Raw genomic sequence first — 105,862 nt, 5'->3', positions numbered from 1 at the left:
GCCGTCTTCTGCATCGGCATCGGAAACCTGGAGGCTCAGCCGGTCGACCATGTCGGTGACCTTCGAATCGACACCGCTCACCAAGACCTGCAAGTCGGATAGAACCCGATTCCGATACTGGGTTGACCGCTTCGATTGACGCGCCTGACGCCGGAAAATCAGGTACGCGAGCACGACACCGGCCAATGAGATGAGCGCGCCGACCCAGGACACGACATTCAGGAATGGTTGATCAAACCATCGTCCTGAGCCCCACAGCCAGAGGAGGGTAGCTAGTCCGACGCCCGCGGCGAAGATGATCACTGCGACGAGGACATCGATCAGGATGTCTCTTCGCCTGCTAGCGGCTTCCCCCGCTGTATCCGTAGACATAGGCAGGAGACTATCCGAACAACACGCCGAGCTGATCAGCTGGAAGTGTGCGCGCTGATTCTGTTAAGCTGTGCTTGCACCTGAACTGTGACCGAAGCCTCGCCCATCCGGCGGGGCTTTCGTCGTACTCGGGTGTGGCCCCGCCACCACACGCTCACATCCCTCTGCAGAGCGACCGCCGCTAGCCATGACCTCCCGCTGCTCGATAGATCGGGACCGGAGAGCGAGCAGCACCGGGCTGGTCGCATGATGCGAACCCTCGAGCGGTGATGGGCGGCGGGGCTTAGTCTTCCGGCCTGCCTTCGCCGAGGCGCACCTACCTCGCGGGCGGGCTGAGCGGGTCGGATATGACCTCATCCACAGCAGGGCGGCCGGCATGTCCCACCGGCCGCCCGCACGAGTCACCCGCGAAGTCGACGTGTGATCGTCCTCGGCGCATCGGCGTACTCGCCGCCGATGATCTTCTCCGCCATCTCCTCGCAGTACTCCAGCTTCTGGTAGCCCTGACCACCGTCGGTCGCGATGATGTCTGAGTTGTTATCGCCGTACAGCCGCCACCCCCAGGTGCCGTCGGGTCGTTCGTACACGTTCAGCTTCGCCATCTTGAGCTCCTTCGCTCGTTCGTAGGTGCGCTGAGCATATCGACAACGAGTTTCCCCATCAGCCCGCCCGCTGCTCAGCCGAGGGTGAGGGCGAGGATCGCGACGGCCAGAGAGCCCGCCGCGACGAGCACCGAAGCGAGCGAGATCCACCACGCTGCCCGCTGCGACGCACTGGCTGCCTCGGCTTGCTCCTTCATCACTGCGGCCTGTCCCGACATCGTCTCGACGAGGGCGGCAAGAAGCTGATTCTGCTCATCATTCTGAGCCTGCGTACGCATTTGGTGAACGATCGAGAACGGGTCACTCATCCGGCCACCATATCGACTCGCTGAATGTCTCGGACGGAGGGTTGAGGGCTCGCGTCACGTTCCCCCGCCGTGGACGCCGCCCCTCCGTCCGAGCGCCAGCCCCCACGGAGGTGTGATCGTGGCCGCGAAGAGAGTTCGAGATGGCAAGGGGCATCGTGCCTATCGTCGCCAGCAGGGAGCGCTGAAGCGTCGCACGAAGGCCCAAGACCTGCCGTGCGGGTACGGCTCACCGTCGGGGTGGGGATGCGGTGAGCACATCGACACCGACCTGCCTGCCGGTCACCGCATGTCGTTCACTGCTGACCATGACGATGCGCTCGGGAACGGTGGACGCCTAGCCGGCGGCCTGCTCGTGCCCATGCACCTCACCTGCAACTCACGGAAGAGCGACAACGCCACCACCGAGATATGGAGCGCATCGTGAACACGAGCAACCGCGTAGACGTCGTCATCGCCGAGATCGACCCGGAGGCGGTCGAGATCACCTACGGCGACCAGGGCGAGAGTGTCGAGGCTGTCGACGTCGCGCCTTACCCGACGCGTCGGATCATCGTGCTCGCCCCGACGAAGCAGGCGGGCCAGGAGCACGCCGAGTCGCTGGGCATCGAGCCGGTCGCGATCGTCACACCTCGCAGCCCGCATGCCTCCTACGGCATGGTCGCTGACGAGATCGCCGAGGCGCCCGGTTTGTCCGTCGACGTGGTGGGGGAGCTCATGCAGCATGCTGGCCCATCACTCGCCACGACAGGCGGCGAGTGATGGCCGTGCTCGCAGGGAGCATCACCACTCGGGTGCTGATCGTCGTGGGTGATGGTGAGCCTGTGGAGGTGGCGACCCTGCCGACCAAGCTGACCGCCGCCCGCCCCGGTCCCGGAGTAGTGCTCAACAGCCGTCGGTGGTGCCTCAGCCTCGCTCTCGGCTTCCTGCGCATCGCGTGGGCCACCGCGACCATGCGAGCCCGCTGAGCGCCCGCACGCAGGTCGCCAGAAAATCCAGGGTCGCCCCGGTGCTGCCCACCTCCCGCGCGGTCCTGGCAGCTCTCTCCGCAGGTAAAAACGCCGCATGGGGGAATTCGCTGGGAGGGGGAGTTCGATGGCACGTCCCAAGGCGCCTTGTGGCACCGATGCCGCGTACCGTCGCCACCTCCGCGAGGGCGTCGAGGTCGACGCGGCGTGCCGACGTGCTCACACCGAGGCCGGTCGCGAGTCGTCGGGGCGGAAGTCGCCGCGAGCCGACAAGAAGCCCGTGTTCACGCCGACTCCCGATGCTCCGCCGACCGACGATGCCGAGAAGCCGGACGACATGAAGCTGATCGTCGACACGCTCCGCACGGTGTTCAAGACCGTTGCCGAGCAGGATCCGACCCGTATCGCTCCAATCGCTCGCGTATTCCAGACCGCCGTCGAAGCGACTCGCGGCCCGGTGGAGACGCCGAAGGAGCTGACTCTTGCCGACCAACTCGCCCAAGCCCGAGCAGCTCGGGCTGCAAGAGCCGAGAGTAAGGGCGCTACCACTTAGCCGCACCGACACCCTCGTCGACGACATCCTCGACATCTGCGACCTCGCATCGATCGAATGCGACCCGTGGCAGGAAGGCGGACTCGAGGCGATCGCGTCGATCGACGCCGAGGGCCAGTGGGCGGCGACCGAGTTCGGGATCCTCGTCTCTCGCCAGCAGGGCAAGGGCAACATCCTGCTCCCGTACGAACTCGCCCACCTGTACCTCTGGCCCCGCGAGGACGGCGCCCCGAAGCTCATCGGGCACACCGCCCACGAAGGCGCGACCGCCCGCGAAGCATTCCGCCGCGCTCGCCGCATCATCCTCGCCTCGCCGATCCTCCGCGCCGAGCTCGTCGGCGGTGGCAAGCAGACCGCGCAGGGCGTCACCGGCATCTCGACCGGAAACGGCAACTGGGCGATCGAGCTGAAGAACGGCAACCGCCTCGTCTTCTTCACCCGCACCGGCGCGGCCGGCGTCGGTGTCTCCTTCGACGTGCTGATCGTTGACGAGGCGCAGCACTCACCGCTGACGATCCTCGAGGCGCTGCTGCCGGCGACGGACGCGAGCCCGAACAAGCAGGTGCTGTTCACTGGCACGGTCCCGAAAGAGGATCAGGACGGCGAGTATTTCGAGGGTCTGCGCGACCGTGGCCGCAAGGGCGGCTTCGAGCGCACCGGCTGGATCGAACACACGCCCGTCGGATCGGACGACCCGGACCTCGCGGCCAAGATCGATCTCGGCGACCCGCAGACATGGCGGGAGGGGAACCCGGGCCTCGGCATCCGCCTCGCGTGGAAGACCGTCGAGGACGACTGGAACCGCATGGGCCAGACGAACCCCGAAGCGTTCGCCCGTCAGCGCTGCTCGATCTGGCCGAGCCGTCGACCTGAGGTCGCGGCGAAGCTGTCCGAGCTCGATCTCGACGTGTGGAAGCGGCACGCTCGCGACGACGCCGCAGTAAGTGGCGACGGCGTCGTGCTGTCTCTCGCGCTCGGCCGGGGTGGCGGGTACGGCACCATCGGCGCCGCCGTGCGCGTCGACTCCGAGCACATCGCCGTCGAGCACATCTGGACCGAATCGGGCACGCGATGGATCTCGCCGATGCTGAAGCAGCTCAAGGCGAAATACGGGAACGCGCTCGTCGTGCTCGACTCGAAGAACGCGGCCGCCGTGATCGGCGCACTCGACGCGGCCGGCATCAAGTACCTCGCCATGAACCTCGACGAGATCGCCGCTTCGCACACCCTGTTCATCGAGCACGTGAACGCCGGGCTCGTCCCGCACCGCGACCAGCCCGAGGTGACGAAGTCGCTCGAGCTGGCGACAACCCGGAACATCGGCCGCGCGGGTGTCACCTGGGAGCAGTCCGACCCGACGAAGCCCGTGACGATGGCGCAGGCCATCACCTGGGCGCTGTGGGGCGTTCTCAAGTCCGAGGCATCCCCGAAGAAGCGCACACCGCCACCGCCGAAGGCCGCGGTACTCACCCGCGACGCTGTCGGCGGGAACGACCTGGACCTCGCCACGGCGCGGTTCTGACGGAGGAGGTCCACCTTGGCTGAGACCGGATACCAGGTCGAGTCGACTCTTCCCGGCTGGATGAACTGGGTCGCGGAGACGAACGAAGAGAACCCGGACCTGCAGTGGCCGAAGTCGATCAACGTCTTCGACCGGATGCGCCGCGAAGATCCGCAGGTAAAGTCGGTGCTCCGCGCCGTCACCCTGCCGATCATGCGCACCGAGTGGGCGATCGACGGGACTGGATGCCGCCCCGAGGTGGTCGCCCATATCGCGGCCGATCTCGGGCTGCCGATCAAGGGTCAGCCGCCGACAGCGCCACTGCGCACGAAGGGCCGGTTCTCGTTCAAGGAGTTCCTGCGTCTCGCGCTGCTCTCACTCGTCTACGGGCACTCGTACTTCGAGCAGGTCTACGACCAGTCGACCGGTGCCACCCACCTCGCGAAACTCGCCTGGCGACCCCCGCGCACGATCACGAACATCGAGGTCGCCCGCGACGGCGGCCTCGTTGCGATCGAGCAGGGCGGGCTGATGGGAAGCGGCAAGGTCCGCATCGAAGTCGAGAACCTGGTCGCATTCGTGCACGAGCGCGAGGGCGCCAACTGGCTCGGCGAATCGCTGCTCCGCTCCGCCTACAAGATGTGGATCCTGAAGGACCGCGTCCTGCGCATCCAGGCGCTGACCGCCGAGCGCAACGGCCTCGGCATGCCGGTCTTCACCGCAGGCGAGCCGCCCGAGGGCGACTTCGACCAGATGGTCGAGTGGCTGGACGCGGAGATCAAGCGCGGTCTCGAGATCGTGAAGCAAGCACGCGCGGGAGAGGCCGCCGGCGTCTCGCTCTCGAAAGAATCGACGTTCCAGTTCGTCGGCGTCAGCGGCAAGCTGCCCGACACCGACAAGCCGATCCGCTACTACGACGAGCAGATCGCCCGCGCCGTCCTCGCTCACTTCCTGAACCTCGGAACCGAGACCGGGTCGTGGGCGCTGGGGTCAACGTTCGCGAACTTCTTCACCGACTCGCTGAATGCCGTCGCCCAGAACATGGCCGACGTCATCCAACAGCACGTCATCGAGGATCTCGTCGACAAGAACTGGGGGAGCGAAGAGCCCGCCCCCCGCATCGTCCCCGCTGCGATCGGCGAGCAGCAGCAGATCACCGCCGAGGCGATCAAGGCGCTCATCGAGAGCGGGGCCATCAAGGTCGACGACAGTCTGCGCGCGTATGTGCGCGACAAGTTCGGCCTGCCCGTCGAAGACCTCATCCCCGCCACCGAGGACGACGAGGCGTCGCGCGAGCTCGCCCGATTCGTCGCCGAGGTCGTGCAGAAGATCTACCTCGGCACGGACAAGCCGGTACTGCGGCAGGACGAGGCGCGAGACATCATCCGCCGCGCCGGCGCCGACATCACCGGCGACGGGCCCGACGTGACCCGCATGCCATCGACACAGGCTGAGGAGGCCGCATGACGAATCAGAGCACCGGTGCAAACCGGTTCTGGGGGAGCCACACCCCGCCGAAGTCGAAGGCCGAGTTCTTCGACGCGATCACCATGCCCTCGCCCGCTGGCGAAGGCGCGATCGCGACGATCCGGCTCTACGGTCCGATCGACAGTTGGGGCGGCTGGTGGGGCATCAGCGCGAGCGACGTCAGCGACGTACTCGACGCTCTGCCCGACTCCGTCACTCGGATCATCCTCCGGATCAACTCGCCCGGCGGTGAGGTGTTCGAAGCGATGTCGATCCTCAACATGCTGCGAGCGCACAAGGCGACCGTCCTCGGGGTGGTCGACGGGCTCGCGGCATCCGCCGGATCCGTGATCGCCGTCGGATGTGACGAGACCGTCATGTCGCCCGGCACGCAGATGATGATCCATTCGCCCTCCACCATCGTCTGGGGCAACGCCGCAGACATGCGCAAGGAAGCCGAGGTGCTCGACAGCGTCGAAGAGTCGATCATCTCGATCTACCGAGACAAGGCGGGAGAGTCTGCCTGGGGCGAACTGCTCTCCGCAGAGACCTGGTACACCGCGCAGCAGGCGGTCGAGACCGGGCTCGCCGATCGAGTCGCCGTCGTCAAGGACGCCGGGGAGACCTCCACCGCGGGCGCAGAGGACGATGACCTCCTCGATCCGCTGGAAGGCGACACCGTCGAGGACAAGTACCAGTCCGCGCGTGCCCGCCTGATGAAGAACCGCACCGGCGCGATCGCGTCGGTCCAGACCCCGAGCTCGACCGAGCCGGGTAACCCCACCCAGAAGGAGGCACTCGCGATGAGCGACGCCCTGAAGGCTGGCCTGTCCGCACGGCTCGGCGTGACCGATGCCGAGATCTCTGACGACGACCTTCTGGCCGCCGTCGACGAGGTTCTCAGCGAACAGACCGACACCCCGGCAGCACCCGCTGCCACCGTCCCCGGCACGCAGCTGATCGAGGACAACGTCCTCGCCCAGATGCGCGCAGACGCCGCCGCTGGCCGCGAGGCCCGCGAACAGCAGATCCGCGACCGCCGTGACGGCGTCATCAAGAACGCTCTGAAGCAGGGCCGCATCAGTGCGGCATCCGCGCCGGAGTTCCGCGCGATGCTCGACGCCAACGAGGAGGCCGCCGCCAAGGTGATCGACTCGCTCGCGCCGAACACCGTCCACGTCGAGGAGGTCGGACACTCCGACACCCTCACCAGCGCTGACGACTCGCTGTACGGGTCGATCTTCCCCACCGCGAAGGAGGCCTGAGATGGCCGTCAAGAGCTACCTGCCCCTGTTCCGTCCCGGTGACACGGTCACCTTTGGCGTCACGGCCGCGGTCACCGCAGGCCAGGCCGTCGAGGTCAGCGCTACCGCCGACATGTCGGTCACGCCCGCGGCCGCCGGATCCGCGAAGTACGTCGGCGTCGCCGGCCACGACGCGGCCGTGGGCGACAAGCTGACCGTCGAGGTCGGCAAGCCCATCCACGAGCTGAAGGCATCGGGTGCCATCACCCGCGGCCAGCGGCTCGAGACCGGTGCCGCCGGCACCGTTCGCACCGTCGCGGCGGGCACTGCCGTGTTCGTCGCCCTGTCGTCCGCCGCCGATGGTGCGCTCGTGCGCGCCGTCCAGCTCTAAGAAAGGAGAGCACGATGCAGACCTACCCGCTCACCCCGAGCCAGCTCGCCAACGTCTCGGCAGCTGACCTCGTCGCGTTCCTCAAGAACCCGACGCTCGTCGCTCGCCGCTTCGCGGAGATCCTGCAGGCACAGCAGTTCCTCGGACTGTTCCTCCTGCAGAAGCGCTTCACCATCACGGGCGGCGCCATCGGCGTCCCCATCAACGAGGTCATCCGCGCCGTTCGCGGTGCCGAGATCATCGCCCCCGGCAGTGAGTACAAGCTCACTCCCATGTCAGCCGAGGAGTACGAGTTCTACTCCGCGATGAAGGAGGGCCTCGCCACCGAGGTCACCGACGAGCAGGTCGGTCGTCTCCTCCGGTCGCCGATCGACGACGCGTTCACCTTCCTGCAGACCGAGCTCGTGTTCTCGGCGAACGATGCCGCCCTCGGCGCCATCGCCTCGTCGGTCACGAACACGGTCGCTGCCGGTGCCGCGTGGACCACCGCGAAGCAGGTCTACAAGGACGCGCTGCGCGTGAAGGCCCTCGTGCGAAAGCAGAAGCTCGGCTACGCGATCGACACGGTCGTGCTCCCCGGAGAGCTGTACGCCGAGGTGATCCCCGAGCTGCTCGACATCCTGCCCAAGGACAGCGGGCAGGCGCTGACGGACGAGTTCCCGACGATCGCCGGCCTTACCTGGCTGCCGGACGACGGGGACGACATCCCCGACCCGCTGTTCCTCGACCGTCGCCGCCTCGGCGGCATCGCTCGGGAGCAGATCCCCACGCCCGAGATGGTGCACATCGGTGGAGACACCGGCGTGGAGATCGCCGCGATCCGTGAAGGCAAGGCGGAGAAGACGCGCCTGCAGGCACGCAACGTGCACGTGCCGATCGTCACCGACCCGCTCGCCGCATACTACGTGACCGGAACGGAGGCCCCGTGATGAGCACCCAGCACATCGCATCGGCCGCCTTCGTGAAGGTCTCGATCGGGTCGCCATCCGGGAACCGCGTCGCCCAGCTGATCCAGCGTGGCGGCGTGATCCCCGGCGGCATCGACGAGGCGCAGCTCGAGCGCCTCGTCGACCGCGGCCTCATCGAAGCCGTCGACGTCGAAGACGCCGACGAGACCGAAGAGGAAGAGACCTTCGACGAGGGCGTCTACAAGGGCGTCAGCGTCAAGGATCTGAAGGCCGACCTCGTTACCCGCAACGAAGGCCGTGAGGGCGACGCCGTCATCACTCCGGCCGAGCCGGGCAACCGCCCGCAGATCATCGCCGCGCTGCTCGCGGACGACACCAAGTGAGAGACAGGGGGCGATGATCATGACGATCACACACGATGAGATCGGATCTGACGAAGACCTCGCACGCGAGGTGCTCGTCGTCGCCCGTGACATCGCCCCCTGCATCTTCAGCTTCGACGCAGACTCCGAGGATCGCGCGAACGCGATCTCGATCCTCAAGCGCGTCTTCAAGAGCGCCGCCGCTCGCGGCTCGCACCTCGTCAAAGGGCAGCGGATCGGATCCGCAGCTGTGGACTACTCCGACATCCAGTCGGCGTTCGAAGGACAGCCCACGCGAGCACTGCGCGCGCTCTGCAATGCCTCCCGCACGACGGCCGGGCACTCGGCAGCGAGCTTTCCCGCAGGCGGCATCGTCGCCCAGCTCTGGCCTGAGCGGTACGGGTCGTGAGCGGAATGGACTTCCCCCACGGGCGCACCGTTTACAGACTCCGAGCCGGGCTGATTCCTGACCCCTACCGTCCCTCGGAGCAGATCCCCGGCGACTGGAACAACCCCGACGTGCTCCCCATCCCCGGTGCGTTCATCGCCCAGACATCGACCTCACTGCTGTCGAACGCGTCGCGCGAGCAGGCGATCGAAGCCAAGTCGCTGTTCTGCGAAGGCGAGGTCGACGTCGCCAAAGGCGACCGCATTCGTGATGGGGGAGAGGGTGCGCCGGTCTACACGATCGACGGCATCCCGCCTGCCGCGGATACGAACCCTTTCACGGGGTGGACTCCGCCGCGTGAGATCCCGCTGACCCGATCGGTCGGCTGACCGAGGAGGCACGCATGGCCCGCAGCGGTGACACCGAGATGGAGTTCAACGAGGGATTCTTCGAATCGATCCTTCGCACCGCGCCCGTCGAGGCGCTCGTCGACGGCATCGGAAACCGCGCGCTCGACATCGCGCAGGCGACCGCGCCCGTCGACACTGAGGAGTACCGCGACGGTCTGCACATCGAGCACCACGAGTCCCGCTACCGACGCACCACGCGCGTCGTCGGCAGTGACCCGAAGACGCTGCTCATCGAGAGCAAGACCGGCACCCTCGCCCGCGCTCTCAAGGGGGCGAAAGGATGAGAGTCACCCCGCCGAACCTCCCGCACTGGCTGACCGGCTACGTCCGCAACCTCGCCGCGGCAGACGGCCACACGGTCGACGTCGGCAACAAGGAGCCGCCGACTCTGGCGCTCCCACTCAAGCGGCCCCTGATCGTCATCCGTAACGACCCGGGGTCGCGGCTCGACTGGACCACCTTCGACCGCTCGATCGGTGCGTCGGTGCTCGCCGGATCGAAGCTCAACGAGAAGCCGGCCGCAGACCTCGCGAACTGGCTCGCCGGCGTGCTGTTCGACGACGAGCTGCCGCTCGCGGAGGGCAGCCCCATCGTGCGCGTCGACTTCGACGGGTGCAACGGCCCCTACGAGGTGCCCGAAGAACTCGACGTGTCGCGTCAGTACCTGACGGCGCAATACGTCGTCGCCGGCTCCTGGTGAGCCACCCACCCGTCACCCCGCGGACGCGTCGGCAGTCGACGTGACCGTTCCCACCCACCGGGCCTCGCACACACGCGGGGCCTTCTTCATGTGAAGGAGAACACCCATGACTGCCGATTCCCAGGGCAACGACCTCGAAGCTGTTGGCGTACCGATCACCGGTGTCGCCGCGTTCGCACCGGTCCTGCTCGCCAACGTCATCGCGAAGGCCGAGCTCGGCGCGAGCCCGCTCGTGCTTCCCACCGCCGCGAAGCGCCTCGGCCTGTACAAGGTCGACGGCGGCCCGGCCCCGTCGCGCGAGAACGGCGACGCGATCGAGTTCTTCCAGAAGGGCTACACGCTCGCTGGTGAGGGCACGCGTTCCGTGGTCATCAACCTCGCCGAGCAGAACGTGAATGTGCAGGCGCTCATCGAGGGCGTCGAGCCGGATGCGAACGGCGTGATCGAGGTCTCCTCGTCGCTGCCCGACAACCGGTTCATCCTGTACGTCGTCACCCGCTACCGCGGCGGACTCGAGAAGCGGCAGGAGGGCGTCGCCGCCGTCACTGCTGTCGAGCCTGACCAGCAGACGCGAGGTGAAGTCGAGGGCCAGGCTGTGACCTTCACCTGGCAGGAGGACGAGCTGTTCAACGGCGCGCCCTTCTGGTCCTGGGGCCCCGCCGTCCCCGGCGCCGCGCCCGACGCGGGCTGACACCAACCGCTGGCCGGGATGTCGTCGGGTCATCCCGGCCAGCCTCACCCACCCGACACCACCCGATGACCCGACAAGGAGACCATCATGGCAACACCCAGAAAGACCACCGCGCCCGTGCTTGAGTACGACTTCGACAGTTGGTCGGAGGAAGCCGAGGAGAAGGCGATCGCCGCCGCCGTCCCCGACGTGAAGTACATCATCGTCGAGAAGCGCTTCATCGGCCGTCTCGCCGACGGCACGATCGTCGAAGCGCCTCTCAGCCTCAGCCTCGACGAGGTCGACGAGATGCAGGCGGAACACGCCACGCCGGTCGATCAGTTCAAGAGCATCCTCAAGAAGGTCGGTGGCGAGAAGATCGCCTCCGAGTTCTCCAGCCGCGACATGGTCGAGGGCGCGATCCTCGCCGAGAAGTACTTTCGCGTGCTGCAGCGCGTCCAGCAGGCGGCCTTCCCGGAATGATCGCCGTCGCCCGGGTCATCCGAGAGCACCGTGGGATCGTCGCGCGCACACTGCGCGAGACGTTCGGTGTAGGCATCTCTGACCTGGGCGACGGCCTCACCTGGGGAGAAGCGAAGCTCCTCCTCGAAGAAGCGTCGGACGACACCGGCACGGCCCTCGGCGCGAAGCTCGCCGGGTGGGCGTACCGCGCGTCCACCCGTGAGCTGCTGTCACTGATCGCTGGGATCGGTGACGCGAAGGCGGCGAAGAAGCTCATGCCGTGGGTGCTCCCAGACCCGCGGCGCACGACGAGCACGGCGGACGCCGCCGAGCTCGCTGAGGCGCAAGCCGCTCTCGACGAAGGCCTCGTGTTCTCGTCCTGACCCGAGGGGGTGCTGATGTCCTCTGAGGTTGGTTCCGGTCACGTCTCGATCTTCCCGGTGTTGACCGGGTTCAAGACGCGCGTGACGAAGGAGACCCAGGCGGCGGGAGCAGCCGGGGCGAAGACCTTCGAGGGCGGGTTCAAGCGTGCAGGTGCTGCGACCGGGCGTGCGCTCGGCCGCGATCTGAAGTCCGCTCTGAACTCGTCGGCGGCGGACCTCGGCGCGGACGCGATGCGCAAGCTGAACGGCGAGGTCGCGTCCGCGTCGGCCGCGCTGTCGAAGACACGGCTGAAGCAGCAGGACGAGGCCGGTCGTGTCCGGGTCGCGGAGACGCGACTGCAGGAAGCGATCGAGAAGTCTGGCGCGAGCTCGTCTCAGGCGGTCGCCGCCGAGGAGCGTCTCGCTGCTGCGCGCCGTAACCAGCTGCTGTCCACCGAAGCGGTGTCGGCGGCCACGAACCGCCTGAAGGCTGCGCAGGACGCTGTCTCTGCGGCTACGCAGGGCGCACGCGCCGCAGCCGCCGCTCTGGCTATGGAAGCCGCTGCCGGCGGCCGGGGTCTCGGCGCTCTCGCCGCAAACCTCCGCGCCGGATGGCAGGACGCCGAAGCGGCGAAGTCTGCCTTCACCGGCCTCGCCGGATCGATCGGCGGCGTCCTCCGCGCCGTGTCCGACCTCTCGGGGCTGACACGACTCGGCACGATCGCGAAGACCACCGCCGCGCGGGTGTCGACGGCATTCACGACCCTCGCGACGCAGGTCGGCGGCAAGCTCGCCTCGGGCCTTTCGAAGTCGATGAGCGCCGTCGGGTCGACCGTGCGCGGCGCGTTCGGTCCGCTCGCCGGATACCTGTCGGCGCAGGCGACCATCCTCGCCTCTCCATTCGTCAAGCTCGGCTCTCGAGTCTCGACGTGGATGAGCCCGTTCACCTCACAGGTGCGTGCCGGGTTCGCGAAGCTCTCCGGCATCGGCGGCCCCGCCGCATCGCGGCTCGTCACCGCGTTCGGCACCGGGCTGTCCCGGCTGGGATCGACCGCAGCCTCCGCGTTCTCGAGCGTCGTCGGCGCTGCGGGTCGCGCGGCATCGGCAGCAGGACAGGCGCTCGGCAGCGGTATCCAGTCCGCCGCCACAGGTGCTGTCACCGTCGCCGCAGCTGGCATCGGTATCGCGTTCACGAAGGGCTTCAGCCGCCTCGCGGCGATCGACACCGCGCAGGCCAAGCTCCGCGGCCTCGGGAACGACGCCAACTCCGTGAAGACGATCATGGGCGACGCTCTGACGTCGGTCCGCGGAACCGCCTTCGGTCTCGGCGAAGCGGCGACCGTCGCGGTATCCGCTGTCGCCGCCGGCATCAAGCCCGGCGAGGCGCTGCAAGGCCACCTCAAGAGCATCGCGAACAACGCCTCCGCGGCCGGCATCTCCATGGAGGAGATGGGGTCGATCTTCAACAAGGCGGCCACGCAGGCGAACGGCGTCCAGAACGACGTCATCAGCCAGCTCGCCGACCGCGGCATCCCGATCTATCAGGCACTCGCCGACCAGATGGGTGTCACCGCGGGCGAGGTCTTCAAGATGGCCTCCGAGGGCAAGGTCGACTTCGAGACGTTCTCGAAGGCGGCTACGGCCGCCGCGGGCACGGTCGCCGCCGAGATGGGCACGACCGTTCCGGGCGCGGCGAAGAACTTCCTGGCCTCGATGGGGCGCATCGGCGCGAACGCGCTGCAGGGTGTGTACGGCAAGATCGGTCCGCTGATCGCAGCCGCGACGTCGGCGCTCGGTCCCATCGAGGAGCGAGCGAAGGCGTTCGGCGACGTGCTCTTGCGCGTCCTCGGACCCGCACTCGACTGGATGACGAACCTCTTCACCCGGATCGGCGAGGGCGCGTCCCTCGTCGACGTCGGGCTCGGGGGACTGACCGGCCTCATCGCCCCCCTGGGCGCCGCCTTCGCGGCTCTCGGCGCGGGTGGTCTGGCCGGGGTGCTGTCGCGTCTCCCGCTCGTCGGGTCGATGCTCGGCGGCCTCACCGGTCCGCTCGCTGCTCTCGGCGGTCCTCTCGGGATCGTCGCGGCAGGGCTCGCGGGTCTCGCGCTCTCAGGCGGGGACTTCTCGAGCCTGGCGTCCGGGATCACCGGCGTCGTCGATCAGATCGTCGCAGCCCTGCCGGGGCTGGTCGACCAGGTCGTCGCGCTCGTGCCCGGGATCATCACGGGCATCGTGTCGGCGATCCCTCAACTGCTCACCGCGGCCGGGACGATCGTCGAGTCGCTGATCTCCGGGATCGTCCAGGCGGCCCCGCTGCTCGTCGAGGGTGCTCTCGCACTCGTGACGGGGCTCATCGACGCCGTGGTGGCGAATCTGCCGCTGATCGTTGACGGGGCGATCAGTCTCGTGACCACCCTCATCGAGGGCATCATCACCGCGGTGCCGATGCTCATCGACGCGGCCCTGGCGCTCGTCACCGGGCTGCTCACGGCGATCGTCGGAGCGCTGCCGCAGATCATCCAGGGCGGCATCGAGCTTCTCATGGCGCTGATCCAGGGGATCATCGAAGCGCTGCCTCTGCTGCTGCAGGCGGCGCTGGATCTCGTGACCGGTCTGTTGACCGCGATCATCGAGAACCTGCCGATGATCATCGAGGCCGGCATCCAATTGCTGCTGTCGCTCATCACTGGGCTGATCGAGGCGCTGCCTCAACTGATCACCGCGGCGATCGAGCTCGTGCTGCAGCTGGTCGCAGGGCTGCTGACGATGCTCCCGCAGCTGATCGAGGCGGGCATCCAGCTCGTCGTGTCGCTGATCACGGGTCTGATCGAAGCGATCCCGAAGATCATCGAGATGCTGCCGCAGATCGTGAAGGCGATCTGGGACGGTCTCGCGAATGTCGACTGGCTCGACCTCGGCGCGCAGATCATCCAGGGCCTCATCGACGGCTTCTTCAGCATGGTCGACTCCCTCGGGGGTGCGGTCGGCGACATCGTCGAGACGATCACCGACTTCTTCCCGCACTCGCCAGCCAAGCGCGGCCCGCTCTCCGGGTCCGGATGGCGGCGGCTGAAGGAGTCGGGCGCGGCGACGCTCGAGCAGTTCAACGCAGGCGCGAAGGACGAAGCCCCCGGCTTCGGCGACGCGCTCGTGGAGGCTGCCTCATCGGCGTCGAAACGGGCACAGATCGCGATGACCTCCGCCTCCGCGACGGTCGAAGCATCTGAGGCTGCTCGGCGTCCCGGTGCGCCAGGTGACGAACCGGGCACGGCAGGCACGCACATCGAGCAACACAACCACATCGCGCACATGCCTCCTGAAGAGGCGGTCGAAGCGACAGGGCAGCGGCTGTCGTCGCTGGCCAAGCGTGCCCGCACATAGGAGGTCGCACCATGCAGCAGGCGCTCGAGCTCGTGACGGGCGGCCGGGAGATCCTCGGCCGCCCGTGGGACATGTCTCGGCCCTGGGGGCTGTTCGTCCAGAAGGACGGATTCCAGGGCTGGGGCGGCCTCTCTGCCGGTCGACGCGAAGCGCTCGCTCGCGCGGTCCAGCACGGCGAGCACGACGTGCCCGTCTATCTCCCGTCGCGCGTGGTGACGATCGACGGGTGGGCGATCGCCGACACCCCGCACAACCTGCAACGGCGCCTCGAGGACGTGACCGGGATCGGAGCCACCGGTGCGGCGGAGGACTTCTCAGCCAAGCAGTGGGGTCTCGCCCGTCACGCGAGCGGCCGCCGCATCCTCGCGGTCGCTGACGACGAGGGCCGATGGAAAGGCCGCCACATCTACACGCCATTCCAGCTGCAGTTCGTCTTCGCCGACCCGAGGAAGTACGGCGAGACGACGCTGCTCCCGGGCGACAAGCTCACCCCGCCGTCACCATCCGCGACGGCGACCAGCATCGATGTGTATCACCGGGGAAACTTCCCGGCGTATCCGCTGATCGAGATTCCGAACGCTTCCGCCTCCTACAGCGTCACATCTCCGGGCGGCACCTTCACGGTTACCGGTGCCACCGCCGGGGGAACGCATGTCGTCGACCTTCGCCGTGGGCGCGTCTATCGCAACGGTGTCGAGATGCCAGGTGCTGGCCGCGGCGACCTGTGGGCCGTGCCGGCGCACACGTCGTGGACGCACGCCCTGTCGATCGCTGGGCGGATCCACATCACCGACACGTTCGTCTAGGAGGTCTCGTGTTCGAGCTGTGGACCCACGACGCGATCACCGGCGACGAGCGCAAGCAGGTGTTCCCCGCCGCGGAGGGCGCGCAGTGGTCAGTGAACCTCACCGGCACCGGGACGTGCACGTTCGTGTTCGTCGTGAACGACGCCGAGACAGGCATGGACGGCGCCGAGATTGATGCCACGTTCGCCCCCAACTCGACGCTCCTCTCCCTGCAATGGGGCACGACCGTCATGGGCGCATGGAAGATCGAGGACTGGGACTACGACGAAGATAAGGGCACCGTCACGGTGACCGGCGTCGAGCTGCGCAACGAAGCCGCCTGGCGGATGACGTACGGCGTGAGCAACTACGAGGCGGGCACCCTGGCAGTGGTCAACCGCAACCGGCAGGGTGCCGTGCGTGCGATCCTGGCGCGCTTCATGCAGTGGTCCCCGGAATGGGCCTACCCGATCGACCTCCCCGCCGACGGTGCCGGCACCTTCACCCAGACGTGGCAGTTCTGGAAGAAGCTCACGATCCAGGATCTCCTGACGCAGGTCGAGGACGACGGCGTCGAGGTGTTCCTCCGCCCCTATCTCACCGCGGCGCGGCAGCTGCGATTTCAGACGATCGTCGCGGTCAAGGTCAGCGTCGGCACGTCGTACTTCCACCTGCAGGCGGAGGACCGGCCGCTGTCGGGCGTGCACTACAAGAAGTCGGGCGCCGAGCAGCTGACCGGACTGCAGGGCATCGGCACGGGCTCCGGGCAGGATCAGCCGGTGGCATGGTCCGGTGGCGGTCCCTACCTGATCCCCATCCGGGATGCGAAGCGCGAGTTCCCCGACCTCGAAGGGACGCGGCTGCAGTCGGCAACCAATGCGACGCTCGCCGATCTGCGCAACCCAATCGTCCAGTGGACGGTGTCGACGTTCACCGCATCCGACGAGCACCCGCCATCAGAGGCGGTCGTCGGCCGAGGATGGCAGCTCCAGTCCGAGGGCCACCCACAGTTCCCTGACGGGACGCATACCGTGCGGGTCATCGCCGCGTCGGGGTCGTTCTCGAACGTGATATCCGTGGAGGTGCAGAGTGGCATTGCGTGATCTGAACGAAGCGTGGGGCTGGATCCAAAGGCTCGTCCGTCGCGTCTCCCGGCTCGAGTCTGGGGCGCTGCTCGAGAACTCGTCGATCACGAACGGCCGGATGCGGTTCATCGGCGGTCTGCTCAGGCTCGACTCCGGCGCGCGCCTCGAAGGCGTGGGAACGTTCGAGTGGAGCGGCGCGGGATCGATCGCTGGGAACTGGGAAGTGCTTCAGGGCGGCGTCATCAAGGTCGGTGGCGTGCTGATCAGCCCCGTAGGAGGCGGACGCATCATGGTCGGCGAAGGGCCCGTCGGCATCATCCTCGACGGCGGCACCGGCACTCTGACGATGGGCAACATCCGCCTCGAAGGTGGAAAAATCTACGTCGGTGCAGGCGCATCCCAGATCGTCATCGACGGTGCGACCGGGAAGATCACGGCCGGAAACGTCACCATCGAGACGAACAAGATCACGGTGGCAGGCGGCTCGTCACCGGCCACTCTCCAGGAAGGCAAGATGGCATTCGGCACCGGGGGATCGGTGGAGGCCGACACTGCAATCGGCGGCGTCCGCATGGTGGCCGGTGACGCAGTGGTGAATGCAGGCACGACGGCGTCAGTCCGCAAGGGAAACGCCTCGGTGATCGCCGGCCCCTTGGGGATCGACATCAACGCAGCGGCGCTGCGTCTTCTCCTCAATGCTCCGATCAACCTGACGCCAGGGCTCATCCCGACGCAGACAGGAACAGGCTTGCCCGTGGGAACGCTACTGATCACGTCGACAGGAGCGCTGCGACGCGCTGCCTAGTCAAGAGGGCAGTAGACCTCTGACGCTATCGCGCCGATCTTCGCGCTCGACTCGAAGTAGCCGAGGCCGTTCGCCTGCTCGCCTTCGATCACTTGCACCGCGAGCACGTCCGTGCCGTCTGCGATCTGAGCACACGCATCCTGCGCCGCGGTGAGTAGCTGCTCGTCTGTTGCGTTCGGAATGACGGTGTCCTCGGGGAGTTCAGAGCGAATCTGCGTGAGGTAGTCCTCGTCGGGCGACGACGACTGGGCGGACTCCTCGGGCATCTCCGCGACGAGCGGCGCTGCGGACTCGCTTACGGCAGGCGCTGTGCGCTCGTCTTCGGCGTCCTCAGTACCGCCGGCGCACCCGGTGAGGGCGATGAGAAGAGCGGCCGCGAGGACGGCGAGGGTCGTGCGCTTCATGACTGGTTCTCCTTGATGTAGGCGATGAGTGCTCGGCGGATGACAACGGAGACGTTCTCGCCGTTCGCTTTCGCTGCTTTGGTGGCCGGTTCCCAGACGTCGTCTTCGATGCGGACTGTTCGGTTCGGTGTATTCCCCATGACCGCAAGTGTATGTGCACTGTATTTGCAGTGTCAAGAGATTGGAGGGGCCCATGGCCGTCGTAACAGGAGACATCAGCAGGTGGGGTCTCGGGCCGTTCCCGGCAGACGCACGACTCCTCGTGCGCTTCGTTCCTTCGTCGAGCGCCGTCGGGGCAGGGCTCGTGCTCCCGCTCCGCGAAGAGACCATCGAACCAGCTGCGGACGGAACGTTCTCGAAAAGCCTCGTCTCCACCACTGAGTTGCTGCCGGAGTGCTGGTACTCGGTGCGGTTCGAGTGGTTCCAGAAGCACCCGATCAAGGGCGACTGGAACCTCGATGGGTGGTCGGATCTCCCGGGAAAGCTGCGAGTGCCGCCGGAGGGTGGCGACATCACGCTGCTGTTCGAGACCGATGATCGCGGGTTCGCTGTGCCCCTGTACTTCGGGTACGGCGAACCGCCTGAATGGCTGCCGTCGGGCGGCGTCTACTACGACCTCGATGACCCCGAGGGCGTCGGTGTGTATTCGGAAGGGAAGGTCGTCTGATGGCTTCGAAGTATGTGAAGCGCGGCGTCATCCGCGTCGCGTCTGACTTGTCGATGGCGGTCGTCCTCAGCAACCCGGCGTCGCAATTCCGCGGAGCCCTGGTCGATCTGCTCGAGGACGTCGCGGCCGGCGTCATCGCCGACAACCCGACGGTCATCGCGGCAGCATCGGCAGCGGCCGGTCCGGCTGTTGACGCCGCGATCGCTGAAGAAGGCCTCGTCCGGTTCAGCGATCCCGCCATCCCTCGGGTCGCCCCCACCGCACAGTCTTCGTTGGCCTACCGCTTCCGCAACACCGCGCGGCAGATCCTCGGCAGCATCACGAAGAACGGGCGGCTGCGCTTCCAGGGCTTCGAGTACCCTGACGGGTCGGTCGTGCGCAGTGTCAGCTCGCCGGAGTTCTCGCGGAAGTCGGTGGGCCGCAATCGTCGCATCGGTGAAGACATGATTCTCGCGGACGGCACCGTGCCCGCATGGATCATCAACCGGTGGCTCGCCCGTGTGGGTTTTGGCGGCCGCCTCCCGAGCGTGACGCTCGTCGTCCGCCCCAACCCCGGGCCTGGTGAGTACGCGTCCCCGCAGCTTGCGCACAACGCGATCAACGATTCGTCAGCTTCGAAGTGGTACGAGATCATCGTCTTCCCGGGCGTGTACACGGAGACTGAATGGACGTTCAAGCCATACACGATCACCCGTGCAGCGGGAGTACTCGGCTCGGTGATCCTCCGCGGAGAGCTGCCCGATTCGGCCACGGACGCACAGATCTCGAACACGTCGACCGTCTGGTTCAAGGACACCGCGCGCATCGAGAACCTCGTCATCACGGCGCGGAACATGCGCTACCCCGTCCACTCGGAATCATCCGGCGTGACTCGCGACTACCTCCACGAGGTCGTCAACTGCCGCATCGAGCACTTCGGCAACGACGGAGCTCGGGAGTGGCGCACGGCAAACCCCGGCTCGGGAATGTCGCCGTCCACGGTGTGGGGATCAGATCGTGCCTGGGGGTACGGGGCATCGTCCGGCGGCGTGGAGCGGTTCGAGAACACGACGTTCGTATCCCGCCTGGACGCCTGGTACGTCCACGACAACGCGGACTGGACCAAGCCCGCGAACCACGAGCTCATCAACTGCCGGCTGGTCGCAACGGACCCGGTCGGGCGTCTCCGGGTGGAGTCACTCGGGTCCGGGCAGACGAGCCGCGTCACCGTCCGGGGCTCGGTGAACGACTTCCTGTTCGTTCAGGAGAACGATTCGCCCTGGATCTCGACGGCGCTGGATCACCAGGTCGCGAATCACTCGCAGATCTTGGTGACTGTGGAAGGTCTCGCCCCGATCGGTTTCCAGACCATCGCCCGGGGAAAGGCGCTGCGGATCGAGTCCAACACGTCTGGAGCGACGTCGTCGGTCAAGGTGTCCGGCACGGCCGCATCGGCGATCTTCGGCCAGGTCTTCACCCGTGAGGGTGGGGGAGGGCTGAAGGGTGAGGCGTGGGGAGAGTTCGACATCTCCGGCATCCTCGTCGGCCTCGCGGGTGCCACCCAGGTCGCGAACACTCTCGGGCGGCGTCTGGGCGACTGCACCACGGTGAGTAAGACGCTCACCGTGACGGTGGATGGTGGCGCTCCCGTGAACGTCGTGTTCACGGGCAACCACACCGCGGACTCGAACGCGACGATCCTCGGCCTCATCAACGCGGCGCTGGGAAGCGCGGCGACGGCAGCGGAGTATGCGGTCTCTCAGGGCGAGACGTACCCGACGTTCCCGGATCGGGAGGTCACAGTCCGCAACGACGGCACGGTCGGCATCCCGCGGTTCGCGGCCGTACGGACCTCGCCGGCAACGGGCCGCGCAATCCGCATCCACGGCACGGCAGACCCGGTCACGGTGTTCGCGGGCGTCGCGCTCGAGCCGATCGCACCGGGCAAGACCGGTCGCGTTCTGAAGTCGGGACTCCTGAATACGCCCACGCAGCTGCACGGCTTCAGTTCAGGGCTCGCGGTCGGCGTACCACTGTTCCTGTCCGACACCACCGCCGGCGCTTTCTCGGCGACCGGCTCCCGTCAAGTCCTCGTCGGTCATCACACCGACTGGGCGCGTTTCTGAAAGGAACGACCATGGGCATCATCTCCGACATCCCCAGCGATTTCGACCTGACGCTGCCGTACGACACCCTCGAGCCGGTGCTCGGCACGAACGATCTGATCCTCCGGTTCGTGTCCGAGTCGCTACCCGCGAGCTCGCTGGGGCCCATCAGCGAATGGCGGTCTGGTCCTAGCGGGCCGAACCGGCGGCTGTTCATGACGACCTCGGCGAACTATCCGTCGCTCGTGCAGCACGTCACTCGACGGGTGGTCAGGTTCGATGGTATCAACGACCTGTTGACCCTCGAGTCCCCGCCGACGATGACGACGTGCACGCTGTATATGTGCGGCAGGTTCTCGACCGTCGATGCGAACCGGCACATCATCGCGAACCTCGGCGGGGCGAACATCGGCATCGACGGCAACAAGCTCAGGGTCGCCGGTTCGGGCAGCAGCGGCGTGCTCAGCACGACCAATGTGAACGCCGATGAGTGGATCGTCTTCGCAGTGACGTTCAACGGCACGAGCGTCACCCTCTCTTACAAGAGCGATTCGATCACCAACGCCGCCGTCACTCTCGGCGGCGACCTGAACCTGTTCACCCTTGGGGGGACCGGTGGGTTGTTCTTCGGCGGCGACATTCACGAAGCGCTCATGTTCGACAGTGTCCACGGCGATAGCGCGCGAGCGCAGCAGATGCAGCAGCTGCGCGAGTGGTACATCGCGGCCTGATTTAGCGGAGGGCCCCGAAACTGGGCCCTCCGCTCTAGACCGCGGCGACCCTGTTCAGGAACCTCTCGACCGTCTGGCCCACCACCACGTCGGGTTTCAGCTGATCCACGAGATTCCAGTCAAGGTTTGGCCCCCAGAGGAAATGGAACTCGCTGAAGAGGTGCTTCCCCCACCACGAGAGCTGTCCGGCGAAGTCACCGGACTGAAAGAACGAGTTACCGAAGACGAGTACCTTGAGCGGGCTCGGAGCGGTGCTGTTCGTCCACCCGAAACGCCGGCCCCTCACGCCCACGGCAGGGAGGTACTTCTCGATCATCGTGATGCCGCCCGCATAGGCGGCGAGCTCATCGTCGCTCGGCTCGACGATTCGCGAGTAGACCGGCAGCCCGAAGCGTCCGGTGAGGTCGCCAACCGCATACCTGAACTGATACATCCGAACGGCATCCACGAGCGGAACGAGCTGGGGGTCGATCTGTGCGGCCAGCGCCGAGAACATCCTCTGAGCGCCGACCGCTGAGAAGTGCGTGTCCGTCGTCAGGAATGGATCATCGACGTTGTTCCACTGCTCGAAGGGTGCGAGGCCGCTGACGTAGAAGTCGGCGTCGCGCAGCCTGTTCTCGATCTCTTGGAGCACGGGGGTCGGACCAGCGATATCGAAGGGAGCATCGTCGCGCAGGACGGTCAGCTTCTCGGGGACGATGGTCTGCACGAAGCGCGCTCCCCGCGCTTCGCATCCCTCTACTCGCAGGGCGAGAACATCCATCCACCGGTCAACTCGCGACAGGAGCGCATCGTCGACGGGCTCGTCGTACAGCGACACTAGGGAGTTGGTCCCACCGGTGAGGAACAGGTGCCCGCGCAGTCCGGTGACCGCTGATCCATCCATCGATGGCAGCCCGGCAGGCATGAGCATGGGCGACAGGTTGCCCGCTTCGATCTGTAGTTTCACCGCGTCACGCTCGGCTCGAGACCAAAGGGCGGGTGTCGCAACGCCATCCAGTTGTTCGACAGCGGCTTTCTTCATGGCGGCGAAACCGTCTGCCCCGAGGCTCAGCGCCGTCTCTCTGTCATCGCAATGCGCCTTCACCGAGAGCCGGCCGGACACGACGTCGAGAGCGGTGAATCCTCGCGAACACCGGAGGGAGAACGTGGCGTCTTGGCTCGTGATCTTCAGCAGATCGCCACGGCTGCCGGTCGGACCGGATTCCCCGACGATTTCGCCGTCAACGGTTGCGACCACGCGAACGTCCCGGTTGTCGTTGGCCTCCGCGTCGAATACCCAACCACTGATCGTCTGCTTGTCGAAGTCGAATCGTTCCGCGTACCCATGCACCCGGGCAACTGTAGCCGACACGCCACCTAATCGCGCTTCTCGACATCCCACCCCAGCCCTGCCGTCGTGCGGGGCTTTCTCATGGAAAGGAGCGCTCATGACGCTCGGATTTAGTGACGGCGCGTACAACCTCGCGGCCGGCACCCGCAAGGCTTTCGGCGCGCTCTCTGACGACCTGGTTCGCGAGGGGCTGCCGCCGATGGTTTCCCGGTCCGGCGACCGCGAACCGGCGGATCAGCTGCGGATCTGGTACGAGCGGATGACGCTCACGCCAGGTCGCCGGAAGGTCTACGGCCGGAAGTGGTGGCAGGGCCGTCTCTGGTATCAGATCCACCCTGACGCGGTCGGCATCCCGGACACCAGCAACCACGAGAAGCGCCGCTCGAACGATCTCCGCGCGCCGTATAACGCGGACACCGCGGCCGCACGCCGCGCGAAGGAGCTCGCGAAACGCCACAACATCACCCGCGAGGGCGAGGGCTTCCGCGAGCTCTGGCACTGGACCTTCTGGGGTCCGCTCGGCACCATCGGCGCCCCGGCATCCACCGGCGGGGCCAACACAGCAACTGTCCACGAGGAGGACGACATGATCGCCGCACGAATCACAGACGGCAACGGTGTGAAGCACCACGCCATCATCGGCAACGGGCACCTTCGGCACCTGATCGACGCCGACGACCCCGAGTGGATGAAGAACGTCTGCACCGCCGATGACCGCTGGACCGACATCCCGATCCAGCGACTGCCCTCCGTGCTCCGCAGCTTCTCGTGCGACCTGCACATCTGGGACATCCGCAACGGCTCATTCGTCGTGCTCGACCCGCTCACCGGGATCGTGTCCGCAGGTGCGCTGTGGTCGGCGACCAACGCCGGCCGATCAGGCATCGCTCGCGTCGAGGTGACCTCGGCTGAGACGGCCGCGTACATCGCAGAGCTCGCGAGCTGATGCGTGAGCGGCTGCGTCGGTGGGCTGACGATCCGATCGTGATTCCCCGGGGTTCGATGGTGACGAAGTACGTCTTCACCACGCTCCTCGGGGTCGCGGTCGCGATCGCCACCGCGCCCACGCTGGATCAGGTCACCTCGGCGTCGTACTCGTCGTTCTGGGCGCTCGGCATGGTGCTCGCCGGCGCCGTCGCCACGGCGGGCTCGACGAGGAAAAAGTGGTGGCGCTTCGAGTTCGCGGGCGCGATGTTCGTCGTCGCCCTCCTCGCCGTTTACGCCTTCGCGCCGGTCGTGCTGATCTTCGGCGGCGACATCGAGCGTCTGGCCTACTCGGTGATCTGTCTCGGCTTCATGGTGTTTCCGACGACAAGGCTCGTGACCCTCATTCGTCGAGGGGGTTCGGATGCTTGAGCTGATCTTCCAGTACGTCCTCCCCAGCACGATCGTCGCGTTCGTCAGCGGGTGGTTCATCCTCGCAGGGAAGCGCCGCGACCGGGTCGCGGCCGACGCAGCGGCCGAGGCTGCTCGTCACGAGAAGCAGTTCCCGGGCTGGCAAGACCTCGTCGACGAGAACCGCGATCTGCGCGTCGAGATGACCAGCGTCCGGGACGAGGTGCTCGGTCTGCGCGACGAACTCAAGGACGTGCGCCGCGCCGACACCCGAAAGATGCAGGCCGTTGCCCGCATCCTCCGAGCCCTGTTCGACCAGTGGCCGGGTGGCGACACCCCCAACCTCGACCCCGCGGACATCGCGGAGATCGAAGACACCGTTCCGCCCGCGTGGGTTCGCCGCCGGGCAGTCCCTATCAAGGAGAACTGATGGACATCGCAATTCCCGTCGCGCCTCTCGGCGTGCTCACCCTGCTCGGCTTCTTCGCCCCTTACGCGATCGCCGCACTGAATGGCGCCCTGCCATTCGTGAAGAAGGCATGGCAGAAGAAGATCGTCTCGGTCACCGTCGCGCTCGTGCTCGGCGCGATCGTCATGGTGTTCTACTACGCGATCACCAAGGAGCCGATCACCGACTGGTGGGTGTTCGCGCTCCTCGCAATCGTCATCGTGAACGCGTCCTACGCGCTGGTCACCCGTGAGTCGGCTTCCGCTGTCGAGCGTGCCGCTGACCCCAACATCCTCACCGTTCACGAGAACCGCTGAGCAGCCACACACGCACGAGAAGACCCCCACCTAGCCTTCGGGCCGGGTGGGGGTCTTTCGTCGTTCCTCGCAGGCGTCAGTCAGATCCGTCTCTGCTGCGTTCTGCCGCGAGCACCGCTTCATCGCGGGTTGCGTAGGCGTCCGGCAACCATCTGCCGTCGACCGTGGCGATGAACTCTGCGTCTGCCTGGAATACCTGGATGTCGAACGCGTCGTCGTAGACGAGCCAGCGCTCGCGTTCGAATGGGTCGCCGTTGACTTCGCCGCCGATGCCCGTTTCGGCAGTCGAGCCGGAGGGCGTGCTGGTGCTCACGGGTGTTGGGACGTCGTCGATCTCGACGATCTCGTCGATCTCGTAGCTCTCAGCTTCGGACATGGACTCAGATTAGCCTCGCGCGGGCCATGACGCACCCGCGTGCGCGGTCGGTGTGCGGTGGTCGGGCTGCGCGCGGCGGCTCGCGCCGATCGCGATCCACGGCTCGAGTCCGGGAAGCTCGCGCAGTGCGGTGCATAGCGTGGTGATGTGGGCCTCTTCGAAGAACCCGACCCAGATGCCGACCGACTCGGTGAGGATGTCTGGCCGGTCGCCGGCAGTCGCATAGAGGTCGGCGATCACAGGCGCCGGGTCGGTGGTGTACCTGTTGCGTGAGCAGATGGCGTCGAGGGTGATGCTGAGCATCACGTCGGGGGAGAGGCGTCGTGGCACGGTGAGTCATCCTGTTCTCCGGCCGAGGGCCTGATGATACTCCGGGGTGCCGACGCTGACGGCTCGGGCCTAATACTCCCGGGTGTCCCTGCAGCGGTCGAAGTGGTCGAGTTCCAGTCCGGTCGCCCACATTCGCGCTCTGGGAATCTGGAGGCGACTCTTCGAGCGCCAGCCAGCCACCTCGACGATGGACCGATCGATGTCTCGAGCGGTTTCGAGGGCCGGAAGAAGGTCCGTGTCGCGAGAGGCCAGGATCAGGACGTCCGCCCACTTCTCGATCGAAGCGCGCACCAGCGTCACTGCGAGCATGACGTCGACACCCTTCTCGCGAGACGGCGAATCTGGCCAGTCGTGCGGGTATCGGAGCGTCCTCGAGTGCACCGTGACGCGGCGATCCCTCTCCCATTCGGCAGCCTGGGCCTTGTTTCGACCCGCAGGAATCACCTCGCGCTCACTGCTCGGCTGGCCGCGGTAGACATGGATCTTCTCGATCGTCACCGGGGTGTGGACCAGATCGTTGCGGACTCGCTGCACCTCATCGGCGAACCGGCCAGGGTGGATGAGCGAGTGATGGATCGGCATCTCACTCTCGAAGCACTCGTGTGCCGAGATATGCAGGTTCTGATAGTCGATGAAGAGGTGCGCCGTTGCCACTCTGATTCCCCCAGGGTAGAAAAAGCCCCACCAGGCCCGGAGGACGGTGGGGAGCTATGAGGTATTTGTATCACATGCTGCTGTAAAGATGCATCCAGCGATCGGCATGCATCACTAGGCAGACGGCTTCCGACCGGCGCCGGCACCCTTTCCAGGGCGTGCCGCGTTCCACGCGTCGATCGTCTCGGGTAGCCAGCCCCGAGCCGAGCCGACCATCGCATCCGGCTCGGGCAGCTTGTAGCGCCCGAGGGTCGCTGGCTTCACGCCGATGCGTTCGGCGAAGTCGGAGCGCGACAGATAGTGGATCATGCCTCGTCCTTCCGGATGCCGGAGAGCACGACGATCCCGGCCGCGAGCACGGCGAGCAACCCGGGCCAGAAGTTGCCGGTTGCGAATGACCAGGTGGCGGATGCCGCGGCGAGGGCCGCGGCGGTGTAGGTGAGTGTGGTGTTCATGATGAGCATGGATACTGGAAAGCGGGGATCGGAGCTACTTGATCTAGTTCCGATCCCCTTCCCTCATCTGCGTCTTCGTTTCTTCGTCTGCTTGGGCTTCAGGGCCGCGATGACGGCGGCGAGTCCGAGGCCGAAGGTTCCGAGTCCTGCGAAGAACGTTCCGAGGGCTTCCAGTGGGTGATCCATGTCACCTCCTCTCTGTTGTTGTATCTCAATCATACATCGTCACGATGTATAGGGCAAGCGAGAGTGTCTGCGGTCTCCGGAAGAATCTCGAACCGTGACGCCTGCTGACATCCTCGCTTTCGAAGCCGCCAACCCGCACCACACCCCAACTCGCGCCGAGCACATCCGGCGCGAGCTCGGGATCACACCGACCCGATACTTCGTGCTGCTCAGGCGCGCGGCAGAGTCAGCTGCGGGCATCGCCGCGCACCCGGTTACGGCGCGTCAAGTCCGAGAGCGAGTGGAGCGTCGAGCTGCTGCACGCGAGCGTCGGACGCGCATTGCGGCGTAGCCCCAGTCCACACGTAGTCCACATGGCTTTGATAGCCATTGAAATCGGATGATCTGTGATGTGCAGTAAGGGCGGGGCTAACCTCCTGGTCAGAGGGGCATTTGATAGCGGATGATCGCCGATGCAGTTCGTTGCGAAAGCGCCCATTCTCAACAAGGGGTCGCAGGTTCAAATCCTGTCAGCCCGACCACAAAGCCCCGGAGAACCGCAGAACTACGCGGAACTCCGGGGCTTTTCTCATGCCCGGCCCAGCAGCCAGGAACGCACTACCGTGCGATGTCGACTCGTCAACCCCCTCTCCAGCATCGGATGAACGGCATACCGTCGGCTCATCGACAGAGGAGATGCAATGAGCGATCTGCAGAACACGCACGGAACCACCGACGCCCACGAGGAGCCCGACACCGCCTCGGGTGGTGCGCCCGATGACTCGACGTCCCAGAGCACGTCCAAGAGCACGGACGAGATCCTCGAAGACGAGACCACCGACGAAGACGGCGCGCCTCTCGAGAACCCGTCGGGCGGCTGAATCGGCCACGCCCTGAAGAGCGAAGACCCCCACCCGGCGCTGAGCCGGTGGGGGTCTTCTTCGCTGTCCGCTGGTCTCTCGACCTAGGCGTTGCGCACGGTCAGCATCCGCCATCCTTCTGGCACCTTCGCCTCGAGCGATGCCATGTCGTCAGCCTCGATCTCCTGCACGCCGTCGACGCGGGTGAACGTGCCGGTCGCCTCCATCTTGGCCACGCCCTTCAGCATCCGCACCGGCGCCGAGGCCAGCTCGAAACCCGGCCTGCGGTGCTGTTCGAGCTCGACGAGCACCTCGGCGAGTGTCGTTCCGATGACGTCAGCGGTGCTGGACTCGACGGGACGGATCAGAGCGATGAGCATGAGGCCAGCCTACGGCGCGGCGGTCGCCTGGCCGGGGTACCGCTCCGCAAGGGGTGTCAACTGGGCGTGGCCGCAAGCGGAGGAAGGTGCGGGATCGTGATCGGCGCCGTGGACCGGCTCGGTGGGTTGTGGAACCGCTGCAGATCGCTGAGCACCTCGTCGGCCGACATATACGAGCTCGCCAGGGGAAGGTTGCGCAACCAGAGCACGTCGACCTCGACGGCATCCACCTGGTAGATGCAGGCGACGGTCTGGCGTGCGTCGTGCGGCTCGTACTTGTGGTCGACGATCAGCCACTCGGTCTCAGTCACCCTGCGGAGCTCGAACCTCGGATCGGGCATCGCGGACATCTCAACACTCCAATCAGTCGTATTCGCCATCGGCTGACAGGGGGAGCGCTCCGCGAACGGGCGATGACATCACCGCCTGATCGACGGGCGCCCTCTGCCCGCCAGAGTTCACCAGAATTATACGAATAGACCGGTATATCGCTCAAGGGGACAGTGAGCGGAAGCCGTGCTGGGGCGCCTCAGGCCTCGTATGCGGTGCGTCCACCGATCACCGTGCGCAGGACGCGGGCCGTGAGCAGCGAACGGCTGCCCTCCGAGAACGGATCGACGTCGAGCACGACGAAGTCCGCCGCCTGGCCCACCGCGATGCGGCCACGCCAGGCCCCGTCGCCGATCGACTCCGCCGCGTCTCGCGTCGCATGAGCGATCGCGCGCCCGAGGGGAAGGGCGAACTGCGGGTGCACCGCGGGCGTATCGGGGTCCAGCGCCGATGCCCGTGTCGTGGCCACGTACATGTTCGCGAGTGCCGCGTGCGGCGCGGTGGGAGCGTCCGTCGAGAAGGCGAGCAGCGCACCGGCATCCTCATACTCCGGCCAAGCGAAGGCCCGCTCGGCTCGCTCGTCGCCGAGCTGAGCCGCCCAGTTCGCGAAGATCTCCGGATCAGCGTGCACCGGCTGCATGGACGCCGTCACACCCAGGCGCGCCATCCGCTCGGCCGTGCCGGGTGCTGCGTACTCGAGATGCTCGATGCGATGCCGACGAGGACGATCGCCGTTGATCGTGATCGCGTGCTCGATCGCGTCCAGCGCGAGCGTGCTCGCCTCATCGCCGATCGCATGCAGTGCGACCTGGAGTCCCGCGGCATCCGCAGCCGCGACGACGGGGAACAGGCGTTCGGTCGGCCAGATCGGCGCCGCGTTGGAGCCATCCGCATACGGTGCGCGCATCGCGGCGGTGCACGCGTCGATCGTGCCGTCGAGCACGAGCTTGATGCCGATCACCCGGACAGCGCTCGAGGCGGTCTCGGCACGCTCGGCCGCCTCGGCGACCTGAGCCAGGTTCAGGGCGTCATCGCCGGTGTTCGCGACGAACCAGTGCGCGGCTATCCGCAACGGCAGCGCGTCGCGCCCCTCCGCCCGTTCGAGCGCCTCGAGGGCGAGCCCGTCGAACGCCATGTCGACAGCGCCGGTCACACCCGCCGCGAGATACGCCTCCACGACGCGCTGCACCGCTGCATCCCGCTGCTCGTCGGTGGTCGTGGCATCCCGGTGCGCCCACGCGTGCTGCTGCGCGGCCGTCTCGTAGAGCATCCCGGTCGGTTCGCCGTCGGCATCCCTCTCGATACGGCCGCCGATCGGGTCGGGCGTCTCGCGGGTGATCCCGAGCTCCTCGAGCGCCGCCGAGTTGACCCAGCAGGAGTGGTAATCATTGGCATCGAGATAGACGGGGATGTCGGCGACGACGGCGTCGATCATCGCTGCCGTCGGCGATCCGCCCGGGATCGCGTCGAAGAGCCATCCGCGCCCACGCACCGCACCGGTGGAGGTCTCACGCGCCTCTTGCACTCTGCGCTGGATCTCGTCGAGAGACCCGGCATCGGTGAGCCCGATCTGGCCCAGCGCCTCGCCCATCATCAGCAGATGAGTGTGGGCGTCGGTGAATCCGGGAAGAACGACCCCTCCGCCGAGATCGACCACATCATCGGTCGGCGGTGCGTCGGCCTCGGCTCCGACGAAGGCGAAGTCCGCGCCGTCTACGACGACGGCTTCGGCCCAGGCGGCGTCGTCGGCGGTGAAGAAACGCGCATTGCGATAGAGCGTGGCGGGCATCAGAGTGTCTCCTCGGTGGTGGCTGCGCGCTCGAGGCGTGTCGAGAGCAGGGCGATGGCGCTTGCGGGCACGGCGAGCACGAAGCTCGCGATGCCCAGCGCCCCGGCGAAACCTTGGAACCCGAGCATGCCGACGAGCGCAGCGCCGATCACGGGGGTCAGTGCCGATCCGACGAGGTAGACCGCGAGCAGGGGTCCAGACCAGCGGCCGTCGGCATCGAGAGCCGCCGAGGTCGACACGAAGTACATGAAGGCGATCGCGTAGACGGTGTTCCAGGCGATGAACACCACGATGAACGCGGTCGGATCAGAGGTGAACCCCTCGACGATCTTCAGCACTCCTCCGGCCAGCAGCAGCACGGCGAGGGGCACTGCTCGGCCCAGCCGGGATCCGACGATCATCAGCAGCACAGACCCGATGAGACCGCCCGCCGTCGCGCCGCTGAGCGCGAGGCCCAGCCCCTCGGGTGTCAGACCCGTCTGCTCCGCGCCCATGATGCCGGCCATGGCCCAGAGCGAGTCCTCGCTCACCGCCCACAGCGCGAACACGACGAGAAGGCTGAATCCGGCGATCGTGACGGTTCGCGAGCGTGCGGGAGAGAGGCGCACCGCGCCTGTGGGCGGCACGTCGATCGGCATCGCCTCGGCGACAGCGGCCCCGGCCTGAGGATCGATCACGGGGGCCGCAGGCAACCACGCCGAGACGAGCAGCCCCAGGATGCTGAACAGCGCGAGAGCGCCGAAGACATCGATCGGCGCGAGCCCGATGAGAGGGATCACCGCCAGCACGATCGTGATGACGCCACGGTTCGCGAGACCGTTGAAGCCCGCGACCCTGTCGGGATTCCGGAAGGCGGCGAGCGCGGCTCCGGATGCGGCGACGGCACCGCCGGCTCCCGCCCCGCCGACCAGCAGAGCGGGAAGGATGAGCGCAGGCACCAGCGCTGCGGTGGTGAAACCCAGGGCCGCGATGGCGAGTCCGGTGCGGGCCACCATGCGCCTGTGACCGCCGGCGCAGAGCGGGGCGATCGCGAGTCCCGTGACCGCGGTGAGCAGCAGGGTCGCGGTGACGAGCCAGCTCGCGGCGAGCACGTCGATGTCGAGGCCCGTCTGTGCCGCGGTGATCATGTAGGGCGACAGGTTGACGCCCAGATAGCCCGCGATTCCGATCGCGAAGGTGGCTGTGGCGGTCGGCAGCCGGAGCGGAACCCGGGTGCTGAGGTCGATGGCGGTCATGGTTCTCCCACTGAGAGGGCACGGCGATGTGCGCGAAAGTCCTGCCGATGCGCGTCGGGTGGGGCGCGGATTCCAAAACGAATGGTGTTCGTCAACGAATGGTGTTCACTATTATGCACAGGAGGGATGCCGGAGGGAAGAGATTTCTCGACGGGCCCGCCGACAGAGAGTGAGCGTGCGATGCCCCGACCCTCGAGCCCATTGCTCTCACCCGAGATCATCGGGGCGGCAGGCCTCGAGCTGTCGAGAGCCGGAGAGCCGTTCGGGGTGAACGCGATCGCCCGCAGGCTCGGAGTCAGGCCGTCTTCGCTCTACAACCACGTGGACGGCATGGACGGCATCATCGAGCTGATGCGCGGCCGGTTGGTCGAGGACTACCGGGTCAGGCCGGGGGAGAGCGCGTGGGACGACTTCCTCGTCGAGCTTCTGCGACAGCAACGCCAGATGTATGCCGATCACCCGCAGCTCGTGCCGCTCCTCATCGGAAAGACCATCACTCATCCGGCGGTCATCACCGCGTATGACGACCTGGCGACCGTTCTCGTCGACGGCGGCTTTCCCGAAGACGAGGTGCTCACGGTGATCGCGATCATCGATGCCTTCGCGATCGGCTTCGGCCTCGACCTGGCATCGCCGGACGAGGTCTGGGAGCCGGGGGAGGCAACTCGCACACTCGGTCGCGTGCTCGAGGGTGCGGAGCGCGGCACCGCGCGAGCGGATCGGACGTTCGAGCTCGGTGTCGGACTGTTGGTCGACTCGCTTCGGGCTCGCCTCGACAGGTGAGTCTCGCCTGGACAGGTGAGTTCGGAGTGGTTGCCCCCTCGAGTCATCCAACCCCATTTGGATCACTCGAGAGGGCTCACCGTCCGTCCCGGACGGTAGGGGAGGCGGCGAAGATTTTCGCTGCTCTCTCGACTGATATATCCCCAGATGTTCAGCCGGTAGCCCCCGCTACTTGCAGCAGAATATCGCTTAATCGTCGTGTCCGCCATTTGGGGGACAAAGAAATCTACGAATGTTTCTTCCAGGACTGGGGCTTGCCGTGAGAACGTCCACTCATAGAGTGGTTTCATGGACAGAAAGCTCGTGCTGAACGCGCACCTCGCCGTCGCCCACGGGCACCGAGTCGAGGTGACGGAGCGCATCGACGAGCTGACCGGTGAGTCCGTGGTCCTGTCTGTCAGCGACCTCGACACCGGCATCCGATATCGCCGCGTCGAAGAGCCCCGGGGCGAGCTCCTCCGGTGGCTGGGTCGTGTCATCGACTGCACGGTGACGATCGGCGGCCACTCGTCGCTGACGACTCTCACCGTCGATGCCGAGGGGAGCGGATCGGGAGCGACGAGCGCTACGGCCGCCCTGCACGGCGCGGATGCGGCGGTCGACGCCGCGAAGGCCGAAGCGGACCGCTGGGGCGGTGGCGACCGCGTGCCTGAGCCGGAGCCCGAACGCTTCTGGTGAACCGTTCAGCGGAAGTCCCTCGATCGATGCGTCACTCCGGTGCGGAGGTCTTCGAATGCGTCGGCGAGAACGTTCACGACGCCCTCTGCTGAGCGCTCGAGAATGCCGCGGATGATCAGAGCAGGAGAATCCCGCGCCACCCGGTGGTACCGACCCCACACCCCGGTCGAGCAGATGACGTTGACGAGGCCGGTCTCGTCTTCGAGATTGAGGAACGTGACACCCGCTGCGGTCGCCGGGCGCTGACGGTGGGTCACGAGGCCGGCGACCTCGATGCGTCTGCCCGTCTCATGGCTCTGGAGGTCGGCAGAGGTGAGCACGCCTCGCTCGCGCAGAAGTCCGCGGAAGTGCGCCATCGGATGGTCGTCGGTCGAGACACCTGTCGCCCAGAGATCTGCGGAGAGCCGTTCATAGCTGGACTGATCGCTGAACAGCGGGGGCTGCACGGCGATCGTCGTGCCGGGAAGGAATCGCGAACGATCCTCAGCGGCTGCCCCCGACAGCCAGATCGCCTCTCTGCGCTGCAGCCCGAGGCACTCGAACGCGCCGGCGGTCGCCAGGGACTCGAGCTGCGCGGCGGTGGCATCGGTGCGCCTCACCAGATCGTTCAGATCGCGGAACGGACCGGCGGCCTCGCGCTCGGCGACGATCCTCTCTGCCAGCGGTGTGCCGATGCCGCGCACACCGCTGAGCCCCATGCGCACCGCATAGGCGCCATCCCGGCGGTGCGCCGCCGACTCGTCGGGCTTCGACCGGTCGAAGCGTGGCACTCGAGGCTGCAGAGGATCGCCGCAGGCGTCCAGCCCCGTCGGCATCCGCAGCGGTGCGCCCTCGAGGGGCTCGAGAGTCTCGGTGACGCCTGAGGCGTGCAGATCGGGTCGACGCACCTCCACGCCATGCCGACGCGCGTCTGCGGTGAGCGTCGAGGCGGAGTAGAAGCCCATCGGCTGCGACCGGAGCAGTCCGGCGAGGAACGCCGCAGGATAGTGCAGCTTGAGCCAGGAGCTCGCATAGACGAGGAGTGCGAAGGACAACGAATGCGACTCTGCGAATCCGAAGTTCGAGAACGCCTGGATCTGCGCGTAGATGCGATCCGACTGCTCGGCGGAGAGTCCGCGCCGGGTCATTCCCGCGTAGAGCTTGTCGCGCACCTTCTCGATCTTCTCGAGCCCGCGCTTGGATCCCATCGCGCGTCTGAGCAGATCGGCCTCGTCGGCGGTGCAGTCGCCGATGGCCGTCGCCATCTGGATCAGCTGCTCCTGGAAGATCGGGATGCCCAGCGTCCGCTCGAGGATCGGCTTGAGGTCATCATGCGGATACGGGATGTCGAGCACCACAGGCTCTTCTCCGCGAGCGGCTCTGGCGCGGTTCTCTTCGTCGAGCGCATCCTTGGCCATCTTGCGGCGGACGAACGGATGCACGGCGCCGCCCTGGATGGGCCCGGGGCGGATGAGCGCGATCTGGATGGCGAGGTCGTAGAAGGCGCGCGGCTGCAGGCGGGGGAGCAGGCCGATCTGTGCGCGGGATTCGACCTGGAACACCCCGATCGAATCAGCGCGGCAGAGCATGTCGTAGACGGCCGGCTCTTCTTTCGGAAGCGTCTCGAGCGTCCACCGCTCACCCGTGGCGTCGTCGATGAGATCGAAGCAGTGCTGGAGCGCTGCCAGCATCCCCAGTCCGAGGAGGTCGAACTTCACCAACCCCATCCAGGCGGCATCGTCTTTGTCCCACTGGATCACGGTGCGGTTCTCCATGCGAGCATGCTCGACGGGGACGACCTCGCCGACGGGGCGTGCAGTGAGCACCATGCCACCGGAGTGGATGCCGAGGTGTCGGGGAGCCTTCAGGAGCTCACCCGCGTAGTCGAGCACATTCGCGGGAATGTCGTGCTCGTCTGCGACCTCGAGCCCGGCGCTCCACCCGTCGACCTGCCTGGACCAGGCGTCCTGCTGCCCCGGGGAGAATCCCAGAGCCCTCGCCATGTCGCGCACGGCGTTCTTCGGACGGTACTGGATGACGTTCGCCACCTGTGCCGCACGCTCTCTTCCGTACTCGCGGTACACCCACTGGATGATCTCCTCCCGGCGATCGGAGTCGAAATCCACATCGATGTCCGGTTCTTCCTGACGGGTCGTCGCAAGGAACCGCTCGAAGGGCAGTCGGTAGAGGATCGGGTCGACGGCGGTGATGCCGAGGAGATAGCAGACGGCGCTCGCCGCGGCAGAACCACGTCCCTGACACAGGATGCCGCGACGGCGTGCCTCTGCGACGATGCCGTGCACGATGAGGAAGTAGCCGGGGAAGTCCTTCTCCTCGATCACGTCGAGCTCGCGCCCGATCCTGCGGCGACCGTCGTCATCGAGGTGCGGGTACTTCGTCGGCACGGCCTCCCATACCAGGTGACGCAGCCAGCTCATGGGGGTATGACCGTCTGGCACTTCCTGCTTCGGCAGGGCCGGTCGTGCTCGGCGGAGGGAGAAGGCCGACGCGGCGGCGAGCTCGAGCCCGTAGGAGATCGCGCCGGGGTGGCGCCGGAAGCGCGCGGACATCTCCGCACCGCTGCGCAGATGTGCTCCTCCGTGGGTCGGAAGCCAGCCGTCGAGCTCGTCCATGCTGCGCACGGCACGCACAGCGGCGACCGCCTCGGCGAGTGATGCGCGTTCGGGGGCGGCGTAGTGCACGTTGTTCGTCGCCACCACAGGCAACCGCATCCGCCGGGCGAGATCGGCGAGAGCGTCGTTGCGACGTGTGTCCTGCGGGTCGCCGTGGTCGAAGAGCTCGACGGCGACGTGATCCTGGCCGAACAGATCGACCAGACGGCGCAGCGGCGTCTGCGCGTCTCCGGCTTCGAGCCCACGGCGGACGCCGCCCTTGCGGCATCCGGTGAGGATCGTCCAGTGCCCGTCGGCGGTGGCCGCCAGCTCATCGAGGTCGTACACGGGGCGGCCCTTCTCTCCGCCGCGCAAGTGAGCAGCCGTCATGGCGCCGGAGAGACGGTGATAGCCCTCCAGGCCGTCGGCGAGCACCAGAAGATGGTCGCCGACCGGATCGGGGGTACCCCGCTGCGGGGCGTCGAGACCGAGCGAGAGCTCGGCACCGTAGACCGTCTGGACGCTCACATCCATCAGCTCTGCGACCTCGGCGAAGCGGGCCGCTCCGTAGAAACCGTCGTGGTCGGTGAGTGCCAGCGCGGTGAGCCCCAGACGCTCGGCCTCGGCGAGCAGGTCTTCCGGTGAGGAGGCGCCGTCGAGGAACGAGTACGACGAATGCGCGTGCAGCTCGGCATAGGGGACCGCATCCTCAGGTCGGTGCACGGAGGTCGGGGGATTTCGCTTGCGCTTGGTGCTGACGGGGCCCGGGTCGGGGCGACGGCCGGGTGGCATGCCTCCGGTCGGATAGGGCGATTCCTCGCCGCTGAGAGTGCGCTCCAGTTCGTTCCAGGACAGGGGAGGGTTGTGCCAGCCCATCAGCGGTACCTCCCCTCGGCCCACCAGCGATCTCCCGTGCAGAAGACGAGCCAGGCCCGATCATGGTCATCGATGATCTGCAGGCGATGCCCCTTCTTGCCGCCGGAGGCCTCCCATCGGCGTTCATGGATCGGCCACGGGCCAGCCCAGGCCTGCACATCGTCGCCGTCGATGCGAGCGGGTGCCGCCGAGAGCGAACCCCGGTCGTCGACGAGGACGGTCTCACCGTCGGGTGCGAGCACTCCGATGGGACGAGGGGGACGGAACACCTCGGCGGGAAGAGGATCGGGAAGGCTTCCCGGCCAGGGGTGCCCGGGGTCTCTGGGGGCGACGGGGCGTTCTCCCCACGGAGTGAGCACCTGTCGATCGGCGAGCCAGCGTCCGCCGGAGAGAGCGGCGGTGACGACGCCCTCGTGGCCGAGCATCGTCTGCACGCGGGAGATGGCGTGGTGCAGGCGCTCATCCGTGCCGGACCCGAAGAGTCCGGGCTGGTGATGGGCGGCATCATCGACCGCCACGGGGGCGATCCGCACCAGGGCGATCCCGCCGAACGCGCGAGCCTCATCGATCGGCTCTTTCGCTGACTCCGCCCCCAGCGCCTCGAGCTGCCAGCGCACCCGGTCGACGAGGTCAGCGGCATCGAAGCAGGTCGGATGCAGCCAGGGACGGGAGAACACCTTGCCGTCGTCGTCGATCAGGTCGATGCGGATCTCTGTGCACACCACCGAGGCTTCTCCGAGAGCGAGCATGACCGCATCGGCCGTCTGCCGCACCGCGAAGGCCACCTGATCGGCTCCGGCGAGCGGCGGTTCGAACTCGACGGAGCGCACGAGTTCGGGGTCGGGCGGTCGTGCCACCACGGCGCGGGAATCGGCACCGGCGGCGAGGGAGTGCAGGCGGGCGCCGCGCTCGCCGAAGCGATCGCGCACCTCGATCTCATCGAGGGCGGCGAAGTCGCCGAGCGTGCGCACGCCGAGCCGGATGAGCAGACCGGTGAGCTGTTCGTCTCGCAGCACACCCACGGGGAGCGGGGCGAGGAAGTCCTTCGCGAGACCTGCAGGAACGACGGTGCACGGGGCGCTTCCTCTGGCGGCGAGCTCTGCCGTGAACGGGCCGTCGGCGATGCCGACGCGCACCTCGGGGAAGCCCGCCTCGGTGAGGACATCGATGAGGGCCCGCCCTGCTTCGGCCTCGCCGTCGTGGTAGCGGGAGATGCCCCGTGCCCGCACCGCCGCGAGTCCTGGACGCAGCAGCGCGGCGCCGGGGGCGTGCTTCTCGATGAGCTGCAGCACCGGAAGGAAGGCCCTCTCGTCGCGGTCGGTGTCGTGCGGCAGCACGCGCAGCGAAGAGATGTGCCCCTGCGCGACGCGGCGGCGCTGGCCGGCGCGCACACCGTGCTCCCTCGCCGAAGCGGTGCATGCGACGACGGTGTTCGCATGCACCAGCGCCGTCGGCGGATGAGGCGGTGGCCCGCCCAGGGCGGCGCGCAACGGCCAATCGGGAAGCCACAGGACGAGGACCCGCAGCGGAGCAGCGGTCATCCGGCCACCGCCAGACGCGGGTATTCGAGCGGAGTGGCCTCGTGACCGCGCAAGCCGGGCAGCGTCGTCATCTCGGCCATGGTCTCGACGGCGGTGTGCTCGGCGGGCAGCTCTTCGACCGCGCCGTGGGCGCCGGGAAGGCGTACGCGCACGCTCGACGACAGCGGACTGTGCCGCGTCCGGGCTGACACCGTCGCCGTGGAACCTTCGATCAGCCCCCACCCCTCACCGACACCGAGCCAGTGCTGGTCGTGCAGTCGGATGGAGCCCTCGCTCTGCGGCCAGGCGCCGGACGCTGTCGACTCGGTGATGAGCAGGGTGCTCCCGCGGTCTCGCAGGCGTGCGCTCAGTCGTGACACATCGGCATCGCGTGCTCTGCCTCCCGGCTGCACGGCGATCAGCGGAACCACCTCGGCGAGCGCAGAGGTCACGGCGAGCCAGCGGTCTCCGGGCTCGGGGACGAGGATCAGTCGAGGCAGCTCGATTCCGAACGCCGCTGCGGCTTCCACGCCCAGCGTGGGCATGCCCACCACCGCACACCAGTGGCCCTTGCGCGACGCCGCCGCGAGCAGCGCGAGGACGAGACTGGGCGAGGGGGAGACGGTGTATGTCGTCCCCGTCTGCAGTCCTTCTTCAGGGAGCAGGGAGGAGAAGGCGGGTTCGAGGGGGAGCAGCGGATGCTCGCTGCGTCTGCGCTGCATGCGGCTGATCTCCCGGCGCAGCCGAAGAACCTCTCCGGCGCGGGAGTCGCCAGCCGGAGAGAGCGCGGTCACCGCATCGAGCCCGATCCCCATGAATCCATCCTCGAAGATATGTACTAATAAAGCAACTGGAGTAGATGACGATAGTTCGAACCTCCGACATCGACGGGGAGGTTATCCACACGCCGACCTCGCCGGCATCCGCCTTCTCCTAGCCTTCCGGCATGGATCTCCGCACCGTGGCCGTCGTGACGGTCCATCTGATGCTGTTCGTGGTCGCCTGCATACTCGTCACCATCGACATCCGCACACATCGACTGCCGAACCGGATCGTGCTCCCCACCCTCGCGGCGCTCATCCTCCTCGGGGTCGCCGACGCCATCACCTCCGGTGAGAGCGCGGCGATGGTCAGAGCGGCATTCGGCATGCTGATCCTCGGCGGCTTCTATGCGGCGCTCCGTCTGCTCAGCCGTGAGGGAATGGGCGGAGGAGACGTCAAGCTCGCCGCCGTCATCGGCCTGATCCTCGGTTGGCACAGCTGGCAGGCGCTCGCCGTGGGAGCAGCATCCGCCTTCGTCCTCGGTGCTCTGTTCTCCGTGTCGCTGATGATGCTCCGCAGGGCGGACGGCTCGACGCGCATCGCCTTCGGGCCGTGGATGATCCTCGGCGCGATCCTCGGCATCCTCGTGCAGTGAGGCGTCTTGCAGCGTGTCGGCGCTAGGGTGAGCACATGGCACTTGCACGACTTCACGGCGGCCCGCTCGACGGGCAGATCATTCCTCTCGGCGATGCGGACGACAAGCTGATCGTCCCCTACAGCGAGACCCAGGTGGTGTACAACCGGCGCGGTGACGCGCAGAACACCGGCGACACCGACGGTCCCACCGAGATCGACTACTGGTACGACGAATCCCTCGAGGACATCAGCCCGTCGGATGACTGAGCACCACACCGCTCCGCAGTCCGGCCTCGAACCCTCCAGGGTCGTCGAGGTCGAGCGCAAGTACGACGTCGACGACGCCACCCCTCTTCCGGAGTGGGTGGGGGTTCCGGGAGTGGATGCCGTGTCGTCGGGCGAGGTGCGCGAACTCGACGCACGCTACTTCGACACTGCGGATGCCGGACTCTCCCGCTCAGGGGTGGCTCTTCGTCGTCGCACCGGCGGACCCGATGCCGGTTGGCATATCAAGGGACCGCGTGAGGGCGACGGCCGTCTGGAGATCGGCTGGCCGCTGGGTGACGACGACAGGATCCCCGAGGCGGTGACCGAGACCATCTCTCGATGGGCGACGGGCCCGCTGACGCCCCTCGCCCGGATCGAGAACACCCGAACGGCCTATCTGCTCACCGGAACCGCCGGAGTGGTCGCCGAGTTCGTCGACGATCACGTTCGCGCGACCGACCTCCGACACGACGTGCAGCGTGAATGGCGCGAGTGGGAATTCGAGCTCGGCCCCGCTGCGCCCGCCGACCCGGCGGGGAGAGCGGCCCTGTTCGAGGCCGTCGAGAGGGTGATCTTCGCCGTCGGGGGTCGCGATGCGTCATCCGGCTCCAAGCTCGCCCGTGCTCTGGGTTTCTGACTCACGGCGCAAGCCCCTTCCGCGTGTGAGCGGGGCCATGCTTGAGTGGCAGACATGACCCGCTCCGCCGTACTCCGCTCGCTGCGGACGATCGTTCCAGACACCGTCATCGAGCAGCACGAGGTGCGCGACATCTTCGCCTCGCAGCCCGACGTCGGGCGCCTCGCGCAGAGGATCATCGGAGCATCCTTCAACGGATCGGGCATCGACACCCGTCACACGGTCATCGAAGAGCTCTCCTCCACGGCGAGCACCGACGCGACGCTCTTCTTCGATCGGGAGTCCGGCCTTCTGCAGTCTCCGGGAACGGCCGCACGCAACGACGTCTACATACGCGAGGCGTCTCGTCTCTTCGTCGAGGTGGCTCGCAGCGCGCTGGACGCAGACCCCGACATCGTCGCCGCCGACGTCACGCACGTCATCACCGCATCGTGCACGGGCTTCCATGCGCCGGGCCCGGAGTACGAGATCGTGCGGGGGCTGGGTCTCTCAGACAGCGTGCAGCGCTATCACCTCGGATTCATGGGCTGCTACGCCTCGCTGCCTGCGCTCCGAGCGGCGAGCCAGTTCTGCGCGGCCGATCCCGATGCCGTGGTGCTCGTGGTCAGCGTCGAGCTGTGCACCGTGCACCTTCGCTCGTCGGAGGACCCGGATCTCATCGTGGCCAACTCCCTCTTCGCGGACGGCGCGGCCGCCGGCATCGTCACAGCGCGCGATCTCCCGACACCGGTTCCTGCCGTCCGCCTCGACGGCTTCCACACGGCCATCGCCGCCGAGGGCGAGAAGGACATGGCCTGGACGATCGGCGACCACGGCTTCGAGATGATCCTGTCGACCAAGGTGCCGCAGATCATCGGCGAGACCATCATCGGCGCCATCCGTCCGCTCTACGCCCGCGAGGGCGAGCTCGCGGCCGCGTTCGACGAGGGGAGGGTGGGGGAGCGCGTGGAGCACTGGGCGATCCACCCCGGCGGACGCAGCATCCTCGACCGCGTGCAGGAGCGACTGCAGCTGAGCGACGCGCAGCTGCACCCGGCTCGGGAGACGCTGCGCGAGAACGGCAACATGTCGAGTGCGACGGTGCTCTTCGTGATCAAGCGGATCCTCGATGACGGCGCCGCCGACGGGTCGCGGGTCGCGGCGATGGCCTTCGGACCGGGGCTGACGGCCGAGAGCGCATTGATGACGGTCACCACCGGCGTCTCGTGAGACACGACCTCTCGATGCGCGCCACCGAGGTGCGCGAGCTCATGGACGATCCGGATGCGGACATCGGGATGCTGGAACAGACCTACAGACGCTTCCGGCTCGTGAACGCGCTCGTCTCACGGCCGGGGCTGCTCTATCGTCGCGAGATCCGGCCGCGCGCCCGCCGCGGTCCCATCCGCATCCTGGACATCGGCGCGGGCGGCGGAGACGTGTGCCGGATGATCGCGGCGCGGTTGCGGCGAGCAGGTCTCGAAGCCGAGATCACGGCACTCGACGCCGACGAGCGGGCGATTCGCTGGGCTGCCGATAACGACCACGGAGCCGGCATCCGATATCGCTGCGCCTTCGCCGCAGACCTCGTGGCGGAGGGAGAGCAGTACGACGTGGTCTTCTCGAATCACGTGCTGCACCACCTCACCGCGACAGAGCTCGACGGCCTGCTGCGCGACTCCGAGGCGCTCGTCGGCGGCGGCGGTGGCGTCGTGGTGCACCGGGACATCGCCCGCACCCGATTCGCCTATGCCCTGTACGACGCCGCGACCTGGGTCCTCTCGGGAACGCTCTTCCGCGGCTCGTTCATCCGGGAGGACGGCCTTATCAGCATCCGCCGCTCGTACGCGCGGAGAGAGCTCGCCTCTCTCGTGCCCTCAGGGTGGGCTGTGCGCTTCGGCCTCCCCTCACGGCTGGAGTTGAGCTGGAAGGCCGAAGCGGCGTCATAGACGCACGAAGGCCCGACACGCGTGAGCGTGCCGGGCCTTCGACGATCTGATCTTCGGATCAGAAGTTGATCATGTGACCCGCGAGGCCGTGGAAGCCCTCCTGCAGCGCCTCCGACAGCGTCGGGTGGGTGTGCACATTGCGGGCCAGCTCGAGAGCCGTGAGGTCCCACTTCTGGGCCAGCGTCAGCTCGGGCAGGAGCTCGGAGACGTCGGGGCCGATCATGTGGGCGCCGATGAGCTCGAGGTGCTCGGCGTCGGCGATGAGCTTCACGAAGCCGACGGGCTCGCCGAGTCCGTGCGCCTTGCCGTTCGCCATGAACGGGAACGTCGCGACCTTGATCTCGCGCCCTTCGTCCTTGGCCTGCTGCTCGGTGAGGCCGAACGAGGCGACCTGCGGCGAGCAGAACGTCGCGCGGGGCATCATGCGGTAGTCGCCGAGCGTCTGGGTCTCCGCGCCGCCGATGGTCTCGGCCGCGACGACACCCTGTGCCTCGGCCACGTGGGCGAGCTGCAGCTTGGCGGTGACGTCGCCGATCGCGTAGATGCCCTCGACATTCGTGCGCATGTGGTCGTCGATGTCGATCGCGCCGCGCTCGGTGAGCTTGACGCCGGTGGCCTCGAGACCGAAGCCCTCGATGTTGGGGGCGAAGCCGACCGACATGAGCACCTTGTCGGCTTCGATCGAGCTCTGCTGGCCGTCCTTGCCGGTGTACGACACGGTGACGGACGAGCCGTTGTCGACGACGGACTCGACCTTGGTGGAGGTGAGGATGTCGACGCCGTAGTTCTTGTACTGCTTCGCGATCTCTTTCGACACATCGGCGTCCTCGTTGGGAAGCGCGCGGTCGAGGAACTCGATGATCGTGACCTTGACGCCGTAGTTGGTCATCACGTACGCGAATTCCATGCCGATGGCGCCGGCTCCGACGATGACGATCGACTTCGGGAGCTCGCGGCTGAGGATCTGCTCCTCGTAGGTCACGACGTTGTCGCTGAGCTGGACGCCCGGGAGCAGACGAACCTTCGAGCCGGTCGCGATGATCGCGTTGTCGAAGGTGACCTCTTCGGTCGAGCCGTCGGCCTTGGCGACCGAGATCGCCTTCGGGCCGGTGAAGGTGCCGCGACCGTCGTACTCGGTCACCTTGTTCTTCTTCATCAGGAAGTGGATGCCCTTGACGCGGCCGTCGGCGACGACACGGCTGCGGTCGAACGCCTTGCCGTAGTCGATCGTGAACTCACCCGAGATGCCGAAGAAGTCGGCCTTGTGGTTGAGCGTGTGCGCGAGCTCCGCGTTCTTCAGGAGAGCCTTGGAGGGGATGCAGCCCACGTTGAGGCAGACACCACCCCAGTACTTCTCTTCGATGATGGCGGTGGACAGACCGAGCTGAGCGCTGCGAACCGCAGCGACGTATCCGCCAGGACCTGCACCGAGGATGACGACATCGTAATGTGGCATGCCTTAAGCCTATCGCTCCGAGGGAAGGTCGGAATCGGTCGAAGCCGGGTCGCGGCGCCCGCGGACCACGAGCCAGACGACGATGCCGAGGATCACGAGCACTCCGACGATCGCGAGCACCCAGATCAGCGTCGTGGGGGCGGATGAGTCGTCGCTCTCGGGGGCGGGAGTGAGGTCGGTGCCGGTGCCGGGGCCCGCGGTCGCGACCGGAGCGGGAGCGGCCGTAGCCGTCTCCGTGGGCTCGGCGCTCGGCTGGGCGGTCGGGGCGGTCTCGGTGCTGTTCGCGACCGCGAAGTCGAACTTATTGGAGGTCGGGTGGCCGTCGCTCGAGACGACCTTCCAGGTCACGCTATAGACCCCCGCAGGGGCCTCCGTGGCGAGCTGCTGCGTCACGATCGCACCCTCGACGGTGGCATCGCCCTCGGTGACCGAGTTGCCGGAGGGGTCCGTCACGACCACCTCGGTCGCGCCGGTCTCGTCGATGAGCTTCGCGCTGAAGGTGAGCGTCAACTCGGCGGGGAGCGTGTCGACCGTGCTGTCGGCCTCGGGGGATGACGCGAGCAGACTGTCGTGGGCCGAGGCGGAGAGAGGCGCGAACAGCACGAGGAACGCGGTCAGAAGGGCGGCGGCGAGTGCGACCGGAGCTGCAGGGAGGCGGCGGGCTGTGGTTTTCACATCCTCAGCCTATGAAGTGTCCGTATGCGATGCCTGAGTGTGAAGCGAGCTCCCGCGAGCGGCATCGGATCAGTTAGTCTGGAGGACTAGGAGGGCATAGTGACAGACAGCCAGAATCGATCGGGCGGAGACGCTGCGATCCACCGTCCCGGCGAGCAGAGGCACGACGTGACGCAGACGTTCGGGCACGACTCGGACCTCTCCTTCGTGCCTTTCGGCGTGGAGCTCACCGACGTGGAGCAGGGCGCCATCGCAGCGCTTCCCTCCGGTTCCGCACTGCTTCTGGTGCGCTCCGGAGCTCTCGCGGGGGCCCGCTACCTGCTCGACACCGATGTGACGACCATCGGTCGCCACCCCGAAGCCGACATCTTCTTCGATGACGTGACCGTCTCGCGCCGCCATGCAGAGGTGACTCGCAACGGCTCGACGTTCGAGATCATCGACCAGCGCTCGCTCAACGGAACCTACGTCAACGGCGAGCGTGTCGATCGCAGCGCTCTGGTCGACGGCACCGAGCTTCGTGTCGGCAAGTTCCGATTGAACTTCTTCGCCTCTCCCGTCGATCGCGTCGCGGCGATCGACTGATGGCGGCTTCTCCCGCCCGCGAACGCTCTGCGTCCGCGGGCCTTCTGAGCATCGGTCAGGTGCTTGCTCGGCTCACACCAGAGTTTCCGGAGCTCACCTCCAGCAAGCTCCGCTTCCTGGAGGTGCAGGGGATCGTCAGCCCGTCGCGCACGGAGTCGGGCTACCGCAAGTTCTCGCAGGCCGATATAGAGCGACTGCGCCTCGGCCTCACGCTGCAGCGTGACCACTACCTCCCTCTCAGCATCATCCGAGAGCAGCTCGACGACGCTGAGGCGAACGGCGATTCAGCCGCCCTCGCTCCGCCGCCGTCGATCACGCCGACGCCTCGTCGCTACCGCCGCAGCGAGCTCCTGTCGGCAGCCGGTGCCGGCCCGCAGCTCCTCAACGATGCGATCAGCACCGGTGTCATCGTGGCGCAGGAGAGCTACCCCGAGTCGACCGTCACGCTGCTGCGCGGTCTGGTCGCGCTCGACCGCCATGGCATCGAGCCGCGCCACCTGCGGTCGCTGCGTCAGGGCGCCGAGCGCGAGGTCGCGCTGATCGAGTCCGCCATGTCGTCTCTGCTCCGTCGCACGGACGCCGCATCGCGGGCGAAGGCGAGCGACATGGCGCCCAACCTCGCCGCGAAGATCGACGAAGTGCGCTCGCTCTTCGTCAAGGACGCGCTCACCAGGTTGCTTTCGTAACGAACTGATTGCGACACACCTTCGGTGTCCCACGGATGTCATTGCCGGTGCCGGAGGGCTGCTCTAGCGTGGAGGTAACAGCTCCAGGGAGGATTTCAAATGAATGCGGATGAGCGTGCAGGCGACCCGCGGTTCGTGCCGGAACTCCTCTTCACCGACGGCCTGCCGGCCATGGACGACGAGGTCGGCTACCGCGGTGCGGTGGCGGCGCGTGCAGCAGGTATCACCTACCGTCAGCTGGACTATTGGGCACGCACCGAGCTCGTAGAGCCCACGGTGCGAGGCGCCAGCGGGTCAGGCTCGCAGCGCCTCTACGGCTTCCGCGACATCCTCGTGCTCAAGCTGGTGAAGAGCCTGCTCGACACCGGTATCTCCCTGCAGCAGATCCGTACCGCGGTCGACGAGCTCCGCCGCGCGGGCATCCGCGATCTCGCGGGCACGACCCTCATGAGCGACGGCGCGTCCGTCTACCTCTGCACGTCGAACGACGAGGTCATCGACCTGGTCAGCCGCGGTCAGGGCGTGTTCGGCATCGCCGTGGGCAAGGTGCTTCGCGAGGTCGAGTCGACCCTCGTCGAATTCGACGCGACATCACCCGACCCGGTCGACGAGCTGTCGGCGCGTCGCACCAAGCGCTCCGCCTGAGCATCCGCGGCTCCGAGCCGCGCCCCACACGAAGAAACGGCCACCCTCGCGAGAGGATGGCCGTTCTGCTGTCTGCGGTGGATCAGGCCTGCGGGCCGGAATCCGCGACCTGGATGCGCCCGGTGCGGATGATCCGATCGAGCAGCTGGTCGAAGTCGGCAGCGAGTTCCTGAGCCGAGTCGCCGGGCCAGATGTGCAGCGGCTTGGCCGCGCCCTGGGCCTGCTGCAGCGACGTGCGCTCCGGAAGCTGCGGGGAGAGCACGAGGGGGCCGAACATGTCGCGCAGTTCCTTGATGCGGAACTGGTGCTCGATCGACTGGGGCCGCACGCGGTTGACGACGATGCCCAGCGGCTGGAGACGAGGGGAGAGGCCCCGACGGATCTCCTCGATCGCGCGCAGCGCGCGATCGGCCGCGGCGACGGAGAAGAGGCCGGGCTCGGTGACGACCATCACGCGGTCGCTCGCCGCCCAGGCCGTGCGGGTGAGGGCGTTCAGCGACGGGGCGCAGTCGACGAGGACCAGGTCGTAGTCGGCTTCGACGGAGGCCAGCGCCTCTTCGAGCTTCCACACGTCACGCACGCTCGGGTGCGGTCCGTCGAAGTTGATCGCTGACGGGCTGCCGATCAGCACGTCGATGGTTCCGGGGTGCACCTTCGCCCAGCCGCTGGAGGTGATCGCCTGACGGACGACCTTCTCCTTCGGGTTGGCCAGGACATCGGCGATGTTGAGCCGACCGGCCACCTGGATGTCCATTCCGGTGGACACATCGGACTGAGGGTCGAGGTCGACGACGAGCGTTCGGACACCACGGGCGAAGGCCGCTGAGGCCAGGCCGAGGGTCACTGTCGTCTTGCCGACGCCTCCCTTGAGAGAGCTGACGCTGAGTACGTGCACGAACACCACGTTACCTTCCCCTAGGCTGGGTGCACACTCAGCCCCGCCCCATGCGCGCCGATTAGAAGTGCGCATCGAGCTTCCAGAGGTGTGCATGTTCCAGAAGATCCTTGTGGCGAACCGCGGCGAGATCGCGATCCGTGCCTTCCGTGCGGCATTCGAGGTCGGGGCGAGAACAGTCGCCGTCTTCCCGCATGAGGACCGCGGCTCCGTCCACCGGCTCAAGGCGGACGAGGCCTACGAGATCGGCGAGCGCGGTCATCCCGTCCGCGCATACCTGAACGTCGACGAGATCATCCGCGTCGCGAAGGATGCGGGAGCGGACGCGATCTACCCCGGCTACGGCTTCCTGTCCGAGAATCCCGAACTGGCCGAGAAGGCTGCCGCGAACGGCATCGTCTTCATCGGTCCGCCCTCGAAGGTGCTCGAGATGGCAGGCAACAAGGTCGAGGCCAAGCGCCACGCGATCGAGGCCGGGGTTCCCGTGCTCCGCTCGACCGAGGCCTCCGATGACGTCGACGCGCTCGTGGCCCAGGCATCGGACATCGGCTTCCCGCTGTTCGCCAAGGCCGTCGCCGGTGGTGGCGGTCGTGGCATGCGCCGGGTCGAGTCTGCGGCGGAGCTCGCGCCGGCACTGGCAGAGGCGATGCGCGAAGCGGAGAGCGCCTTCGGCGACCCGCGGATGTTCCTGGAGCAGGCCGTCATCCGTCCCCGGCACATCGAGGTGCAGATCCTCGCGGACAAGACCGGCGAGACCGTCCACCTCTTCGAACGCGACTGCTCGGTGCAGCGACGTCATCAGAAGGTCGTCGAGATCGCCCCGGCCCCGAATCTCGACGATGGCATCCGCACCGCGCTGCACGGGTACGCGGTCGCGTTCGCGCGATCCATCGGATACGAGAACGCGGGAACGGTCGAGTTCCTGCTCGAGACCGCGGGGGAGCGCACCGGCGAGGTCGTCTTCATCGAGATGAACCCGCGCATCCAGGTCGAGCACACCGTCACCGAGGAGGTGACCGACGTCGATCTCGTGCAGAGCCAGATGCGCATCGCCGCAGGCCAGACCCTCGCCGAACTCGGACTCGAACAGCACAATCTGCAGGTGCGCGGAGCGGCGCTGCAGTGCCGCATCACCACGGAGGACCCGACTCAGGGGTTCCGGCCCGACACGGGCAAGATCACCACCTACCGCTCCCCGGGAGGTGCGGGCATCCGTCTCGACGGCGGCACCGTGCATCAGGGTGCGCAGATCAGCCCGCACTTCGATTCGATGCTCGCCAAGCTGACCTGCCGCGGGCGGGACTACCCGGCGGCGGTGGCACGCGCTCGGCGGGCGCTGGCGGAGTTCCGCATTCGCGGCGTCTCGACCAACATCCCGTTCCTGCAGGCCCTGCTCGAGGATGAGGCGTTCATCGCCGGCGACGTGAGCACGTCGTTCATCGACGAGCGCCCGGATCTCCTCCGCGGCCGCGAGTCGAAGGACCGCGGCACTCGGATTCTGAACTGGCTGGTCGACGTCACGGTCAACAAGCCCCACGGGGTCCACCCGGGTTCGCTGGACCCGGCTGCCAAGCTCCCGGCCGTCGACCTCGACTCGACCCCGGTCGCCGGTTCGCGACAGCGTCTGCTCGAGCTGGGCCCGGAAGGCTTCGCCCAGAGCCTGCGCGCGCAGAGCGCTCTCGCGATCACCGACACGACCTTCCGCGATGCGCACCAGTCGCTGCTCGCGACGCGCGTGCGCACGAAGGATCTCGTCGCAGCCGCACCGCACATCGCCCGGTTGACGCCTGAGCTGCTCTCGGTCGAGGCCTGGGGAGGGGCGACGTACGACGTCGCACTGCGCTTCCTCGGGGAAGACCCCTGGGAGCGTCTCGACAAGCTGCGGGCGGCGCTTCCGAACGTCGCGATCCAGATGCTCCTGCGTGGACGCAACACCGTGGGCTACACGCCCTACCCGACGGCCGTCACAGAGGCGTTCGTGCGGGAGGCGGCGGCAAGCGGCGTCGACATCTTCAGGATCTTCGATGCGCTCAACGACGTCGAGCAGATGCGACCGGCGATCGAGGCTGTTCGCAACACGGGCACCGCGGTCGCCGAGGTGGCGCTCTGCTACACCGGTGACCTTCTGAACCCGGCCGAGGATCTCTACACGCTCGACTACTACCTGAACCTCGCGGCCCAGATCGTCGATGCGGGGGCGCACATCATCGCGATCAAGGACATGGCGGGACTGCTGCGACCCGCGGCGGCCGCGAAGCTCGTCGCGGCGCTGCGCGAGCGCTTCGACCTGCCCGTGCACCTGCACACGCACGACACCCCCGGTGGCCAGCTCGCCACACTGCTCGCTGCGAGCGATGCAGGGGTGGATGCGGTCGACGCGGCATCCGCTCCGCTCTCCGGCACGACCAGCCAGCCTTCTCTCTCATCGCTCGTCGCTGCGCTCGCGCATACGGATCGTGACAGCGGCATCTCCCTCGACAGCGTCTCGGATCTCGAGCCGTATTGGGAGGCGGTCCGCCGGATGTACGCTCCGTTCGAGTCCGGACTTCCCGGCCCCACCGGGCGGGTCTACCACCACGAGATCCCGGGCGGTCAGCTGTCGAACCTCCGTCAGCAGGCGAAGGCGCTCGGGCTCGCAGACGACTTCGAGCTGATCGAGGACATGTACGCTGCGGCCGATCGAATCCTCGGTCGTGTTCCGAAGGTGACGCCGTCGTCGAAGGTGGTCGGCGATCTTGCTCTGCACCTGGCCGCGGTCAAGGCCGATCCTGCTGACTTCGAGGCGAACCCCGAGAAGTACGACGTGCCCGACTCCGTCGTCGGTTTCATGGCGGGCGAGCTCGGCGATCTGCCGGGCGGATGGCCGGAGCCCTTCCGCACGAAGGTGCTGGCAGGGCGTGCCGTGCGCATCGGCATGACGGAGATCTCCGCCGACGACGAGGCAGCGTTGGCGGGCGACAGCGCGACCCGTCGTGCGCGGCTGAACACGCTGCTGTTTCCTGCACCCATGCGCGAGTTCACCGAGAGACGGGAACTGTTCGGTGATCTCTCGGTGCTCGACACCGCGGACTACCTCTACGGTCTCGTGCAAGGCCAGGAGCACGTCGTCGAGATCGATCGCGGCGTCCAGCTGTACGTGGGTCTCGAAGCCATCGGAGATGCAGACGACAAGGGCATGCGCACCGTCATGACGACCCTCAACGGTCAGCTGCGGCCCGTGTTCGTGCGCGACAGATCGGTGGCGGTCGACGTCCACGAGATCGAGAAGGCTGACACATCGGTGCCCGGTCAGGTGGCCGCGCCGTTCTCGGGAGTCGTGACCCTGAAAGCGGACGTCGGTGACTCGGTGCGCGCCGGTGAACCGGTCGCATCCATCGAAGCCATGAAGATGGAAGCGGCCATCGCCGCCCCCGTCGACGGCGTGGTGGAGAGACTCGCGATCGGCGCGACGCAGCAGGTCGAAGCCGGAGATCTTTTGGTCGTCATCCGCCCGGCGCACTAATCTTGTGCGGGCGAGGCCGCGTTCGACGCAACGCACCCGAGGCCCGCACAAGCTTGGAGTGACACAGTGACCCCGAAGAACGTTGCAGACAACCCGGACGACGAGTCCAGAGGGGTGCTGGACGACGCTACGTCTCTGGATACCTCGGCCATCGGCATACTCGGCAACACGGCGCAGGTGAGCGTCGTGCTCCCGAAGGACGACGATGACGACCTGGAGGACGATGGCGTCGTCGAGGGCGAGGTCGTCGCCGACCTGATCATCGACGAGCCGGTCGCCGCGGCGAAGGCCGCTGCAGAGATCTCACCGGCACCGCTCGGCGCTGCTCCGATGATCATCGAGCTGCCGCCGGAGCCTGTTGCGGACGAGGATCGGACCGGGGCGACCGAACCCGAGTCCGACGCGGTTCAGGAGCCCGAACCCGAGCCCGAGCCCGAAATCGAGCCGGAGTCTGAGCCGGAGCCTGACTTCGAGGCGGAGCCTGAGGCCGACCTCGACTTCGAGATCGAGCCGGGTCTGGAAGCCGAACCGGGTCTGGAAGCCGAGCCCGAACCGGAAGCATCCTCCGAGCCTGACTTCGCGATGGAGCCGGAGCCGGCCCTCGAGGCGGAAGCGTCTTCCGAGCCCGACCTCGTGATCGAGTCTGAGCCGGAAGCATCCTCCGAGCCTGACCTCGCGATGGAGCCGGAGCCGGCGCCCGAGGCGGAAGCGTTCTCCGAGCCCGACCTCGCGATGGAGCCTGACCTCGCGATGGAGCCTGAGCCTGAGCCTGAGCCGGAGCCGGAGCCGGAGCCCGATCCGGAGCCTGAGCCTGAGCCTGAGCCTGAGCCTGAGCCTGAGCCTGAGCCGGCGCCGGCGCCGGAGCCGGAGCCGGAGCCGGAACCTGAACCCGAGCCGGCGCGCACCCGCGAACGTGCTCCGAGGACGGCACCCGTGACAGCCGTCGGCGCCACCGCTTCCGCTGCCACCGCTTCCGCTGCCACCGCTTCGGCAGCGCCCGGTGACGCGGTCGCAGCGGAGGCCGCCGCGGCCGCGGCGTTCATCGCCAGGGCGAAAGCCGATATCGACGCCGCGCCCAGCTCACGGAGATCGTCGGCAGCAGCATCACTCGCCAAGAAGGAGAGCTCGGTCATGAACGCTGAGAAGCCCCGACGGGCCGCGACCCCGGCGACCCGATCGGGCCGCACCGACGTGCAGCTGTCCGCGAAGCGTCTGGACGCCCTCGGCGACTCCTCTCGCGAGAGCGCCGACCTGCTCACCGCAGATCGTCTTCTCGACCCGCACCGCATCACCAAGCCAGAGCCCGAGGGTGCCTGGAGCCACTTCCTCTATACGATCTCCGGACGTCGGATCAACATCGGAGACGGACGCCGCGCCCGTGAGCGCAAAGCGCTGAGCGCCAGGATCGCCGCACCGATCGTCGGCGGCGCGCGATTCGTTCCGGTGCTGTCCCGCAAGGGCGGGGTCGGCAAGACGACGATCACCGCTCTGCTGGGTATGGCTCTCGCCGACGCCCGTGACGATCGCGTGATCGCGGTCGATGCCAACCCCGATCGCGGCACCCTCGCAGAGCGTGTGGTCCGCCCGCACCACAACAAGTCCGTGCGCGATCTCGTCCGGATCCATGACGAGGTCAGGGGATATCACGACATCTCCGCGATCGTCGCGCGGGACGCCACCCGCCTCGACGTGCTCGCGTCGGATTCCGACCCGCGGATCGCAGAAGCCTTCAGCGACAGCGACTACCGGGATGTGGCCGGTGTCGCCGCACACTATTACTCGCTCGTGCTCACAGACACAGGCACGGGCATCGTGCACTCGGTGATGTCGGCCACGCTCGATCTCGCCGATCAGATCGTGATCGTCTCGGGGCTGAGCGTCGACGAGGCGCGCCTGGCGTCGGAGACGCTCACCTGGCTCGAGAGCAACGGATACGCAGAGCAGGCGCGTGAGGCCGTCGTGGTGCTGAACCAGTCGACTCCCGGTGCTCCGCTCGTGCGTCTCAACGAACTCGAGGCTCATTTCCGCACGCGCGCCAAGCATGTCGTGCGGATGCCGTACGACGCGCAGATCGCGGGAGGCGGGACCATCGTCTTCGCCAACCTGCAGCCGGAGACCCGAGTGGCAGCGCGCGAGCTCGCTGCGCTGCTCGTCGAGGGCCTGCGAGCGAAGGTCGACTGATGGCGGTGCGTGAGATCCGGGTCTTCGGAGACCCCGTGCTTCGTACGGTCTGCGCACCGATCGACGCCGTCGACGACGGCGTTCGAGCGCTCGTCGCCGACCTGATCGACACCGTCGAGCTGCCGGGGCGCGCCGGCGTCGCCGCTCCGCAGATCGGTGTCGCGCTCCGCGCCTTCAGCTACAACATCGACGGCGACATCGGCTATGTGCTCAATCCCGTCCTGACCGAGGTTCGTGGAGAGGCTGTGCCGACGGGGGAAGGCTGTCTGTCCGTGCCCGGGCTCTGGCATGACGCGCTGCGTCACCCGTGGGCCAGGGTCGAGGGCATCGACCTCGATGGCGAGCCTGTGGTGCTGGAAGGAAGCGGCCTGATGGCGCAGGCGCTCCAGCACGAGACGGATCACCTCGACGGCAGGCTCTACCTGACGAGACTCGATGCCGAGACGCGCAAGCGTGCGATGCGCGAGGTCCGAGAGAGCGCCTGGTTCTGAACTTCGGACGGATACGAGAAAGGCCCCGCCGCGGCGGGGCCTTTCTCGTATCTCGGGTCGGGGGGGGTCAGCCGCCGAGGGCGACGTTCGTGGTGGTGACGGGCTCGTCGTAGATGGCGGCGATCTCATCGGCGAAGTCGCTCATGATCACGTTGCGCTTGATCGACATCTTGGGCGTGAGATGACCCGACGCCTCGGTCCACTCGCTGTCGAGCACCGTGAACTTGCGGATGGACTCGGCGCGGGACACCCGGGCGTTGGCGGCATCCACAGCCTTCTGGATCTCTGCTCGGACCGCGTCGTTCTTCGAGGCCTCCACGAGCGACATCTCCTTGGGGAGCCCGGCATTGGCGAGCCAGGTCGGCAGCATCTCGGGGTCGAGGGTGATGAGAGCCGAGATGAAGGGACGCTGGTCTCCGACGACGACGACCTGTCCGATGATCGGGTTCGCACGGATCGGGTCTTCGAGGGCGGCGGGAGCGACGTTCTTGCCGCCGGCCGTCACGATGATCTCCTTCTTGCGACCGGTGATGGTGAGGAACCCCTCGGAGTCGAAGCTGCCGATGTCGCCGGTGCGGAACCAGCCGCCCTCACTGAACGCGTCGGCGGTGGCCGCAGGGTTGTTCCAGTACTCCTTGAAGACGTTGACGCCTCGCACCTCGATCTCGCCATCGTCAGCGAGCCGCACGCCCACTCCGGGGAGCGCCGGGCCGACGGTGCCGATCTTCGACTTGTCCGCGAGGTTCACGGTCGCGGGAGCGGTCGTCTCGGTGAGGCCGTAGCCCTCGAGGATCACCACGCCGAGGCTGTGGAAGAAGTGGCCGAGTCGCGCACCGAGGGGAGCCGAACCCGACACGGCGTAGACGACGTTGCCGCCCATCGCTTCGCGCAGCTTGCTGTACACGAGCTTGTTGAACAGTGCGAACTTGAGCCGCGTCCCGAACGGGACGCTCTTTCCCTCTTCGAGCAGCTTCGAGTGCTGGATCGCGACGTCGGCGGCAGCGCGGAAGATCTTGCCCTTGCCACCGGCTTCGGCCTTCTGTTCCGCCGAGTTGTAGACCTTCTCGAACACGCGGGGGACAGCCAGCAGGAAGGTCGGCTTGAACGATCCGAGGGCCGGCAGAAGCTGCCGGGTGTCGGGCTGGTGTCCGGTGCGGACTCCGGCGTGGATGTTGAGGATCGAGATGAACCGGGCGAAGACATGGGCGGTGGTGATGAACAGCAGTGTGGACGCACCGGGGGTCTGCACGACGGCATCCAGCGCCTTGGCGGAGTTGCGGCACAGCTCTACGAAGTTGCTGTGCGTGAGAACGCAGCCCTTCGGACGACCGGTGGAGCCTGAGGTGTAGATGAGAGTGGCGATGTCGGAGCCGACAGCGATGCTGCGCAGGCGCTCGATCTCGGCGTCAGGCACGGACGCTCCTCGAGCGGTCAGCGAGTCGATCGCCCCGAGGTGCAGCTGCCAGACTTCGCGGAGCAGCGGGAGGTCGCCGCGCACCTCATCGAGGCGTGCGAAGTGCTCGGGCGACTCGAGCACGAGTGCGATGGCGCCGGAGTCCTCGAGGATCCACTGGATCTGCGAGGGCGAGCTGGTCTCGTAGATCGGCACCATGACGGCGCCCGCATAGAACAGGGCGAAGTCGACGAGGGTCCAGTCATAGGTCGTGCGGGCGAGGAAGCCCACCTTCTCACCCGGCTGGATGCCGGCGGCGACGAAGCCCTTGGCCAGTGCGATCACGGCGGTCTCGAAGTCGGCTGCGGTGATGTCGCGCCAGCCCTCGCCTTCGGGCACGGAGAACAGAGGACGATCCGGCGTCGCCTTCACGCGCTTCGCCAGGAGGTCTGAGATGTTCCCCTCGGGATCGGCGGGGACGACGGCGGGGACTTCAAACTGGACCACGGCAGCTCCTTCGGTACCGGTCGGGCACTGGTTGCACAAGAGTCTAGAGCATGGGACTCGGTCGCACCGCTAGTGGGACTCAGTCGCCAATCCCGGGTCATCGGGACATGGCGCTGGCGGATGCCGATCGCGGCGCTAGACTTCACCTCGATGTTCTACTGGCTGATGAAGTACGTGGCGATCGGCCCTGTGGTCAAAGCGATATTCCGACCATGGGTGGTCGGGCGCGCGAACATTCCGGCCAACGGTGCCGCGATCCTCGCCAGCAACCACCTGTCGTTCGCCGACTCGATCTTCCTTCCGCTGATGATCGATCGCCCCATGTCGTTCCTCGCGAAGAGCGACTACTTCACCGGACGCGGGCTCAAAGGCTGGGCCACCAAGTTCTTCATGAAGGCCACAGGGCAGATCCCGATCGACCGCTCGGGTGGCAAGGCCTCGGAGGCCTCTCTGAACACCGGTCTGCAGGTGCTCGGCCGCGGGGACCTGCTCGGCATCTATCCCGAAGGAACGCGAAGCCCTGACGGAAGGCTCTATCGAGGTCGCACCGGGATCGCGCGGATGGCCATGGAGGCGAAGGTCCCCGTGGTTCCCGTGATCATGGTCGACACCGACACTGCGATGCCGATCGGGCAGCGTCTGCCGCGAGTGGTGAGGGTCGGGATCGTCATCGGCGAACCCCTGGACTTCTCCCGGTACGCGGGTATGGAGAACGACCGCTACATCCTGCGGTCCGTCACAGACGAGATCATGGTGGCACTCCAGCGACTGGGTGAGCAGCAGTACGACGATGTGTACGCGTCGAGCGTGAAGGACAGGCTTCCCGCCCGCGTCACACAGCGCTCCTGAGGCATCCCGACTTCGCAGCGAGCACTAGGCTGGACACCATGCTCCAGCACCACATCGACGCGCTTGATGCGTGGCGTTCGCTCCCGATCAAGCAGCAGCCCCAGTGGCTCGACGCCGAGCGTGTCTCCGAGGTCTCCGCGCAGATCTCGACGCTTCCGCCCCTGGTGTTCGCAGGTGAGGTCGACAACCTCCGCGATCGTCTCGCGCGCGCAGCGTCCGGCAAGGCGTTCCTCCTTCAGGGCGGCGACTGCGCAGAGACGTTCGCGGGCGCCACCGCCGATCAGATCCGCAACCGCATCAAGACCGTCCTGCAGATGGCGGTCGTGCTCACGTATGGCGCGTCGATGCCCATCGTGAAGATGGGTCGCATGGCAGGCCAGTTCGCCAAGCCGCGGTCGAGCGACACCGAGACCCGCGGCGACGTGACGCTTCCCGCATACCGTGGCGACATCGTGAACGGCTACGACTTCACCGAGGCGTCTCGGCGAGCCGATCCGGGTCGTCTGCTTCAGGGCTACCACACCGCTGCGTCGACGCTGAACCTGATCCGCGCGTTCACCCAGGGTGGCTTCGCCGACCTGCGCGAGGTGCACTCGTGGAACAAGGGCTTCGCGCAGAACCCGGCCAACCAGCGCTACGAGCGCATGGCAGCCGAGATCGACCGGGCCATCAAGTTCATGGAGGCGGCCGGAGCCGACTTCGACGAGCTCACCCGCGTCGAGTTTTTCACGGGCCACGAGGGCCTGCTGATGGACTACGAGCGCCCGATGACCCGCATCGATTCGCGCACGGACACCCCCTTCAACACCTCGGCGCACTTCCTGTGGATCGGTGAGCGCACGCGCGAGCTCGACGGTGCGCACGTCGACTACTTCTCCAAGATCCGCAACCCCATCGGCGTCAAGCTCGGTCCGACCACGACGCCGGAGACCGCTCTCGCACTGATCGACAAGCTCGACCCGAACCGCGAACCGGGGCGTCTGACGTTCATCACGCGCATGGGTGCGGGCAAGATCCGCGACGCCCTGCCGCCGCTGCTCGAGGCCGTCCGCGATTCGGGCGCGCAGCCGCTGTGGGTCACCGACCCGATGCACGGCAACGGAATCACGACCCCCACCGGCTACAAGACGCGTCGCTTCGACGATGTGGTCGACGAGGTGCGTGGCTTCTTCGAGGCGCACCGCGCGGTCGGGACGTTCCCCGGCGGAATCCATGTCGAGCTCACCGGCGACGACGTCACCGAGTGCCTCGGAGGATCCGAGCACATCGACGAGGCTGCACTGGCGACCCGCTACGAGAGCCTCTGCGATCCTCGCCTCAACCACATGCAGTCGCTGGAACTGGCGTTCCTCGTGGCGGAAGAGCTCGAGAAGCGCTGACCGACGAGCCTCACAGAGAGACGGCCCCTTGGCACACGGAGAGGGCCGTCTCTCTGTCAGCGGTGAGCACGCACCACAGGGGAGCGGAAGACTGGGGTTCGGACGGGTTTCGCCCTAGAACGCGCTGCTGCGGATCTGCAGGGTGATCTCCGTGCCCTTGGCGCGCTGAGAACCTGCGCCCGGATCCGACCCTGTGACCTCTGTGAAGTCGTTGGGGAACGCGTTCCAGATGCCGTTCCACGTCGGTTCGAAGCCGGCATCGCGGATCGTCCTGGCCGCCTCATCCCGGCTCATTCCCTCGACATCCGGCACCGGGAACAGCTCGGGTCCTTTGGAGACGATCAGCTGGACGGTGTCTCCCGGGCGCCGATTTCCCTCCTCAGCACGGTCGGTGACCCCGATGACGATGTCCTTCGCGACAGAATCGCTGAAGACGAACTGCGAATCGGGGTTGACCTCGACGCCCTTGTCGCGGAGCGTGTTCGTCGCCTGGTCCACGCTCATCCCCGCGACATCCGGGAAGGCGCCGGCCGAGACGTAGAGTTCGACGGTGTCGTCCTCGAGCAGCTCGCAGCCCTCGGCGCACGCGTACACCTCGCCACCTGCGCGAGGCGTCACGAAGGCGTTGATCACCCGACCCGCTTCGGCATCGGAGAAGAGCAGCAGGGGAGTCTCGGTGACGTTGACCTTGATGTCCGCGAGGTAATCGCGGGCCTCCTGCTCGGTCTTGCCGTTGAGGGTCTCCGCCGTGTGCGACGCGGGACCCGAGGAGACGAAGACGGTGACCTCGGTGCCCTTGTCGAGTCGCTCGCCCTCATCGGGGTCCGACCGGATGGTCTCGCCGGCTGGGACATCTATGGAGCTCTCCTCGCCGCGCACGGGCACGAAGCCCTCGGCGGTCAACGCCGAGGCGGCATCGTCGTACGACAGCCCGGCGACTCCGGGGACGGCGACGAGGGACCCTGGGCCGGATCCGAACCACCACCCGACACCGCCGGCCACCGTCGCGAGAAGCAGCACCAGCGTCAGCAGAAACGCGCCACGGGCGCGGCGTCGAGACGAACGACGCCGCAGGAGGGTCGCGTTGTCGACGGCGGCCTGCACCGGGGCGGTGGGGTCGGCGATGACCATCGTGCTCGGCATGACCTTGGTGAGGTCAGCGGAGTCCGCCTGCGAGCGCTGAGAGGCCGTTGCAGCGGCGACCGCGGGAGCGATGCCCAGACCACGCTCGATCTCACGCAGACGCTCCAGCATCTGACCGGCGTCGTCAGGACGCTCGTCCGGCGACTTCTCCGTCGCCCAGAGCACGAGCTCATCGAGCTGCTCGGGCACGCCGGGGTTTCGAACGCTCGGCCGAGGCACCGACTCGGTGGCGTGCTGGAACGCGATCTGCATGGGCTGCTCGCCCTTGTAGGGCTGTTCGCCGACGAGCATCTCGTAGAGCATGATGCCGAGCGCGTAGATGTCGCTCCTGGCGTCTGCCGTGCCGCGGGTGACGAGCTCGGGTGCCAGGTAGGCGATGGTGCCGAGCAGCTGCTGGCCGGTGGCCGTGTTCGCGGTCGTCGCACGGGCGAGACCGAAGTCGCCGATCTTGATGCGGCCGTCTTCGGCCAGCAGCACGTTCTCGGGCTTCACATCGCGGTGGACGATCCCGGCCCGATGCGCTGCCGAGAGTCCGGCGAGGACGGCATCCATGATCGTGATCGTCTGCGGGATCGTGAGCCGCTTCTGCTCGCGCAGCAGCTCGCGCAGCGTGATGCCCGGGAGGTACTCCATCACCAGGTAGGCGAGTTCGCCGTCCTGGCCCTGATCGAACACGTTGACGACATGCGGGTCGGCCAGCCGTGCCGCTGCGCGCGCCTCTTGGATGAACCTGCTCTGGAAGGCGGAGTCGTCGCTGAGATGCGCATGCATGACCTTCAGAGCGATGCGTCGCTCGAGTCGGAGATCGGTGGCGACATAGACAGTGGCCATGCCTCCACGCGCGATCCGGGCCCGCACACGGTATCGACCGTCGACAAGCCGCCCGATGAGGGGGTCGGCCTGCTGATTGGTCGTCACGTCAAGATTCTATGGAGAACTGCCTGAAAGCCCGGGGAGCGGCTCGCCCCTTGCACCTGCGGGTTTGCTCGGAGGGCGGTCAGCCGTGGATGCCGAGCCACTGATATGCCTGGGTCTCCCACTGGCCGTATCGCTCGGGATATGCCGAGATCTGCACGGTCTGCGCGGCATCCGTGAAGCGCAGGGCTTCCCAGCCGGGGATGTCGAGAAGTCCGCGGGAGGCCTGTCCGTTCGGGTCTGCGGAGCCGCCGTAGAACACCCGCGTGCTGCGGTCGGGGTCGACCGCCTGCTCGGGGGTGCCCCAGCCCATGCTGGGGCGCTGCTGGAAGAGGCCGAGCGAGTCGCGGTCGCCCGACGGCAGATTGCGCATGCTCGACTCGACCATCGCAGTGGCGAGGGCGATCGCGATGGCACGGTCGGGCACGCCGAGCTCGCGCCCGACGCGGATGATGGTCGAGGCGTTGCCGGCCTGTTCGGCATCGAGGGTCGCGAACAGCTGCGCCGGGGGCGTGGTGGCGACCGCAGCAGGCGCAGGCGACGGAGCGGCGACCGGCGCGGCGGCGACGGTCAGGCTCTGACCGGGGTAGATGATCGCCCCAGAGCTCAAGCCGTTCAGTGCATAGAGCTGTGCAACGGTCGTGCCGTACTTCTTCGCGATCGCGAACAGCGTGTCGCCTGCCGCAACGGCGTGCGTCTGGCCGCCGGCCGCCACGGGAGCGGGAGCGGGTGCGGTCGTCGGGACCGGGGCCGGAGCGGGCGCCGGAGCGCCGGTGAGCGCGAGCTGCTGGCCGGGATAGATGACGGATTCCCTGGTGAGGCCGTTCGCGGCGAGCACGGCGTCGACGCTCGTGCCGTGCCGCTGCGCGATGCTGAACACGGTGTCGCCGGCAGCGACGGTGTGGGTCGCAGTCGAGCTCGTCTGGGCGGGCGCCGTGGCCGCGGTGGGCGCCGCGGGGGCGGCTCCCGCGGTCAACGACAGGGTCTGCCCCGGGTAGATGACCGAGCGCCAGCCGAGTCCGTTCCAGCCGAGCACGTCGACTGTCCGCAGCCCGAAGCGGTTCGCGATGGAGGAGATCGTGTCACCCGGCTGCACGGTGTACGAGGCGGGCGGCGCTTCGGCCGACGCGATGCGGGTCGGTGCGGACTGGAGCCGTTCGATCGGCGAGGAGACGGCATCCGCAGAGACGGGTGTGGCGGCGATCGCCGCCGACAGGGTGCCCAGCACGGCGGCAGGTACCCCGAGCTGGATATAGCGCGTCCGTCGCGCGACAGCATGCGTTGTCAAGGTGCTCTCCCTTGTTCGACGTCCGCCCACGGTGGCACGTATGTATACGGAAGTCAACAGAAGTGACTGATGATGCTGACGATGCGAATGTGACTCGAGGTCGCGATCCTGCGGGAAATGCGGTCGGCTCTCAGAGGTGAGATAGTTGCAAGGTGTCTGTGTCGTCTGAAAACAACCCCTCCGAAACCCCGCAGTCCGGGGCCGCGTCCGAGAACGCTGTGAACACCTCCGGCGTCACCGCCACCGAGTGGCTGACCATGCCGGACCTCGTCGATGTGCTCGATGAGACGCTGGGCCGCGTGCGTCGGCTGATCGACGAGCATTACCTCATCGGATCGCGTCGCTCCGGCGTGTTCGCGGTTCCCTCGGTGTTCATCGTCGACGACCACCCGCTGTCTTCGCTGCGCGGCACCATCATTGTCCTGCAGGACGCAGGCTTCACCGATGACGAGGTCATCGACTGGCTTCTCGCTCCCGACGACGAACTGGGTCGCTCGCCGATCGACGCGCTTCTCGCCGGGCACAAGAGCGCCGTCCGCAGGGTCGCCCGAACCCTCGCCTGAACCGACCGGACGCCACCGCTCGCAGTCGGCCCCCAGACCTCAGGCCGATCGCACCGTCGCCGCGCGTGCGAGATCCCGGAGGTCGCCGACAGCCGCATTGTCGAGTCGCGCTCCGGAGAGCGCCCGATCGGCTTCCCGTGCGTAATCCTCGATCATCCGCTCCACGCGCTCGAGAGCGCCGGATGCAGTGATGGTCGCCTGCAGGAACGCGACCTGCTCTGCCGTGAGCTCGGGATCGCCGAGCATCTCATCGAACAGGTTGCGGGCCGACGTGTCGAGCGTCTGCCTCGTGAGGGCGACGAGCACCGTGCGCTTGCCCTCGCGCAGGTCGTCGCCCGCCGGCTTGCCTGTGACCGCGGCATCGCCGTAGACGCCGAGCAGGTCGTCGCGAAGCTGAAACGCCATCCCGACCGGATGACCGAACCGCCGGAGGGCCAGGAGCTGGTCGTCGTCGGCATCTGCTATCGCCGCGCCGAGAACCAGCGGCTGCTCGATGCTGTACCGCGCGGACTTGAACGAGACCACCCGCAGGGCGCGCTCGACGTGCGAGTCGGTGGCGTGGACGCTCCAGGCGGACTCCTCGGCGATGTCGAGGAACTGGCCGACGGTGACATCTCGGCGCATGCGGCCGTACTCTCGTCGAACCGCCGCGGCATGGGGGAGCGGTTCGATCGCGTCCTCGAGAAGGTCGTCGCTCCAGGCCACCAGCAGGTCGCCGAGGAGGATCGCTGACGAGCGACCGAACGCCGCCGGGTCCCCGCGCCACCCTGCGCCGACATGGGCGCTCTCCAGGGCGCGGTGAGCGGCCGGCCGGCCGCGCCGAGTATCGGAGTTGTCGATCAGGTCGTCGTGCACAAGCGCCGCGGACTGGAAGATCTCCAGAGCTGCGCAGACATCCCAGAGGGCCGCGGACTCCTCGGCGTCGCGATCGCCGAAGCGTGCGACGGCCTGCCAGCCTGCATGACAGAAACGGGCGCGCAGTCGCTTGCCGCCCACGAGAGTGTCGGCGGCCGAATCGATCAGACCCTCGGCATCAGCGCCGTAGTCGGCGGACTCGCCCCGCATCCGGTCGAGGAACAGCCGCAGGCGTGCGGCGACGGCGTCGGAGACGAAGGAGGGGGTCGGCACGACTCCCAGCATACGTAAAGCCAACGGAGGCCCTTACTGCTAGCCCGCAGCGGCATACCGCGCGTAGAATGGACGGACGAATACCCGAGGGGGACGAAATGCCACTCTCCGAACAGGAGCAGCGTCTGCTCGATGAGATGGAACGCCATCTCCTCCACAACGACGCCGATGTCGTCAGTGCGCCGTCAGGCGATCGAGCTCTCAGCTACCGCAACCTCGTCTACGGAGCTCTTCTGCTCCTCGCCGGGGTAGGCGGACTGATCGTCGGAGTCGTGCTCGGAGATGTCTGGGGCGTCGTGGTCGGCGTCATCGGATTCGCCGCCATGCTCGGGGGCGTCATGATCGCCGTGACCCCCGTTCGCAAGCCCCTCTCTGCAGTACCTCGCGAGCGCGCACCCAAGCAGCGCAGTTCGGCATCCTTCATGGATCGCATGAACGATCGATGGGATCGCCGCCAAGACGGCAACTGACCCCACCACTTCCTCGAAGGCCCGGATGCTCTGAGCATCCGGGCCTTCGTCGTGTTCGGGCGCTGAATCCACGGTGAGCTGTGGGGGTGGACGTCGGCGTACCGACCCCGCGCTGGTCCTCCACTGGCGCTCCACCTCCCTCCACTCTGAGAAGCCGCGTGATCTCGCGGTTTTTTTGCGCGCACTGACGCTCTCGCAGCCCCTGGCTGCGGATTGACCGTAGGTTTGTGGAGGAAAGTGGAGTAAAGTGGGGTGCACCTCGAGTTGGCCGGACGGAGAGGGGGTGATGGCTGATGTTGCTGGGAACGCATTCTCCGAAGTTGGACGACAAGGGACGGGTCATCCTTCCCGCGAAGTTCCGCGAAGACCTCGGTGGCGGCATCGTCGTCACCAGAGGGCAGGAACGCTGCCTCTACGTCTTCAGCACGGCCGAGTTCGAGGCGATGCACGAACGGATCCGTCAGGCGCCGCTCGCGAACAAGCAGGCGCGTGACTTCATGCGCCTGTTCCTCTCCGGTGCGAGTGCGGAGATGCCAGACAGCCAGAACCGCATCACCATCCCCGTGCATCTCCGTCAGTACGCGGGCTTGCAGAAGGAACTCATCGTCACCGGAGTCGGCGCCCACGCCGAGATCTGGGATGCCGAGAGCTGGAACAACTACCTCGCAGCCGGCGAGGAGACCTACTCCGATCTCGAGCAGGAGGTGATTCCGGGACTCTTCTGACCACGGCTGTGATGCCCCGCCGCTCCTGCCCCGACACACTTCCCCGGTGCCGGGTCGTGAAGCGGAGGGGGATCAGGGCCCTGGTCACCGACATACAGAGGTCACCCGAGAGAGATCATGAACCTCCGCGACATCCACACCCCCGTTCTGCTCGACCGCTGCGTCGAGCTCCTCGCTCCCGCCCTTCAGGCCGACGGAGCAGTGCTCGTCGATGCCACCCTCGGCATGGGCGGTCACTCCGAGGCGCTGCTCGAGCGGTTCCCCCACATCCGTCTCGTCGGACTCGACCGTGACACCGACGCCCTGCGCATCGCGGGGGAGCGGCTCGCCCGCTTCAAGGACCGGATCACACTCGTGCACACCGTCTACGACGAGATCGGGCTTCACGCCCAGGGCGCGGCCGGCATCCTCTTCGATCTCGGCGTCTCGTCTCTGCAGCTCGACGAGGCGGAGCGCGGCTTCGCGTACTCCAAGGACGCCCCGCTCGACATGCGCATGGATCAGACGAAGGGCGTCACGGCCGCCGAGGTCATCGCGACCTACAACGAGGGCAACCTGCGTCGCATCTTCGAGCGCTACGGCGAGGAGAAGCTCGCCGGTCGGTACGCGCGGTTCATCATCGCCGCACGCGAGAAGCAGCCGATCACCCGATCCGGTGAACTCGTCGAGATCCTCCAAGCGGCCACGCCCGCGGCGGCTCAGCGTGCCGGGCACCCTGCCAAGCGCGTCTTCCAGGCCCTGCGCATCGAGGTGAACGCCGAGCTCAACGTGCTGGCGGACGCGATCCCGTCTGCCATGGACGCTCTCGCCGTCGGCGGGCGCATCGTGGTCATGTCGTACCAGTCTCTCGAGGATCGACTCGTGAAGCAGGCCTTCGCCGCCGGCGCCGCCTCCACAGCACCCCGGGGTCTGCCCGTCGAACTGCCGGAGCATGCGCCCCGCTTCCGCATCATCACCAAGGGAGCGGAGCTCGCCGACGACGACGAGCGCGCGCGCAACCCCCGCGCGATTCCGGTCAGACTGCGTGCCGCAGAGAAAGTGCGGGAGAGCTCATGAGCCTGAACGTCGCAGTACGGAAGCCCAGCGCACTGCCGGGAGCCCCCGAGCGCGCTCCTCGCCGACGCCTCGAGCCGGTGACCGGCACCCCGGTCCGCCGCAAGCCGAAGCTCGCCTACGCGCTCGCGGCACTGGCCGGGGCCATGATCATCGGAGCCGTGCAGATCGGACTCTCCCTGGCGATCACGCAGGACTCGTTCGTGCTGGCTGGTCTGTCGGCGCAGCAGCACGAGCTGGACCTGCACGCCAGCGCCCTGCAGGAGGACCTCACCGGGATGAGCTCGCCTCAGTCGCTCGCCACCAGCGCCGCATCCCTCGGCATGGTCGTGGCAGGGGCTCCGTCCTACCTGCGACTGAGCGACGGCGCCGTGTTCGGTCAGGGAACCGGTGCGACCGGCTCATCGACGATCGATCCGAACGGCGCGGGGGCAGTGAGCAACTCCCTGCTGAACGACGTGCCGGTCAACGCCTCGACGGCAGACGACGCCGTCCCAGAAGGGACGACGGGTCACCCCGCGCAGGAGCTTCCGCCCGCGATCACCGATGGGCTTCCGAGCCCGAGCACCCGCTAGCCGAATCCGCCCACCACCGAGACCTGACGGAGAGAGTCCATGACGACACGAGCAACCCGCACGCCGCGGCGACGCACGGTCGTCGCGCTCGCGGTGATCCTGGCGATCCTGGCCGCGTTCGTCGTGCGTCTCGTCGACATCCAGGTGGTCAAGGCCGACGAGCACGTCGCCCAGTCGCTCGAGTTCATCGCCCACCGCACCTCGATCCCGGGCGAGCGGGGATCAGTGGTCGACAGCGACGGATCGGTGCTCGCCGAGAGCGTCCTGGTCTACGACGCGCAGCTCAGCCCTCAGGTCATCCGGCTGCTGGAGGAGGACGACAAGAACCCTCCGAAGCTGCCGTGGGCCGAGGCGTCGACCCGCATCGCCGAGATCATGGGCCTGGACGCAGACGAGCTGCGGGCAGAGGTCGCGGCGAAGCTCGCGGAGGACCCCGACTCGCAGTACCTGCCGCTGGTCAAGGGCCTCAGCACCGAGAAGTACATCGAACTGCGGGAACTCAAGGTGTCGTCGTACCTCGTCATGAAGCCGCGCGAGGTCAGGGTCTACCCGAACGGAGCGGTCGCAGGAAACCTCCTCGGGTACCTCGACGGCACCGGTACCGCGCAGGCCGGCGTCGAGAAGATGGACGAGAAGTGCCTCGCTCCCACAGACGGCGAGGAGTCGTACCGCACCGGCAAGAACAACGTCGTCATCCCCGGCAGCGAGAGCAGGGTGGATGCCGTCGACGGCGGCACCGTGCAGCTGACGATCAACAGCGATCTGCAGTGGTACATGCAGCAGATGATCGCCGAGGAGGCGCAGGCCCAGGGCGCCAAGGGCGGCACGGTCACCGTGGTCGAGGTCGGCACCGGAAAGATCCGCGCGGCCGCAGAATGGCCGACCATGGACCCCAACGATCTCGACGCCTCGTCGCCGGAGACCTGGACCAGCAAGCTCTTCACCTACCCGTTCGAGCCGGGGTCGACCTTCAAGGCGGTGACCGCTGCAGCCGTCATGGAGAACGCCGGCGTGACCATGACGAGTCCGACCGTCTCGGCGTCCTCGCACGAGAAGTTCGAGAACGGCGCCGTGATCAACGACGCGTTCGTCCACCCCACCTTCCAGTACACCCTCGCCGGCGCGCTCATCGACTCCTCGAACGTCGCGCTGTCGAAGTTCGGCACGATGGTGAGCCCGGACGTCCGGCACGACTATCTCGAGCGTTTCGGAGTGGGAGAGACCACGGTCGGTTTCCCCAGCGAGACGTCCGGTGAGATCCACCCCACGAGCGAGTGGGACAACCAGTCGCTGTACACGACCACGTTCGGTCAGTACTTCACGGTGACCGCTCCCCAGCTCGCCGGCGCCTACCAGGCGATCGCCAACGGCGGCCAGAAGATCGGCCTCTCACTGGTCGAGTCCTGCACGGCACCCGACGGCACGGTGGTCACCCCCCAGGCGCCCGAGCCGGAGCAGATCGTCAAGCCCGAGACCGCCGCCGACCTGACGCGGATGCTCGAGAACGTCGCCGTACAGGGCGGCAACGCCGACCGGATCCAGGTCCCCGGCTACCGCGTGACGAGCAAGACCGGTACCGCACAGATCCCCGACGGCAAGGGCGGATACAAGTCCGGCGTGTACTACACGAGCATGGTGGGCTTCGCTCCGGTCGACGATCCGCAGTACGTCGTGGTGGTGACTCTCGATGAGCCGACTAGAGTTACATCGTCTGCTGCTACCGCCTCGGCCTTCCAGAAGGCGATGACCCAGACCATGAAGACCTACCGCGTGATGCCGTCCTCCAGCCCGATGGACGCACTGCTTCCGAAGTTCGAATAGACGGCGCCCTGCCGCGCCTGGAGACGTCATGATCGCCCTGTCGCTTGCCGAGATCGCCGCTGTCGTCGGGGGTGATCTCCGCCTCGCCGGTTCTTCGACCGCCGACACCGTCGTCGACGGTGTGGTCGACACCGACTCGCGAAACATGGTGCCCGGATCCGTCTTCGTCGCGAAGCCGGGAGCAGAGACCGACGGACATCGATTCGTCGGCTCGGCGCTGGCCGCCGGTGCTGCGCTCGCGATCGTCGAGCACGCAGTCGATGACGAGATCACGCAGATCATCGTTCCCGACGTCATCGTCGCCCTCGCCGACCTCGCACGGGAGGTCGTCGCGCGCGTGCGCGCAGCGGGCGACCTCAAGATCGTCGGGATCACCGGGTCGAACGGCAAGACGACGACCAAGAACTTCCTCGCCCGCATCCTCGCCGACGAGGGCGAGACCGTCGCACCCATCAACTCGTACAACAACGAGGTCGGCGCGCCGGTCACCATGCTGCGCGTCACATACGACACACGCTTCCTCGTCAGCGAGTTCGGTGCGGATGCGCCGGGGAGCATCGCCCGCCTCGCCGGACTCGTCGAGCCCGACATCGCGGTGGTGCTGATGGTCGGCATGGCTCACGCCGGCGGTTTCGGCGGCATCGAGGCGACGGCCAAGGCCAAGTCCGAGCTCGTGGCCGCTGCGAGGCCCGAAGGCACCGCTGTGCTCAACATCGACGACTCCCGTGTGGCCGCCATGGGCGAGCTGGCGCGGTCGCGGGGAATGCAGGTCGTCAGCTTCGGGCAGAGCACCGCGGCGGACGTGCAGGCCCACGACCTCGAGGTCACCGCGTCCGGCACCTCGTGCATCATCGAAGCGGCGGGGCAGAGCCTGCCCCTTCGCCTGCGGGTGCTCGGCGCGCACCACATCGGCAACGCGCTTGCGGCCATCGCAGCAGCGGGGGTTCTGGGCGTGTCGGCGTCTGACGCCATCGCGCGTCTCGAGACGGTCGAGATCGCGGAGCGCTGGCGGATGCAGCCCATGGGCAGCGACCGGGTGCGGATCATCAACGATGCCTACAACGCCAGCCCCGACTCCATGTCGGCGGCGCTGCGCACTCTCGCCCAGATCACCGGCCCGGGGGAGCGGACGGTCGCGGTGCTCGGCGCCATGAGCGAGCTCGGTGAGACCGCCGGCGAGGAGCACGACCGGATCGGACTGCTGGCCGTCCGGCTGAACATCCAGCGGATCGTCGTCGTGGGCCCCGAGGCCCGCAGGCTCTACATCTCGGCCATCGGCGAAGGCTCCTGGGACAGCGAGGCCATCTTCTTCCCCGACCAGGACGCAGCGTTCGACTACCTGCGCACCGAACTCCGAGACGGCGACCGCGTGCTCGTGAAGTCCTCCAATTCCGTGGGCCTCCGGCACCTCGGCGATCGTCTGGGAGAATTGTTCTCGTGAGATCTCTCATCATGGCGGCTGCCATCTCGCTCGCCTTCACACTCTTTCTGACTCCCGTCTTCCTCCGGCTCTTCCGGAAGTGGGGCTGGGGCCAGGTCATCCGCACGCCCGAGGCGATCGAGAACCCGAACCACGAGGCGAAGCGCGGAACGCCCACCATGGGCGGCTTCATCTTCATCGTCGGCACCATGGTCGGCTACTTCACCGGCACGTACGTCGGCGGGGGCACCCCCGCGCTGTCCGCACTTCTCGTCATCTGGCTGATGGTGGGCTTCGGAGCCGTCGGCTTCATCGACGACTACATGAAGGTGCGCAGCCAGCGCAGCCTCGGACTCTCGGGCTGGCGCAAGATCATCGGTCAGCTCGTCGTGATCATCCCGTTCGGCATCGTCGCCCTGAACTTCCCGAATGCGTTCGATCAGACCCCGGCATCCGGTTCGATCTCGCTCTTCCGCGACATCCCCTGGTTGAACCTCTTCGCCTTCACCGCGATCCTCGGGTGGGCGCTGTATCTGCTGTGGATCTCCGTCATCGGCGTCGCGACGTCGAACAGCGTCAACCTCACCGATGGACTCGACGGTCTCGCCGCGGGCGCCGGGGTCATCGTCGTCGGTGCCTACAGCCTGATCGCGTTCTGGCAGTTCAAGCAGTCGTGCGTCGGCGAGGGAGTCGAGACCGCAGCGCTGGGCGGATGCTACGAGGTCCGCGATCCGTTCAGCCTGGCGATCATCGCCGCGTCGTTCGCCGCGAGCCTGATCGGCTTCCTCTGGTGGAACGCTCCCAAGGCGAAGGTGTTCATGGGCGATGTCGGCTCCATGGCGATCGGAGGCGTCATCACCGCGATGGCGATCCTCACCCGCACCGAGCTTCTGCTTCTCGTGATCGCCGGCGTCTTCGTCCTCGCCTCCGGGTCTGTGATCCTCCAGCGCGCGTACTTCAAGATCACCCGCGGAAAGCGACTGTTCCTGATGAGTCCGTTCCACCATCATCTCGAGATGCGTGGATGGTCAGAGGTGACGATCGTGGTCCGGATGTGGATCATCGCCGGACTCCTCGCCATCTCGGCGGTCGGTCTGTTCTACGTGGAGTGGCTGACGCGTGTCGACTGAGACCAGGCTCGCGACGCTCACGAGCTGGAACGCCGACTGGTCTGACCTGCGCGTCGCCGTTCTCGGGCTCTCGATGACCGGGTTCTCGGTGGCCGACACGCTCACCGAACTCGGCGCGGACGTGCTCGTGCTGGCCGAATCGGCCGAGGAGGAGTACGCCAGGCTCCTGCCGGTGATCGGTGCCCGACTCGAGCTCGGTCCTCTCGATCAGGTTCCAGAGGCCCTGACGGAATTCGCGCCGGAGGTCGTCATCGCGTCTCCCGGGTTCGCTCCGTCGCACCCCGTGATCCGCTGGGCACAGGAATCCGGCATCGCGCTCTGGGGCGACGTCGAGCTCGCGTGGCGCGTGCGTGACAAGGTGCCGCGCCCGGATGGCACTCCGGCCGACTGGGTGCTCATCACGGGCACCAACGGCAAGACCACCACGACGCAGCTGACCGCCTCGCTGCTGGTCGAAGGGGGGCTGCGTGCAGCACCCTGCGGCAACATCGGAGTGCCGGTGCTCGATGCGGTGCGCGACCCGGCGGGCTTCGATGCTCTCGTCGTCGAACTCTCGAGTCATCAACTCTGGTACCTCGGGCTGTCCCAGGCCGAAGGCGAGCTGTATCCGCATGCCTCGGTGTGCCTGAACCTCGCGGACGACCACCTGGTGTGGCACGGGAGCGCGCAGGCGTACCGCGACGCGAAAGCACTCGTCTACCGCAACACCCGCGTCGCCTGCGTCTACAACAAGGCGGACGAAGCGACCAGGATCATGGTCGAGGAGGCCGAGGTCGTCGATGGGGCGCGCGCGATCGGCTTCGATCTCGGCATCCCCGGTCCGAGCGACATCGGTGTGGTGGAGGGGCTGATCGTCGATCGCGCATTCCTGGACGACCGGGCACGAAGCGCGCTCGAGATCACGACCGTCGCGGACCTCCAGGAAGCAGGTCTCGCCGCGCCGCACATCGTGCAGAACATCCTGGCGGCGAGTGCACTCGCCCGCTCGTTGGGAGTCGAGCCCGAGGCCATCCACTCCGCTCTGCAGTCCTTCCGACTCGACGAGCATCGGATTCAGATCATCGCCCGACACCGCGGCGTCACCTGGGTGGACGACTCCAAGGCGACCAACCCCCATGCGGCCGCCTCGTCGCTCCGCGCCTACCCCGGTGCGGTCTGGGTCGTCGGTGGTGACCTCAAGGGCGTCGACATCGCCGACCTGGTCGCGACGGTCGGGGCGACCGCCCGTGCAGCCGTGGTCATCGGAGTCGAGCGCGCCGCCGTCGTCGCGGCATTCGAGCGACACGCGCCGCAGGTTCCGGTGTTCGAGGTGGATGCTGGCGAGACTGGTCAGGTCATGAGTCGCGTGGTGGAGATCGCCGCGGGGATCGTCGAAGACGAGGGCACAGTCCTGCTGGCCCCCGCAGCGGCGTCCTTCGATCAGTTCTCCAGCTATGCGGATCGAGGACACCGCTTCGCCGAAGCGGTGCAGGACTGGATAGACCGGGGGAGCGCCGATGACACAGGTCGAACGCCCCCACCGCTCTGACCCGAGCAGCACCGGCTCGGGCGGCCTCGCCGCCAGAGTGTCGCTCGGTCGTCGTTTCACTCCGGTCTCGACCGAATTCCTGATGATCGCATCGGCCGCGCTGATGCTGACCATCTTCGGTCTCGTGATGGTGCTCTCGGCGACGAGCGCAACCGCCGTGTCCAACGGGGAGAACCCGATGGACGGCGCTCTGCGTCAGGGGATCTTCGCCGTCCTCGGCGTGCCGCTGATGTTCCTGATCTCACGACTTCCGATCGCTTTCCTCAAGCGCATGGCGTGGCCGGCACTGTTCGGCGCCATCGCACTGCAGCTCCTCGTCTTCACGCCGCTCGGCATCGAGGACGGTGGAAACCGCAACTGGATCATGATCGCAGGGTTCACCCTGCAGCCCTCCGAGTTCCTCAAGCTCGCCCTCGCGCTGTGGATCGGCTACGTCCTGCTGCGCAAGCAGACCATGCTCGGCACCTGGCACCAGGTCTTCATCCCGGTGGTGCCCGTCGGTGCGCTGGCGATCGGAACGGTCATCGCGGGCAAGGACCTCGGCACCGCGATGGTGCTCGTCATCATCCTGCTCGGCTGCCTCTTCTTCTCCGGCGTGAAGCTCCGGCTGTTCATCCTGCCGGTGCTTCTCGGAGTCGTCGCCGTCGTCGCCCTCGCCGTCACCAGTCCCGACCGCATGCGGCGCATCACCGCGACGTGCTCCGACATGACGGCCTACACGGGCGACTGCTATCAGTCGATCCACGGGATCTGGGGCATGGCCTCGGGCGGCATCTTCGGGGTGGGCCTCGGCAACTCGCAGGAGAAGTACGGCTGGCTCCCCGCCGCCGGCAACGACTTCATCTTCGCGATCGTCGGTGAGGAACTGGGCCTGATCGGCTGCATCGTCGTGCTGGCCCTGTTCACACTCTTCACCGTCGGCGCCTTCCACATCATCCGCAAGACGGCAGACCCGTTCATCCGCGTCGCGGCCGGCGGCATCACCGTGTGGATCACCGGTCAGGCCGTCTTCAACATCGGTGTCGTGATCGGGCTGTTCCCCGTCATGGGCGTTCCGCTGCCCTTCATGTCGCAGGGCGGCACGGCGCTGCTGGCTGTTCTCATCGCCTGCGGAGTGCTGCTTTCCTTCGCGCGCACCATCCCCGTCGCCGAGGCACGTTCGGCTGGACGAGCCGCTTCAGCAGGGCGGGGTAAGGTCACACGGTGACCACGTACCTTCTCGCCGGCGGTGGAACCGCCGGTCATGTGAACCCCCTGCTCGCCGTCGCCGACGCGCTGCGCGCCCGCGACGCGGAGGCCGCCGTCCTGGTGCTGGGAACGGCCGAGGGGCTCGAGTCCCGTCTCGTCCCGGCCAGGGGCTATGAGCTGCTCGTCGTGGACAAGGTCCCGTTCCCTCGGCGTCCCGACAGGCAGGCCGCCATGTTCCCGGCCCGGTTCCGCCGAGCGATCGCTCAGGTGCGCGATCACATCCGCGCTCATGGCGTCGACGTCGTCGTCGGATTCGGGGGCTACGCCTCCGCCCCCGCCTACGTCGCGGCGCGCCGTGAGGGCGTGCCCTTCGTCGTGCATGAGGCCAACGCGAAGCCGGGCCTCGCGAACGTGCTCGGTGCGCGTCGGGCCGCTGCCACGGGAGTGGCCTTCGCGGGCACACCCCTGCGAGGCGGCGAGGTGGTGGGCATGCCGCTGCGACGAGAGGTCATCGAGCTCGACCGCGCGGCTCTTCGCGACGAAGCCGCCGCGAGCTTCGGGCTCGACCCTGCTCGCCCAGTTCTTCTCGTCTTCGGCGGCTCCCTCGGCGCTCAACGGCTGAACGAGGCCATCGCCGACTCGTGGGGCGACATCCTGGCCGCAGGGTGGCAGCTGCTGCACGTCACGGGCGAGCGAAGCGATCTCGCGGACCCCGAGGTGCCCGGTTACGCGATGCGTCGCTATGTCGACCGGATGGATCTCGCGTTCGCCCTGGCCGACCTCATCGTCTCGAGATCCGGCGCCGCCACCGTGAGCGAGATCAGCGCGCTGGGGATTCCTGCGTTGTACGTGCCGTACTCGGTGGGCAACGGCGAGCAGCGACTGAACGCGGCATCGGCCGTGGCCGCCGGGGCTGCCCGTCTCCTCGACGACGCCACCTTCGACGGCGATGCGGTGCGTCGCCTCGTGCTGCCGGTCATGAAGGATCAGCAGCAACTCGCGGCCATGCAGGCTGCCGCGGGGCAGGTCGGCACCCGCAGCGGCACAGAGAATCTCATCGCCCTGGTTGATCGCGCGCTCAGGGCGTCCTGACATCGCCCTGGACACGGCTCCGCGACGCCGCAACGTCATCACCGAAAAGTAGACTGAACCCGACATGATCAGACCTGACCTCTCCCTCCCGATTCCCGAGTCGATCTCCTCTGCGCACTTCATCGGCATCGGCGGGTCCGGCATGAGCGGACTCGCCAAGATGTTCCTCGATGCCGGCATCCGCGTCTCAGGCAGCGACCGCGCCGACAGCGACAACCTCCGCGCACTCGAGGCAGCAGGAGCCGTCGTGCACGTCGGGCACGACGCCGCCCACCTCGGCGACGCGGACACCGTGGTCCACACCGGGGCGATCTGGCCCGAGAACCCCGAGTTCGTCACCGCCAAGGAGCGCGGGCTGCACGTCATCCACCGCTCGCAGGCGCTGCACTGGCTGATCGGCTCGCGGCGGCTCGTCTCCGTCGCCGGCGCCCATGGCAAGACGACGTCGACCGGCATGATCGTGACCGCGCTGCAGGGGCTCGGCGCCGACCCGAACTTCGTCAACGGCGGCGTGATCGAACAGCTCGGCGTGTCCAGCGCGACGGGGTCGGGTGAGCTCTTCGTGATCGAGGCCGACGAGTCCGACGGCACCTTCCTGCTCTACGACACCGCCGTCGCTCTCATCACGAACGTCGACCCCGATCACCTGGACCACTACGGGTCGGACGAGGCGTTCCACGATGCATTCGTGCGCTTCGCCGACGCAGCGACGGAGGCCGTCGTCATCTCGAGTGACGACCCCGGTGCGCTGCGCGTGGGAGCGGGCCTCTCGCACCCGAACGTCATGACCTTCGGGCAGGCGGAGGGTGCGGATGTCCGAGTGACCGACATCGTGACGGACGGGCCCGTCGCGGCCACGGTGAGTCGGGGATCGGAGAGCGTGCGCCTGCAGCTCGCCGTGCCGGGCGTGCACAACGCGATCAACGCGGCAGGCGCCATCGCCGTCCTCCTCTCGGTGGGCTTCGGTCTGGCTGAGTCCGCGCGCGCCGTCGAGGGGTTCGCCGGCACGGTCCGTCGCCTCGAGCAGCACGGCGTCGAGCGCGGTGTCACGGTCTACGACGACTACTCGCACCACCCGACGGAGGTGCGCGCGGCACTCGAGGCGATGCGATCGATCGCCGGCTCGGGCAGGATCATCGCCATCCAGCAGCCGCACACCTACTCGCGCACGCAGCACATGTTCCGCGAGTTCGCAGACGTGCTCGAGACGTACGCCGACCACACGGTCGTGCTCGACGTCTACGGCGCCCGGGAGGATCCTGTCCCCGGTGTCACCGGCGAGCTGGTGAGCGGCGCATTCCGCGACCCCTCGCACGTGCACTTCGTGGCCGACTGGCAACAGGCGGCTGACTACACGGCGACGGTGGCCCGCGAGGGCGACTTCGTCGTCACGCTCGGCTGCGGCAATGTCTACCAGATCATCCCGCAGGTGCTCGAGTCGCTGCGGACCACCGAGGTCTGACAGGTGCGTCGTCCGCCTCCGCTTCCGACGCCTCCCGCGGGTCTCGCGGAGGGCGCGCCTCGGCGACGGGCGCAGGCAGGAACGAAGGGGCGCGCGAGAGACGTCGATCATGACGAACGGGCCGACGGACGAATCGCACCCCTGAGGCCGACACCCGGCGCCGGGGCGGAGGCACCTGAGGAGGTCGGGGAGCGACCGACGTCCACGCGTGACGTATGGCGAGCTGCGAGAGCGCGGCGCAGGGCGCTGCGGGCGGAGATCCGGCGGTTCACGCAGCGGTCGCGTCGGCGACGCATCATCTGGCTGAGCGCCCTCGGCGCCGTCGTGCTCCTGATCGGCGGAACGACCGCGGCCGCGTACAGTCCGCTCTTCGCCGTCGAGAAGATCACGGTGCTGGGCGCGACGACGCTGGACGCCGCCGCAGTCGAGGCGGCGCTGGGGGAGCAGGTCGGCACCCCGCTGGCCCTGGTCGACTCGAGCGAGGTCAAGGCCGCTCTGCTGGCGTTCCCCCTGATCGAGACCTATGCGCTCGAGGCGAAGCCGCCTCACGACCTCACGGTGCGGATCGTCGAGCGCACGCCGGTCGGCGTCATCCGCTCGGACGCCGGCTACACCCTCGTCGACGCCGCGGGCGTCGCTCTCGCCACGACCTCCGATCAGCCGGCAGGGCAGCCTCTGCTCGAGATTGACGGGGGCACGGACTCGGCGGCCTTCGAGAGCGCGGGTCTCGTGGTGCGTTCCGTCCCCGCCGACCTGCGCGCCCTGCTCACCGGGGTGAGTGCGACGACGGCCGATGACGTGACTTTGACGCTGAGCAGCGGCCTGACGGTCGTCTGGGGCAGCTCCGAGGACTCTCCGATGAAGAGCGAAGTGCTCACGAAGACCCTGCTCAGCAACCCTGAGGCGTCGACGATCGACGTCACTTCGCCGCATGCGGTGGTCGTCGGCTGAGGTTTCGACGGCAAACGGGCGACACGCCCGTGTCGCTGCGAGTGCAGGGGTGCGTGACGCTTACCTTCGAACAAGAGAAACCAATACCGGGAAATACTTTACACCTCTAGTTGAGGTTTAAGGTTCAACCCGGCGGAATCTCCCCTAAGACAGGTTCGACTATTCGGAGGCCGGCCATGAGCCAGAACCAGAACTACCTCGCCGTGATCAAGGTCGTCGGCGTCGGCGGTGGCGGCGTCAACGCCGTCAACCGCATGATCGATCTCGGTCTCCGCGGAGTCGAGTTCATCGCCGTGAACACCGACGCCCAGGCGCTGCTGATGAGCGACGCCGACGTCAAGCTCGACGTGGGCCGCGAGCTCACCCGCGGACTCGGCGCCGGTGCAGACCCCGAGGTGGGTCGTCGCGCAGCCGAGGACCACGCCGAAGAGATCGAGCAGGCGCTCACGGGCGCCGACATGGTCTTCGTGACGGCAGGCGAGGGAGGCGGAACCGGAACCGGTGGAGCCCCCGTGGTCGCTCGCATCGCGAAGTCGATCGGCGCGCTGACCATCGGTGTCGTCACCAAGCCGTTCTCGTTCGAGGGTCGTCGTCGTCAGAGCCAGGCCGAAGCCGGTGTGGTGAAGCTCAAGGAAGAGGTCGACACCCTCATCGTGGTGCCGAACGACCGCCTCCTCGAGATCAGCGATCGCGGCATCTCGATGATCGAGGCATTCGCGACCGCAGACCAGGTGCTCCTCGCGGGTGTCCAGGGCATCACCGACCTCATCACCACCCCGGGTCTCATCAACCTCGACTTCGCCGACGTGAAGTCGGTGATGCAGGGCGCGGGTTCCGCTCTCATGGGAATCGGATCGGCCCGCGGCGCCGACCGCGCGATCAAGGCCGCCGAGCTGGCCGTCGAGTCGCCGCTCCTCGAAGCCAGCATCGAAGGCGCTCATGGAGTCCTGCTCTCGATCCAGGGTGGTTCGAACCTCGGGATCTTCGAGATCCACGATGCGGCTGATCTCGTCAAGGAGGCCGCGCACCCCGAGGCGAACATCATCTTCGGTACGGTCATCGACGACACGCTCGGCGACGAGGTGCGCGTCACCGTGATCGCCGCCGGCTTCGACAGCGGCGAGCCCTCGCTGCGTCTGGACCCGATGGTCGTCTCACGTCCGGCCGCGGCCAGCACGCTGCCTGAGGTGGCTCTCTCGAACGACGAGGAGAGCAAGCCCGCAGCCGAGACGCCCGCGCCCGAGAAGGCGCAGCAGCGCGTCGCGGCGACGAGCATCGAGCCGGCTTTCGCGGATGACGACATCGACATCCCCGAATTCCTGAAGTGACTCAGGCGCAGGGCCAGACCGAGTCCGGTCTGGCGGCGCGGCTGTCGGCGATCGATCATCGGATCGCCGACGCCGCGCGCCTGGCCGGCAGGGATCCGGGCGAGATCACCCGGATCGTCGTGACGAAGTTCCACCCCTCGTCGCTCGTCCGCGAACTGCATTCGCTCGGCGTCCGCGACGTGGGGGAGAACCGTCAGCAGGAGCTCTCCTCGAAGACAGCCGAGCTGGACGACCTCGATCTTCGCTGGCACTTCATCGGCCAGGCGCAGACCAACAAGGCGTCCGCGATCCGCCGCAGCGCGGACGCCGTCCACTCGGTCGACCGCGACCGGCTGGCGGATGCCCTGCACAGGGCTGCAGAGGACGACGACATCCTCGACGTCCTCGTCCAGGTGAACCTCACCGATGACGCGGGCAGGGGCGGAGTCGAGCCCGACGACGCCCGGTCGCTCGCCGAGCACATCCTCGCGCTTCCCTCGCTGCGCCTGCGTGGCGTCATGGCGGTCGCGCCACTCGACGAGGAGCCAGCCTCGGCATTCGCGCGCCTGCGCACGATCGCCGAGAGAGTGCGCGAGGTCGAGCCGACCGCCGACTGGATATCCGCAGGAATGACCGGCGACTTCGTCGCGGCCATCGATGCGGGCGCGACACACCTGCGGATCGGGTCCGCAATCACGGGACCCCGCCCCGACCGGGGTTAACCTCTAAAAAGACCACCCGACACGTTCGAACCGGAGGACACGATGGGTAACCCGCTGAAGAAGACCATGGTGTATCTCGGCCTCGCTGACGAGGAAGAGGTCTACGAGGAGGAGCCGGCCCCGGCCCGCTCCCACCGAGAGCGTGATCGCGACCGCGAACGCGAGGAGCCCGCTCCGGCGCCCGTGACCCCGCTACGGCGCCCCGTCGCCGTGCGCCAGCCCGCAGGAGGGGCAGTGAACGAGATCCTCACCGTGCACCCGAAGCAGTACCGCGATGCTCAGCTCATCGCGGAGAGCTTCCGTGAAGGTGTGCCGGTCATCATCAACCTGTCGCAGATGAGCGATGCAGACGCTCGCCGTCTGATCGACTTCGCCTCCGGGCTCTCGCTCGGCCTCTACGGCCGCATCGAGCGGGTCACCTCGAAGGTCTTCCTGCTGTCGCCGGAGAACATCGCGGTCTCTGGACACGGGGGAATCGCGCACGCGGACGCAGAGTCCGCGGGCTTCGACCAGTCGTAGACCGTGGGGTTCGTCGTCTCCATCGTCGCCAGCATCGTGCATCTGGCACTTCTGCTGTACCTGCTGGTGCTGTTCGCTCGTCTCATTCTGAGCTACATCCCGCTGTTCAATCGGGAATGGCGACCCAAGGGCGCCGGACTCGTCGCTGCCGAGCTCGTCTACACGGTGACCGATCCGCCCGTCCGGTTCTTCCGGCGGATCATCCCGCCTCTGCGAATCGGCTCGCTGTCCCTGGATTTCGGGTTCTCGATCACCATCCTGATCGTCCTGATCCTGATGAGCATCGTCCGAAGCTTCATCTGAGTCCTGTGCGACTTCGACACCCTGGGGTGTCGCGGCGTCGCGACTGACAGGCTCGGGGACTATGCTTGGCTCCCAGGTGCGCGCCCCGGGTTCGCGCCGAATCTCGACCACGCCATTCTCCAAAACTGGCAACCGAACTCATCGAAGGAGCCACCATGGCACTTACCCCGGATGACGTCGTCACCAAGCAGTTCCAGCACGTCCGCTTCAAGGACGGCTTCGACCCGGACGAGGTCGACGACTTCCTCGACGAGATCGTCATCGAGTGGCGCAAGGCCCTCGAAGAGAACGTCGAACTCAAGGCCAAGCTGGCCGCGTACGAGTCCGGCGACGCGCCGGCCGCTCCCGCAGCCGCTGCAGAGGCGCCCGCTGCGGTCGTCGAAGAGGCTCCGGCTCCGGCCCAGGCGCCGGCTGAGCCCGCTCCGTCGGGTTCCGCCACCGCGACCGCCGGCATCATCGAGCTCGCGCAGCGTCTGCACGACGAGCACGTCGCCGAGGGTGAGGCCAAGCGCGCTCAGCTCATCGCCGAAGCCGAGGGCGAAGTCAACCGCATCCGCACCGAGGCCGAGGCCAAGCAGCGCGAAGAGTCGGCCCGTCTCGAGCGCGAGCGCAATGCACTCGAGGCCCGGATCACCGAGCTCCGCAACTTCGAGCGCGACTACCGCTCGCAGCTGCGCGGCTACATCGAGGGTCAGCTCCGCGATCTCGACGAGAAGTCGGCATCGACGGACTCGACTCCGGTCTCCGCGATCGGACTGTAGGTCGTCCTTTTGCCAGGACGCCGTCCCCTTCGTCGGTCGGCGGCCGGCGCGATCGTCGCGATTCTCGCGGCGATCGTGCTGGCCGCCGATCAGTTTGTGAAGTACCTCACCACGGAGAACCTGCCACTGCAGGAGCCGGTCCCGGTGCTCGGTGAGTTCCTTCAGCTGTACTACGTGCGCAACCCCGGTGCGGCGTTCTCGCTCGGATCCGACGTCACGTGGATCTTCACCATCGCTCTGGCGGTCGTCGCCGGGGTTATCGTGTGGAAGGCCTTCGGACTCCACTCGCGCCTCTGGGCTGTAGTCCTCGGCTGCCTGCTCGGCGGAGTCCTCGGCAATCTCACCGATCGTCTCTTCCGCGACCCTGGGTTCCCCATGGGGCATGTGGTCGACATGATCTCGATGCCGTGGATGATGCCCGCGATCTTCAACGTCGCCGACATCTTCATCGTCACCGGAATGATCTCGGTCGCACTGCTCGTCGTGCTCGGGCTTCGTTTCGACGGCACCCGTGAACGCGACCATGTGCTCGTCGAGACCGACGAGGAAGCCGAGGCTGCAGCGTTGGCCGAAGAGGCCGGCACGGATCCGCACCCCGACGTGGCCCGCCCGGACGGGGCATCTCCCGATGCGCCGGCTCCGGCGTCGGACGGACGCTAGCGTGGAGTCCCGCTCCCTCCCGGTTCCTGACGGATTGGAGGGCGCACGCGTCGACGCGGCGCTCGCGAAGCTCATGGGCTTCTCGCGCACCTTCGCCGCCGATGTCGCCTCCGCCGGCGGCGTGCGCCTCGACGGAGTCACTCTCGACAAGTCCGATCGCCTGCGTGGTGGAGGATGGCTCGAGGTGGAGTGGCAGCCGAAGGAGGAGCCGCGGATCATCCCGATCGCGGTTCCCGAACTCGGAATCGTCTACGACGATGACGACATCGTCGTGGTCGACAAGCCCACGGGCGTCGCTGCCCACCCTTCGCTCGGGTGGGAGGGGCCGACCGTCGTCGGTGCTCTCGCCGCGGCGGGATTCCGGGTGGCCACCAGTGGGGCTCCGGAGCGTCAGGGCGTCGTGCATCGTCTGGATGTCGGCACCAGCGGACTCATGGTGGTGGCCAAGAGCGAGTCGGCCTACTCGACCTTGAAGCACGCGTTCAAGGAGCGCACGGTCGAGAAGATCTACCACGCGGTCGTTCAAGGGCATCCTGACCCGCTGATGGGAACGATCGATGCCCCGATCGGCCGGCATCCGAACCACTCCTGGAAGTTCGCAGTGGTGCCGGACGGCAAGCCGTCGGTGACTCACTACGAGACTCTCGAGGCCTTTCCGGGGGCGTCGCTGCTCGAGATCCACCTCGAGACCGGGCGCACGCATCAGATCCGCGTGCACATGGCGGCTCTCCGGCATCCGTGTGCAGGCGATCCGCTCTATGGCGCGGATCCGACGATGTCGGCGCGACTCGGCCTGACGCGTCAATGGCTGCACGCGCACAAGCTGGCGTTCGCGCACCCGGCGACAGGGGACTGGGTGCAGTTCGAATCGCCCTACCCCGCGGATTTCGAGCACGCCCTGGAGATCCTGCGCGGCGAGTGAATCGCCTGCGGCGGATGTCGGCGGACTGAGCCAGACTGAGCGCATGAGCATCGAGGTGCGACCAGCGACCGACTTCGACGATGTGGCGACTCTCGTCGGCCCGAAGAAGCCGACATCGAACGTGTGCTTCTGCCTGAGCTACCGCATAGGCAGCAAGGAGAACAACGCGCTTCGGGGCGCACAGCGTGCCGACCGCGTGCGCGAGCTCTGCCATCAGGACCCGCCGCCCGGAGTCATCGCCTATCTCGACGACGAGCCGGTGGGCTGGGCAGCGGTGCACCCCCGCAGCGCGACGAGTTTCGCGCGCAATCGGTTGATCCCGCACGTCGATGACCTCGAGGTGTGGTCGTTGTGGTGCATCCGGGTACGCCCCGGCTATCGGAAGCAGGGAATCTCGCACGCACTGATCGAGGGTGCCGTCGCGCATGCGAAGCAGCAAGGTGCGCCGGCGATCGAGGGCTATCCGGTCGACAATCACGGCGAGAAGGTGAATCCGACCATGGCCTACGTCGGGACCAGACGACTGTTCGAGGACGCGGGGTTCGAGAGGGCCGCTGAGACCGGATCCACTCTCGACGGGTTTCCTCGGGTGCTGATGCGCCTCGATCTGCGGGGATCGCACAGACGGTCGAAGAAAGCCGTGAGCGTGGTGGATTCGCTTCCCTGATGTGGACGACGGGCGGGCGCGGGAGGTCGCGCCGACCTTCGATGTCGCACGCCGAAAGTAGACTCGAACCATGGCATCCGACTCCTTCGTCCACCTGCACGTGCACAGCGAGTACTCGATGCTCGACGGGGCGGCGAAGATCGCGGCGATGACCCAGGCGGCGGCCGACTACGAGATGCCGGCCATCGCGGTGACCGACCACGGGAACACCTTCGCGGCGTTCGAGTTCTACAAGGCGGCCAACGCGGCAGGGGTCAAGCCGATCATCGGACTCGAGGCATACGTCACGCCCGGCACGCATCGCAGTGACAAGACCCGGGTGCAGTGGGGATCCCCGGATCAGAAGAGCGACGACGTCTCGGGGTCCGGTGCTTACACGCACATGACGATGTGGAGCGAGACCACGCAGGGCATGCACAACCTGTTCCGCCTCAGCTCGCTGTCGAGCATGGAGGGCTACTACTTCAAACCCCGCATGGACCGCGAACTTCTGCAGACCTACGGCAAGGGGCTGATCGCGACCACAGGCTGCCCCTCGGGCGAGATCCAGACACGGCTGCGCCTCGGTCAGTACGACGCCGCCCGCGCCGCGGCCGCAGAGTTCCAAGACCTGTTCGGCAAGGAGAACTACTTCGCCGAGATCATGGATCACGGTCTCTCCATCGAGCGCAGGGTCATGACCGATCTGATCCGGCTCGCGAAGGATCTCAGCATCCCGCTCGTCGGCACGAACGATTCGCACTACACGCACCAGCACGAGGCCGACGCGCACGAGGCCCTGCTGTGCGTGCAGTCGGGCTCGACACTCGACGACCCCAACCGCTTCAAGTTCGACGGCGACGGCTACTACATCAAGACCGCCGCCGAGATGCGTCAGCTCTTCCGCGATCACCCCGAGGCGTGCGACAACACGCTGCTCATCGCCGAACGCTGCGAAGTCGAGTTCAACACGGCGGCCAACTACATGCCGCGCTTCCCGGTGCCGGACGGAGAGACCGAAGACAGCTGGCTCGTCAAGGAGGTCGAGGCCGGCCTCCACTACCGGTATCCGAACGGGATCCCCGACAAGGTGCGCAAGCAGGCCGAGTACGAGACCGGCATCATCCTGCAGATGGGGTTCCCCGGCTACTTCCTCGTCGTCGCCGACTTCATCAACTGGGCCAAGGACAACGGCATCCGTGTGGGGCCGGGCCGTGGGTCCGGAGCCGGTTCCATGGTCGCCTACGCCATGAAGATCACCGATCTCGATCCGCTCGAGCACGGCCTCATCTTCGAGCGGTTCCTGAACCCCGACCGCGTCTCGATGCCCGACTTCGACGTCGACTTCGATGACCGGCGCCGCGGCGAGGTCATCGACTACGTGACCAGGAAGTACGGATCCGAGCGGGTCGCCCAGATCGTCACGTACGGCACGATCAAGTCCAAGCAGGCGCTGAAGGATGCCGGCCGCGTGCTCGGCTTCCCGTTCAGCATGGGGGAGCGCCTGACCAAGGCGATGCCGCCGCCCGTGATGGGCAAGGACATGCCGCTCGACGGAATGTTCGACTCGGCGCACCCCCGCTACAAAGAGGCGAGCGAGTTCCGCGCTCTCATCGAGACCGACCCGGAGGCGAAGACGGTCTTCGACCGCGCGCTCGGCCTCGAGGGTCTGAAGCGCCAGTGGGGCGTGCACGCGGCGGGCGTGATCATGTCGTCCGAGCCGTTGATCGACATCATCCCGATCATGCGCCGCGAGCAGGACGGCCAGATCGTCACGCAGTTCGACTACCCGTCGTGCGAGTCGCTCGGCCTGATCAAGATGGACTTCCTCGGGCTCCGCAACCTGACGATCATCTCGGACGCGCTCGACAACATCCGCACCAACCGCGGTGAAGAGCTCGACCTCGAACACCTCGCGCTCGACGACCGCGGGGCCTACGATCTGCTCGGCCGCGGCGAATCGCTCGGAGTCTTCCAGCTCGACGGCGGTCCGATGCGATCGCTCATGCGGCTGATGCGGCCGGACAACTTCGGTGACATCTCGGCACTCATCGCGCTCTACCGTCCAGGGCCCATGGGCGCGAACTCGCACACGAACTATGCGCTGCGAAAGAACGGTCAGCAGCCCATCACGCCGATCCATCCGGAGTTCACCGAGTCGCTCGCCGACATCCTCGACGAGTCCTACGGCCTGATCATCTACCAGGAGCAGGTGATGGCCATCGCACAGCGTGTGGCCGGGTTCTCGCTCGGACAGGCCGACATCCTCCGCCGAGCGATGGGCAAGAAGAAGAAGTCGGAGCTCGACAAGCAGTTCGCGGGCTTCCAGGCGGGTATGCACGCGAACGGGTACTCCGACGGAGCCGTCAACGCGATCTGGGAGATCCTGCTTCCGTTCTCGGACTATGCCTTCAACAAAGCGCACTCGGCGGCCTACGGCGTCGTCTCGTACTGGACCGCCTATCTCAAAGCCCACTATCCCGCCGAGTACATGGCCGCGCTGCTCACCAGCGTCGGCGACTCGAAAGACAAGATGGCGCTGTACCTCAACGAGTGCCGTCGAATGGGCATCAAGGTGCTCCCACCCGATGTCTCGGAGTCGATCAAATACTTCGCCGCCGTCGGCGACGACATCCGCTTCGGGTTGGGTGCCGTCCGCAACGTCGGCAGCAACGTGGTCGAGGGCATCATCGCGGCGCGCAAGGACGAGCGATTCACCTCGTTCCATCACTTCCTCGAGAAGGTGCCACTGCATGTCTCGAACAAGCGCACGGTCGAATCGCTGATCAAGGCCGGTGCATTCGACTCAATGGGGGACTCCCGCCGAGCCCTGCTCGAGATCCACGAGGATGCCGTCGAGGCGGCTGTGGATCGCAAGCGGAACGAGGCGCAGGGCGCGATCGGCTTCGACTTCGACAGCCTGTACGACGACATGGAAGAGGCGGCGCCTGCCAAAGTCCCGGCGCGACCGGAGTGGATCAAGAAGGACAAACTCGCGTTCGAGCGAGAGATGCTCGGGCTCTACGTCTCCGACCACCCCCTGGCGGGGCTCGAAGTGCCGCTCGCCAAGCACGCGTCGATCTCGATCCACAACCTCATCAACTCCGACGACATGCAGGACGGCGAGCAGGTCACGGTCGCCGGTCTCGTGACGAGCGTCCAGCACCGTGTCGCGAAGGCCAGCGGAAACCCGTACGGCATGATCACGGTCGAGGACTTCAACGGCGAGGTGACGGTCATGTTCATGGGCAAGACCTACACCGAGTTCCAGCACATCCTGCAGCAGGACTCCATCCTCGCGGTGCGCGGACGGGTGTCGAAGCGCGATGACGGACTCAATCTGCATGCGCAGTCGGCCTTTGCGCCGGATGTCGGCTCCTTCGACGCCGCGGGCCCCCTCTCGCTCGTCCTGGCGGAGCAGAGGGCGACCGAGCGGGTGATGACCGAGCTCGCAGAGGTGCTGCGACGCCACAACGGCGACACCGAAGTGGTGTTGCGCGTGCATCGCGGCGGCACGGCGAAGGTCTTCGACGTGCCGATGCCGGTCAAGGTCTCCGCCGATCTGTTCGGCGATCTCAAATCTCTGCTCGGCCCGACCTGCCTGGGCTGAGCATCAGCGAAGCGCTGCTGCCCGAGGGGTCCTCACGGATGCACCGGGTAGTATCGGGACGCGTTCGGGTGCATGACGCAGAGGCTCTGCACCGTGGCGAAAGGACTCTCCCATGAGCACGGAATCACCCTTCCTGAACAACGACGAGTCGGATGCAGACCGTTCCTCGGCCGCACCCGAAGTGGCCTTCGAGGAGGACTTCTCCGATGATGACGGCGTTCTCTACGATGACGAGGTGACGCCGGAGTACGGCATCCTCGGTTTCACTCTGAGGGAGCTGCTCATCGTCGGCGTGTGGCTCATCGCCTTCATCGCCTCGTTCTTCCCCTACGTCGGCGACGCCTCGATCTGGGGCGCCGGAATCCAGTGGATCCTGCCCATCGGCGTGCCGACGGTCGCTGTGTTCCTGGTGATCCTCCGCCGCTTCTCGCCGGACGGCATCCGCCGCGTCGGATCGCTGGGAATCGACCAGTTCGCATCGGTCGCGTTCTCGGTCTCGGCCGTCTTCTGGCTGGGAGCCCTCTGGAACGCGGTCGCCTTCGTGATCGAGTTCGGCGTCTTCGGGCTGCCCTGGAACGGCGTCGTCCAGCTTCTCGCGGCGCTCGCGCTCGTCGTCCTCACCGTGTTCGCTCCGCTGGTGCCCGGCCTCAAGGAGGACTTCCAGGGCCGCCTCGTCACGCTCGCGCACCGCAACGCCAATCCGGTCCGACCGGTCATCGCGCGCCCGCGCCCCGAGCCCGCCCCCGAGGCGAGCGACACGCCCGCCGGCCCAGAGGCAGGCGCTGCGCCGCACGCGGCGGCTGCTGCTCCCCACCTCGCGGCCGATCCGTCATTCGACGCCGCTCCCGAGCCCCAGGTCGCCCCGGCGTACTCGACAGACCCTGCCCCGGCGTACCCGACAGACCCTGCCCCGGCGTACTCGACAGACCCTGCCCCGGCGTACTCGACAGGCTCTGCTCCGACGCACACGACAGACGACACCCCTGCGCCGCACACGATCGAGACTGCCCCTCCGGCGTATACGACCGCGGCCGCTCCGGCTGCCGGTCTCGACGTGGAGCTGTCCGACGCCCAGGCGACCGACGAGGTCGCCCGTCTCGATCTCGCCGAGCAGGTGCCGCTCTCCTCGCACGCCTCCGGCGGGGGGACAGGTACCGAGGAGACGACTTCCGATGAGGACTACGTCCCCGCGTACTCGCGTCGATCGCGCGGTCAGGAGCCCGAGATCGTGTCCGACACCGGCAGCATCGAGTCTCTTCTGGGAACGACCGCTCGTGACGTCTCGTCGGCCGAGACGACCGCATTCCCCGCCGTCGACGACGAGACCGACTTCACCGCGACGAACCCGCAGCACGACTTCGCGGCGCCGCAGCCTTTCTGGATTCTCGCGCCGACCGAGCGTGACGTGCACGACGAGCGCGGCGAGAGCATCTTCCGAGTCGGTCCGAGCGCCTGGGCTCTCGTCATCGAGGACCGTGGTGGTGCATACGTCATCAGACACGACGACGGTCGCATCGGCTACCTGCACGACATCTCAGACATCACGAGAGGCTGACCTTGCGCACGATCGATCTGCGGGGACGCACGCTCTCGCCGGCTGACATGCTCGCGGCCGTGCCGCGCGCGACCCAGGCACGAGCCGAGGCTCTCGACACCGCGGCGCGAATCGTCGACGATGTGCGCGAGCGCGGCGAAGAGGCTCTGCGCGAGCAGGCCGAGCGTTTCGATCGTGTCTCCGGACACGAGATCCGTGTGCCCGCGCAGCACATCGCCGAGGCCCTCGAGAGCCTCGCGCCCGACGTCCGTCTCGCTCTCGAGGAGGCGATCCGCCGAGTGCGCATCGCCTCGGCGGCGCAGGTCCCCGAGCGTCAGATCACGCGGATCGGGGCCGGCGCGACGATCACCCAGCGCTGGCAGCCCGTCCACCGCGCAGGGGTGTACATCCCCGGAGGCAAAGCGGTCTATCCCTCCAGTGTCATCATGAACGTCGTCCCGGCGCAGGTCGCGGGCGTGCAGCAGATCGCACTCGCCTCACCGCCGCAGGAGGACCAGGGTGGCCGCGTGCACCCCACGATCCTCGCCGCGGCGGGCCTGCTCGGCATCACGGAGGTGTACGCGATCGGCGGAGCAGGCGCGATCGGATCCTTCGCGCACGGCGTCGAGGGAATCGGGCTCGACCCGGTCGACGTCCTGTCGGGGCCGGGGAACAACTACGTCGCCTCCGCCAAGCGGGCTGTGGCGGGCGTCGTCGGCACCGACTCCGAGGCGGGGGCAACCGAGATCCTCGTCGTGGCCGATGCGGCAGCTGACCCGCGACTCATCGCGGCCGACCTCGTCAGCCAGGCGGAGCACGATGAGCAGGCATCGGCCGTGCTCGTCACAGACTCCCCGGAGCTGGCCGATCGCGTCGCCGCGGAGGTCGAGCGGCACGCGGGCGCCACGCGTCACGCGACGCGAGTGGCGGCAGCGCTGGACGGGCCGCAGTCGGCCATCGTCCTGGTCGATGACCGTGCGATGGCGACGGCGTTCAGCAACGCGTATGCTCCCGAGCACCTCGAGCTGCACCTCCAAGACGCCGAGGCCGCGGCCGACAGCTTCACCAGCGCGGGTGCCGTGTTCGTCGGAGACCACACCCCCGTGAGTCTCGGCGACTACATGGCCGGCAGCAACCACGTCCTGCCGACCGGGGGACAGGCGCGCTACGCGCCCGGACTCGGTGCATACACGTTCCTGCGTCCGCAGCAGGTCATCTCCTACGATCGCGCCGCACTCGCAGACGTGCGCGCGGGAGTCGTCGCCCTCGCCGAGACCGAGGCGCTTCCCGCACACGGTGAGGCGATCGAGGCGCGTTTCACCGCGTAGGATCGGTCAGATGCACTGCCCCTTCTGCCGTCACTCGGACTCTCGGGTCATCGATTCGCGCACCAGTGATGACGGTCTCTCGATCCGTCGTAGACGTCAGTGCCCCGAGTGCGGAGGTCGTTTCACGACGACGGAGACGGCGAGCCTCAACGTGATCAAGAGATCCGGTGTCATGGAGCCGTTCAGCCGAGAGAAGGTGATCTCGGGCGTGCGCAAGGCCTGTCAGGGCCGGCCCGTCACCGAAGCCGATCTGGCGATCCTCGCTCAGCGGGTGGAGGAGGCCGTCCGACAGACGGGTGTCTCCCAGCTCGACACGAACGAGATCGGCTTGGCGATCCTCGGACCTCTCCGCGACCTCGACGAGGTCGCATACCTGCGCTTCGCGAGCGTGTATCAGGCCTTCGACTCGCTCGAGGACTTCGAGAGCGCGATCACCGATCTTCGCGCCGACCACGTCGAGCCGGAGTCCGTCGACCGGTAATCTGGCAGGGATGTATCCGCTGCTCTTTCGCGCTGTCCTGTCGCGCTTCGACCCTGAGTTCGCCCACCACGCCGGGATGGCGGTGATTCGCGTGCTCGGGGCGCCGCCCTTCTCCTGGGCGACGCGTGCTCTGACGAAGCCCGACCCGTCGCTGCAGGTGCAGGCCCTCGGATTGACGTTCTCCTCGCCCTTCGGGATCGCGGCCGGTTTCGACAAGAACGCCGTCGGCGTGCGCGGTCTCGCTGCGCTCGGCTTCGGGCATGTCGAGGTCGGCACCGTCACTGCGATCCCTCAGGACGGAAACCCGAAGCCCCGGCTGTTCCGCCTCATCGCCGATCGAGCGGTCATCAACCGCATGGGGTTCAACAACGAGGGTGCAGATGCCGCAGCCCGGCGACTCGCGCGACTGCGGCGCGGAGCACCCGACACGGTCATCGGCGTGAACATCGGCAAGAGCCGGGTCGTCGATGTCGAGAACGCCACCGCCGATTATGTGGCGTCGGCGACGAGGCTCGCGCCACTCGCGGACTATCTGGCCGTCAACGTCTCCTCTCCGAACACCCCCGGTCTTCGGGGGCTTCAGGCCGTCGAGACACTGGCTCCGCTGCTCAGAGCGGTGCGCGCAGCATCCGGTGAGACTCCGCTGCTCGTCAAGATCGCCCCCGATCTCTCCGACGAGGAGATCGTCGCCATCGCGAACCTCGCAGTCGATGAAGGGCTGGCCGGCATCATCGCTCACAACACCACCGTGAGCCGGGACGGCCTCACGACGGATGCGGCCACGGTCGCGCAGATCGGAGCGGGCGGACTCTCCGGCGCGCCGCTCAAGGAGCGTTCCCTGCAGGTGCTGCGGCTCGTGCGCTCGGCTGTGCCCGAGGAGTTCTGCGTGATCGCCGTCGGGGGAGTGGAGACGCCGTCCGACGTGCAGGAGCGGCTCGAAGCCGGAGCGACGCTCGTGCAGGGCTATACGGCCTTCCTGTACCGCGGTCCCTTCTGGGGGCGCGAGATCAACCGGGGCCTCGTCGCGCGCTGAGTCGCCGCATGCACGAAAGCGAGAGGCGCCTCCTGCTCGGGGAGCAGGAGACGCCTCTCGGGAAGATCTGAGGATCAGGCGGGGTAGTCGCCGCGCTTCACCTGAGGCTTGGGCAGACGCATGAACCGCATCTGCAGCGACCGCATCGCGGCGTACCAGCCGAGGCCACGCTCCATGCGCTCCTTGCCGAACTTCGCGGCGATCTTGCGCTTGACGCGCATCCCCAGCAGCACCATGCCGCCGATCGCGAGGATCAGGTACGCCATCATGACCAGGTATGCCCAGCCGGCGATGGCGAATCCGCCGATGGCGAGGTTCGCGGGCAGAAGCGAGATCAGGATGACGAGCACCATGACACCCATGACGAATTCGGCCGGGTGCCAGCCGGCGTCGACGTAGTCGCGGACCCACCGGCGCTGTGGCCCCTTGTCGCGAGCCGGGAGGTACTTCTCCTCGCCGGCAGCCAGGCCGGCCTGTGCGCGGTTGCGTCGTTCGTTGAGCTCTGCGCGTGCGGCGGCCTTCGCCTCTTTGGTGTTCGCGACCAGAGGCCGACGGCGCGCCGCCTCCTGCTCGGCCCGGGTCGGCGTCGCGCGTCCCTTGCCCGACGCAGTCGTCTCGGGGGCGTCGTCATTCGTCGAAGGGGGGACAGGGGTAGTGGCCACGAGGTTCCTCGGTTCAGTGAAGGCGGATCACCTTAAGATTACTCGCATGACATCTCCTGCCCAGCCCGGCGACCAGAATCTGTCCAGCGAACGCGAGCCCGCCGTCCTCGAGGCGGTCTCGACGGGGTTTCCCGCGGCGCTGAGCGACCTGGGCGCGCTCGTCCGCATCCCCGGCATGGCATGGCCTGCGTTCGATCAGACGCAGCTCGAACGCAGCTCCGAAGCCGTCGCGGCACTGGCCACGGCCACCGGGGTCTTCGACGACGTGCGCGTTCTCCGTGCCGCGATCCCCGGCACCGACGAGCACGGGCAGCCGGCGGTGCTCGCGACGCGCGCAGCACGCAACGGCAAGCCGACGATCCTGCTCTACGCGCACCACGACGTACAGCCTCCGGGTGACGCCGCGCTGTGGGAGACGCCGCCGTTCGAGCCCACCGTCCGCGGCGGACGTCTCTACGGTCGAGGCGCTGCGGACGACAAGGCGGGCATCATGGCGCACATCGCTTCGATCCGTGCGGTCGCCGAGGTCGTCGGCGACGATCTGGAACTGGGCATCGCGATGTTCATCGAGGGCGAAGAGGAGTACGGTTCCCGTTCCTTCGCGCAGTTCCTCTCCGACAACAAGGAGGCGCTCCGCGCGGATGCCATCGTGGTCGCGGACTCGGGAAACTGGGACTCGGTGACTCCCGGCCTCACGGTCTCGCTCCGCGGCAACGCACGATTCACCGTGCGCGTGCGCACGCTCGACCACGCATCGCACTCGGGGATGTTCGGGGGAGCCGTCCCCGACGCGATGATGGCCACGGTCAAGATGCTCTCCACGCTCTGGAACGAAGACGGCTCTGTCGCGGTCGAGGGGATGACCGAGCGCGATGCGCCCACTCCCGAATACACCGAGGAGACGCTTCGGGACGAAGCGGGCCTTCTGCCCGGCACCTCGCCGATCGGCGGCGGCAGCATCCTCAGCCGGATCTGGAACAAGCCCGCTGTGACCGTCATCGGAATCGATGCGACCAGTGTCGCGGCGGCGTCGAACACCCTCCTTCCCCAGGTGACGGTCGTCGTGAGCGCGCGCGTCGCGCCTGGTCAGACCGGTGAAGACGCGTATGCCGCTCTCGAGGCGCATCTGCGAGCGAACGCGCCGTACGGCGCGGAGCTGACGTTCTCGGACGTCGATCTCGGCAACGGCTTCCTCGTCGACACCAGTGGCTGGGCCGTCGCGCTCACCCGCGACGCCATGCGGGACGGCTACGGCGTCGCCCCTGTCGATCTCGGCGTCGGCGGATCGATCCCGTTCATCGCCGACCTCGTGCGGGAGTTCCCCGATGCGCAGATCCTCGTGACCGGCGTCGAGGACCCGCACTCGCGGGCCCACAGCCCCAACGAATCCCTGCATCTCGACACGTTCCGCCACGCCGTGGCGACCGAGGCCCTGCTGCTCTCGCGGATGAACGACATCATCATCTGAGCCCGATCGGCGAGGCTGAGGGTAAAATCGAGTTACCAGCCGTGCGAGCACGGCCCGTCCGAAGGAGCGACATGAGCGACACCACACTGACCTCAGCAGAGACCACCCAGGCGCACGGCGTGAAGCTGACCGACGCCGCGGCGATCAAGGTGAAGAACCTCCTCGAGCAGGAGGGCCGTGACGACCTGCGTCTGCGCGTCGCCGTCCAGCCCGGCGGATGCTCCGGCCTGATCTACCAGCTGTACTTCGACGAGCGGTTCCTCGAGGGGGACGAGACCGTCGACTTCGACGGCGTCGAGGTCATCATCGACAACATGAGCGTCCCGTACCTCGATGGCGCATCCATCGATTTCAAGGACACGATCTCCGAGCAGGGCTTCACGATCGACAACCCCAACGCCGCGGGCAGCTGCGCCTGCGGAGACAGCTTCCACTGACCCGGACCCCTCCGCCAACCTGCGTGGTTGGCATGAATCAGGTGTGAGGTTGCCCTAGACTTGGGTGTGCCCTGTCCGCAATCTGAAAGGTGCATCGTGCCCTCGAAACGCCGCCTTCGTTGGGCCGCTCTCCCCCTGGGAGTAGCGGCAGCCGTGGCCCTGGCGGGATGTACTGCCACTGAGCTGAACGGTTACCTCCCGGGCTTCGTGGAGGGTGAGCCTGCGGCCACCAACCAGACCGAGCGCGTGTCGTCGCTCTGGGTCAACTCGTGGATCGTCCTGCTCGCCGTCGGCGTGATCACCTGGGGCCTGATGGCCTGGGCCGCGATCGCCTACCGCCGCCGCAAGGGCCAGACGGGTCTGCCCGTGCAGATGCGCTACAACATGCCGATCGAGATCTTCTACACGGTCGTGCCGCTGATCCTCGTGCTGGGAATGTTCTTCTTCACGGCCCGTGACCAGTCGGCGATCGAGGCGAAGTGGGACGAGCCCGACGTCGAGATCACGGCGATCGCCAAGCAGTGGGCGTGGGACTTCCAGTACGACGGCGAAGAGGAAGACAACTCCGACGCCGTCTGGACCATGGGAATCCAGGCTCAGCCCGATGCGGACGGCAACATCGACCAGGCGCAGCTGCCCACCCTGGTGCTGCCGGTCGACGAGAAGGTCACGATCAACCTCCAGTCTCGCGACGTCATCCACTCCTTCTGGATCATCGACTTCCTCTACAAGAAGGACATGTACATCGGGAAGGACAACTCCTGGTCCTTCATCCCGACCCGTGTCGGCGAGTACGCCGGCAAGTGCGCCGAACTGTGCGGCGAGTACCACTCGATGATGCTCTTCAACGTCAAGGTCGTCGAGCAGGACGAGTACGACGCCTACCTCCAGACTCTCGAGGAGGAAGGCAACACCGGAGACATCACGGACGCCTACGACCGTCTGTCGAACTACCCCGGGACCACCGCCCCGACCTCCGAGGAAGGAGAGGAGTAAGCCATGTCGACCACTGAAGCCCCCCGCACCGACGAGGCCCCTCGCTCTCGACCCACCACTCTGCCCGCACGCCAGGCTGCTCTCATGAGCACGTCGCGCGTCGAGCAGAAGGGCAACATCGTCGTCAAGTGGATCACCTCCACCGACCACAAGACGATCGGGTACATGTACCTCATCGCCTCGGTGCTGTTCTTCCTCCTCGGCGGCGTGATGGCCCTCGTCATCCGCGCAGAGCTGTTCGCTCCCGGGATGCAGATCATCCCGACCAAGGAGCAGTACAACCAGCTCTTCACGATGCACGGCACGATCATGCTCCTCATGTTCGCGACGCCGCTCTTCGCCGGCTTCGCGAACGCGATCCTGCCGCTTCAGCTCGGTGCACCGGATGTGGCGTTCCCGCGTCTGAACGCCTTCGCCTTCTGGCTCTTCCTGTTCGGCTCGACCATCGCGGTCGCCGGCTTCCTCACCCCGCAGGGCGCTGCGTCGTTCGGCTGGTTCGCCTACCAGCCGCTCGCCAGCGCGTCGTTCTCGCCGGGTGCAGGTGGAAACCTCTGGATGGTCGGACTCGGAATCTCCGGCTTCGGAACGATCCTCGGCGCGGTGAACTTCATCACCACCGTGATCACGATGCGTGCTCCCGGAATGACGATGTGGCGTATGCCGATCTTCTCGTGGAACACGCTCATCACGAGCCTTCTGATCCTCATGGCGTTCCCCGTCCTCGCAGCGGCGATCTTCGCTGCAGCCGCGGACCGCATCCTCGGCGCTCACATCTACGACCCGGCGAACGGCGGTGTTCTGCTCTGGCAGCACCTCTTCTGGTTCTTCGGTCACCCTGAGGTGTACATCATCGCCCTGCCGTTCTTCGGAATCGTGTCGGAGATCTTCCCGGTCTTCAGCCGCAAGCCGATCTTCGGGTACAAGACGCTCGTCTACGCGACGATCGCCATCGCCGCGCTGTCCGTCGCCGTGTGGGCGCACCACATGTACGTGACCGGCTCGGTCCTGCTGCCGTTCTTCGCCCTGATGACCATGCTCATCGCGGTGCCGACGGGTGTGAAGATCTTCAACTGGATCGGCACCCTCTGGCGTGGGTCCGTGACGTTCGAGACGCCGATGGTGTTCGCGCTCGGCTTCCTGGTGTCGTTCGTCTTCGGTGGTCTGACCGGCGTGATCCTCGCGGCTCCGCCCCTCGACTTCGCACTGTCCGACTCCTACTTCGTCGTCGCGCACTTCCACTACGTCGTCTTCGGCACCGTGGTGTTCGCGATGTTCGCCGGCTTCTACTTCTGGTGGCCGAAGTGGACAGGACGCATGCTTAACGAGCGTCTCGGCTACGTGCACTTCTGGATGCTGTTCATCGGCTTCCACATGACGTTCCTCATCCAGCACTGGCTGGGTGTCGACGGCATGGTGCGTCGCTACGCCGACTACTCGGCGGCTGACGGCTGGACCTGGCAGAACCAGGTCTCGACGATCGGTGCGATCATCCTCGGCGCGTCCATGCTGCCGTTCTTCCTGAACGTCTGGATCACGGCTCGCAAGGCGCCCAAGGTCACGGTCAACGACCCGTGGGGCTATGGAGCTTCGCTCGAGTGGGCGACCTCCTGCCCGCCGCCGCGCCACAACTTCACGTCGATCCCGCGCATCCGCAGCGAGCGTCCTGCATTCGACCTGAACCACCCGGAGGCGGCGGAGTTCACACCGGCCGCACCCGGCGAGCGAGAGGGCCACTGAGCCATGCGCGACAACGTCATCCTCTGGTGGGTCCTGACCGCCTTCTTCGCACTGGTCGGAGTCGTCTACACCGGCTGGCATATCCTTGCCACGCCGTCGGACAACTTCGCCGAGCGCATCGAGTGGGTCGGCACCGTGGCACTGTTCTTCGCCGCGTTCATGGGCGCGATGATCGCCTTCTACCTCGACCGCACGCATAAGGCTCAGAACGGCGAGCTGCCTGAGGACATCCTCACGAGCGACATCGACGACGGCGACCCCGAACTGGGTGAGTTCAGCCCCTGGTCCTGGTGGCCGATCGTGCTCGCCGGATCCGCCGGAGTCTTCGTGGTGGGTCTCGCCGTCGGGCACTTCCTGCTCCCGATCGGCCTGGCGATCTTCGTGGTCGCGATCGTCGGCTGGGTCTACGAGTACTACCGCGGGAACTTCGCCCGCTGACATACAGCGAGAAGGCCCCTGGGATTCCCTCCCGGGGGCCTTCTGCATGTCGGGCTATGCTCGCGAGCGGATCCGGGCGATGCCGGTCAGGGGGTCGACAGGGCGGCGGTGAACGCCGTCGGCATCCTCCACGGGGTAGCCCTCCCTGACCCAGTACTCGAACCCGCCGATCATCTCCCGAACGGCATATCCGAGCTTCGCGAACTCGAGAGCGCCCTTCGCGCCCGCGTTGCACCCCGGACTCCAGCAGTAGACCACGACGGCGGAGCCGGCCGGTATCTCAGCCGGCGCGCGATCCGCGATCTCGCTGTAGTGCATATGCGTGGCCCCTGCGACGCGTCCCTGAGCCCAGGCCTCGTCGGAACGGACATCGATGATGACGATGCCGTCCTCGGCCCGGAGAGCGGCGTACACGTCACTCGCGTCGGTCTCGTAGGCGAGTTTGGCGGCGTAATACTCAGTGCGATCGATCATCTCCCCAGCCTAGGAAGACGCGCGGGCACCTGCCGTCGTCTTCCCGACGATGTCAGACCGGATTCCGCCAATGTCGACGTGGCGTCTCAGAGCTCGACCGTCATCTGCACCCGGCGTCCGTATCGATCGAGACCGAGAGAGGTCTCGGTGTCCACGAGGCCGCGCTGGAACGGAGTCTCGGGGATGCTCTCGAGAAACCCGCACGACGAGTAGAACGGAGCGTTCCAGGGGATCTCCGCGTACGTCCGCAGAGTCATGCGGGTATAGCCATGCTCGCGTGCGGCCTCCAGAGCGGCGCTGACGAGTCGGCGCCCGAACCCCTGGCGTCCGGAGGTCGGAAGCACGGAGAGCTGCTCGAGGTGCGCGTGGCCGTCGGCATCGAGGACGTGCACGAAGCCGACGGGGGAGCCGCTCGAGTCTTCCAACACGAGCACGAACCCCGGAGCTGCGAGTCGTTCAGCGCCATCGCCTGCGGGCGGCCACTCCGGCGCCCCCAGGCGGTCGATCAGGAGCGCGTCGGCCTGCATCTCGATGGCGTGCAGGATCTCCGCGTCCTCAACGACGGCCGGCCGGATGAGATCGCTCACCGTGCATCCTCCGCGACTGCCGCGATCGCTTCGATCTCCACCAGCTGGTGGTCGTACCCGAGCACGGTGACGCCCAGGAGTGTGCTCGGTGCGTCATGGTCGCCGAAGGCGTCGTGGATGACATCCCAGGCCGTGACCAGATCAGCCTGGGACGACGAGGCGACGAGTACGCGCGTGCTGATGATGTCCGAAAGCGTGGCGCCGCTGGCATGCAGGGCGATGTCGAGGGTCTTTACGCAGCGTGCAGCCTGTGCGGCATAGTCGCCGGGGGCGGTCGTCGAGCCGTCGTCTTCGAGGGGGCATGCACCCGCGAGGAAGATGAGCCGGGAGCCGGCTGGGGCGGTCGCCGCATATGCATAGGGTGCTGCGGCGAGGTCGGCGGAACGGATGAGTTGGACTGCTGAGCTCATGTCACGATTCTGCCATGTGCACATGAACGGCGACCGGATGCGAAAAGGCCCTGTCCGAGATCGAACAGGGCCTTTTCGGGCGAGAACCGGCGGTCTTACTCGCTGTCCTCGGACTTCTTCTTGCGGGGCTTCTTCACCGGCTCGGTCGAGATGACCGTGCTGGGGGTGTTCGCCGTCTCATCGACGTGGGTCTCGCTGACGGTGATCGGGGCATCCGGGACGCCTGCGCGCTCGTGAGCGCCCTGGATCTCGGCCGCTTCGGTCTCGTCGTTCTGGGCGGTCACGTGATGCTGGTGCGCATCTGCAGCCTCGATCTCGGCCTGCGTCAGCGGAGCGAGACGATCTTCGAAGAACCAACGTGAGATGGCGGAGCGCAGGTTCTCAGTCCACGAGATGCGTCCCTTCGCATTCGGACGCACGACCAGCGGCTCGTAGCCGTCGACATCGATGAGCTTCCAGCGGTCGTACTTGTCGACGGGCTGGTGGACCTCGATGAACTCGCCGCCGGGAAGGCGGACGATGCGGCCGGACTCGAAGCCGTGCAGGACGATCTCGCGGTCCTTCTTCTGCAGAGCGATCGCGATGCGCTTGGCGATGAAGTAGCCGAGAACCGGTCCGACGAACAGCAGCGCCTGAAGCGCGTGGATCACGCCCTCCATCGTGAGCATGAAGTGCGTCGCGATGAGGTCGGACGATGCTGCAGCCCACAGGACGGCGTAGAAGACGACTCCGGCCACGCCGATGGCGGTCCGGGTCGCCGCGTTGCGCGGGCGCTGAGCGATGTGGTGCTCGCGCTTGTCCCCCGTGACCCAGGCCTCGATGAACGGGTAGATCGCTACGAGCACGATGAACAGACCGAGGACGACCAGCGGCAGCAGGATGCCGAAGGACCAGGTGTGATCGAGGAAGACCACATCGAGGTTCGACGGAGCGAGTCGCAGAGCGCCGTCGGCGAATCCGATGTACCAGTCAGGCTGCGTGCCGGCCGAGACGGGGGAGGGGTCGTACGGGCCGTAGTTCCAGATCGGGTTGATCTGGAAGAACGTCGCGATCAGCACGATCGTGCCGAAGACGATGAACAGGTAGCCGCCCATCTTCGACATGTACACGGGCATCATCGGGTAGCCGACGACGTTGTCGTTCGTGCGGCCGGGGCCGGCGAACTGCGTGTGCTTGTTGACGATCATCAGCATCAGGTGCACGGCGATGAGGCCGATCACCAGCAGCGGAAGCAGCAGGATGTGCAGCGTGTACAGGCGTCCGACGATGTCGGTGCCGGGGAACTCGCCGCCGAAGAGGAGGAACGAGGTCCAGGTGCCGATCAGCGGGATGCCCTTGATCATTCCGTCGATGATGCGCAGACCGTTGCCCGAGAGCAGGTCGTCGGGAAGGGAGTATCCCGTGAAGCCCTCGGCCATGGCGAGGACGAACAGCACGAAGCCGATCACCCAGTTGAGCTCGCGGGGCTTGCGGAACGCACCGGTGAAGAAGACGCGCAGCATGTGCACGCCGATGCCGGCCACGAAGACGAGTGCGGCCCAGTGGTGGATCTGGCGCACCAGGAGGCCACCACGGAGGTCGAACGAGATGTGCAGCGACGACTCGAGCGCCGCCGACATCTCGATTCCGCGCATCGGGGCGTAGGCGCCCGTGTAGTGCGTCTCGACCATGGAGGCCTGGAAGAAGAAGGTCAGGAAGGTTCCGGAGAGGAACACGACGACGAAGCTCCACAGCGCGATCTCACCCAGCATGAACGACCAGTGGTCGGGGAAGATCTTGCGGCCGAGCTCCTTGACGAAGCCGGAGATGCTGGTGCGCTCATCGATGTAGTTCGACGCGGCGCCGACGAATCGACCGCCGAGAGGCGCCTTGTTGTCCTTGTCCTCTTTGGACAGCGTTGCGGTGCTCAATGGCGCTCCCAGAAGCTCGGGCCGACGGGCTCGGTGAAGTCACTGCGTGCGACGAGGTAGCCCTCGTCGTCGACGGTGATGGGCAGCTGCGGCAGCGGACGTGCGGCCGGTCCGAAGATGACCTTGGCGTGATCCGTGACGTCGAACTGCGACTGGTGACAGGGGCAGAGGAGGTGGTGGGTCTGCTGCTCGTACAGTGCCACGGGGCATCCGACGTGCGTGCAGACCTTCGAGTACGCGACGATGCCGTCGTACGACCAGTCCTTGCGGTCCTCGGCCTCGATGAGCTGCTCGGGGCGCAGGCGCATCATCAGCACGATGGCCTTCGCCTTCTCCTCGAGGTAGCCGTCGTGGTGGCTGAGCTCGGCGAGGTCCTCCGGGATCACGTGGAACGCGGATCCGAGGGTGACATCGGCCGCGCGGATCGGCGTGCCGTCGGGGTCGCGGACGAGGCGCTGACCCTTCTCCCACATGGTGTGCTTCAGCAGCGTCACCGGGTCGCCCGCGGTGGGGTCGTCCGGCGTGCTGTGCGGAGCGAGACCGCGGAAGAGCGTGACCCCGGGGATGATCGAGGCCACGATCGCCGCGAACAGCGAGTTGCGGATCATCGTGCGTCGTCCGAATCCGGACTCCTCGTTCGCCGTGGCGAAGGCCTCGACGACCGCCTCTCGCGTCGAGTCCTTGCCCCGGGTGGGGTGGCGGTGCTCGATGTGCTCCTTGTCGCTCATCAGCGCCTTGGACCAGTGGATCGCGCCGATGCCGATCGAGAGCAGCGCCAGTGCGATGCCCAGACCGATGAAGAGATTGTTCTGACGGATGTCGATGAGCGCGCCGCTCTCGATGGGGAAGAGCATGTAGGCGGCGACCGCCCAGATGCTTCCTGCCAGCGAGAGATAGAACAGCGTGTAGACCGTGCGCTCTGCAGCCTTCTCAGCGCGCGGGTCCTTGTCGGTCATCCGCGCGCGGTGCGGCGGCAGCCCCGGGTTCTGCACGGGATCGCTGACTGCGACACCCAGCCCTGGAGAGGGCTGGTAGGCCCTGTCAAGAGCCTGCGAGTCGTCGTCGTGTGCCATGGTGCTCCTCGTACGTTCCTCTTCGATGAATAAGCGTCAGTTGGACTTCGCCGTGATCCACACGGTGATGGCGACGAGCGCGCCGATTCCGAAGATCCAGACGAACAGGCCCTCGGAGACGGGACCGAGCGAACCGAGCGAGAAACCGCCGATCTGCACGGACTGCTGCTGGTAGAGCAGAGCCGAGATGATGTCGCGCTTGTCTTCGTCCGACAGGTTCATGTCGCCGAAGACGGGCATGTTCTGGGGGCCCGTGACCATGGCGGCGTACATGTGCAGCGCGCTGGTCTCGGTCAGTGCCGGGGCGTACTTGCCCTCGGTGAGTGCTCCACCGGCTGCCGCCACGTTGTGGCACATCGCGCAGTTCACGCGGAACAGCTCTGCGCCGTTGGCGACATCTCCGCCGCCGTCGAGGATGTGGTCCTCGGGGAAGGTCGGACCAGGAGCAGATGCCTGCACGAAGGACGAGATCGCGAGGATCTGCTCCTCGGTGAACTGCGGCTCCTTCTGGGGTGCCTGCGGTCCCTGCATCTGCAGGGGCATGCGACCCGTCGACATCTGGAACTCGACTGCGAGCTCGCCGACGCCGTAGAGGCTCGGTCCGTTCGCCGTGCCCTGCATGTCGAGACCGTGGCAGGTGGCGCAGTTCGCCGTGAACAGCTTCTCGCCGTCCTCGACCGTGAGCGTGTTCGCAGCAGTGGTCTGGGTGTCGGTCGCAGCGAAGGCTGCGGATGTGCCGGCGTATACCGCGCCGGTGATCATGAGGCCTGCTCCGATGAGGGCTGCCGCAGCCAGTGGGCTGCGACGGCCATTCGAACGGCGCTTCTTCTCTCGTGCCATCTCGGGGATCAGCTCCGCTCTTATTTCAGGAAGTAGATAACGACGAACAGCACGATCCAGACGACGTCGACGAAGTGCCAGTAGTAGGACACCACGATCGAGGACGTCGCCTCTTTGTGCCGGAAATTCTTGACGGCGTATGCACGCCCGATGACGAGGAGGAACGCGATCAGACCGCCGGTGACGTGCAGGGCGTGGAAGCCGGTGGTGATGTAGAACGCGGACGCGTACGAGTCGGCGCTGATCGGCAGGCCCTCTGCGACGAGCTGTGCGTACTCCCACACCTGCCCGGAGACGAAGATCGCGCCGAGTGCGAAGGTGAGGAAGAACCACTCGACCATGCCCCACCCGAACAGGCGGCGACGGCCTGCGCCGTTCTTCTGCCCCTTGGCGATGCGGTACGGCTGCAGGTCCTCCGCCGCGAACACGCCCATCTGGCAGGTGAACGAGGAGAGCACGAGGATCGCCGTGTTCACGAACGCGAACGGCACGTTCAGCAGTTCGGTGCGGTCGGCCCAGAGCTCGGGGGAGGTGCTGCGGAGCGTGAAGTAGATCGCGAAGAGTCCCGCGAAGAACATCACCTCACTGCCGAGCCACACAATGGTGCCGACAGCTACCGGGTTGGGGCGCTTGATCGTTCTTGCCGCCGGGGCATACGTCGCTGAGGTCGTCACCCTTCCATTATGGCCGATCCGCGGGGATGATTCTCGCACCGGAGGCCCCGGTTTCGCCCTCAGGCGACTTAGGCGACCCTAAGAAAACGCTGCGAATCCTCGGTGAATACGCGGGAAACGAGGGATGGTCGAACTTCGAGTCGTGGTTCGGAAGAGCCTGCACGTTTTCCCGGCGCCGATAGGATCGCACACATGGCTGATTCCCTGACCTGGTCCGACGTGCTCACCACTCTTCTGGAGCGTCGTGATCTCAGCGTCTGGGAGTCCACCTGGGCCATGCGCCAGATCATGCGCGGCGACGTGACCCAGGCTCAGCTCGCCGGCTTCCTCGTCGCTCTCCGGGCCAAGGGGGAGACGATCGACGAGATCGTCGGCTTCCGCGACGCCATCCTCGAGGCGGCCGTCCCGCTGCCCGTGTCGCCCGACGTCCTCGACATCGTCGGCACCGGCGGCGACCGTGTCGGCACGGTCAACGTCTCGACGACCGCCGCGGTCATCATCGGCGCCACCGGCATCCCGGTCGTCAAGCACGGGAACCGTGCTGCCAGCTCGGCCTCGGGGTCGTCCGACGTGCTGAGCGCACTCGGGCTGGAACTCACCCTCGATCCCGCAGCCGTCTCGTCGATCCTCGACCGCACAGGCATCACGTTCGCGTGGGCCGGTGCCTTCCACCCGGGGTTCAAGCACGCGGGGGCTGTCCGGGCCGAACTCGGCGTCCCCACGGTCTTCAACATGCTCGGCCCGCTGTGCAACCCGGCTCGCGCGGAGGCGAACGCCGTCGGCGTGGCTCAGCTCGAGCGTGTCCCCCTCATCACGGGTGTGTTCCGCACGCGAGGCGCGACGGCGCTGGTGTTCCGCGGAGACGACGGGCTCGACGAGTTGACCACCACGGGGCACAGTCGCATCTGGGAGGTCACGCGCGGTGACATCCACGAGCACGACCTCGACCCGCGCGACCTCGGCATCCCGATCGCGGACCTCGCGGATCTGATCGGCGGAACCCCCGATCACAACGCCGCCGTGCTGCGCAGGACGCTCGACGGCGAGACGGGAGCCGTGCGAGACATCGTCCTGCTCAACGCCGCTGCGGGGATCGTCGCGTTCGAGCTCTCGCAGGATGCGACGCAGGTGCAGCGCCCTATCCTCGAGCGTCTGCGCGAGGGATACGAGCGAGCGGCCGCCGCGGTCGACGACGGCCGCGCGATCGCCAAGCTCGATGAGTGGATCGGCGTGAGCCGCGAGCTCGCGTCGGCGTAGACACCACGATGGATCCCGTCGCCGCTCTGCTCGAGATCGCCTCGCTGCTCGAGCGCGAACGGGCATCTCGATATCGGGCGAAGGCCTTCCGCCAGGCCGCGGCGACCTTGCAGCAGCTGCCGGAGGACGTGCGCGCAGATCCTACGAGGCTGCGCGCGGCGAAGGGGATCGGCGAGTCGACGTTCGCGGTCATCCGGCAGGCACAGAGCGGAGAAGTGCCCGGCTATCTCGTCGAGCTGCGCGGCGATGTCGAGCCGGAGCGGGTCTCGGAGCTGAGAGCGAAGCTGCGGGGCGATCTGCACGCGCATACGGATTGGTCGGACGGGACGACGCCCATCCCCGTCATGGCGGCGGCTGCGCGAGCGCTCGGACACGAGTACCAGGCGATCACCGACCACTCACCGCGCCTCAGGGTCGCCCGAGGGCTCTCACCCGAACGGCTGCGCGAGCAGATCCCGCTGGTGCGTGCCGAGACGGGGGACGGATTCACGCTCCTCGCCGGCATCGAGGTCGACATCCTCGAAGACGGCGCCCTCGACCAGGACGACGCGCTGCTGGGCGAGCTCGACATCGTCGTCGCGTCCGTGCATTCCAAACTGCGCATGGACGCGAGGCCGATGACGGCTCGCATGATCGCGGCTGTCTCGCACCCGCGGGTCAACGTCCTCGGCCATTGCACGGGCCGCCTCGTGCAGGGCGAACGCGGCACTCGCCCTGAATCGCAGTTCGATGCAGCAGCGGTCTTCGCGGCGTGCGCGGAGAACGGAGTGGCTGTCGAGATCAACTCCCGGCCCGAACGTCAGGATCCGCCCGACGAGCTGATCGCGATCGCGTTGCAGGCGGGCTGCCTGTTCTCGATCGATTCGGACGCGCATGCACCGGGTCAGCTCTCGCTGCTCGATCACGGTGCGGAACGGGCGGAGCGAGCCGGCGTCCCCGCATCGAGGATCGTCACCACCTGGGGACTCGACCGGCTGCTCGCCTGGGCGAGCTGAGTCAGCCCTCGATCGTCGCGATCGCGGCCACGGCGCGGGTCATCGAGCCTCCGAGGTTCCACTTCTCCGCGAGCGCGGTCGCAGCATCGACCTCGGACGGGTCGAGCGGACGGAGTGCGTCGCTCGGCACCGCGATGTCGAGGTCGGGCGCCACGGCTACCACGGTCGGGGCGACATCGAGGTAGTCCGCCGCGGCGAGGATCTTCGCGCGGACGCCGGCGCTCATGCCCTCGCCGGCTGCGGCCGCCTCTCGGATGCCCACCAGATCGCCATGGGCCTGGAGGAGAGTGGCTGCTGTCTTCTCTCCGACGCCTGCGACGCCGGGCAGTCCGTCGGAGGCGTCGCCGCGCATCGTCGCGAAGTCGGCGTACTGGCTGGGCAGCACGCCGTACTTCGCCACCACGACGGCATCCGTGACGATCTCGAGGTTGCTCATGCCCCGAGCCGTGTAGATGACGCGGATGTTCCTCGAGTCGTCGACGAGCTGGAACAGATCCCGATCGCCTGTGACGATGTCGACAGGCATGGTCGCGTGCGTCGCGAGGGTGCCGATGACGTCATCGGCCTCGTGCTCGGCGACCCCGATGATCGGGATGCCGAGCGCTCCGAGCGTCTGACGGATCAGAGGGATCTGCGCCTTGAGGGGATCAGGGACCTCTTCGACGTCGGGACCGGCGGTGACGACCTCGACGACTCGATGCTCCTTGTAGCTGGGGATCAGGTCGACGCGCCACTGGGGCCGCCAGTCGTCGTCCCAGCATGCGACCACGTGGGTCGGCTCGTACAGGGTGACCAGCTTCGCGATGATGTCGAGCAGCCCTCGCGCGGCGTTGATGGGAGACCCGTCTGGTGCCGTGACCTTGTCAGGCACTCCGTAGAAGGCGCGGAAGTAGAGGCTTGCGGTGTCGAGCAGGAGAAGCTTGTCGGCGCGGGGCATGGAGACAGTCTGTCAGCGCGCCGAGCGAGGATGTTATCGAGTCCGTCATATCGCCCGGTGATCTGATAGCCTTGATTGTCACTAGTGGCGTGTCTATGCATGCCTTGGTGTCGAAAACCAAATCAATCGCTGCAGAGCTCATCGTCGGCCGTGCGCGGCCGGAGCGCTCAGCCCGAGTCTCCATTCACAAGGACAACCCACTACATGACTACCGCAACGACCGCCCCGGCCACCAAGCAGGTCGCGATCAATGACATCGGATCTGCTGAAGACTTCCTGGCCGCGGTCGAGAAGACCCTGAAGTTCTTCAACGACGGCGACATCATCGAGGGAACGATCGTCAAGATCGACCGCGATGAGGTCCTCCTCGACGTCGGATACAAGACCGAGGGTGTCATCCCCTCGCGCGAGCTCTCGATCAAGCACGACGTCGACCCCAACGAGGTCGTCAAGGTCGGCGACGAGGTCGAGGCCCTGGTTCTCCAGAAGGAGGACAAGGAAGGCCGTCTGATCCTCTCCAAGAAGCGTGCGCAGTACGAGCGCGCCTGGGGAGACGTCGAGAAGATCAAGGAGAACGACGGCGTCGTCACCGGAACGGTCATCGAGGTCGTCAAGGGTGGACTCATCGTCGACATCGGTCTCCGTGGCTTCCTGCCGGCCTCGCTCATCGAGCTGCGCCGCGTCCGCGACCTCACGCCGTACCTCGGCCAGGAGATCGAGGCCAAGATCCTCGAGCTCGACAAGAACCGCAACAACGTCGTGCTCAGCCGCCGTGCGCTGCTCGAGCAGACGCAGTCGGAGTCGCGCACCACGTTCCTGAACAACCTCCACAAGGGTCAGGTCCGCAAGGGTGTCGTGTCGTCGATCGTCAACTTCGGTGCGTTCGTCGACCTGGGCGGCGTGGACGGCCTCGTGCACGTCTCCGAGCTGTCCTGGAAGCACATCGAGCACGCCTCCGAGGTCGTCGAGGTCGGCCAGGAGGTCACCGTCGAGATCCTCGAGGTCGACCTCGACCGCGAGCGCGTCTCCCTGTCGCTGAAGGCGACGCAGGAGGACCCGTGGCAGGTCTTCGCCCGCACCCACGCGATCGGTCAGGTCACGCCGGGTAAGGTCACCAAGCTCGTTCCGTTCGGTGCGTTCGTTCGCGTCGCAA

Annotated in this window: 113 protein-coding genes; 78 read left to right on the top strand and 35 right to left on the bottom strand. The window is 67.1% G+C overall.

Translation table 11 applies throughout. The features are described 5' to 3' along the window. From RU09_RS06165 to RU09_RS06155, 3 genes are all read right to left on the bottom strand, one after another. The coding region (locus RU09_RS06165; protein ID WP_042538574.1) for a hypothetical protein at positions 1-372 on the bottom strand (372 nt) is incomplete at its 3' end. Positions 373-773: 401 nt separating this feature from the next. Beyond that, the gene (locus RU09_RS06160) at positions 774-974 is read right to left on the bottom strand and encodes a hypothetical protein (protein ID WP_042538572.1); all 201 of its coding nucleotides are present in this window, start codon (positions 972-974) and stop codon (positions 774-776) included. A 74-nt stretch (positions 975-1,048) separates the two neighbouring features. After that, positions 1,049-1,252: a hypothetical protein gene (locus tag RU09_RS06155; protein ID WP_042538570.1), complete on the bottom strand. Its 204-nt coding sequence runs from the start codon at positions 1,250-1,252 to the stop codon at positions 1,049-1,051. Positions 1,253-1,702: 450 nt separating this feature from the next. Between RU09_RS06155 and RU09_RS06145 the strand changes: the two genes are divergently transcribed. The 20 genes from RU09_RS06145 (at position 1,703) to RU09_RS06055 (ending at position 17,721) form a co-directional block, all read left to right on the top strand. Next, positions 1,703-2,041 (top strand): hypothetical protein, encoded by a 339-nt coding sequence (locus RU09_RS06145; protein WP_156145883.1) that lies wholly within the window; start codon positions 1,703-1,705, stop codon positions 2,039-2,041. Continuing rightward, positions 2,041-2,247 (top strand): hypothetical protein, encoded by a 207-nt coding sequence (locus RU09_RS06140; protein ID WP_042538563.1) that lies wholly within the window; start codon positions 2,041-2,043, stop codon positions 2,245-2,247. Before RU09_RS06145 ends, RU09_RS06140 begins: the two co-directional genes overlap by 1 nt. Positions 2,248-2,374: 127 nt before the next feature. Beyond that, positions 2,375-2,800 carry a hypothetical protein gene (locus RU09_RS18470; RefSeq protein WP_156145882.1) on the top strand — a complete coding sequence of 142 codons (426 nt, stop codon included), beginning with the start codon at positions 2,375-2,377 and terminating at the stop codon, positions 2,798-2,800. Further along, complete coding sequence (locus RU09_RS06135; RefSeq protein WP_042538561.1) at positions 2,730-4,322, top strand: hypothetical protein; 1,593 nt, start codon at positions 2,730-2,732, stop codon at positions 4,320-4,322. Before RU09_RS18470 ends, RU09_RS06135 begins: the two co-directional genes overlap by 71 nt. Before the next feature lie 15 nt (positions 4,323-4,337). Then, the gene (locus RU09_RS06130; RefSeq protein WP_042538559.1) at positions 4,338-5,768 is read left to right on the top strand and encodes a phage portal protein family protein; all 1,431 of its coding nucleotides are present in this window, start codon (positions 4,338-4,340) and stop codon (positions 5,766-5,768) included. Continuing rightward, positions 5,765-7,033 carry a head maturation protease, ClpP-related gene (locus RU09_RS06125; protein ID WP_052492880.1) on the top strand — a complete coding sequence of 423 codons (1,269 nt, stop codon included), beginning with the start codon at positions 5,765-5,767 and terminating at the stop codon, positions 7,031-7,033. The genes RU09_RS06130 and RU09_RS06125 overlap by 4 nt, the downstream gene beginning before the upstream one ends. A 1-nt stretch (position 7,034) precedes the next feature. Then, positions 7,035-7,403, top strand: a complete 369-nt coding sequence (locus RU09_RS06120; protein WP_042538557.1) for a capsid cement protein — start codon at positions 7,035-7,037, stop codon at positions 7,401-7,403. Positions 7,404-7,417: 14 nt separating this feature from the next. Continuing rightward, positions 7,418-8,332, top strand: a complete 915-nt coding sequence (locus RU09_RS06115) for a phage major capsid protein (protein WP_042538555.1) — start codon at positions 7,418-7,420, stop codon at positions 8,330-8,332. Beyond that, complete coding sequence (locus RU09_RS06110) at positions 8,332-8,694, top strand: hypothetical protein (RefSeq protein ID WP_042538554.1); 363 nt, start codon at positions 8,332-8,334, stop codon at positions 8,692-8,694. Before RU09_RS06115 ends, RU09_RS06110 begins: the two co-directional genes overlap by 1 nt. Positions 8,695-8,713: 19 nt before the next feature. Next, positions 8,714-9,082, top strand: a complete 369-nt coding sequence (locus RU09_RS06105; RefSeq protein WP_156145881.1) for a hypothetical protein — start codon at positions 8,714-8,716, stop codon at positions 9,080-9,082. After that, positions 9,079-9,450, top strand: coding sequence for a hypothetical protein (locus RU09_RS06100; protein WP_156145880.1), 372 nt, complete (start codon positions 9,079-9,081; stop codon positions 9,448-9,450). Before RU09_RS06105 ends, RU09_RS06100 begins: the two co-directional genes overlap by 4 nt. Positions 9,451-9,464: 14 nt before the next feature. Next, positions 9,465-9,755, top strand: coding sequence for a hypothetical protein (locus RU09_RS06095; protein ID WP_042538548.1), 291 nt, complete (start codon positions 9,465-9,467; stop codon positions 9,753-9,755). Next, positions 9,752-10,171: a hypothetical protein gene (locus RU09_RS06090; RefSeq protein WP_042538546.1), complete on the top strand. Its 420-nt coding sequence runs from the start codon at positions 9,752-9,754 to the stop codon at positions 10,169-10,171. Before RU09_RS06095 ends, RU09_RS06090 begins: the two co-directional genes overlap by 4 nt. Before the next feature lie 106 nt (positions 10,172-10,277). Next, the gene (locus RU09_RS06085; RefSeq protein ID WP_042538609.1) at positions 10,278-10,862 is read left to right on the top strand and encodes a hypothetical protein; all 585 of its coding nucleotides are present in this window, start codon (positions 10,278-10,280) and stop codon (positions 10,860-10,862) included. A gap of 87 nt (positions 10,863-10,949) precedes the next feature. Further along, positions 10,950-11,324, top strand: coding sequence for a hypothetical protein (locus tag RU09_RS06080; protein ID WP_042538544.1), 375 nt, complete (start codon positions 10,950-10,952; stop codon positions 11,322-11,324). Then, positions 11,321-11,686, top strand: a complete 366-nt coding sequence (locus tag RU09_RS06075) for a hypothetical protein (RefSeq protein ID WP_042538542.1) — start codon at positions 11,321-11,323, stop codon at positions 11,684-11,686. Before RU09_RS06080 ends, RU09_RS06075 begins: the two co-directional genes overlap by 4 nt. A gap of 15 nt (positions 11,687-11,701) precedes the next feature. Then, the gene (locus RU09_RS06070; protein ID WP_042538540.1) at positions 11,702-15,046 is read left to right on the top strand and encodes a phage tail protein; all 3,345 of its coding nucleotides are present in this window, start codon (positions 11,702-11,704) and stop codon (positions 15,044-15,046) included. 11 nt (positions 15,047-15,057) lie between these two features. Continuing rightward, positions 15,058-15,852, top strand: coding sequence for a hypothetical protein (locus tag RU09_RS06065; protein ID WP_042538538.1), 795 nt, complete (start codon positions 15,058-15,060; stop codon positions 15,850-15,852). 8 nt (positions 15,853-15,860) lie between these two features. After that, complete coding sequence (locus RU09_RS06060) at positions 15,861-16,934, top strand: hypothetical protein (RefSeq protein ID WP_042538536.1); 1,074 nt, start codon at positions 15,861-15,863, stop codon at positions 16,932-16,934. Further along, positions 16,921-17,721 carry a hypothetical protein gene (locus RU09_RS06055; RefSeq protein ID WP_042538534.1) on the top strand — a complete coding sequence of 267 codons (801 nt, stop codon included), beginning with the start codon at positions 16,921-16,923 and terminating at the stop codon, positions 17,719-17,721. The genes RU09_RS06060 and RU09_RS06055 overlap by 14 nt, the downstream gene beginning before the upstream one ends. On the opposite strand, the gene RU09_RS06050 is transcribed toward RU09_RS06055, so the two are convergent. Together RU09_RS06050 and RU09_RS18465 are read right to left on the bottom strand one after the other, a co-directional pair. After that, on the bottom strand, positions 17,718-18,125 hold the full coding sequence (locus RU09_RS06050) for a DUF732 domain-containing protein (protein WP_042538532.1): 408 nt from the start codon (positions 18,123-18,125) through the stop codon (positions 17,718-17,720). The genes RU09_RS06055 and RU09_RS06050 overlap by 4 nt on opposite strands. Further along, the gene (locus RU09_RS18465; RefSeq protein ID WP_156145879.1) at positions 18,122-18,265 is read right to left on the bottom strand and encodes a hypothetical protein; all 144 of its coding nucleotides are present in this window, start codon (positions 18,263-18,265) and stop codon (positions 18,122-18,124) included. The genes RU09_RS06050 and RU09_RS18465 overlap by 4 nt, the downstream gene beginning before the upstream one ends. A gap of 53 nt (positions 18,266-18,318) precedes the next feature. Between RU09_RS18465 and RU09_RS06045 the strand changes: the two genes are divergently transcribed. From RU09_RS06045 to RU09_RS06035, 3 genes are read left to right on the top strand one after another with little or no spacing between them, the layout of a single operon-like run. Next, positions 18,319-18,792: a hypothetical protein gene (locus tag RU09_RS06045; RefSeq protein WP_042538530.1), complete on the top strand. Its 474-nt coding sequence runs from the start codon at positions 18,319-18,321 to the stop codon at positions 18,790-18,792. Next, the gene (locus RU09_RS06040) at positions 18,792-20,897 is read left to right on the top strand and encodes a hypothetical protein (RefSeq protein ID WP_042538528.1); all 2,106 of its coding nucleotides are present in this window, start codon (positions 18,792-18,794) and stop codon (positions 20,895-20,897) included. Before RU09_RS06045 ends, RU09_RS06040 begins: the two co-directional genes overlap by 1 nt. A gap of 11 nt (positions 20,898-20,908) precedes the next feature. Continuing rightward, the gene (locus RU09_RS06035) at positions 20,909-21,607 is read left to right on the top strand and encodes a hypothetical protein (protein ID WP_042538526.1); all 699 of its coding nucleotides are present in this window, start codon (positions 20,909-20,911) and stop codon (positions 21,605-21,607) included. A 34-nt stretch (positions 21,608-21,641) separates the two neighbouring features. On the opposite strand, the gene RU09_RS06030 is transcribed toward RU09_RS06035, so the two are convergent. Beyond that, positions 21,642-23,084 (bottom strand): alginate O-acetyltransferase AlgX-related protein, encoded by a 1,443-nt coding sequence (locus RU09_RS06030; RefSeq protein ID WP_156145878.1) that lies wholly within the window; start codon positions 23,082-23,084, stop codon positions 21,642-21,644. On the opposite strand from RU09_RS06030, the gene RU09_RS06020 reads away from it, so the two are divergent. The 4 genes from RU09_RS06020 to RU09_RS06005 are packed head-to-tail and all read left to right on the top strand — an operon-like array spanning position 23,038 to position 25,040. After that, positions 23,038-23,886 carry a hypothetical protein gene (locus RU09_RS06020; RefSeq protein ID WP_042538520.1) on the top strand — a complete coding sequence of 283 codons (849 nt, stop codon included), beginning with the start codon at positions 23,038-23,040 and terminating at the stop codon, positions 23,884-23,886. The two genes, RU09_RS06030 and RU09_RS06020, sit on opposite strands and share 47 nt — an antisense overlap. A 38-nt stretch (positions 23,887-23,924) precedes the next feature. Further along, positions 23,925-24,296: a hypothetical protein gene (locus RU09_RS06015; RefSeq protein WP_156145877.1), complete on the top strand. Its 372-nt coding sequence runs from the start codon at positions 23,925-23,927 to the stop codon at positions 24,294-24,296. Continuing rightward, positions 24,289-24,705, top strand: a complete 417-nt coding sequence (locus tag RU09_RS06010) for a hypothetical protein (protein WP_042538516.1) — start codon at positions 24,289-24,291, stop codon at positions 24,703-24,705. The genes RU09_RS06015 and RU09_RS06010 overlap by 8 nt, the downstream gene beginning before the upstream one ends. After that, positions 24,705-25,040, top strand: coding sequence for a hypothetical protein (locus RU09_RS06005; protein ID WP_042538514.1), 336 nt, complete (start codon positions 24,705-24,707; stop codon positions 25,038-25,040). Before RU09_RS06010 ends, RU09_RS06005 begins: the two co-directional genes overlap by 1 nt. A 76-nt stretch (positions 25,041-25,116) precedes the next feature. Here the strand turns inward: RU09_RS06005 and RU09_RS06000 are convergent, their stop codons facing one another. From RU09_RS06000 to RU09_RS19010, 6 genes are all read right to left on the bottom strand, one after another. Beyond that, entirely contained in the window at positions 25,117-25,416 is a 300-nt protein-coding gene (locus tag RU09_RS06000; protein ID WP_042538512.1) for a hypothetical protein, read from the bottom strand. A 9-nt stretch (positions 25,417-25,425) separates the two neighbouring features. Then, positions 25,426-25,746: a hypothetical protein gene (locus RU09_RS05995; protein ID WP_156145876.1), complete on the bottom strand. Its 321-nt coding sequence runs from the start codon at positions 25,744-25,746 to the stop codon at positions 25,426-25,428. Between the two features lie 69 nt (positions 25,747-25,815). Then, entirely contained in the window at positions 25,816-26,400 is a 585-nt protein-coding gene (locus tag RU09_RS18245; protein WP_197065975.1) for an NYN domain-containing protein, read from the bottom strand. 114 nt (positions 26,401-26,514) lie between these two features. Next, positions 26,515-26,709, bottom strand: a complete 195-nt coding sequence (locus RU09_RS05985) for a helix-turn-helix transcriptional regulator (protein WP_042538507.1) — start codon at positions 26,707-26,709, stop codon at positions 26,515-26,517. Next, positions 26,706-26,855: a hypothetical protein gene (locus tag RU09_RS18460; protein WP_156145875.1), complete on the bottom strand. Its 150-nt coding sequence runs from the start codon at positions 26,853-26,855 to the stop codon at positions 26,706-26,708. The genes RU09_RS05985 and RU09_RS18460 overlap by 4 nt, the downstream gene beginning before the upstream one ends. A 63-nt stretch (positions 26,856-26,918) precedes the next feature. Then, positions 26,919-27,041: a hypothetical protein gene (locus tag RU09_RS19010; RefSeq protein ID WP_269430310.1), complete on the bottom strand. Its 123-nt coding sequence runs from the start codon at positions 27,039-27,041 to the stop codon at positions 26,919-26,921. Between the two features lie 94 nt (positions 27,042-27,135). Here RU09_RS19010 and RU09_RS19070 point away from each other — a divergent pair, with 94 nt between their 5' ends. Together RU09_RS19070 and RU09_RS05980 are read left to right on the top strand one after the other, a co-directional pair. Then, complete coding sequence (locus RU09_RS19070) at positions 27,136-27,372, top strand: DUF3263 domain-containing protein (protein ID WP_197065973.1); 237 nt, start codon at positions 27,136-27,138, stop codon at positions 27,370-27,372. Positions 27,373-27,721: 349 nt separating this feature from the next. Then, positions 27,722-27,901 (top strand): hypothetical protein, encoded by a 180-nt coding sequence (locus RU09_RS05980; protein ID WP_042538505.1) that lies wholly within the window; start codon positions 27,722-27,724, stop codon positions 27,899-27,901. 83 nt (positions 27,902-27,984) lie between these two features. On the opposite strand, the gene RU09_RS05975 is transcribed toward RU09_RS05980, so the two are convergent. The 4 genes from RU09_RS05975 to RU09_RS05960 all read right to left on the bottom strand — a co-directional run bounded on the left by RU09_RS05975 (position 27,985) and on the right by RU09_RS05960 (position 31,614). Then, positions 27,985-28,260 (bottom strand): hypothetical protein, encoded by a 276-nt coding sequence (locus tag RU09_RS05975; protein WP_042538502.1) that lies wholly within the window; start codon positions 28,258-28,260, stop codon positions 27,985-27,987. 56 nt (positions 28,261-28,316) lie between these two features. After that, positions 28,317-28,601 (bottom strand): hypothetical protein, encoded by a 285-nt coding sequence (locus RU09_RS05970; protein WP_231567476.1) that lies wholly within the window; start codon positions 28,599-28,601, stop codon positions 28,317-28,319. A gap of 188 nt (positions 28,602-28,789) precedes the next feature. After that, positions 28,790-30,379, bottom strand: a complete 1,590-nt coding sequence (locus tag RU09_RS05965) for an amidohydrolase (RefSeq protein ID WP_042538498.1) — start codon at positions 30,377-30,379, stop codon at positions 28,790-28,792. Continuing rightward, positions 30,379-31,614, bottom strand: coding sequence for a hypothetical protein (locus RU09_RS05960; protein ID WP_042538496.1), 1,236 nt, complete (start codon positions 31,612-31,614; stop codon positions 30,379-30,381). The genes RU09_RS05965 and RU09_RS05960 overlap by 1 nt, the downstream gene beginning before the upstream one ends. A gap of 180 nt (positions 31,615-31,794) precedes the next feature. Between RU09_RS05960 and RU09_RS05955 the strand changes: the two genes are divergently transcribed. Together RU09_RS05955 and RU09_RS05950 are read left to right on the top strand one after the other, a co-directional pair. Beyond that, a complete protein-coding gene (locus RU09_RS05955) occupies positions 31,795-32,397 on the top strand; it encodes a TetR/AcrR family transcriptional regulator C-terminal domain-containing protein (RefSeq protein WP_042538604.1) in 603 nt (200 codons plus the stop codon). Between the two features lie 288 nt (positions 32,398-32,685). After that, a complete protein-coding gene (locus RU09_RS05950; protein ID WP_042538494.1) occupies positions 32,686-33,075 on the top strand; it encodes a hypothetical protein in 390 nt (129 codons plus the stop codon). A 5-nt stretch (positions 33,076-33,080) separates the two neighbouring features. Here RU09_RS05950 and RU09_RS05945 read toward each other — a convergent pair whose 3' ends face one another. From RU09_RS05945 to RU09_RS05935, 3 genes are read right to left on the bottom strand one after another with little or no spacing between them, the layout of a single operon-like run. Further along, on the bottom strand, positions 33,081-36,542 hold the full coding sequence (locus RU09_RS05945; RefSeq protein WP_042538491.1) for an error-prone DNA polymerase: 3,462 nt from the start codon (positions 36,540-36,542) through the stop codon (positions 33,081-33,083). Next, positions 36,542-38,083: a DNA polymerase Y family protein gene (locus RU09_RS05940; RefSeq protein ID WP_042538489.1), complete on the bottom strand. Its 1,542-nt coding sequence runs from the start codon at positions 38,081-38,083 to the stop codon at positions 36,542-36,544. Before RU09_RS05940 ends, RU09_RS05945 begins: the two co-directional genes overlap by 1 nt. After that, positions 38,080-38,877: a hypothetical protein gene (locus tag RU09_RS05935; RefSeq protein WP_042538487.1), complete on the bottom strand. Its 798-nt coding sequence runs from the start codon at positions 38,875-38,877 to the stop codon at positions 38,080-38,082. Before RU09_RS05935 ends, RU09_RS05940 begins: the two co-directional genes overlap by 4 nt. Before the next feature lie 131 nt (positions 38,878-39,008). On the opposite strand from RU09_RS05935, the gene RU09_RS05930 reads away from it, so the two are divergent. Genes RU09_RS05930 through RU09_RS05910 form a run of 5 tightly spaced genes read left to right on the top strand, consistent with a single transcriptional unit; the run spans position 39,009 to position 42,292 of the window. Next, a complete protein-coding gene (locus RU09_RS05930; RefSeq protein WP_042538485.1) occupies positions 39,009-39,479 on the top strand; it encodes a prepilin peptidase in 471 nt (156 codons plus the stop codon). Between the two features lie 35 nt (positions 39,480-39,514). Then, positions 39,515-39,727, top strand: a complete 213-nt coding sequence (locus RU09_RS05925; RefSeq protein ID WP_042538484.1) for a hypothetical protein — start codon at positions 39,515-39,517, stop codon at positions 39,725-39,727. Continuing rightward, positions 39,720-40,364 carry a CYTH domain-containing protein gene (locus RU09_RS05920; RefSeq protein WP_042538481.1) on the top strand — a complete coding sequence of 215 codons (645 nt, stop codon included), beginning with the start codon at positions 39,720-39,722 and terminating at the stop codon, positions 40,362-40,364. The genes RU09_RS05925 and RU09_RS05920 overlap by 8 nt, the downstream gene beginning before the upstream one ends. Before the next feature lie 54 nt (positions 40,365-40,418). Then, complete coding sequence (locus RU09_RS05915; protein ID WP_042538479.1) at positions 40,419-41,573, top strand: type III polyketide synthase; 1,155 nt, start codon at positions 40,419-40,421, stop codon at positions 41,571-41,573. Further along, complete coding sequence (locus tag RU09_RS05910; RefSeq protein ID WP_052492878.1) at positions 41,570-42,292, top strand: methyltransferase domain-containing protein; 723 nt, start codon at positions 41,570-41,572, stop codon at positions 42,290-42,292. Before RU09_RS05915 ends, RU09_RS05910 begins: the two co-directional genes overlap by 4 nt. A 58-nt stretch (positions 42,293-42,350) precedes the next feature. Here the strand turns inward: RU09_RS05910 and lpdA are convergent, their stop codons facing one another. Both lpdA and RU09_RS05900 read right to left on the bottom strand, forming a co-directional pair. Beyond that, entirely contained in the window at positions 42,351-43,748 is a 1,398-nt protein-coding gene (lpdA, locus tag RU09_RS05905) for a dihydrolipoyl dehydrogenase (RefSeq protein WP_042538477.1), read from the bottom strand. Between the two features lie 9 nt (positions 43,749-43,757). Continuing rightward, positions 43,758-44,423, bottom strand: coding sequence for a copper resistance CopC family protein (locus RU09_RS05900; protein WP_042538475.1), 666 nt, complete (start codon positions 44,421-44,423; stop codon positions 43,758-43,760). Between the two features lie 99 nt (positions 44,424-44,522). On the opposite strand from RU09_RS05900, the gene RU09_RS05895 reads away from it, so the two are divergent. The 3 genes from RU09_RS05895 to RU09_RS05885 all read left to right on the top strand — a co-directional run bounded on the left by RU09_RS05895 (position 44,523) and on the right by RU09_RS05885 (position 46,339). After that, the gene (locus RU09_RS05895) at positions 44,523-45,008 is read left to right on the top strand and encodes an FHA domain-containing protein (protein ID WP_153302217.1); all 486 of its coding nucleotides are present in this window, start codon (positions 44,523-44,525) and stop codon (positions 45,006-45,008) included. After that, complete coding sequence (gene ftsR, locus RU09_RS05890) at positions 45,008-45,694, top strand: transcriptional regulator FtsR (RefSeq protein WP_042538473.1); 687 nt, start codon at positions 45,008-45,010, stop codon at positions 45,692-45,694. The genes RU09_RS05895 and ftsR overlap by 1 nt, the downstream gene beginning before the upstream one ends. A 99-nt stretch (positions 45,695-45,793) precedes the next feature. After that, positions 45,794-46,339 carry a MerR family transcriptional regulator gene (locus RU09_RS05885; RefSeq protein ID WP_042538471.1) on the top strand — a complete coding sequence of 182 codons (546 nt, stop codon included), beginning with the start codon at positions 45,794-45,796 and terminating at the stop codon, positions 46,337-46,339. Between the two features lie 82 nt (positions 46,340-46,421). Here the strand turns inward: RU09_RS05885 and RU09_RS05880 are convergent, their stop codons facing one another. Next, on the bottom strand, positions 46,422-47,234 hold the full coding sequence (locus RU09_RS05880) for a ParA family protein (RefSeq protein ID WP_042538598.1): 813 nt from the start codon (positions 47,232-47,234) through the stop codon (positions 46,422-46,424). 94 nt (positions 47,235-47,328) lie between these two features. Between RU09_RS05880 and RU09_RS05875 the strand changes: the two genes are divergently transcribed. The 3 genes from RU09_RS05875 (at position 47,329) to def (ending at position 53,408) form a co-directional block, all read left to right on the top strand. Then, entirely contained in the window at positions 47,329-50,736 is a 3,408-nt protein-coding gene (locus RU09_RS05875) for a pyruvate carboxylase (RefSeq protein ID WP_042538596.1), read from the top strand. Between the two features lie 66 nt (positions 50,737-50,802). Then, positions 50,803-52,917: a nucleotide-binding protein gene (locus RU09_RS05865; RefSeq protein WP_156145874.1), complete on the top strand. Its 2,115-nt coding sequence runs from the start codon at positions 50,803-50,805 to the stop codon at positions 52,915-52,917. Further along, complete coding sequence (def, locus tag RU09_RS05860; RefSeq protein WP_042538469.1) at positions 52,917-53,408, top strand: peptide deformylase; 492 nt, start codon at positions 52,917-52,919, stop codon at positions 53,406-53,408. Before RU09_RS05865 ends, def begins: the two co-directional genes overlap by 1 nt. A gap of 67 nt (positions 53,409-53,475) precedes the next feature. Here the strand turns inward: def and RU09_RS05855 are convergent, their stop codons facing one another. After that, positions 53,476-55,308 carry an AMP-dependent synthetase/ligase gene (locus tag RU09_RS05855; RefSeq protein ID WP_042538467.1) on the bottom strand — a complete coding sequence of 611 codons (1,833 nt, stop codon included), beginning with the start codon at positions 55,306-55,308 and terminating at the stop codon, positions 53,476-53,478. A gap of 150 nt (positions 55,309-55,458) precedes the next feature. On the opposite strand from RU09_RS05855, the gene RU09_RS05850 reads away from it, so the two are divergent. Both RU09_RS05850 and RU09_RS05845 read left to right on the top strand, forming a co-directional pair. Further along, positions 55,459-56,157 (top strand): lysophospholipid acyltransferase family protein, encoded by a 699-nt coding sequence (locus tag RU09_RS05850; protein WP_042538590.1) that lies wholly within the window; start codon positions 55,459-55,461, stop codon positions 56,155-56,157. Between the two features lie 38 nt (positions 56,158-56,195). Further along, positions 56,196-57,536, top strand: coding sequence for a class II 3-deoxy-7-phosphoheptulonate synthase (locus tag RU09_RS05845; protein WP_042538465.1), 1,341 nt, complete (start codon positions 56,196-56,198; stop codon positions 57,534-57,536). A gap of 114 nt (positions 57,537-57,650) precedes the next feature. Here RU09_RS05845 and pknB read toward each other — a convergent pair whose 3' ends face one another. Together pknB and RU09_RS05835 are read right to left on the bottom strand one after the other, a co-directional pair. Beyond that, positions 57,651-59,597 carry a Stk1 family PASTA domain-containing Ser/Thr kinase gene (gene pknB, locus RU09_RS05840; RefSeq protein WP_042538463.1) on the bottom strand — a complete coding sequence of 649 codons (1,947 nt, stop codon included), beginning with the start codon at positions 59,595-59,597 and terminating at the stop codon, positions 57,651-57,653. A gap of 79 nt (positions 59,598-59,676) precedes the next feature. Next, positions 59,677-60,882: a LysM peptidoglycan-binding domain-containing protein gene (locus RU09_RS05835; protein WP_231567475.1), complete on the bottom strand. Its 1,206-nt coding sequence runs from the start codon at positions 60,880-60,882 to the stop codon at positions 59,677-59,679. Between the two features lie 218 nt (positions 60,883-61,100). On the opposite strand from RU09_RS05835, the gene RU09_RS05830 reads away from it, so the two are divergent. Then, positions 61,101-61,445 (top strand): Rv2175c family DNA-binding protein, encoded by a 345-nt coding sequence (locus RU09_RS05830; RefSeq protein WP_331451978.1) that lies wholly within the window; start codon positions 61,101-61,103, stop codon positions 61,443-61,445. 39 nt (positions 61,446-61,484) lie between these two features. On the opposite strand, the gene RU09_RS05825 is transcribed toward RU09_RS05830, so the two are convergent. Next, positions 61,485-62,510 carry a polyprenyl synthetase family protein gene (locus RU09_RS05825; RefSeq protein WP_442922280.1) on the bottom strand — a complete coding sequence of 342 codons (1,026 nt, stop codon included), beginning with the start codon at positions 62,508-62,510 and terminating at the stop codon, positions 61,485-61,487. 161 nt (positions 62,511-62,671) lie between these two features. Between RU09_RS05825 and RU09_RS05820 the strand changes: the two genes are divergently transcribed. The 25 genes from RU09_RS05820 (at position 62,672) to RU09_RS05700 (ending at position 89,814) form a co-directional block, all read left to right on the top strand. Then, the gene (locus RU09_RS05820) at positions 62,672-63,043 is read left to right on the top strand and encodes a DUF3040 domain-containing protein (RefSeq protein WP_042538457.1); all 372 of its coding nucleotides are present in this window, start codon (positions 62,672-62,674) and stop codon (positions 63,041-63,043) included. Between the two features lie 293 nt (positions 63,044-63,336). After that, the gene (gene mraZ, locus RU09_RS05815; RefSeq protein ID WP_042538455.1) at positions 63,337-63,768 is read left to right on the top strand and encodes a division/cell wall cluster transcriptional repressor MraZ; all 432 of its coding nucleotides are present in this window, start codon (positions 63,337-63,339) and stop codon (positions 63,766-63,768) included. Between the two features lie 117 nt (positions 63,769-63,885). Continuing rightward, a complete protein-coding gene (gene rsmH, locus RU09_RS05810) occupies positions 63,886-64,824 on the top strand; it encodes a 16S rRNA (cytosine(1402)-N(4))-methyltransferase RsmH (protein WP_042538452.1) in 939 nt (312 codons plus the stop codon). Beyond that, a complete protein-coding gene (locus RU09_RS05805) occupies positions 64,821-65,396 on the top strand; it encodes a hypothetical protein (protein WP_042538450.1) in 576 nt (191 codons plus the stop codon). Before rsmH ends, RU09_RS05805 begins: the two co-directional genes overlap by 4 nt. A gap of 39 nt (positions 65,397-65,435) precedes the next feature. Next, entirely contained in the window at positions 65,436-67,217 is a 1,782-nt protein-coding gene (locus tag RU09_RS05800) for a peptidoglycan D,D-transpeptidase FtsI family protein (RefSeq protein ID WP_042538448.1), read from the top strand. Positions 67,218-67,245: 28 nt separating this feature from the next. Continuing rightward, positions 67,246-68,658, top strand: coding sequence for a UDP-N-acetylmuramoyl-tripeptide--D-alanyl-D-alanine ligase (locus RU09_RS05795; protein ID WP_042538446.1), 1,413 nt, complete (start codon positions 67,246-67,248; stop codon positions 68,656-68,658). Continuing rightward, positions 68,655-69,767: a phospho-N-acetylmuramoyl-pentapeptide-transferase gene (gene mraY, locus RU09_RS05790; RefSeq protein WP_042538444.1), complete on the top strand. Its 1,113-nt coding sequence runs from the start codon at positions 68,655-68,657 to the stop codon at positions 69,765-69,767. Before RU09_RS05795 ends, mraY begins: the two co-directional genes overlap by 4 nt. Then, entirely contained in the window at positions 69,757-71,295 is a 1,539-nt protein-coding gene (gene murD, locus RU09_RS05785; protein WP_042538441.1) for a UDP-N-acetylmuramoyl-L-alanine--D-glutamate ligase, read from the top strand. Before mraY ends, murD begins: the two co-directional genes overlap by 11 nt. Then, the gene (gene ftsW / locus RU09_RS05780) at positions 71,264-72,502 is read left to right on the top strand and encodes a putative lipid II flippase FtsW (RefSeq protein ID WP_042538439.1); all 1,239 of its coding nucleotides are present in this window, start codon (positions 71,264-71,266) and stop codon (positions 72,500-72,502) included. Before murD ends, ftsW begins: the two co-directional genes overlap by 32 nt. Next, on the top strand, positions 72,499-73,575 hold the full coding sequence (locus RU09_RS05775) for a UDP-N-acetylglucosamine--N-acetylmuramyl-(pentapeptide) pyrophosphoryl-undecaprenol N-acetylglucosamine transferase (RefSeq protein WP_042538437.1): 1,077 nt from the start codon (positions 72,499-72,501) through the stop codon (positions 73,573-73,575). The genes ftsW and RU09_RS05775 overlap by 4 nt, the downstream gene beginning before the upstream one ends. 64 nt (positions 73,576-73,639) lie before the next feature. Beyond that, positions 73,640-75,037, top strand: coding sequence for a UDP-N-acetylmuramate--L-alanine ligase (gene murC, locus RU09_RS05770; protein WP_042538435.1), 1,398 nt, complete (start codon positions 73,640-73,642; stop codon positions 75,035-75,037). 324 nt (positions 75,038-75,361) lie between these two features. Then, positions 75,362-75,988, top strand: a complete 627-nt coding sequence (locus tag RU09_RS05765; RefSeq protein WP_231567473.1) for an FtsQ-type POTRA domain-containing protein — start codon at positions 75,362-75,364, stop codon at positions 75,986-75,988. A 176-nt stretch (positions 75,989-76,164) separates the two neighbouring features. After that, positions 76,165-77,316, top strand: coding sequence for a cell division protein FtsZ (ftsZ, locus tag RU09_RS05760; protein WP_042538433.1), 1,152 nt, complete (start codon positions 76,165-76,167; stop codon positions 77,314-77,316). Next, the gene (locus RU09_RS05755) at positions 77,313-78,017 is read left to right on the top strand and encodes a YggS family pyridoxal phosphate-dependent enzyme (RefSeq protein ID WP_042538432.1); all 705 of its coding nucleotides are present in this window, start codon (positions 77,313-77,315) and stop codon (positions 78,015-78,017) included. The genes ftsZ and RU09_RS05755 overlap by 4 nt, the downstream gene beginning before the upstream one ends. Before the next feature lie 42 nt (positions 78,018-78,059). Next, positions 78,060-78,536 (top strand): cell division protein SepF, encoded by a 477-nt coding sequence (locus RU09_RS05750; RefSeq protein ID WP_042538430.1) that lies wholly within the window; start codon positions 78,060-78,062, stop codon positions 78,534-78,536. Between the two features lie 3 nt (positions 78,537-78,539). Beyond that, positions 78,540-78,839 carry a YggT family protein gene (locus RU09_RS05745; protein ID WP_042538428.1) on the top strand — a complete coding sequence of 100 codons (300 nt, stop codon included), beginning with the start codon at positions 78,540-78,542 and terminating at the stop codon, positions 78,837-78,839. A 155-nt stretch (positions 78,840-78,994) separates the two neighbouring features. Next, the gene (locus tag RU09_RS05740; protein WP_042538426.1) at positions 78,995-79,600 is read left to right on the top strand and encodes a DivIVA domain-containing protein; all 606 of its coding nucleotides are present in this window, start codon (positions 78,995-78,997) and stop codon (positions 79,598-79,600) included. 9 nt (positions 79,601-79,609) lie between these two features. Then, positions 79,610-80,260 (top strand): signal peptidase II, encoded by a 651-nt coding sequence (gene lspA / locus RU09_RS05735; RefSeq protein WP_042538425.1) that lies wholly within the window; start codon positions 79,610-79,612, stop codon positions 80,258-80,260. Position 80,261: 1 nt separating this feature from the next. Then, positions 80,262-81,182: an RluA family pseudouridine synthase gene (locus tag RU09_RS05730; RefSeq protein ID WP_042538423.1), complete on the top strand. Its 921-nt coding sequence runs from the start codon at positions 80,262-80,264 to the stop codon at positions 81,180-81,182. Positions 81,183-81,225: 43 nt separating this feature from the next. Further along, entirely contained in the window at positions 81,226-81,849 is a 624-nt protein-coding gene (locus tag RU09_RS05725) for a GNAT family N-acetyltransferase (RefSeq protein WP_042538421.1), read from the top strand. A gap of 70 nt (positions 81,850-81,919) precedes the next feature. Beyond that, the gene (dnaE, locus tag RU09_RS05720) at positions 81,920-85,438 is read left to right on the top strand and encodes a DNA polymerase III subunit alpha (RefSeq protein ID WP_042538419.1); all 3,519 of its coding nucleotides are present in this window, start codon (positions 81,920-81,922) and stop codon (positions 85,436-85,438) included. Between the two features lie 112 nt (positions 85,439-85,550). Further along, the gene (locus RU09_RS18045) at positions 85,551-86,993 is read left to right on the top strand and encodes a hypothetical protein (protein WP_052492876.1); all 1,443 of its coding nucleotides are present in this window, start codon (positions 85,551-85,553) and stop codon (positions 86,991-86,993) included. 2 nt (positions 86,994-86,995) lie between these two features. Continuing rightward, entirely contained in the window at positions 86,996-88,300 is a 1,305-nt protein-coding gene (hisD, locus tag RU09_RS05710) for a histidinol dehydrogenase (protein WP_042538417.1), read from the top strand. Between the two features lie 10 nt (positions 88,301-88,310). Beyond that, positions 88,311-88,781, top strand: coding sequence for a transcriptional regulator NrdR (gene nrdR, locus RU09_RS05705; protein WP_042538415.1), 471 nt, complete (start codon positions 88,311-88,313; stop codon positions 88,779-88,781). Positions 88,782-88,791: 10 nt separating this feature from the next. Next, a complete protein-coding gene (locus RU09_RS05700; RefSeq protein ID WP_042538412.1) occupies positions 88,792-89,814 on the top strand; it encodes a quinone-dependent dihydroorotate dehydrogenase in 1,023 nt (340 codons plus the stop codon). A 74-nt stretch (positions 89,815-89,888) separates the two neighbouring features. Here the strand turns inward: RU09_RS05700 and RU09_RS05695 are convergent, their stop codons facing one another. Beyond that, on the bottom strand, positions 89,889-90,476 hold the full coding sequence (locus tag RU09_RS05695) for a DUF3043 domain-containing protein (RefSeq protein WP_042538410.1): 588 nt from the start codon (positions 90,474-90,476) through the stop codon (positions 89,889-89,891). 46 nt (positions 90,477-90,522) lie between these two features. Between RU09_RS05695 and RU09_RS05690 the strand changes: the two genes are divergently transcribed. From RU09_RS05690 to RU09_RS05670, 5 genes are all read left to right on the top strand, one after another. After that, on the top strand, positions 90,523-91,944 hold the full coding sequence (locus RU09_RS05690) for a dipeptidase (protein ID WP_052492875.1): 1,422 nt from the start codon (positions 90,523-90,525) through the stop codon (positions 91,942-91,944). A gap of 71 nt (positions 91,945-92,015) precedes the next feature. Continuing rightward, complete coding sequence (gene erpA / locus RU09_RS05685) at positions 92,016-92,381, top strand: iron-sulfur cluster insertion protein ErpA (protein WP_042538408.1); 366 nt, start codon at positions 92,016-92,018, stop codon at positions 92,379-92,381. A 96-nt stretch (positions 92,382-92,477) separates the two neighbouring features. After that, on the top strand, positions 92,478-93,377 hold the full coding sequence (ctaC, locus tag RU09_RS05680; protein WP_042538406.1) for an aa3-type cytochrome oxidase subunit II: 900 nt from the start codon (positions 92,478-92,480) through the stop codon (positions 93,375-93,377). A gap of 3 nt (positions 93,378-93,380) precedes the next feature. Beyond that, complete coding sequence (gene ctaD, locus RU09_RS05675; RefSeq protein WP_042538403.1) at positions 93,381-95,114, top strand: aa3-type cytochrome oxidase subunit I; 1,734 nt, start codon at positions 93,381-93,383, stop codon at positions 95,112-95,114. 3 nt (positions 95,115-95,117) lie between these two features. Beyond that, a complete protein-coding gene (locus RU09_RS05670) occupies positions 95,118-95,552 on the top strand; it encodes a cytochrome c oxidase subunit 4 (RefSeq protein ID WP_042538402.1) in 435 nt (144 codons plus the stop codon). Positions 95,553-95,606: 54 nt separating this feature from the next. Here RU09_RS05670 and RU09_RS05665 read toward each other — a convergent pair whose 3' ends face one another. The 7 genes from RU09_RS05665 to ctaE all read right to left on the bottom strand — a co-directional run bounded on the left by RU09_RS05665 (position 95,607) and on the right by ctaE (position 101,520). After that, on the bottom strand, positions 95,607-96,026 hold the full coding sequence (locus tag RU09_RS05665) for a rhodanese-like domain-containing protein (RefSeq protein WP_042538401.1): 420 nt from the start codon (positions 96,024-96,026) through the stop codon (positions 95,607-95,609). Positions 96,027-96,112: 86 nt separating this feature from the next. Next, positions 96,113-96,613: a GNAT family N-acetyltransferase gene (locus RU09_RS05660; RefSeq protein ID WP_042538399.1), complete on the bottom strand. Its 501-nt coding sequence runs from the start codon at positions 96,611-96,613 to the stop codon at positions 96,113-96,115. Beyond that, positions 96,610-97,023: a RidA family protein gene (locus RU09_RS05655; RefSeq protein WP_042538580.1), complete on the bottom strand. Its 414-nt coding sequence runs from the start codon at positions 97,021-97,023 to the stop codon at positions 96,610-96,612. The genes RU09_RS05660 and RU09_RS05655 overlap by 4 nt, the downstream gene beginning before the upstream one ends. A 95-nt stretch (positions 97,024-97,118) precedes the next feature. Further along, the gene (gene qcrB, locus RU09_RS05650) at positions 97,119-98,933 is read right to left on the bottom strand and encodes a cytochrome bc1 complex cytochrome b subunit (protein ID WP_042538397.1); all 1,815 of its coding nucleotides are present in this window, start codon (positions 98,931-98,933) and stop codon (positions 97,119-97,121) included. Further along, positions 98,930-100,006, bottom strand: coding sequence for a cytochrome bc1 complex Rieske iron-sulfur subunit (gene qcrA, locus RU09_RS05645; RefSeq protein WP_042538395.1), 1,077 nt, complete (start codon positions 100,004-100,006; stop codon positions 98,930-98,932). Before qcrA ends, qcrB begins: the two co-directional genes overlap by 4 nt. Positions 100,007-100,042: 36 nt before the next feature. Further along, positions 100,043-100,846: a cytochrome bc1 complex diheme cytochrome c subunit gene (gene qcrC / locus RU09_RS05640; protein ID WP_042538393.1), complete on the bottom strand. Its 804-nt coding sequence runs from the start codon at positions 100,844-100,846 to the stop codon at positions 100,043-100,045. A 20-nt stretch (positions 100,847-100,866) separates the two neighbouring features. Next, positions 100,867-101,520, bottom strand: a complete 654-nt coding sequence (gene ctaE, locus RU09_RS05635; protein WP_153302215.1) for an aa3-type cytochrome oxidase subunit III — start codon at positions 101,518-101,520, stop codon at positions 100,867-100,869. Between the two features lie 192 nt (positions 101,521-101,712). Between ctaE and trpD the strand changes: the two genes are divergently transcribed. Next, a complete protein-coding gene (gene trpD / locus RU09_RS05630) occupies positions 101,713-102,777 on the top strand; it encodes an anthranilate phosphoribosyltransferase (protein ID WP_042538391.1) in 1,065 nt (354 codons plus the stop codon). Positions 102,778-102,785: 8 nt separating this feature from the next. Further along, on the top strand, positions 102,786-103,772 hold the full coding sequence (locus RU09_RS05625) for a PHP domain-containing protein (protein WP_042538576.1): 987 nt from the start codon (positions 102,786-102,788) through the stop codon (positions 103,770-103,772). 1 nt (position 103,773) lies between these two features. Here RU09_RS05625 and RU09_RS05620 read toward each other — a convergent pair whose 3' ends face one another. Continuing rightward, complete coding sequence (locus RU09_RS05620) at positions 103,774-104,709, bottom strand: 5'-3' exonuclease (RefSeq protein WP_042538389.1); 936 nt, start codon at positions 104,707-104,709, stop codon at positions 103,774-103,776. Between the two features lie 204 nt (positions 104,710-104,913). Here RU09_RS05620 and RU09_RS05615 point away from each other — a divergent pair. Beyond that, positions 104,914-105,862: S1 RNA-binding domain-containing protein (locus RU09_RS05615; protein ID WP_042538386.1), on the top strand; the 949-nt coding region annotated here is incomplete at its 3' end.

Origin of the sequence: Microbacterium sp. MEJ108Y, assembly GCF_000834175.1 — a bacterium.
GTDB classification, from domain to species: Bacteria; Actinomycetota; Actinomycetes; order Actinomycetales; family Microbacteriaceae; genus Microbacterium; species Microbacterium forte.
The sequence above is the reverse complement of the archived record's forward strand: the minus strand, read 5'-3'. Positions and strand labels throughout refer to the sequence as shown.

Excerpts from the sequence above, each read along its gene's own strand:
- RU09_RS06110 (WP_042538554.1), top strand. The coding sequence starts at position 8,332 with ATGAGCACCCAGCACATCGCATCGGCCGCCTTCGTGAAGGTCTCGATC.
- RU09_RS05950 (WP_042538494.1), top strand. The coding sequence starts at position 32,686 with ATGGACAGAAAGCTCGTGCTGAACGCGCACCTCGCCGTCGCCCACGGG.
- RU09_RS05985 (WP_042538507.1), bottom strand. The coding sequence starts at position 26,709 with ATGATCCACTATCTGTCGCGCTCCGACTTCGCCGAACGCATCGGCGTG.
- trpD (WP_042538391.1), top strand. The coding sequence starts at position 101,713 with ATGGCTGATTCCCTGACCTGGTCCGACGTGCTCACCACTCTTCTGGAG.
- RU09_RS06000 (WP_042538512.1), bottom strand. The coding sequence starts at position 25,416 with ATGTCCGAAGCTGAGAGCTACGAGATCGACGAGATCGTCGAGATCGAC.
- rsmH (WP_042538452.1), top strand. The coding sequence starts at position 63,886 with ATGAACCTCCGCGACATCCACACCCCCGTTCTGCTCGACCGCTGCGTC.
- RU09_RS05670 (WP_042538402.1), top strand. The coding sequence starts at position 95,118 with ATGCGCGACAACGTCATCCTCTGGTGGGTCCTGACCGCCTTCTTCGCA.
- qcrA (WP_042538395.1), bottom strand. The coding sequence starts at position 100,006 with ATGGCACACGACGACGACTCGCAGGCTCTTGACAGGGCCTACCAGCCC.
- ctaD (WP_042538403.1), top strand. The coding sequence starts at position 93,381 with ATGTCGACCACTGAAGCCCCCCGCACCGACGAGGCCCCTCGCTCTCGA.
- RU09_RS06020 (WP_042538520.1), top strand. The coding sequence starts at position 23,038 with ATGACGCTCGGATTTAGTGACGGCGCGTACAACCTCGCGGCCGGCACC.
- dnaE (WP_042538419.1), top strand. The coding sequence starts at position 81,920 with ATGGCATCCGACTCCTTCGTCCACCTGCACGTGCACAGCGAGTACTCG.
- RU09_RS18470 (WP_156145882.1), top strand. The coding sequence starts at position 2,375 with ATGGCACGTCCCAAGGCGCCTTGTGGCACCGATGCCGCGTACCGTCGC.
- murC (WP_042538435.1), top strand. The coding sequence starts at position 73,640 with ATGATCAGACCTGACCTCTCCCTCCCGATTCCCGAGTCGATCTCCTCT.
- RU09_RS18045 (WP_052492876.1), top strand. The coding sequence starts at position 85,551 with ATGAGCACGGAATCACCCTTCCTGAACAACGACGAGTCGGATGCAGAC.
- RU09_RS06075 (WP_042538542.1), top strand. The coding sequence starts at position 11,321 with ATGATCGCCGTCGCCCGGGTCATCCGAGAGCACCGTGGGATCGTCGCG.
- RU09_RS05850 (WP_042538590.1), top strand. The coding sequence starts at position 55,459 with ATGTTCTACTGGCTGATGAAGTACGTGGCGATCGGCCCTGTGGTCAAA.
- RU09_RS06050 (WP_042538532.1), bottom strand. The coding sequence starts at position 18,125 with ATGAAGCGCACGACCCTCGCCGTCCTCGCGGCCGCTCTTCTCATCGCC.
- RU09_RS05940 (WP_042538489.1), bottom strand. The coding sequence starts at position 38,083 with ATGACCGCTGCTCCGCTGCGGGTCCTCGTCCTGTGGCTTCCCGATTGG.
- RU09_RS05700 (WP_042538412.1), top strand. The coding sequence starts at position 88,792 with ATGTATCCGCTGCTCTTTCGCGCTGTCCTGTCGCGCTTCGACCCTGAG.
- RU09_RS05955 (WP_042538604.1), top strand. The coding sequence starts at position 31,795 with ATGCCCCGACCCTCGAGCCCATTGCTCTCACCCGAGATCATCGGGGCG.
- RU09_RS05885 (WP_042538471.1), top strand. The coding sequence starts at position 45,794 with ATGAATGCGGATGAGCGTGCAGGCGACCCGCGGTTCGTGCCGGAACTC.
- RU09_RS05930 (WP_042538485.1), top strand. The coding sequence starts at position 39,009 with ATGGATCTCCGCACCGTGGCCGTCGTGACGGTCCATCTGATGCTGTTC.
- RU09_RS05625 (WP_042538576.1), top strand. The coding sequence starts at position 102,786 with ATGGATCCCGTCGCCGCTCTGCTCGAGATCGCCTCGCTGCTCGAGCGC.
- qcrC (WP_042538393.1), bottom strand. The coding sequence starts at position 100,846 with ATGGCACGAGAGAAGAAGCGCCGTTCGAATGGCCGTCGCAGCCCACTG.
- RU09_RS06065 (WP_042538538.1), top strand. The coding sequence starts at position 15,058 with ATGCAGCAGGCGCTCGAGCTCGTGACGGGCGGCCGGGAGATCCTCGGC.
- RU09_RS05915 (WP_042538479.1), top strand. The coding sequence starts at position 40,419 with ATGACCCGCTCCGCCGTACTCCGCTCGCTGCGGACGATCGTTCCAGAC.
- RU09_RS18465 (WP_156145879.1), bottom strand. The coding sequence starts at position 18,265 with ATGGGGAATACACCGAACCGAACAGTCCGCATCGAAGACGACGTCTGG.
- RU09_RS06045 (WP_042538530.1), top strand. The coding sequence starts at position 18,319 with ATGGCCGTCGTAACAGGAGACATCAGCAGGTGGGGTCTCGGGCCGTTC.
- RU09_RS06010 (WP_042538516.1), top strand. The coding sequence starts at position 24,289 with ATGCTTGAGCTGATCTTCCAGTACGTCCTCCCCAGCACGATCGTCGCG.
- mraZ (WP_042538455.1), top strand. The coding sequence starts at position 63,337 with ATGTTGCTGGGAACGCATTCTCCGAAGTTGGACGACAAGGGACGGGTC.
- RU09_RS06070 (WP_042538540.1), top strand. The coding sequence starts at position 11,702 with ATGTCCTCTGAGGTTGGTTCCGGTCACGTCTCGATCTTCCCGGTGTTG.
- RU09_RS05665 (WP_042538401.1), bottom strand. The coding sequence starts at position 96,026 with ATGATCGATCGCACTGAGTATTACGCCGCCAAACTCGCCTACGAGACC.
- RU09_RS06085 (WP_042538609.1), top strand. The coding sequence starts at position 10,278 with ATGACTGCCGATTCCCAGGGCAACGACCTCGAAGCTGTTGGCGTACCG.
- RU09_RS06080 (WP_042538544.1), top strand. The coding sequence starts at position 10,950 with ATGGCAACACCCAGAAAGACCACCGCGCCCGTGCTTGAGTACGACTTC.
- RU09_RS06040 (WP_042538528.1), top strand. The coding sequence starts at position 18,792 with ATGGCTTCGAAGTATGTGAAGCGCGGCGTCATCCGCGTCGCGTCTGAC.
- RU09_RS05725 (WP_042538421.1), top strand. The coding sequence starts at position 81,226 with ATGAGCATCGAGGTGCGACCAGCGACCGACTTCGACGATGTGGCGACT.
- RU09_RS05805 (WP_042538450.1), top strand. The coding sequence starts at position 64,821 with ATGAGCCTGAACGTCGCAGTACGGAAGCCCAGCGCACTGCCGGGAGCC.
- ftsZ (WP_042538433.1), top strand. The coding sequence starts at position 76,165 with ATGAGCCAGAACCAGAACTACCTCGCCGTGATCAAGGTCGTCGGCGTC.
- RU09_RS06035 (WP_042538526.1), top strand. The coding sequence starts at position 20,909 with ATGGGCATCATCTCCGACATCCCCAGCGATTTCGACCTGACGCTGCCG.
- RU09_RS05740 (WP_042538426.1), top strand. The coding sequence starts at position 78,995 with ATGGCACTTACCCCGGATGACGTCGTCACCAAGCAGTTCCAGCACGTC.
- RU09_RS19010 (WP_269430310.1), bottom strand. The coding sequence starts at position 27,041 with ATGGATCACCCACTGGAAGCCCTCGGAACGTTCTTCGCAGGACTCGGA.
- RU09_RS05920 (WP_042538481.1), top strand. The coding sequence starts at position 39,720 with ATGACTGAGCACCACACCGCTCCGCAGTCCGGCCTCGAACCCTCCAGG.
- RU09_RS05620 (WP_042538389.1), bottom strand. The coding sequence starts at position 104,709 with ATGCCCCGCGCCGACAAGCTTCTCCTGCTCGACACCGCAAGCCTCTAC.
- RU09_RS05655 (WP_042538580.1), bottom strand. The coding sequence starts at position 97,023 with ATGAGCTCAGCAGTCCAACTCATCCGTTCCGCCGACCTCGCCGCAGCA.
- RU09_RS05945 (WP_042538491.1), bottom strand. The coding sequence starts at position 36,542 with ATGGGCTGGCACAACCCTCCCCTGTCCTGGAACGAACTGGAGCGCACT.
- RU09_RS06005 (WP_042538514.1), top strand. The coding sequence starts at position 24,705 with ATGGACATCGCAATTCCCGTCGCGCCTCTCGGCGTGCTCACCCTGCTC.
- RU09_RS05825 (WP_442922280.1), bottom strand. The coding sequence starts at position 62,510 with ATGCGGGGCGAGTCCGCCGACTACGGCGCTGATGCCGAGGGTCTGATC.
- RU09_RS06090 (WP_042538546.1), top strand. The coding sequence starts at position 9,752 with ATGAGAGTCACCCCGCCGAACCTCCCGCACTGGCTGACCGGCTACGTC.
- RU09_RS05690 (WP_052492875.1), top strand. The coding sequence starts at position 90,523 with ATGACATCTCCTGCCCAGCCCGGCGACCAGAATCTGTCCAGCGAACGC.
- RU09_RS05795 (WP_042538446.1), top strand. The coding sequence starts at position 67,246 with ATGATCGCCCTGTCGCTTGCCGAGATCGCCGCTGTCGTCGGGGGTGAT.
- RU09_RS05820 (WP_042538457.1), top strand. The coding sequence starts at position 62,672 with ATGCCACTCTCCGAACAGGAGCAGCGTCTGCTCGATGAGATGGAACGC.
- RU09_RS05750 (WP_042538430.1), top strand. The coding sequence starts at position 78,060 with ATGGGTAACCCGCTGAAGAAGACCATGGTGTATCTCGGCCTCGCTGAC.
- lpdA (WP_042538477.1), bottom strand. The coding sequence starts at position 43,748 with ATGCCACATTACGATGTCGTCATCCTCGGTGCAGGTCCTGGCGGATAC.
- RU09_RS06115 (WP_042538555.1), top strand. The coding sequence starts at position 7,418 with ATGCAGACCTACCCGCTCACCCCGAGCCAGCTCGCCAACGTCTCGGCA.
- RU09_RS05845 (WP_042538465.1), top strand. The coding sequence starts at position 56,196 with ATGCTCCAGCACCACATCGACGCGCTTGATGCGTGGCGTTCGCTCCCG.
- RU09_RS05875 (WP_042538596.1), top strand. The coding sequence starts at position 47,329 with ATGTTCCAGAAGATCCTTGTGGCGAACCGCGGCGAGATCGCGATCCGT.
- RU09_RS06120 (WP_042538557.1), top strand. The coding sequence starts at position 7,035 with ATGGCCGTCAAGAGCTACCTGCCCCTGTTCCGTCCCGGTGACACGGTC.
- RU09_RS05960 (WP_042538496.1), bottom strand. The coding sequence starts at position 31,614 with ATGACCGCCATCGACCTCAGCACCCGGGTTCCGCTCCGGCTGCCGACC.
- RU09_RS05965 (WP_042538498.1), bottom strand. The coding sequence starts at position 30,379 with ATGCCCGCCACGCTCTATCGCAATGCGCGTTTCTTCACCGCCGACGAC.
- RU09_RS06125 (WP_052492880.1), top strand. The coding sequence starts at position 5,765 with ATGACGAATCAGAGCACCGGTGCAAACCGGTTCTGGGGGAGCCACACC.
- def (WP_042538469.1), top strand. The coding sequence starts at position 52,917 with ATGGCGGTGCGTGAGATCCGGGTCTTCGGAGACCCCGTGCTTCGTACG.
- RU09_RS05935 (WP_042538487.1), bottom strand. The coding sequence starts at position 38,877 with ATGGGGATCGGGCTCGATGCGGTGACCGCGCTCTCTCCGGCTGGCGAC.
- ftsR (WP_042538473.1), top strand. The coding sequence starts at position 45,008 with ATGGCGGCTTCTCCCGCCCGCGAACGCTCTGCGTCCGCGGGCCTTCTG.
- RU09_RS06140 (WP_042538563.1), top strand. The coding sequence starts at position 2,041 with ATGGCCGTGCTCGCAGGGAGCATCACCACTCGGGTGCTGATCGTCGTG.
- RU09_RS06155 (WP_042538570.1), bottom strand. The coding sequence starts at position 1,252 with ATGCGTACGCAGGCTCAGAATGATGAGCAGAATCAGCTTCTTGCCGCC.
- erpA (WP_042538408.1), top strand. The coding sequence starts at position 92,016 with ATGAGCGACACCACACTGACCTCAGCAGAGACCACCCAGGCGCACGGC.
- RU09_RS06095 (WP_042538548.1), top strand. The coding sequence starts at position 9,465 with ATGGCCCGCAGCGGTGACACCGAGATGGAGTTCAACGAGGGATTCTTC.
- RU09_RS05975 (WP_042538502.1), bottom strand. The coding sequence starts at position 28,260 with ATGCTCATCGCTCTGATCCGTCCCGTCGAGTCCAGCACCGCTGACGTC.
- nrdR (WP_042538415.1), top strand. The coding sequence starts at position 88,311 with ATGCACTGCCCCTTCTGCCGTCACTCGGACTCTCGGGTCATCGATTCG.
- ftsW (WP_042538439.1), top strand. The coding sequence starts at position 71,264 with ATGACACAGGTCGAACGCCCCCACCGCTCTGACCCGAGCAGCACCGGC.
- RU09_RS18460 (WP_156145875.1), bottom strand. The coding sequence starts at position 26,855 with ATGAACACCACACTCACCTACACCGCCGCGGCCCTCGCCGCGGCATCC.
- RU09_RS05970 (WP_231567476.1), bottom strand. The coding sequence starts at position 28,601 with ATGCCCGATCCGAGGTTCGAGCTCCGCAGGGTGACTGAGACCGAGTGG.
- RU09_RS06105 (WP_156145881.1), top strand. The coding sequence starts at position 8,714 with ATGACGATCACACACGATGAGATCGGATCTGACGAAGACCTCGCACGC.
- RU09_RS05800 (WP_042538448.1), top strand. The coding sequence starts at position 65,436 with ATGACGACACGAGCAACCCGCACGCCGCGGCGACGCACGGTCGTCGCG.
- RU09_RS05980 (WP_042538505.1), top strand. The coding sequence starts at position 27,722 with ATGAGCGATCTGCAGAACACGCACGGAACCACCGACGCCCACGAGGAG.
- RU09_RS06160 (WP_042538572.1), bottom strand. The coding sequence starts at position 974 with ATGGCGAAGCTGAACGTGTACGAACGACCCGACGGCACCTGGGGGTGG.
- RU09_RS05925 (WP_042538484.1), top strand. The coding sequence starts at position 39,515 with ATGGCACTTGCACGACTTCACGGCGGCCCGCTCGACGGGCAGATCATT.